General features: G+C 63.1%; 53 protein-coding genes and 2 tRNA genes. 24 read left to right on the top strand and 31 right to left on the bottom strand.

The window, feature by feature from the left end; all coding sequences use genetic code 11:
• Window positions 1–50: 50 nt before the first annotated feature.
• The 6 genes from D5687_RS06695 to D5687_RS06670 form a co-directional block, all read right to left on the bottom strand.
• Complete coding sequence (locus D5687_RS06695) at window positions 51–2,159, bottom strand: TniQ family protein (protein WP_125198996.1); 2,109 nt, start codon at window positions 2,157–2,159, stop codon at window positions 51–53.
• A 19-nt stretch (window positions 2,160–2,178) separates the two neighbouring features.
• The gene (locus D5687_RS06690) at window positions 2,179–3,195 is read right to left on the bottom strand and encodes a TniB family NTP-binding protein (RefSeq protein ID WP_204742156.1); all 1,017 of its coding nucleotides are present in this window, start codon (window positions 3,193–3,195) and stop codon (window positions 2,179–2,181) included.
• Window positions 3,188–5,257, bottom strand: coding sequence for a Mu transposase C-terminal domain-containing protein (locus tag D5687_RS06685; protein ID WP_125198995.1), 2,070 nt, complete (start codon window positions 5,255–5,257; stop codon window positions 3,188–3,190). The genes D5687_RS06690 and D5687_RS06685 overlap by 8 nt, the downstream gene beginning before the upstream one ends.
• Window positions 5,254–5,835: a TnsA endonuclease N-terminal domain-containing protein gene (locus tag D5687_RS06680; protein ID WP_204742155.1), complete on the bottom strand. Its 582-nt coding sequence runs from the start codon at window positions 5,833–5,835 to the stop codon at window positions 5,254–5,256. Before D5687_RS06680 ends, D5687_RS06685 begins: the two co-directional genes overlap by 4 nt.
• A gap of 225 nt (window positions 5,836–6,060) precedes the next feature.
• Window positions 6,061–7,257: a ribonucleotide-diphosphate reductase subunit beta gene (locus D5687_RS06675; protein ID WP_204742154.1), complete on the bottom strand. Its 1,197-nt coding sequence runs from the start codon at window positions 7,255–7,257 to the stop codon at window positions 6,061–6,063.
• 86 nt (window positions 7,258–7,343) lie between these two features.
• Window positions 7,344–10,220, bottom strand: a complete 2,877-nt coding sequence (locus D5687_RS06670) for a ribonucleoside-diphosphate reductase subunit alpha (RefSeq protein WP_125198993.1) — start codon at window positions 10,218–10,220, stop codon at window positions 7,344–7,346.
• A 674-nt stretch (window positions 10,221–10,894) separates the two neighbouring features.
• Here D5687_RS06670 and D5687_RS06665 point away from each other — a divergent pair.
• From D5687_RS06665 to D5687_RS06655, 3 genes are all read left to right on the top strand, one after another.
• Window positions 10,895–11,902: an NAD-dependent epimerase gene (locus tag D5687_RS06665; protein WP_125198992.1), complete on the top strand. Its 1,008-nt coding sequence runs from the start codon at window positions 10,895–10,897 to the stop codon at window positions 11,900–11,902.
• 80 nt (window positions 11,903–11,982) lie between these two features.
• A complete protein-coding gene (locus tag D5687_RS06660; RefSeq protein WP_125198991.1) occupies window positions 11,983–13,869 on the top strand; it encodes a putative nucleotidyltransferase substrate binding domain-containing protein in 1,887 nt (628 codons plus the stop codon).
• Window position 13,870: 1 nt separating this feature from the next.
• Window positions 13,871–14,590, top strand: a complete 720-nt coding sequence (locus tag D5687_RS06655; RefSeq protein WP_158611791.1) for a 3'-5' exonuclease — start codon at window positions 13,871–13,873, stop codon at window positions 14,588–14,590.
• A 153-nt stretch (window positions 14,591–14,743) separates the two neighbouring features.
• Here the strand turns inward: D5687_RS06655 and D5687_RS06650 are convergent, their stop codons facing one another.
• The 9 genes from D5687_RS06650 to glgB form a co-directional block, all read right to left on the bottom strand.
• A complete protein-coding gene (locus D5687_RS06650) occupies window positions 14,744–17,881 on the bottom strand; it encodes an efflux RND transporter permease subunit (protein WP_125198989.1) in 3,138 nt (1,045 codons plus the stop codon).
• On the bottom strand, window positions 17,878–19,197 hold the full coding sequence (locus D5687_RS06645) for an efflux RND transporter periplasmic adaptor subunit (protein WP_125198988.1): 1,320 nt from the start codon (window positions 19,195–19,197) through the stop codon (window positions 17,878–17,880). Before D5687_RS06645 ends, D5687_RS06650 begins: the two co-directional genes overlap by 4 nt.
• Window positions 19,198–19,349: 152 nt before the next feature.
• On the bottom strand, window positions 19,350–21,371 hold the full coding sequence (locus D5687_RS06640) for a UvrD-helicase domain-containing protein (protein WP_125198987.1): 2,022 nt from the start codon (window positions 21,369–21,371) through the stop codon (window positions 19,350–19,352).
• Window positions 21,359–22,228 (bottom strand): DMT family transporter, encoded by an 870-nt coding sequence (locus D5687_RS06635; RefSeq protein ID WP_158611790.1) that lies wholly within the window; start codon window positions 22,226–22,228, stop codon window positions 21,359–21,361. The genes D5687_RS06640 and D5687_RS06635 overlap by 13 nt, the downstream gene beginning before the upstream one ends.
• A gap of 90 nt (window positions 22,229–22,318) precedes the next feature.
• On the bottom strand, window positions 22,319–26,248 hold the full coding sequence (gene purL, locus D5687_RS06630) for a phosphoribosylformylglycinamidine synthase (RefSeq protein WP_125198985.1): 3,930 nt from the start codon (window positions 26,246–26,248) through the stop codon (window positions 22,319–22,321).
• A 263-nt stretch (window positions 26,249–26,511) separates the two neighbouring features.
• Complete coding sequence (locus tag D5687_RS06625) at window positions 26,512–26,907, bottom strand: PilZ domain-containing protein (protein ID WP_158611789.1); 396 nt, start codon at window positions 26,905–26,907, stop codon at window positions 26,512–26,514.
• The gene (locus D5687_RS06620; RefSeq protein ID WP_125198983.1) at window positions 26,897–29,041 is read right to left on the bottom strand and encodes a DUF1631 family protein; all 2,145 of its coding nucleotides are present in this window, start codon (window positions 29,039–29,041) and stop codon (window positions 26,897–26,899) included. The genes D5687_RS06625 and D5687_RS06620 overlap by 11 nt, the downstream gene beginning before the upstream one ends.
• Complete coding sequence (gene glgA, locus D5687_RS06615) at window positions 29,038–30,492, bottom strand: glycogen synthase GlgA (RefSeq protein ID WP_370271309.1); 1,455 nt, start codon at window positions 30,490–30,492, stop codon at window positions 29,038–29,040. Before glgA ends, D5687_RS06620 begins: the two co-directional genes overlap by 4 nt.
• A gap of 130 nt (window positions 30,493–30,622) precedes the next feature.
• Window positions 30,623–32,794: a 1,4-alpha-glucan branching protein GlgB gene (gene glgB / locus D5687_RS06610; RefSeq protein WP_125198982.1), complete on the bottom strand. Its 2,172-nt coding sequence runs from the start codon at window positions 32,792–32,794 to the stop codon at window positions 30,623–30,625.
• Window positions 32,795–33,118: 324 nt separating this feature from the next.
• On the opposite strand from glgB, the gene glgC reads away from it, so the two are divergent.
• From glgC to malQ, 3 genes are all read left to right on the top strand, one after another.
• Window positions 33,119–34,390, top strand: coding sequence for a glucose-1-phosphate adenylyltransferase (gene glgC, locus D5687_RS06605; RefSeq protein WP_370271308.1), 1,272 nt, complete (start codon window positions 33,119–33,121; stop codon window positions 34,388–34,390).
• Window positions 34,391–34,500: 110 nt separating this feature from the next.
• The gene (locus D5687_RS06600) at window positions 34,501–36,219 is read left to right on the top strand and encodes a glycoside hydrolase family 57 protein (RefSeq protein WP_125198981.1); all 1,719 of its coding nucleotides are present in this window, start codon (window positions 34,501–34,503) and stop codon (window positions 36,217–36,219) included.
• Complete coding sequence (gene malQ / locus D5687_RS06595) at window positions 36,216–37,667, top strand: 4-alpha-glucanotransferase (RefSeq protein WP_125198980.1); 1,452 nt, start codon at window positions 36,216–36,218, stop codon at window positions 37,665–37,667. Before D5687_RS06600 ends, malQ begins: the two co-directional genes overlap by 4 nt.
• Window positions 37,668–37,753: 86 nt before the next feature.
• On the opposite strand, the gene ppc is transcribed toward malQ, so the two are convergent.
• Window positions 37,754–40,576, bottom strand: a complete 2,823-nt coding sequence (gene ppc / locus D5687_RS06590) for a phosphoenolpyruvate carboxylase (protein ID WP_240031443.1) — start codon at window positions 40,574–40,576, stop codon at window positions 37,754–37,756.
• 432 nt (window positions 40,577–41,008) lie between these two features.
• Between ppc and gnd the strand changes: the two genes are divergently transcribed.
• The 4 genes from gnd (at window position 41,009) to tsaB (ending at window position 46,127) form a co-directional block, all read left to right on the top strand.
• Window positions 41,009–42,064: a phosphogluconate dehydrogenase (NAD(+)-dependent, decarboxylating) gene (gene gnd / locus D5687_RS06585; RefSeq protein ID WP_125198978.1), complete on the top strand. Its 1,056-nt coding sequence runs from the start codon at window positions 41,009–41,011 to the stop codon at window positions 42,062–42,064.
• A gap of 42 nt (window positions 42,065–42,106) precedes the next feature.
• The gene (zwf, locus tag D5687_RS06580) at window positions 42,107–43,624 is read left to right on the top strand and encodes a glucose-6-phosphate dehydrogenase (RefSeq protein WP_125198977.1); all 1,518 of its coding nucleotides are present in this window, start codon (window positions 42,107–42,109) and stop codon (window positions 43,622–43,624) included.
• On the top strand, window positions 43,624–45,306 hold the full coding sequence (gene pgi / locus D5687_RS06575; RefSeq protein WP_240031441.1) for a glucose-6-phosphate isomerase: 1,683 nt from the start codon (window positions 43,624–43,626) through the stop codon (window positions 45,304–45,306). The genes zwf and pgi overlap by 1 nt, the downstream gene beginning before the upstream one ends.
• A gap of 89 nt (window positions 45,307–45,395) precedes the next feature.
• Window positions 45,396–46,127: a tRNA (adenosine(37)-N6)-threonylcarbamoyltransferase complex dimerization subunit type 1 TsaB gene (gene tsaB / locus D5687_RS06570; RefSeq protein WP_370271307.1), complete on the top strand. Its 732-nt coding sequence runs from the start codon at window positions 45,396–45,398 to the stop codon at window positions 46,125–46,127.
• A gap of 111 nt (window positions 46,128–46,238) precedes the next feature.
• Here the strand turns inward: tsaB and D5687_RS06565 are convergent, their stop codons facing one another.
• Window positions 46,239–46,664, bottom strand: coding sequence for a hypothetical protein (locus D5687_RS06565; protein WP_125198975.1), 426 nt, complete (start codon window positions 46,662–46,664; stop codon window positions 46,239–46,241).
• A 319-nt stretch (window positions 46,665–46,983) separates the two neighbouring features.
• Here D5687_RS06565 and crcB point away from each other — a divergent pair, with 319 nt between their 5' ends.
• Together crcB and queG are read left to right on the top strand one after the other, a co-directional pair.
• On the top strand, window positions 46,984–47,364 hold the full coding sequence (gene crcB, locus D5687_RS06560; RefSeq protein ID WP_125198974.1) for a fluoride efflux transporter CrcB: 381 nt from the start codon (window positions 46,984–46,986) through the stop codon (window positions 47,362–47,364).
• 17 nt (window positions 47,365–47,381) lie between these two features.
• The gene (gene queG / locus D5687_RS06555; RefSeq protein ID WP_125198999.1) at window positions 47,382–48,452 is read left to right on the top strand and encodes a tRNA epoxyqueuosine(34) reductase QueG; all 1,071 of its coding nucleotides are present in this window, start codon (window positions 47,382–47,384) and stop codon (window positions 48,450–48,452) included.
• A gap of 31 nt (window positions 48,453–48,483) precedes the next feature.
• On the opposite strand, the gene D5687_RS06550 is transcribed toward queG, so the two are convergent.
• From D5687_RS06550 to rdgC, 3 genes are all read right to left on the bottom strand, one after another.
• A complete protein-coding gene (locus D5687_RS06550; protein ID WP_125198973.1) occupies window positions 48,484–49,902 on the bottom strand; it encodes an HDOD domain-containing protein in 1,419 nt (472 codons plus the stop codon).
• Between the two features lie 187 nt (window positions 49,903–50,089).
• Window positions 50,090–51,475, bottom strand: a complete 1,386-nt coding sequence (purB, locus tag D5687_RS06545) for an adenylosuccinate lyase (protein ID WP_125198972.1) — start codon at window positions 51,473–51,475, stop codon at window positions 50,090–50,092.
• 172 nt (window positions 51,476–51,647) lie between these two features.
• Complete coding sequence (rdgC, locus tag D5687_RS06540; protein ID WP_125198971.1) at window positions 51,648–52,538, bottom strand: recombination-associated protein RdgC; 891 nt, start codon at window positions 52,536–52,538, stop codon at window positions 51,648–51,650.
• Between the two features lie 203 nt (window positions 52,539–52,741).
• Between rdgC and pepN the strand changes: the two genes are divergently transcribed.
• The 4 genes from pepN to D5687_RS06520 are packed head-to-tail and all read left to right on the top strand — an operon-like array spanning window position 52,742 to window position 58,121.
• Entirely contained in the window at window positions 52,742–55,399 is a 2,658-nt protein-coding gene (gene pepN, locus D5687_RS06535; protein WP_125198970.1) for an aminopeptidase N, read from the top strand.
• 36 nt (window positions 55,400–55,435) lie between these two features.
• Window positions 55,436–56,290: a flagellar motor stator protein MotA gene (gene motA / locus D5687_RS06530; protein ID WP_125198969.1), complete on the top strand. Its 855-nt coding sequence runs from the start codon at window positions 55,436–55,438 to the stop codon at window positions 56,288–56,290.
• 27 nt (window positions 56,291–56,317) lie between these two features.
• Window positions 56,318–57,343 carry a flagellar motor protein MotB gene (gene motB, locus D5687_RS06525; RefSeq protein ID WP_125198968.1) on the top strand — a complete coding sequence of 342 codons (1,026 nt, stop codon included), beginning with the start codon at window positions 56,318–56,320 and terminating at the stop codon, window positions 57,341–57,343.
• Between the two features lie 7 nt (window positions 57,344–57,350).
• Entirely contained in the window at window positions 57,351–58,121 is a 771-nt protein-coding gene (locus D5687_RS06520) for a trans-aconitate 2-methyltransferase (RefSeq protein WP_125198967.1), read from the top strand.
• 99 nt (window positions 58,122–58,220) lie between these two features.
• Here D5687_RS06520 and D5687_RS06515 read toward each other — a convergent pair whose 3' ends face one another.
• A complete protein-coding gene (locus D5687_RS06515) occupies window positions 58,221–58,505 on the bottom strand; it encodes an RNA-binding protein (RefSeq protein WP_125198966.1) in 285 nt (94 codons plus the stop codon).
• A 322-nt stretch (window positions 58,506–58,827) separates the two neighbouring features.
• On the opposite strand from D5687_RS06515, the gene D5687_RS06510 reads away from it, so the two are divergent.
• The 4 genes from D5687_RS06510 (at window position 58,828) to D5687_RS06495 (ending at window position 64,128) form a co-directional block, all read left to right on the top strand.
• Entirely contained in the window at window positions 58,828–59,958 is a 1,131-nt protein-coding gene (locus D5687_RS06510) for a ChaN family lipoprotein (protein ID WP_158611787.1), read from the top strand.
• A 124-nt stretch (window positions 59,959–60,082) separates the two neighbouring features.
• Window positions 60,083–61,384, top strand: coding sequence for a carbohydrate porin (locus D5687_RS06505; protein ID WP_204742153.1), 1,302 nt, complete (start codon window positions 60,083–60,085; stop codon window positions 61,382–61,384).
• Window positions 61,385–61,540: 156 nt separating this feature from the next.
• Complete coding sequence (locus D5687_RS06500) at window positions 61,541–63,406, top strand: DUF294 nucleotidyltransferase-like domain-containing protein (RefSeq protein ID WP_125198964.1); 1,866 nt, start codon at window positions 61,541–61,543, stop codon at window positions 63,404–63,406.
• An 8-nt stretch (window positions 63,407–63,414) separates the two neighbouring features.
• Window positions 63,415–64,128 (top strand): 3'-5' exonuclease, encoded by a 714-nt coding sequence (locus tag D5687_RS06495; RefSeq protein WP_125198963.1) that lies wholly within the window; start codon window positions 63,415–63,417, stop codon window positions 64,126–64,128.
• 86 nt (window positions 64,129–64,214) lie between these two features.
• Here the strand turns inward: D5687_RS06495 and D5687_RS06490 are convergent.
• The 6 genes from D5687_RS06490 to prlC form a co-directional block, all read right to left on the bottom strand.
• Window positions 64,215–65,587, bottom strand: a protein-coding gene (locus D5687_RS06490; RefSeq protein WP_125198962.1) for an IS3 family transposase whose coding sequence is annotated in 2 segments (ribosomal slippage) — window positions 64,215–65,095 and window positions 65,095–65,587 — 1,374 coding nt in all. Because the reading frame shifts where the segments join, the coding sequence is not laid out codon by codon here.
• 131 nt (window positions 65,588–65,718) lie between these two features.
• Complete coding sequence (locus tag D5687_RS06485; protein ID WP_125198961.1) at window positions 65,719–67,383, bottom strand: BCCT family transporter; 1,665 nt, start codon at window positions 67,381–67,383, stop codon at window positions 65,719–65,721.
• Window positions 67,384–67,440: 57 nt separating this feature from the next.
• The gene (locus D5687_RS06480; RefSeq protein ID WP_125198960.1) at window positions 67,441–67,857 is read right to left on the bottom strand and encodes a universal stress protein; all 417 of its coding nucleotides are present in this window, start codon (window positions 67,855–67,857) and stop codon (window positions 67,441–67,443) included.
• A gap of 316 nt (window positions 67,858–68,173) precedes the next feature.
• Complete coding sequence (locus tag D5687_RS06475; protein ID WP_204742152.1) at window positions 68,174–68,884, bottom strand: tRNA (guanosine(46)-N(7))-methyltransferase TrmB; 711 nt, start codon at window positions 68,882–68,884, stop codon at window positions 68,174–68,176.
• Complete coding sequence (locus tag D5687_RS06470; RefSeq protein ID WP_125198959.1) at window positions 68,877–69,953, bottom strand: AI-2E family transporter; 1,077 nt, start codon at window positions 69,951–69,953, stop codon at window positions 68,877–68,879. The genes D5687_RS06475 and D5687_RS06470 overlap by 8 nt, the downstream gene beginning before the upstream one ends.
• A complete protein-coding gene (gene prlC, locus D5687_RS06465; protein ID WP_125198958.1) occupies window positions 69,950–72,010 on the bottom strand; it encodes an oligopeptidase A in 2,061 nt (686 codons plus the stop codon). The genes D5687_RS06470 and prlC overlap by 4 nt, the downstream gene beginning before the upstream one ends.
• A gap of 293 nt (window positions 72,011–72,303) precedes the next feature.
• On the opposite strand from prlC, the gene D5687_RS06460 reads away from it, so the two are divergent.
• Both D5687_RS06460 and D5687_RS06455 read left to right on the top strand, forming a co-directional pair.
• Window positions 72,304–73,305 carry an efflux RND transporter periplasmic adaptor subunit gene (locus tag D5687_RS06460; protein ID WP_158611786.1) on the top strand — a complete coding sequence of 334 codons (1,002 nt, stop codon included), beginning with the start codon at window positions 72,304–72,306 and terminating at the stop codon, window positions 73,303–73,305.
• Window positions 73,305–76,448, top strand: coding sequence for an efflux RND transporter permease subunit (locus D5687_RS06455; protein WP_125198956.1), 3,144 nt, complete (start codon window positions 73,305–73,307; stop codon window positions 76,446–76,448). The genes D5687_RS06460 and D5687_RS06455 overlap by 1 nt, the downstream gene beginning before the upstream one ends.
• A gap of 51 nt (window positions 76,449–76,499) precedes the next feature.
• On the opposite strand, the gene D5687_RS06450 is transcribed toward D5687_RS06455, so the two are convergent.
• The 3 genes from D5687_RS06450 to metG form a co-directional block, all read right to left on the bottom strand.
• Window positions 76,500–76,576: transfer RNA gene (locus tag D5687_RS06450), tRNA-Met, on the bottom strand.
• A 465-nt stretch (window positions 76,577–77,041) separates the two neighbouring features.
• A tRNA-Met gene (locus D5687_RS06445) sits at window positions 77,042–77,118 on the bottom strand.
• 58 nt (window positions 77,119–77,176) lie between these two features.
• Window positions 77,177–79,231 (bottom strand): methionine--tRNA ligase, encoded by a 2,055-nt coding sequence (gene metG / locus D5687_RS06440; protein WP_125198955.1) that lies wholly within the window; start codon window positions 79,229–79,231, stop codon window positions 77,177–77,179.
• 186 nt (window positions 79,232–79,417) lie between these two features.
• Between metG and D5687_RS06435 the strand changes: the two genes are divergently transcribed.
• Both D5687_RS06435 and D5687_RS06430 read left to right on the top strand, forming a co-directional pair.
• The gene (locus D5687_RS06435; RefSeq protein WP_125198954.1) at window positions 79,418–80,386 is read left to right on the top strand and encodes a glycosyltransferase family 9 protein; all 969 of its coding nucleotides are present in this window, start codon (window positions 79,418–79,420) and stop codon (window positions 80,384–80,386) included.
• Entirely contained in the window at window positions 80,383–81,492 is a 1,110-nt protein-coding gene (locus tag D5687_RS06430) for an FAD-binding protein (protein WP_125198953.1), read from the top strand. Before D5687_RS06435 ends, D5687_RS06430 begins: the two co-directional genes overlap by 4 nt.
• A gap of 205 nt (window positions 81,493–81,697) precedes the next feature.
• On the opposite strand, the gene D5687_RS06425 is transcribed toward D5687_RS06430, so the two are convergent.
• Window positions 81,698–83,224, bottom strand: coding sequence for a hypothetical protein (locus D5687_RS06425; protein WP_125198952.1), 1,527 nt, complete (start codon window positions 83,222–83,224; stop codon window positions 81,698–81,700).
• Between the last annotated feature and the right edge of the window lie 151 nt (window positions 83,225–83,375).

Below are 83,375 nucleotides of genomic sequence, written 5' to 3'. Positions count from 1 at the left end.
GCGACGAGGGCTTTGGTGGCTATCTCGCTTTTACACCACTTGACTGGACACTACCGAGAGAAGAAACGCTTATTGCCGAGCGCGCCGCCATGCTCCAACGGTTTTAGGAATCCGCCCTTCACAAGGCGGGCGACTTTCTGGACGCTTATATTGCCCAACAACTTAGCCACATCTTCGGAATCCATATAACGGGTCTCAGCTTCAGCACGAAGACTTCGCTCACCTTTTTTTGGCCGGCCTGCGCGAGTTCTATATATCGTATTGCGCTTGATTTCGGACATGTCTAGTTGGTCAACCTGGCGCCGGGGGAATACATAGATTAGGCCACTGTCTATTCCAGGGCCAGATACTGGCGTCGCACCCGCATTCATGAGGCGTTCAGCTAAGTTTGTGACATTAAATCCATGTTTTGTGGCAATCTCCCGGGCCAAAACATACTGCTTTCGGAAGTGAATTAATTCCAATTTTGTGATGTAGCGCTGGGGGGTTCGATGATTGATCTTACGCCTCTGGAATTGGATCAATCCGTTCGCCATGAGTTGGTAAACAGCACTCTTGTAGAGGTTGAGTTTTCTGGTTAAGTCATCCACCGTGAGCAAATTATCCCGATCAGGATCATTTATCCCGATAAAACGTAGTAGGGAGGCCTTGTCGAGATATATCCCTAAGAGACCTAGCTCCTTGTCGAATCCGACAACATTTATAATTCCGTCTAATGTTGCTTGAATTATTTGTGAAAATTTCTTGGTGGACGAGTTCTTGTGCGTTTTAAGGTACTCAGAAACTGCTACACTGCCTCGACGATCCTCGTTGCTTAATAGGACGTTTCGTTCGTCAATCTTGGCCAACATCTGGTTGAGGGTCATAGCATCGATTAGAATGTCTCGGTAGCCGTCGATCTGAGGTCCGCGAAAAGCTTTGATGACTTCGGCACTAAGCAGGAGTTTGGCATTATGAGGCGAAATGCCAAGGATGTGCGCGGCTTCCTTTAGGGTAACGAGTTGATCTAAAGTGTTCTTTAAACCTATGACGTCTTTGAAAAAGTAACAACCATCCTCTTGGGGGTCTGGCAAATGGTGCTTAGCAAGTGATGCAAAACTCGGAGCTGTTACATCGAGTAGCCCGATTGTTGATTTCGACCCTATCAGACCGAGAGTTTCAGGTTTTCTAGGTGGGTCGAGGGGGGAGATTGCTCGGGCCTCATCCGAGGCAATAAAATCGTGGAACTTGTCCATTATTGTGTTATAGACCGCCGGTTGCTCATCTTTATAGGGGAAGCGGTCTAGGGTCATGCTCACACGGTGCATGAGTGCAGAAGTGCTAAAAAAAGGGAATTTGGCGCGCTCAACTTTAATGACGTCTCTCAAGAATATTTCGAAGCTTAGAGGCCATTGAGAGAAGGGCGCGAAGGCTGTAGCCACATCGTTACGGCGCTCCTCGACCGGACAGTCCCTAATGCCAAGCGTGGCGCCTGACCAAGGCCGTTTCTTGGTGAGCATGTAACCTATATGGAGTAGCGCTCCAAGTGAGGCCATGTCTCTGACAAGGGGGTGATCAGTTATCGTCCCCGTTTCAATGCACTCGGCCACCATGCGCGATACGAGGAGCTTCTCCTCATCTGCACTGACGGGCTTGACAGCCGTGAGATCCGCGTTGCACCGGCACTTGGACACACTTGGTCTCGCCCAGTTGATATACTCTCCGCATGCCGTGCATAAACTGGTCAGCTCAATCCCATGCGCGTGACAGGCGGTATAGGGTGCGAGGTCCCATAGTTGCCGGTGATATTCACTCTCTGTAAGGCACTTAACGCAAACAGCGGGTTTTCGGAATGAGAGCAGGTTGCTTGGGACCTGGGCTAGGCCGACTCTCAGCCGAAGTTCGGAGTCTGTTGAAACTGGTTGATAGCTCAGTCCCTCAAGGCTTTCACTCGTCTTGTCGACGATCGCGGCCAAGGGTTTGAGGTTAGCCTGGCCTTTGGCGATGGGTGGGATGCGTGAAAGCCAGCTATTGCTATTAGCCAAACCGGTCAGCCCAAGGATCACACTGGGCGAGTCATACGCATTGGCTTCAGTTAGGCGTACTAGGTAACCCGGCAGACTTTCGTCCGACATCGGGGCTGGTCGGATTAGCAGTTTTCGTCTGGCCGTCTGCGTCATTGTGTATACCCCATGGCAATCAACTGCGATTTAGCACCTCGGAGGCAGTCAGTTTTTTCTGTTTGGGGCGAATCCTGTTGCTGGTACCAAGCGGATTTTCGAACTCTTTCTGTACCATCGGCCACGTTTTGATGGCTTCCAGGTCCACTTGAAACGGGTTCTGAGGGAACTCGTCGCCTTGGATGCTTCTCCGCTCGTACGCCCGGGCAAAATGACCAGCATCCCATTTGTGATCACCATCCTGAATGGCGAATCGGGCCGCCTGCTTGATCAAGGTCATGACATTGGCCGCTGTGCCATGACTGGCGATGTAGAGAGGAAACGCGAGATCTATTTCAGCCAAGTGAGATGCAGCTTGCAAAGGAAGCTTCTTTTCGACCTCGGCTAGGAATTTTCGGAATTCAACCTGTCCCTGATCTGTTTTCCATGAAAACGGGGCGAGGCGTCTTCGCACCATGAAACGGCGTTTAAGTTGAGGACTCGTTTCAAGGATAGCCTCTGACTCTGGCATCCCGATCAATATCATCGGCACCTTCGTGCTATTGATCAATGACTTAATCCAGTCAGAAACGTCCTGAACAACACGTTGGGTCTTGTTGTCGATCAAGTGCTGGAACTCGTCCAGCAGAATGAGTTCAACGCCGCAATGTTCGATCAGATGGGCTAGGCGCTGACCTTGGGTGACAGTGGTTCCGCGATCAGGAGCTGGGTCACCAAGAGAGTCCAGTAGGGCCGTGGCGACACCCTTGATAGTTGCTTTGGCAGGGATCTCTGCGTGAAATACAGGTACATGGGTTCGATCCGTCTCATCGATGGGCGGGTACTGTTCCAGGTATTGCTGTATCAAACTGGTCTTTCCGACACCAGAACTACCGGTTAGGAACATACATTGGGGTTCTGCCGTGATTTTCGAGGCCTCGTGGCACTCCCCAATGAGTTCTACCAGTTCCCTGATGCGCGGGTACATGACATAAATCTGTTCGATCCAGCGAATGCGATCGAGCTCATCGTTCGCAAGCTCTCCAAATTTACTCACCCCTCTCCTCCTCTCCTTTGCGTTTCAGCGTATATCCTGCCTCCCAGCCATCGGTGTCTTCGTACAACGACGCAAGGAGTTCATCCTCGCTGGGCTTGGCGCTTTGTGGTGTCGCATCAGCAACAGTTTCTTCCTGATTAGTTTCATTCTCTTGAATGAGGTCATCTCTTGAGATGCTTTCCTCTGAAATCGGTCCCGTGCGCGAATCTTTGGTCTTCTGGGAAACATTGTTGAATCGTGCCAGCTTCTGGGTTCCCTTGCGTTTTTTAATTAGGCCGCGGTCGTTTTCGATGACCTTCTGGATTCGCTCTTGGGCTTCGAATAAGGCCGCCATATTGACGGTGGACTGGGCGTGTTCGCGTGCGTTGTTTTTAATGACTTGGTGTTGGAACAGCGTCTTGCCTGCGGTGTACTCCTGATTCACGGCCGGAATCCGGATGTATTCCTGTTTGATCGGGTCCAGAACATAGATATGCGAGATATCCGAGGGATCGATTTTGATGTCGACCACAGGTTTGTCCACCAAGCGGCGACGTAGGTGAGCGAGGCTGGGTGAGTTATAGCGCAGTCCTTCGAACTGGACGCCAGTGGGTTGAATCTTTCGCGTCTCTTGCAAGCCGAGCACTACTTCAAGTTCGCTCTTGCTTCTGGGGAGGATCGGGGGGAATTTTTCAACCGCCTTGCGCCATTTGGCAGACGGGGTGTCTTCGATGCGTTCATTGAACGTCTGCTGATAAATATCGACAACCCACATATGCATGATCTCCACCAAAGACGAGAACATGATGACCGCGTCCTTGGCTGGATTGTACTCAGCCAACTGAACCAGCTCCTTCATGCTTTTGCCGGGATTGCTGTCGATCAACTTCCTGTTTACGGTACCGAAGTAGCGTTCGATCGATGATTTGTACCAAGGTTGCCGGGGCGGTGAATACTGGATGTTTATACCTAGTTGAAGGCAAGCCTCCTCAAATGCTGTGCTGTAAAATTCCTTGCCATTGTCGACTACAAGTGTCTCGAATACGCCGTAAACATCCCAAGTATTCCTTATCTTGGGGTAACTCGCGTGTAGCGCCACCTTCGGCAAAATGGCATGTTTCAAGCATTCCATGACGCTAATCGCACTGGGCGGCGTGAAGCTGATGTAAAAGCCTACGACCGATCGCGTGAAGTGATCCAAGGCAACGGTCAGATAAGGCCGCCCTAGGGGCAGGTGGCTCTCATCATCAATTACGAACATGTCTAGTTGGGTGTGGTCTATCTCCACACGCTCCAAGGGGCGCGTTGTGACCACGCCTTGGCCATAGGCACGAAACTCGCGTTCGGCCGCACGCTTGCCCCTACGCTTTTCCGTGATCAGCATAGGGTCAAGCTTGCGCACCTGTCTGAGCACTGTTCGATAGGAAGGAGCTACCAAGGCATCATCTGGGTTGCGCATCCGATTCTCTTTGTGAATACGCAACAGAATGTCCTCGTAGACCGACGCAACACTCGGAGCGCTCAGACGGAAGAAAACCGAGTCAATCGACTGCTTAATGATTGACGTCACTCCTTGACTAAGACGGTTGCGACGATTGCCTTTGCTCGCATTGTCGTCCAAGAGGGCTCGGATATCTGATCCAGCCTGCTTGTGGGCACGGATCCATCGATACAATGAAATCCAAGAGGGCGGTTTGGGATCGCCAATCTCTTTAGCCACATTGGCAATGACGGGCGTCAAGGTTTTTTCCGTGAAGGATTCCAAATTAAGTTCATTGACCGCTTGAACGTATTTAAGGCGTCGCAATCCTTTTTTCTTTTGCTCTGCAGGTTTGGAGGCAAAGTCTGCCAAGACCCAATGGCTCACATTCGGAGTGGTTGTCGTTGCCTCTTCGTAGCTGACAAATTCGATTGCCTCTCGAACCAACAGTTCAACAGCTTCCTTCATGGGCATAGAGATGACTTGGCCATCACTTAGCCTGCGAAGCCTCAATACTTGAGTATTAGGGTCTGAGCTGTCGATGTGCCAGATGCCGCCGCGGTAGGCGATGTGGTGGCCAGGAGTAAACTGGTAACGGCTCATGATGATTCCTCCTGAGCAGACCAGGCCGCTTTGACCGACATGTCAGGCCGAATCGGCTTGTCCAGGTCAAACACTATTTGACCTTGGTACATCAGGGCGTAGCAGACCGACCGGTCGGCACCATAGTCGGCACACTGGGCAATCAACTCTTCCATGGAAAGCTCGGAATGTGTGGGCACGTTGTGGTGCAGTCCAGCCACCACCAAAGGGTCGAGTGGTGTTTGTGCATAACGGTAGAGCAGCTTGATGTTGTTGAGTCGGTGTCCTTCCCGAATCTGGCTACCGGTGCGGAGGAGGTATTCGCACCCCCGCGCGTGGAAGAAGGCGCTGCGAGCCTGATGCAGGCGAATGAACTCGTCCTTCATAGCCTTCTCGTCCGGCTTGATCTCGACGTACTGCGGAAGGTCCAATCCTCGGCGTATGATCTCGAAGTCCGGGGTATGTTTGAGGATCTTGTCCTCGAAGCTGTATGAAATCGTGATTGGCTGGGATCGGTAGGCGATGACATCCTGGTCATGCTCCAAAATGTAACAGTAGTCCCTTTCCAGTTGGGATTCCCACCAGACTGCTTTCTTCATCTTTACGCTCATGAACTGGCCAATGACGCGATCGCGTCGGCCTCGGTTCGTGATCTTGCGTGCTCCATGCTTTGCCACTGAAAACCTCATAAAAAAAGGGCGCCCTACGGACACCCCTTTAGGTCAAGCTCTTTCCGTTTTCAAGTTATTCGTCACTTTATTTCACTTTATGTGTCTCAGTTTTCACCTTATTCGTCACTTCACACGGGCTTGTTCGTTCTGGGCTTACCAGGTGAGGGCGCCCCCAGTCTGGTAATCCGTGACCCGAGTCTCGAAGAAGTTCTTCTCCTTCTTGAGATCGACCACCTCACTCATCCACGGGAACGGATTGGTCGCGCCCGGGTAGAGCTCGGCCAGGCCAATCTGGCTGCAGCGGCGGTTGGTGATGAAGTGCATGTACTCCTCGCACATCTCCGCGTTCAGGCCGAGCAGGCCGTTGGGGATGGTGTCGCGGGCGTAGTCGATTTCGAGTTCGCAGGCCTCGCGCAGCATCTCGTGGACTTCGTGCTGGAAGGCCTCACCCCACAGCTCCGGGTTCTCGATCTTGATCTGGTTGATCAGGTCGATGCCGAAGTTCAGGTGGATAGACTCGTCGCGCATGATGTACTGGTACTGCTCGGCGATGCCGGTCATCTTGTTGCGGCGGCCCAGTGACAGGATCTGCGCGAAACCGGTGTAGAACCACATGCCCTCGAAGACCACGTAGAAGGCGACCAGGTCACGCAGGAAGTTCTGGGCGCCGTCCTGTGTGGAGGTGTTGAAGGTGCCGTCGGAGAGGTTCTGGGTGTACTTCAGGGCCCAGGAGTCCTTGGCGGTGATCGACGGCACTTCGCGGTACATGTTGAACAGCTCGCCCTCGGCCAGGCCCAGGCTGTCGACGATGTACTGGAAGGTGTGGGTGTGGACCGCTTCCTCGAAGGCCTGGCGCAGCAGGTACTGGCGGCACTCGGGGTTGGTGACCTGCTCATAGACGGCCAGCACGATGTTGTTGGCGACCAGGCTTTCCGCGGTGGCGAAGAAGCCCAGGTTGCGCATCACCATGTTGCGCTCGTCGGTGGTCAGGCCGTCCTTGGACTTCCACAGGGCGAGATCCGCCTGCATGGAGACCTCGGTGGGCATCCAGTGGTTGTTGCAGCCGGCGAGGTACTTCTCCCAGGCCCACTGGTATTTCAGCGGCAGGAGTTGGTTGACGTCGGCGGTGGCGTTGATGATGCGCTTTTCCGAGACGTCGACGCGCCCGGCGTTGGCCTCGATGCCACCCAGACCGGTCTGGTCGGCGCTTTCGGCGGCCGACGGGTCGAAGTGGTGCTCCTGGCCGTCATCGAAGGCGGCGGGCATCACGCTGGCCGCGTCGTGGTTCATGCCATGGCTCTGGGCCGAGTCGTCGTTGCCTTTCTTCAGCGGATCATTCCAATCGAGCATGTGTCTCTCCTTCTGTTTCTTCCGGCGGTTTCACCGGGCCGGGCAGGGCGACTGCCCGGCGGTATTCCAATAAATCGGCGGATGCCTTACTGGCAGGCCTCGCACTCGGGATCGTCGATGGAGCAGGCCTTCGGGCCGGCGGCGGCCGCCGGGTCGGCGGAGACGCCGCGCAGCTTGCCGTCGAGCTTGTTCATCGTGGTCTTTTCGATCCGCGTCTTGGAGGCGGCACGCAGGTAGTAGGTGGTCTTGAGGCCACGTACCCACGCGAGCTTGTACATGTTGTCGATCTTCGGGCCGGACGGCTCGGCCATGTACAGGTTCAGCGACTGGGCCTGGTCGATCCACTTCTGGCGGCGCGAACCGGCCTCGATCAGCCAGCGCGGGTCGATCTCGAAGGCGGTGGCGTAGAGCTTCTTGAGCTCGTCCGGCACGCGGTCTATCGCCTGCACGGAGCCGTCGAAGTACTTGAGATCGTTGACCATGACCTCGTCCCACAGGCCGCGGTCCTTGAGATCGCGTACCAAGTACGGGTTGACCACGGTGAACTCGCCCGAGAGGTTGGATTTCACGAACAGGTTCTCGAAGGTCGGCTCGATCGACTGCGAGACGCCGCAGATGTTCGAGATGGTGGCCGTCGGCGCGATCGCCATGGTGTTGGAGTTGCGCATGCCGTGTTTCTTGATCTTCTTGCGCAGGGCGTTCCAGTCCAGGGTCTGGTCGCGGTTCATGTCGAGGTACTCGCCGCGCGATTCGGCCAAGAGCTCGATCGAGTCGATCGGCAGGATGCCGCGGCTCCACAGCGAGCCCTCGTAGCTGGCGTAGCGACCCCGCTCGGCGGCCAGATCACTGGAGGCGGAGATCGTGTAGTAGCTGACCGTCTCCATGGAGCGGTCGGCGAACTCGACTGCCGCATCCGAGCCGTAGGCGATCTTCTGCTTGTAGAGGGCATCCTGGAAACCCATGATCCCCAGGCCCACCGGACGGTGGCGCAGGTTGGAATTGCGCGCCTGAGGGACCGAGTAGTAGTTGTACTCGATCACGTTGTCGAGCATGCGCATCGCGGTCTTGATGGTGCGCTCGACCTTCTCCTCGTCAATGCCGTTCTCGGTGGTGTGCTGGGCCAGGTTGACCGAGCCGAGGTTGCACACGGCGATCTCGGAGTCGTTGGTGTGCAGGGTGATCTCGGTGCAGAGGTTCGAGCTGTGCACCACGCCGGCGTGCTGGTTGGTGTAACGCAGGTTGCACGGGTCCTTGAAGGTGACCCACGGGTGGCCGGTCTCGAACAGCATCGAGAGCATGCGGCGCCACAGATTGACCGCCGGGATCTTGCGGAAGTTCTTGATCTCGCCGCGCTCGGCCTTGGCCTCGTATTCCTCGTAGGCCTTCTCGAAGGCGGTGCCGGACAGGTCGTGCAGGTCCGGGGTCTCGGCCGGCGAGAACAGCGTCCACTCGGCTTCCTGGGCGACGCGCTTCATGAACAGGTCCGGTACCCAGTTGGCGGTGTTCATGTCGTGGGTGCGGCGGCGGTCGTCACCGGTGTTCTTGCGCAGGTCGAGGAATTCCTCGATGTCCAGGTGCCAGGTCTCGAGGTACGCGCAGACCGCGCCCTTGCGCTTGCCGCCCTGGTTGACGGCCACCGCAGTGTCGTTGGCCACCTTGAGGAACGGCACGACGCCCTGGCTCTTGCCGTTGGTGCCCTTGATGTGGCTGCCAAGGGCGCGAACGCGGGTCCAGTCGTTGCCAAGACCGCCGGCAAACTTGGAGAGCAGGGCGTTGTCGCGGATCGAGCCGTAGATGCCGTCGAGGTGGTCCGGCACGGTGGTGAGGTAGCAGGAGGACAGCTGCGGGCGCAGGGTGCCGGAGTTGAACAGCGTCGGCGTCGAGGACATGAAGTCGAAGGACGACAGCAGGCGGTAGAACTCGACGGCGCGCTCTTCGCGGTCGATCTCGTTGATCGCCAGACCCATCGCCACGCGCATGAAGAATGCCTGCGGCAGCTCGAAGCGGGTGTCGTCCTGGTGCAGGAAGTAACGGTCGTAGAGCGTCTGCAGGCCGAGATAGGTGAACTGCAGGTCACGCTCGTGATCCAGTGCCTGGCCAAGGCGATCGAGGTCGTACTGCTGCAGGGTCGGGTCGAGCAGCTCGTGCTCGACGCCTACCTTGATGTACTCCTTGAAGTAGTCCGGGTAGATGTTGGCCATCTCGGACTGGGTGCAGGCGGTCACCGGGTTGTGCACGAAACGCAGCGCCTCGGTGCGCATGGAGTCGAGCAGCAGGCGGGCGGCGACCTGGGAGTAGGCCGGGTCGATCTCGATCAGGGTGCGCGCGCTCATTACCAGCGCGGTGCTGACCTCGTGCTCGGCCACGCCGTCGTAGAGGTTGCGGATGGTCTCGTCGACGATGCGCTGGTTGTCGACGCTTTCCAGACCGGCACAGGCTTCGTCGACCAGGCGCGACAGGCGAACGGTGTCCAGCGGCTCGGTGGTGCCGTCATAGCGGGTGACGTGCAGGGAGGACGTTTCGGTGGTGGCCTCGGCCTGCTCGTCCATCTCCGCGGCGCGCTTCTGGGCCTGCTGCTCACGGTAGAGGACGTAGGCGCGGGCGACTTTGTGGTGGCCTTCGCGCATCAGCGCCAGCTCGACCTGGTCCTGGATGTCCTCGATGTGGACGGTGCCACCGCCCGGCAGGCGACGCTTCAGTGCCTGGTCGATCAGCGAGACCAGCGACTCGACCGATTCGTGGACGCGAGAGGAGGCCGCCGCACCGCCACCCTCGACGGCGAGGAAGGCCTTGGTCATGGCGACCTTGATCTTGGAGGGGTCGTAGGCGGTCAGCTTGCCGTTACGGCGGATGACGCGTACCTGGCCCGGGGTGGCCGCGGCGTTTTCGATGCCGCTGGCCGCGCCGCCGGCGTTCTCGTGGTAGGCCTGGGTCGGGGTTTCTACTGTCTGACTGGTGCTCATGCCGCTGATCCGTCCTCTGTGTTCTGGTTCGAAGGCCCGCTGCGGGCGGGTCGCCGATTCCCTGTGTCGATGGTGGTCCTTTTCGCGCCCCGGCAAACCGGAACGCGACGGGCCGTGCTGTTAGCCCAGCCCTTGTCTGGTCGACCGGCGGGCCGATGGGCCGTTGCCGGTGCGAATCCGGGGGTGGCGACCGGGTCAATCGCTGCCCCCTCGAAGGCCTTGATTGTGGTCTCTGGTCGAGCAAAGTCAACTGGGAAAATCGCAAATACTGTGCTCTGATTGAGTCAATACCACTATATGCTGTGTATTAGTTGGTGGGCAGCCTGGGGGAAGGTTCTGGGCAAGTGGTGAACAGCTTGTGGATAAACCCGGTGGAAAAACCGCTAACCCCGCGTCCCCGCACGGCTGTTCGGCGACCGACCGGGCTCGCCATCAACAAAACCATCGGGGATGAAAAAAATTTTTGTCTTCCAGCCTTGGGGGTAGGGCAGAAGGTCGCGTGAGAACCGGGCGTTTCGCCGGGGTGGCATCGGCCACGTCGATCCGCCACGTCGATCCGTGTTGCGGGCCCGGTTGGAGGGGGTGGGCGTGGCAGGCATAATCTTTTTCAGACGCGCGCCCGCGCCCGCCGTGGGCGCCATACGAACGACGCGGATCACTTCACGGGAGAACGCATGCGGATTCTGGTCACCGGCGCCGCCGGTTTCATTGGCTCGACGTTATCGGCACGGTTGCTCGAGCGTGGCGACGAGGTTGTCGGGCTGGACAATCTCAATGATTACTACGACGTGAGCCTCAAGGAGGCGCGCCTGGCCCGCCTGACTGAACGGCCCGGGTTCAGCTTCGAGAAACTGGACGTGGCCGACCGGGACGGCATGGCCGCGCTGTTCGAGCGGGTCCGCCCCGAGCGGGTGGTCCATCTCGCCGCCCAGGCCGGGGTGCGCTACTCGATCGAGAACCCGCATGCCTACATCGATTCCAACCTGGTGGGCTTTACCAACATCCTCGAGGGCTGCCGCCACAACGACGTGAAGCACCTGGTCTACGCCTCGTCGAGTTCGGTCTACGGCGCGAACAGCGAAATGCCGTTCTCGGTGCATCACAACGTCGATCATCCGCTGTCGCTGTATGCCGCGACCAAGAAGGCCAACGAGCTGATGGCGCATACCTACGCCTCGCTCTATAACCTGCCCACCACCGGCCTGCGGTTCTTCACCGTCTACGGCCCGTGGGGCCGGCCGGACATGGCGCTGTTCAAGTTCACCAAGAACATCCTCGAAGGCAAGCCGATCGACGTGTACAACTACGGTCATCACCGGCGCGACTTCACCTACGTCGACGACATCGTCGAGGGCGTGATCCGCACGCTCGACCACGTCGCCACGGCCAACCCCGACTGGAGTGCCGCGAGTCCCGATTCCGGCACGTCGTTCGCTCCCTGGCGGGTCTACAACATCGGCAGCCATCGTCCGGTGGAGTTGCTGCGTTACATCGAGCTGATCGAGGAGGCCACCGGCAAGAAGGCAGAACTCAACCTGTTGCCGATGCAGCCGGGCGACGTGCCGGATACCTACGCCGACGTCGACGACCTCAAGGCCGATGTCGGCTACGCGCCGAGCACGCCGGTCGAGGAGGGCGTGGCCCGTTTCGTCGAGTGGTATCGCGGCTACTATGGGGTCTGAGGGTCCGATCCGCATCGCACCCCGCTGATCGAATCGCCACACGGGGCCCGGCTGTCGGGCCCGGCCGGCAAGGAGCCAAGATGGCCGCGGAACTCTGGGAAATACGCGATTTCATCGCCGAGGCACCGGCCTTCGCCGAGCTGCCCGCGGCGGTACTCGACTCTTTGCCTCGTCGCCTGACGGTGCGCTACCTGCGCCGTGGTCGTCCTTTCCCGCCGCCGGATGCCGAGACCGGCCTGTGGATCGTGCGCAGTGGCGCGCTGGCCGTGCGAGAACCCGATGGTCGCCTGCGCGAAAAGCTCGGCGAGACCGACCTGTACCTCGATACCCCCGATGCGACCGAACTCGATACCCGCGCGGACGACGATGGCGGTGCGGCTACCGTGGCCGTGGTCGAGGACAGCCTGCTCTACCAGTTGCCGTTGCCGGCATTCGAGGAGCTGATTGCCGCCCATCCCGTGTTCGCCTGGCGTTTCGAGCGCACGCGGCGCGAGCGCCTCGAGCGCGCCCTGAGCGAGCTGGGCCAGGGCGGTCGTCCGGAGGCGCTGATGGCGGCAACGGTCGAGGCATTGCTGCGGCGCAAGCCGATCACCACCTCGCCGGACACCGTAATCCGCGAAGGCGCCGAGCTCATGACCGAGGCGCAGGTATCGGCGTTGTTGCTGCTCGAAGACGGGCAACTGGTGGGGCTGGTCACCGACCGCGACCTGCGCCGCCGCTGCATCGCCGCAGGAGTATCGGTCGACTCGTCACTGCGCGAGATCATGAGCGAGGCCTTGATCACGGTCGCCCCGACGAGTTCGGCCTTCGAAGCCTCGTTGCTGTTCTCGCGTCACAACATTCACCACCTGCCGGTGGTCGCCGAGGACGGTGCGCTGGTGGGCATCCTGTCGACCTCCGATCTGCTGCGCCACCAGGGCACCCATTCGATTCACCTGGTGCGTGATGCGATGGCGGCCCCGGATGTCGGGGCGATCGCCCGGGTCGGGTCGCGCCTGCCGGATCTGGAGGCCCAGCTGGTCGCGATCGGTGCGGAGGCCGAGCCGTTGGGCGAGGCGATGGTCACGGTCACCGATGCCATGACCCGTCGCCTGACCGAACTGGCCGAGCAGGAACTCGGCCCGGTTCCCATCGCCTGGGCCTGGGCGGCATTGGGCAGCCAGGGCCGGCGCGAGCAGACGGCGTTCACCGACCAGGACAACGCCCTGATCCTCGATGACGCCTTCGAGCCGGAGCGCCACGGCGAGTGGTTCGAGCGCTTCGCGCGGTTCGTGACCGATGGCCTGGCGGCGGCCGGCCTGGCGCCGTGCCCGGGCGGTACCATGGCCACCACCGCGGACTGGCGCCAGCCGGTGGCCGGCTGGCAGGCGCAGTTCGTCGACTGGATCGAGCAGCCCGAGCCGCACTCGGTCATGCTGGCGACCAACTTCTTCGACATGCGGGTGGTTGCCGGGCGCGAGTGGCTGCTCGAGGCGCTCTGGACCACGGTACGCCCGGCGGCCCAGGAGAACACCATCTTCCAGCGGCATCTGGCCAACAACGCACTGGCCATCCGCATGCCGCTGGGCTTTTTCCGCCGGTTGGTGGTGGTGGACGACGAGCAACACGACGACCGGCTCGATCTCAAGCGGTACGGGCTGATGCCGATTGCCGATCTCGCCCGCCTGCACGCGGTCAGCCTGGGGTTGCCGGAGTTGCACACGGTACGTCGCTTGCAAGCTGCGGCGCAGGCCGGTGGCTTGTCGGAGCAGGCTGCCGCCGGGCTAGCCGATGCCTGGCGCCTGTTCTACGTGCTACGTGCCCGCCACCAGGCCCGGCAGGCCCGCCGGGGCGAGCCACTGGACAACCGGCTCGACCCGGACCGGCTCTCGGGTCTTGAGCGCGATCACCTGCGCGATGCCTTCCGGGTGGTCGATGACTACCAGCGCTGGGTGCGCGCCCACTTCGATGTCAGCGGCACCCGCTGAGATGGCTCGACTGCGCCTGTCCTGGTTTCCGCACGGTACCTGGCTTTCCCTGCGCCGGCGCTATCACCGCCGTCGGGCGGTGGAAGACTCGCCGTTGGCCCGCTTTCTCGACACGCCCGTGGCGGATATCGATGCCGACTGGCGCGAGGGCGAGTACCTGGTGCTCGATTTCGAGACCACCGGGCTCGATTCGCGCAATGATCGGTTGCTGAGCGTGGGTTGGGTGGTGATGCGCGGACCGACGATCGATCTGGCCACCGCCCATCACGAGGTGATCAACCCGATGATCGGCATCCCCGAGCAGAGTGCGGTGATCCATTGCATCACCGACGATGCCGCCGCCGAGGGGCTGCCGGAACGCGAGGCGCTCGAACAGGTGCTCGAGGCACTGACCGGGCGCGTGCTGGTGGCGCATAACGCGCGTTTCGAGGTTGCCTTTCTCAATGCCGCCTGTCAGCGGCAATTCGGCGCCGGGTTGGCCATTCCGGTGATCGACACCCTGCAACTGGCCCGGCAGGGCTTCGAACGGCGTCACCTGCATCACGGCCCGGGCGAACTGCGCCTGGATGCCCTGCGCGGGCGTTACCACCTGCCGCGCTACCACGCCCACCACGCCCTGATCGACGCGCTGGCGACCGCCGAACTGCACTCGGCCCTGTGCCAGGACCGGGTATCGCCCAAGGGACGGCTGCCGGTGCGGCGGCTGTTGTCGGTGCTTTGAGGGTCGGGTTGGGGTATCAGGGTTAAAGCCGCTCCTATGCCGGGATCAACGTCGCAGGCGTGAGTGTCGGCCGACACCTTCGCGGCTAAAGCCGCTCCTACGCTGGAATCGATGCCGTAGGAGCGCCTTTAGGCGCGAATACCTGCGGAACCTCTATGCCGGCGCGCTTTGTCCCGGCATTACCCGCTGGCTGATGCTCTCGCGCAGGGAGAGCAGGGCGGGGATGACGAACAGCACCAGCAGGGTGGAATAGCCCAGGCCGAACGCGATCGAGGTGGCCATCGGGATCAGGAACTGAGCCTGCAGCGAGGTCTCGAACAAGAGCGGGGTCAGCCCGCCGATGGTGGTCAGCGAGGTCAGCATCACGGCGCGCAGGCGCTGCACGGCGGCCTGCTCGAGCGCCTCGTCGACCGATAGCCCCGCGGCGAGCTGATCGCGGTAGAAGGCGACCAGGATGATGGCGTTGTTGACCACGATCCCGGACAGCCCGAACAGCCCGAACAGCGACAGGATGGTCAGCTCGATGCCCATCGCCCAGTGGCCGAAGATTGCCCCGACCAAGCCGAAGGGAATCACCGTCATCACGATGAACGGCATGGTCCAGGCGGAGAACACCCAGACCAGCACGATGTACATCAGCGCCAGCCCCAGATAGAGCCCGAACTTCATGTCCGCCATGGTCTCGCGTTGGTCGGCCTGGCGTCCCTCGAAGCTGTAACCGATGCCGTATCGGCTGGCCAGTTCCGGCAGGGTTTCGCGTTCGAGCGAGGCGCGTAGGTTCTCGGCGTTGGCCAGTTCGCGGTTGATCTCGGCGGACACCTCCACGGCGCGCACGCCCTCGGCGTGGCGGATGGCCTCGAAGCCGCGTTGCGAGCCGAGATCGACCACCTGCCGAACCGGCACGAAGCTGCCGTCGTCGGTGCGAATGCTCAGGTCGTCGAGCGAGGCGATCTGGCGGCGTTCGGCGCGCGGCAAAAGCACCCGCACCTCCACCTCGTCCGGACCGGACTGGTAGATCTGGCTCAGCGCGCCGTCGTAGGCCGCACGCAGTTGGTTGCCGACATCGCTGGTGGTCAGGCCGAGCGCCCGGCCCTGGGCGTTGACCGAGAAGGTGATCTGTTGTCGGCCGTAGGGCAGGTCGTCGGTGACGTCGACCACCCCCGGGACCCCCTTGAGGGTCTCGGCCAGGGAGACGGCGGCCTCCTTGAGATCGTCGGTGGTGGCCCCCTTGAGACGCACGGTCAGGTCGGCGCCCGGCGGGCCGCCCTGGCGCGAGCTGATCGAGAAGTTTTCCATGCCCGGCGGCAGGCGGGTGTTCTCGCGCCAGGTGCGGATGAACTCGGCATTACGGGTGGTGCGGGCATCCGGTTCGACCAGCTCGATCAGCATCGAGCCGAGCTGGTCGCCCTGGGTGCCGCTCTCGGCACCGATGGTTCCGCCCTGGCGGATGATGGCCGTTTGCACGAGTGTCTCGCCTAGTTCCTGCTCGGTCTCGGCAAGGCTGCGTTCCACCTCGTCCATGAAGGCGGTCATGCGCTCGCGATCGGTGCCGGCAACGAAGGTGGCGTTGGCATAAACGATCTGCGACTCGGGGGTCGGGAAGAAGGTGAAGCCCAGTCGTCCGCCGGCGAGTAGGCCCACAGCGACGATCACGGTGGCGACCGCCGTGGCCAGGGTCACGGCCCGGTGGCCGATCGCGAAGCGCACGGCGGGGCGGAAGTGGCGCTGGCGGAAATGATCGAAGCGACGATCGAATCCGGCGCGGAAGCGGGCCATGCGGCCGGGTTGGCGTTGTTCGAGCTGGCCGTCGCGATGCCGACCGCTGAACGCCCCGCGCAGGTGACCCGGCAGCACCAGGAAGGCCTCGACCAGCGAGGCGCCGATCACGCAGATCATCACGATGGGGATGTCACGCAGGATCTGGCCAATGGTGCCGCCGACCACCAGCAGCGGCATGAAGGCGGCGATGGTGGTCAGCGAGGAGGCCATTACCGGCCAGAACATGCGGCGGGCGGCGCCCTGCGAGGCGAGCAGGGGCGCCTCGCCGTGGCGAAAGTGCGCATCGGCGTCCTCGCCGACCACGATCGCATCGTCCACGATCACGCCGAGTGCCATGATCAGGGCGAACAGCGAGATCATGTTGATCGACCCGCCGATCAGCCACAGGATCGCCAGTGCGGCGAGAAAGGCCGCCGGGATGCCCGCGGCCACCCAGAAGGCCACCCGCCCGGGCAGGAACAGGTACAGGAGCACAAGGACCAGGATCAACCCACCCGCGCCGTTGGTGACCAGCAGGTTGATGCGGTCGCGAATCAGCTGCCAGGACTGGTCATAGGCCTTTACATGCATGCCGGGTGGCAGGTTCGGGGCGGTCTCGTCGACCCACTGCTGCAACGCCCGCGCCGAGTCGAGGCTGTCGCCGTGCTCGGCCCGCTGCAGTACCAGTTCTGCCGCCGGCATGCCCTCATGGCGCAGCAGCAGCGAGTCGCGACGCGGCTCCTGCAGGATGTGGGCGACCTGGTCGAGGTCGAGGCGCGCCTGCGGGCTGCTGATCACCGACAGGTTGGCGAACTCCAGCGGCCGACGCCGTTGCTCTACGGCACGCAGTTCGCGCCCGCCGTCGGCGCTGCCGAACTCGCCCGCCGGCACGTCGCGCGACAGGGCATTTATCGTCTCGGAGAGCTGCGGCAGGGATTGTCCCAGCGCCATCAGCGACGATGAGGGCACCTCGATTGCGATTTGCTGTTCGGGCACCCCGTTGACGGTGACCCGGTCGATGCCCCGGTCGATCAGTTCGCGCTCGAAGCGATCGACCCACTGACGCAGCGCCCCGCGTTCGACGTCGCCGTAGACCAGCAGCCGGGCGACGGGGTCGAACTTCGGCGCGCGGCTGATCTGTGGGTTTTCCGCGTCGGCGGGGAAGTTGCGGAACGTGTCGACCTGCTCGCGCACATCGTTGAGCGCGAGCACCGGATCGGTGCCCTGCAGGAATTCCAGCGTGATGGTGGAGATGCCCTGCGCGGAGGTGGAGGTCATGGTGTCCACGTCGGGCACGGCGCGCAGACGTTCCTCGAGCGGGTTGGTGATGCCGCGCTCGACGTCCTCGGCCGAGGCGCCGGTCCAGACCACCGAAACAGTGACGATGTCGACGGCGAAATTGGGGAAGAACTGAATGTTCATCCGCGAGATGGCGAATAGCCCGCCGAGGATCATCAGCAGCATCACCAGGTGGGCGGCCACCCGGTGCCGGGCAAAACGCTCCAGGATCCCCCGCGGTTGCCCGTCGGTCATTCCGTCGCTCCGGTGGTGGAGCTGCCACTCGTCTCGGATTCAGCGTCCTCCCAGCGCACCCGCAGACCGTCGACGGCATTGGGCAGCTGGGTGGTGGCCAGGCGGTCGCCGGCGGCAAGGGACGGGGCGCGCACCAGCAGCACGCCTTTGTCGCCCGTCGTGTCATCGCCGCGGTACTCGCCCAGTCGTTCGACCTGGGCGCGCTCGAGCCGCCCGTCACGGATACGGTAGACGTGATCGTTGCCGTAGAGCGCACTGTGCGGGATGGCGACGGCATCCTCGACCGCCGGCATCTCGAGTTCGATTGTCAGCACCTGACCCGCCCGCAGGGAGTGATCGGGCTCGACAAAGCGGAACAACCCGGTCGCGCCTTGGCCACTGGCCTCGGCGGCGATGCGTTCGAGCTCGAGTGGCGTGTCGGTCTCTCGTGAGCGGGCACGGGGCGGATTGCCTGCCTGCAACGCCTCAAGCATCGATGCAACGCGTGTCGAGGGAATCAGCGCGCGCGCCTCGAAACCGCTCCACGGGTAGAAGGTCAGCAGGGCGGCATTGGCACCCACCTGGTCACCCGGTGTGACCTCGACGTTGCCGATCAGGCCGTCGGCCGGGGCCTCGGCCCGGGCACGTTCGAGATCGCGTTCGGCCGCCAGAACGTCGGCCTCGGCGGCGTCACGGCGTGCCTCGAGCCCGGCGAGGCGGGCGTCGAATGTCGACAGGCGCTCGCGCCGGGTGTTAAGGGCGAGGCGGGCCTGACTGAGGGTGTCTCGGGCGTTGTCGACGTCGGCCTGCGAGGCAAGGTTGCGTCCCCGCAGGTCACGGCTCCGAGACAGCGCGGTTTCGGCGTTCTGGACGATTTCCTGTTCGAGGGCCAGTGCCTGGCGATCGGATTCGTGTTGCGCCTGCACCTCGCGGATCTGCGCCTCGAGATCGGCGAGATTCGCTTGTGCACGCGACAGGGCCGGCTGGAAGTCGCGGCGGTCGAGCTCGATCAGGCGTTCGCCTTGGGTCACGGACTGACCATCCTCGACCGGCACGGCGGCGACGCGCGCGGAAAGCGGGGCGTTGATCGAGAGCCGGTCAGGATTGGCAACCTCGCCGTACAGGGTCAAGACGGGATGGCGCCTGGCCGGTTCGACGGTCATGGTCTCGACCAGCCAGGCGCGTTCCTCAGGCTTGGCCTGGGGGGCGTCGGGCCGGCTCGCCTTGAGGGCGAGGAAGGCCGCTATCGCAACGCCCAGGATCAGCAGGGGAAGCAGGAACCGAAACAGCCAGCGCCGCGGTAGGGAAGAGCGTCTCGGGGTATCGGATGGCTGCATGGTGTTCCGCTGGTCCTTCGCGCTGGCAACTGGACGGGCGTGACCGCGAATCGGGTCACGGAATCAAGCGCCCGAAGCATAGCAAATCGGCTTGGGGTTTGCGCCGGCCCACTAATGCCTGATCAGTAAAACTAATTGAAGTGGTGTTGGCCTCAAGGCTTTCCCAGCATGGCACGGATCGCGTTCATTGCCTCGGCGGCGGTCGCTTTGCTTTCTTCTTCGCTTTTCTGCACGCCGATGCCTTCCCAGCGGAGCAGGTCGGGTTCGACCTCCTCGAGAAAACGGCTGGGCTGGATGTCGCGCCACTGGCCATAGCGTCGCCGCCGCCGGGTGAGCGTGAAGGTCAGGCTGCGTTGGGCGCGGGTGATGCCGACGAAGCACAGGCGTCGCTCTTCGGCCAGCCGATCGTCTTCCTGGCAGTCCTGGTGGGGCAGCAGATCCTCTTCCATGCCCGTGAGATAGACATGCGGGAACTCCAGGCCCTTGGCGGCATGCAGGGTCAGCAGGCGAACGGCGTTGTCGTCCTGGTCGCGGGTCTTCTGCTCGAGAATGCCCAGCAGGCTCATCTTCTGGACCAGCTCGGTCAGCGAGAGCGATTCGCCGCTGTCGTTGTCCACGGCGATCCGCTCGGTCCATTCGAGCCAGTCCTGCAGGTTGGTCCAGCGACGCTCGGCGGCCTTGGCGCTGTTTTCCTGCTCGCGCAGGTAGCCGAAGTAGTCGATTTCCTCGAGCATCGTGCGCATCGCCTCGGCCGCGGGCTGCTCGTCCATGCGCCCCCGCGTGGCGTCCAGCCAGTCGAGGAACTGGGTCAGCTGGTGATGCACGCGGGTGTCGAGCCGTTGCGCGGCGGTCACCGACCGGGCGGCGGCCCCCAGGTGGACGTGACGTTCGCGGGCGATCTGGCCCAGGCGCTCGAGGGTGGTCGGGCCGATGCCACGCCGCGGGGTATTGATGATCCGCAGCAACGCGGCATCGTCGGACGGGTTGGCCATCAGCCGCAGGTAGGCCATGGCGTCCTTGACCTCGGCGCGCTCGAAGAACGACTGACCGCCGGTAAGGATGTAGGGGATTGAAAGCTTGCGCAGTTGCTGTTCGATCAGGCGCGCCTGGTGGTTGCCGCGGAACAGGATCGCGAAGTTGCGATAGGGCGAGTCGTCCTTGAAGTGCCGGTGCAGGATGTCGGTGGCAATGCGCTCGGCCTCGTCTTCGGCGGTGTCGCAGACCAGCACCCGGTGTGCCTCGCCGGGGCCGACCGCACTCCAGAGGGTCTTGGGCTGGGTGGTCGGGTCGTTGGCGATCAGCTGGTTGGCCGCGGTCAGCACGGTATTCACCGAGCGATAGTTCTGCTCGAGCTTGATGGTGGTGAGATTGGGGAAGTCCCGCTCAAGATGGGAGAGATTCTCCGGGCGCGCCCCGCGCCAGGCGTAGATCGACTGGTGGTCGTCGCCTACTGCCGTTAGGCGGCCCAGCTTGCCCACCAGCAGGCGCACCAGTTCGTACTGGCTGGCGTTGGTGTCCTGGTATTCGTCGACCAGCAGGTAGCGCACGCGGTGCTGCCAGCGCTCGCGCGCCTCGGGGTTGTCGCGCAGCAACTCGACCGGTCGCTTGATCAAATCGTCGAAATCGAGCGCGTTGCAGGCGGTCAGTTGCCGGGCGTAGTCGCTGTAGAGCGAGGCGCATGCCGCCTCGACCTGGTCGGCGCTGATCTCGGCGGCCTGTTTTGGGGTGAGCAGGTCGTTCTTCCACTGCGAGATCTGCCACTGGGCCTCCTTGGGCTCGATCATCCCCGCGGCCGACTCGTTCTGCTGCAGTAGCGACTTGATCAGGTTGAGGCTGTCTTCGGCGTCGAGGACGGTGAAACCCGGGCGCAGGCCGAGCGTGCGGATCTCGCGACGGATCAGGTTCAGTCCGAGGGTATGGAAGGTCGAGATATTGAGCCCGCGACGGCGCTCGGCAGGCAGGCGCTGGCCGATCCGTTCGCCCATCTCGCGCGCGGCCTTGTTGGTGAAGGTCACCGCCCAGATGCCGCGGGCGGGCGTGCCCTTGGACTCGATCAGGTGGACGATCTTCTCGACGATCACGCGCGTCTTGCCCGACCCCGCGCCGGCGAGCACCAGCAGCGGGGTGTCGATGTGCCGCACGGCGGCCTGTTGTTGCGGGTTTAGCCCTTGCATGGCGCGACCGGGGGGCGGTGGTGACGGGCGGTGGCCGCCTCGAGCAGGGCGGCGGTGAGGATCAGCGCGCCCCCTGTCCAGACGTGCGCACCGTGGATGCGATCACCCAGCCAGGTCGCCGAGGCGACGGCCACCAGCAATTCGAGGGTCATCAGGATGGCGGTGCGCGAGGCGGGCAGGCGTTCGACGGCGTACTGCGTCGCCAGCACGGCGGCCAGCAGCATGGTCGCCCCGTAGAGTGCGCTGCTGCCGACCGCCGAGAGCGTCGGTACCACGCCGAACTCGCTGGACAGGGCCCAGGCGATCAGGCCGAGCACCACGGTTGAGCCCTGCATCAGGGTGAGCTTGATCGGGATCGGCTGCTCATGGAGAAACCGGAACAGGGTGTTGGCCGCGGCCAGGGTAAAGCCCGCGACCAGCGCGAACAGGTCCGCGGCACGTAAACCGTCACCAAAATCCGGGCCGAGTATCAGAAACGCCCCGGCCAGGGCACTGATGACCGCCAGTACACGGGCGGGTGTCAGGGGTTCCTTGAGGAAAAAGCGGCCGAAGAGCACGCCCCAGGCGGGGATCAGAAAGAACAGCATCATCGACTGGACGACGTCGCCGTAGACCATCGCGATCGTGAACCCCACGCCCGAGACGCCGGCGGCGAAGGCCAGCAGGGCCAGCCATTCCCAGTTCAGCCGGGTGATCGGCGGTCGCGTCGGGTCGTGCCAGGCACGCCAGGCAAATGGAAGGATGATCAGCCATTGCGCGGCGTAGGCAATGACGGTGAGCAGGATCGGGCCGATGCCCAGCGAGTGGGCGTATTTGAGCCAGATCCAGGTCAGGCCCCACAGAGTGGAGCCTGACATCAGGATAAGGGTGGGCGGGACGCGCTCGCCCGCTGTCATCGCGGGCGACACGTTAGGCGCGCCGGAGACGTTGGCGATTCATGCCGGGCGTCACGAGCCGTCGACCCAGACCCGCGCGTTCTCGAACAGACGCAGCCACGGGCCGCGATCGGTGTCCGGATCACGCTGATCCGCGGACCAGCGGTCCGGACGCCAGGAGAACTGACTCGCCCGCCAGACGCGCTCGGGATGCGGCATCATGATGGTGAAGCGGCCGTCCTCGGTGGTAAAGCCGGTCTCGCCGGCCGCCGAGCCATTGGGGTTCGCCGGGTACGCTTCCGTGGCGATGCCGTGCCCATTGACGTAGCGCAGGGCGGTGAAGGCCTGCTCGGCATCCTCCGGACGGCGGTACGCCACCCGGCCCTCGCCGTGGGCGACGGTGATCGGCAGACGCGAGCCGGCCATGCCGGCGAGCAGGACGGACGGCGACTGCGGGATTTCTACCAGCGACAGCCGTGCCTCGAACTGCTCGGAGCGGTTACGCAGAAAACGGGGCCAGTGGGCCGCGCCCGGGATCAGGTCGGAAAGCTGCGAGAACATCTGGCAGCCGTTGCACACCCCCAGACCGAATGTGTCGTCGCGCTCGAAGAACGCCTGCATGGCGTCACTGGCCCGAGTGTTGTATCGGATCGCGTGCGCCCAGCCCGAACCGGCGCCGAGCACGTCACCGAAGGAGAAACCACCGCAGGCGACCAGCCCCTTCATGTCGGTCAGGTCGTGGTGGCCAGCAATCAGGTCGGCCATGTGCACGTCGACGGCCTCGAAACCGGCGGCAGTGAAGGCCGCGGCCATCTCGACCTCGCCATTGACGCCCTGTTCGCGCAGGATCGCGATCCGCGGGCGTGTGCCGGTGGCGATCATCGGCGCGGCGACGGATTCGCTGACATCGAAGCGCGCCTCGGCGCCGGCGAGTTGCGGGTCGTCGAGGTCGGTTGCCGCGGCATAGGCCTGATCGGCGGTTTCCGGGTTATCGCGCAAGGCGCTCATGTGGAACGAGGTCGCGGACCAGATGGCCTTGAGATCGGTCAGCGAACGGTCGATCACGGTCTTGCCGCGCCAGTCGACGTGGACCTGCGGCTTGGTGACCGCCTGGCCCAGCTCGATCAGGGCCTCGCCCAGGCCGGAGGCCTCGAACTGCTCGCGGATGAAGTCGGCATCACCGGCCTTGACCTGGAAGACGGCACCGACTTCCTCGGCGAACAGCCCGGCCATCGGGTCGCCGCCAAGCCCGTCGATGGAGAGGTCCAGCCCGCAACGGCCGGCAAAGGCCATCTCCAGCAGGGTGGTGATCGCCCCGCCGTCACTGCGGTCGTGGTACGCGGTCAGATAGCCGAGGCGGTTGAGCTCCTGAGTCAGGTCGAAGAAGGCCTTGAGCGGCGCCGGCGCGATGTCCGGCGTGGTCGTGCCGGTCGCATTAAAGACCTGGGCAAGCGCCGAGCCGCCCAGGCGGTTCTGCCCGAGGCCAAGGTCGACCAGGAACAGGCGGTTGTCGGTATCCGAAACCAGTTCCGGCGTCAGGGTCCGGCGCACGTCGCTCACCGGCGCGAAGCCGGTGACAACCAGCGAGACCGGCGAGGTAACCGTCTTTTCGGTCTTGCCGTCCTGCCAGCGGGTCTTCATCGACAGCGAGTCCTTGCCCACCGGGATGCTGATCCCCAGCGCCGGGCAGAACTCCATGCCGACGGTGCGCACGGTGTCGAACAGGCGTGCATCCTCGCCCTCGTGCCCGCAGGCAGCCATCCAGTTGGCCGACAGCTTGATGCGGTCGGTGCCGTCGATCGCCGTGCCGGCCAGGTTGGTGACCACCTCGGCCAGTGCCAGCCGCGCAGATGCCGGCGCATCGAGCAGGGCGACCGGGGCGCGCTCGCCCATGGCCATCGCCTCGCCGTGATGGTGGTAGAAATCGGTCGAGGTGACCGCGCTGTCGGCCACCGGCACCTGCGCCGGCCCGACCATCTGGTCGCGCGCGACCAGGCCGCCGACCGAGCGGTCGCCGATGGTAATCAGAAAGCTCTTGTCACCGACGCCCGGCAGGGCGAGTACGCGATCGAGCGCGGTGTTGACCTCCACGCCGTCGAGATCGAGCTCGACGGCGGCGTGCGGCTGGTGCTTGACGTCACGGTGCATCTTTGGCGGATGGCCGAACAGCGTCTGCATCGGCAGATCGACCGGGTTGTCGCCGAAGTGCGGGTCGGCGACCTGCAGGTGCTGCTCCGCGGTGGCCGTGCCGACGACCGCGAACGGCGCACGTTCACGGTCGCACAGGGCGGCAAAGCGCTCGAGGTCGCCGGGCTGGATCGCCAGCACGTAGCGTTCCTGGGATTCGTTGCACCAGATGGCCAGAGGCGTCATGCCCGGCTCGTCGTTGGGGATCTTGCGCAGGTCGAAGGTGCCACCCATACCAGCATCGTTGATCAGCTCGGGCAGGGCGTTGGACAACCCGCCGGCGCCGACGTCGTGGATCGATACGATCGGGTTGGTATCGCCGAGCGAGATGCAGCGATCGATCACTTCCTGGACGCGCCGTTCCATCTCCGGGTTGGCGCGCTGCACGGACGCGAAATCGAGCTCGGCATGGCCGGCGCCCGAATCCTGCGAGGAGGCCGCGCCCCCGCCAAGACCGATCTGCATGGCCGGGCCGCCTAGCACGATCAACAGGTGGCCCGGAGCGATGGGTTCCTTCTCGATCAGGTTGGGGCGGATCACGCCGACGCCGCCGGCGATCATGATCGGCTTGTGGTACCCCCAGGCGTGGCGTTGGTGCACACCTTCGTCCTCGCCGGTGTTCATCTCGAGCGTGCGGAAATAGCCGCCCAGTGCCGGGCGGCCGAATTCGTTGTTGAACGCGGCGGCGCCGATCGGGCCGTCGAGCATGATCTCCAGCGGGCTGACGATGCGGTCCGGACGGCCGATGTCCGCGGTGGCCGCCTCCCAGGGCTGAGGCAGCTCCGGGATGCGCAGGTTGGAGACCGAAAAGCCAGTCAGGCCGGCCTTGGGCTTGCCGCCGCGGCCGGTCGCGCCCTCGTCGCGAATCTCGCCGCCGGCGCCAGTGGCGGCACCCGGATCGGGCGAGATGGCGGTGGGGTGGTTGTGTGTCTCGACCTTGGCGAGAAAGTCGATACGCTCGTCGACCGTCTCGTAGTTGCCGGTGACGGGATTGACGGCAAAGCGGGTGCCATCCTGGCCCTGGAGGACCGCGGCGTTGTCCTTGTAGGCCGACAGCGTGCCCTCGGGGTGGCGCTTGTGGGTGTTGCGGATCATCGCGAACAGCGACAGCTCGCGCTCCTCGCCGTCAATGGTCCAGTCGGCGTTGAAGATCTTGTGCCGGCAGTGCTCGGAGTTCGCCTGCGCGAACATCATCAGCTCGACGTCGGTGGGATCGCGCTCGAGTCGACGATAGGCGTCGGCGAGGTAATCGACCTCGTCGCCACTCAGGGCCAGGCCCATGCGCTGGTTGGCCGCGGCAATCGCGCCCTGGGCATCGTCGCCCAGAGCGATGCGCGAGAGCGGGGCGGGTTGCGCGTGGGTGAACAGAGCCTCGAGTGACTGCTCGTCGTGGTAGACCGACTCGGTCATGCGGTCGTGCAGCACCTCGAGGAGGGCCGGGCGCCAGTCGAAGTCATCGGTATTGATCGAGTGCCCGGACACCGCGAATTCGATGCCCCGCTCGATGCGATCGATGCCGTCCAGGCCGCAGATGCGGGCAATGTCCGTGGCCTTGCTCGACCATGGCGAGATGGTGCCGGCCCGCGGGGCGACGACGACTCGCGGCCAGACGTCCGACCAGTCTTCCGCCGGCTCGCCGTAGTCGAGGAGTTCCTCCAGGCGGGCCTCGTCGACCTGCGAGCCATCCTTGGTATCGACCAGGTGCACGAACCGGGCATGCACGGCCTCGATCCCGGGATGGATGGCCGCCAGTCGCTGCTGGAGCTTGGCGAGTCGAAACGGGGATCGAGCGGCGTTGCCGGTAATAATTCGCATAGGTCGGTCGGGCTGGTCGCCTGGGTCGGTGTGTGTCGGGTGGCAGGCACGGGTCGCGCATGGCGGACGCGGAAGGCAGTCGTCGGGCGGCGCGTGCTGAGGGCGTGAATTGTACAACAGCCTGGCGCCAACCTCGGTAGGGTCTGCGGGCAGATCGTTGGACGAATGGCCGCAGTTCGGCTGAGCGGTTGCGCAGGGTTCTGGTGAGAGCCAGTCGGCCGTGGGGGCAGGCTCGCCGGCAGTTCAAATCGCCCCTCGCATTCTCAGGCCAGAAAAAGGGCCCGCCAGTCGCGGTTGTCGTTGCGTGGCAGGTCGGGTTTTTCCCCGGGCAGAGGCAGTTCGATGCCGATCTGGCATTCGCCATTTTCCAGGGGACGATGCCAGATCACCTCGCCAAGCAGGTAGAACGGCTCGGCATTCTCCTCCAGGCGCGCAACCACCTCGACCGGTGTGCCGGGGCGTACCCGGTCGGCCCAGTCGGCGTCGCAGCAGAGATTCAGGCCGTTGGCGCTGATATCGATGATGCTTCCGCTGCCCACCGGGTGGGATTCACCGGTGAGGCGCAGCAGGCCGGAGCCGGTCTTGTCGAGCCGCAGGAAGTCGCGGCGGTCGCGGTGGTGCTCGTCACCACTGGGGCGAGTCGCGTGTTCAGTGTTCATCGCGATGCTCCTCCAGTTGGCCGCGCAACTCGGTAAGCGAGCGGGCGAATCGTGGGTTACCGAACACAAGCCGCGTGCGATCGGCGAACAGGTCATCGAGTACCTGAGCGACGGGGAGGTTCAGCTTGGCTTGCCCGGTGCGATTGGCGAAGTTGACCACGCCGTTGTCGATGTCGAGATCCCGGACTTTCAGGCGACGCAGCGCACGCCCGGGCCCGGTGTATACCTCGAACCATTCCTCGCTCGTGCTCTGCTGCTCGAAAAATGCTTGAACGACGTCGAGCGAGGCGAGCAGTAGCCCGTCGGTGGGGATGTGGCTTGCGGTGGTTTCCGGTTCGTTGGCGACCACGTCTGCCTGCGAATCCTCCTCCGCGCACGCCACGTGATCCGGGGTGGTCGGCGGCGAGTCCGCCTCGACGACCGGCGAGGGAATCGTCAGCGCTTCGACAGACACCGCTTCGGCCTTCGGGCCGTCGACGGTGGCATGGGTTGGCGTTTGCTCGGCACCTGCCGGTTTCGACCGGGACACTACGGGCACGTCCAGGCTGTCGCGGCTCTGGGCGTCGAGATACTCGATGAAGGCATCCAGGGTCTGCTGCTCTTCGCCGAGCAGCCCGTCGCTGGTCCTGTCGTTGAACACCCGCGAGGCCTCGCGGCTGAATGCCTTGACGTCATCCGGACCCAGGGTGGGGTCGGGTTGCAGGGTCAGTGCATCCTGGAGCAGGCCGATAATTCCGGCCCACGGTGCGCTTTGCCGGCCCTGGTTGATCATGGTGCGGACCATGAAGGGCTGGAATACGTCGTCGAGTAGGGCGCGTGTCGGCGCGCGCACCGGCATCTCGTTGGTATGACCGGCCAGGATCTTGCCGACGCGGATTCGGCATCGTTCCTCGATCTGGGCCAGACGCTCGTGCGCCGGGGTGACCGCCGGCTCGGGCGACTCGGTCGGCTTGCCGCGCGAGATATCTCGCAGGTGATCGGCGAATGTGTCGAGCTCGGCGGGGTTGTCGAGCACGGCCTGCTGGATGGGGCCAAGGATCGACGCGGTCGACTCGATATCCGGCTTGAGATCCGGGTCCGAGCCGATCAGGGCAAGCAGGTTGAGGATGCGACGCATCGGGTGATCGGCATCGGAGAGGAAATGGCGATCTTTCGATGCGAGCAGCAACACCGCGAGTTGCAGCGTGGCGATCTGTCGGCGGTGGCGCGGATCGATCAACTCGTCATTGAGTACGTCGCCCAAGGTCATGCCGACCAGGCGAATCACTTCCCGGCTGCGGGTCGGCCAGTTGGCGGCCGGCAGGGTGGGCTCGAGGCGGTCGCGAATGAACGCGGCGAAATCGTCGGGACGCCAGTCCTGGTCGCGCTCGAAGCGGAACTGATACTGGTCGTCGCCGGCAATGCTGGCGCGAACCAACGGCACCAACCGGTCGGCCAGTGCTTCGGGTGAGGGGCCGGCGTGTTGCGGCACGTCGGGGACGGTCGGTCGGGCAGTTGGCGGCGTGCCGAGCGGGGTTGCGTCGGCCAGCGGGTCGCGCAGCCGCTTGATGCCGGGCAGGACACCCACCTGGATCAGGTAGTCGTTGAGTACCGAGTAGATCGGGGTGAGCCGGAACAGCACCTGTTCGGCCCAGTGGGCGATCAATCGTTGGCGGACGCTGTCCGGCAAGTCGCGGGTTCGGGCGAGAAAGGCCCGGCTGATCGATTCGAGTGTGAACAGGCCGGCGGGAACGTTCTCCGGGTCATCGTTGTGCAATTGACCGATGCGTGCCTCGAACTGGGTGTGCTCGATGCCGCAGCGCTGGCCGGCCTCGGCAAGCTTGTCTTCGAACGTCAGCGCGCGAGCGCGATCGCCGATCAGTTGATGCCATTCGGCCTGCCGCCAGTCCGCCGCCGGCTCCAGCAGGGTCTGGGCAAAGGCGCGGTAGAAGTCCTCCTGCTCGCTTCGACATAGGGCGATGGCTTCAAATGCCTCGGCCCGTCGATCGTTGTCGGTCTCGGACGAGGCCTGATCGAACAGCTGCCGCTCGACTTGGGCAAACAGCCGTTTGACGCCCTCGTGCAACGCGGCCCCCATTAGGCGGGTCAGTTCGTCGCGGACCTGGGCAGGGCTGGTCTGGAATCGATTCATCATTTTGTGTCAGGGTTCGATATCGCTCGATAGAGCTCGAGATAGGAACGGGCGCTGGCCCCCCAGTCGTACTCCTGGCTCATTGCCTGTTGGCGGACCTGTATCAGGTCGTCCGGTCGCTTGAACAACGCCTTGAATTCGTCGATCGACCAGAGGATCGAGGTGACATCGACCTGGTTCATCACGATGCCGGTGGCGCTGCCGTCGCGGAGGGTCGCCGGCGTGACGGGGGTAACCGTGTCGGCCAGGCCACCGACGCTGTGAACGATCGGTACGGTGCCGTACTTGAGACTGTAAAGCTGGTTGAGCCCGCAGGGCTCGAACCGACTCGGCATGATGAACGCATCGCCACCTCCTTCCAGTCGATGGGCCAGTCCCTCGTCGTAGCCGATGCGTACGGCGATGCGCTCGGGATCGGCCTCGGCACGTGCCCGCAGGGCCTGTTCGAAGCGCCGCTCGCCGCTGCCCAGGCAGGCGAACTGCACGTCGCGCTGCCCGAGCATGGAAAGGGCCTGGATGAGCAGGTCGATCCCTTTCTGTTCCACCAGCCGACCGACATGCACGATCAGGGGCACGTCATCCCGTATCGGCAGGCCGAGCTCTTTCTGAAGGGCTGCCTTGTTTGCCGCCTTGCCGTCGAGTTTGTCGCGCGAATAGGGCGTGACCAGGGCGGGGTCGGTCTCCGGGTTCCAGTCCGAGCCGATGCCGTTGAGGATGCCGACCAGCGAATCACTGCGATGGCGTAGCAGTCCATCGAGGCCGTAACCGAACTCCGCGGTCTGGATTTCCCGGGCGTAGTTGGGGCTCACCGTGGTGATGCGGTCGGCAAATACGATGCCGCCCTTGATGAATGACATGTTGCCCCAGAACTCGAGCCCGTCGGGTCGCCACAGGCTCCATGGCAGCCCCAGGCGCTCAAAGGTCGATCGGTCGAACACGCCCTGATAGGCCAGGTTGTGCAGGGTGAAGACGGTCTGCGGCTTTTCTGCCTCGTGGAGCAGGGCCGGGATCAGGCCGGTTTGCCAGTCATTGGCATGTACCACGTCCGGGTGCCAGTCGGGGTCGACCTCGCCGGTAGCGACGGCGACGGCCGCGCGGGCGAACAGGGCGAATCGGTCGGGGTTGTCGTGCCAGGAGTTGCCGTCCGGACCCATGTAGGGATTGCCCTGGCGGGCGGAGAAGGTGGGGTGGTCCACCAGGTAGACGCGTACACCGCTGTCGGGCATGACGGTCTGCAGGATGTCGACCGGCTGGCCAAGGACGTCGAGGCGCGCGAGATGCTCGGTGGTCTGGTCCTCGCGCAGGGCCAGGTCGCCGTAGCGCGGCAGGACCAGGCGTACGTCGATACCCAGCTCGGTCAGCGCGGCGGGCAACGCGCCGGAGACGTCGGCGAGTCCCCCGGTCTTGATCAGGGGATAGGCTTCACTCGTCGCAAACAGCACAGACAGCGACACGTCGGTATCTCCTTGATATCGGTTAGGGCGGCCGGTTGGCGTCACGCCAAGGGGGCACTTTGGATGTGCGCCCCAAACCGCCAAGTATCGCATGTTATCGGACCGTGGTGGTTCGGCACAGCGGGAGTCATCAGTCGCCGCCGTGCTTGAGCACGACCGCCGACAGGCCGGGCAGATCGAGCGTAAGGCTCGCCGGCTGATCGTGCCACGGGGTGGCCTCGGCCGTGCCGGGCGATGGGTTGTGGCCCGCGCCACCGAAGCCCTCGCCGTCGGTACTCAGGAGCACCTGGTACCGCCCGGCCTCGGGTACGCCGATGCGGTAGCCGGGGCGGTCGACCGGGGTGAAGTTGAAGACCACCACCACGGTCTCGAAATGGCCATGACGAAGGAAGCTGATCACCGACTGGTTGCGGTCGTTGCAGTCGATCCAGGCAAAGCCGCCGGCATCGAAGTCGCGTTCGTGCAAAGCGGGTTCGTGCCGGTAGCGGAAATTGAGCTGGTCGACCAGGGCCTGGATGCCCTGGTGCAACGGGTAGTCGAGCATCCACCAGTCGAGTTCTCGCGCATGTGACCACTCGTTGCCCTGGCCGAACTCGGTGCCCATGAACAGGAGCTTCTTGCCGGGGAAGGTGTACTGCCAGGCGAGCAGCAGGCGCAGATTGGCGAAACGCTGCCATTCGTCACCCGGCATCTTGCCGGGCAAGGAGCGCTTGCCGTGCACGACCTCGTCGTGGGAGAGCGGCAGCACGAAGTTTTCCGAAAAGGCGTACAGCAGCCCGAAGGTCAGTAGGTTGTGGTGATAGGGCCGGTGCAGCGGATCCTCGCTGAAGTAGGCGAGCGAGTCGTTCATCCAGCCCATGTTCCACTTCATGGAAAAACCCAGTCCGCCGTGTTCCGGTGGCCGGGAGACCATCGGCCAGGCGGTGGATTCCTCGGCCATCATCAGGGTGCCGGGGTTGCGCGAGAGAATCGTGTGGTTGAGCCGCTGCAGGAAATCGATCGCCTCGAGGTTCTCCCGCCCGCCGTGCCGATTGGGTAGCCAGTCGTCGGCCTGGCGGGAGTAGTCGAGGTAGAGCATCGAGGCGACCGCGTCGACGCGCAGGCCGTCGAGGTGTAGTTGCTCGACCCAGTACTGTGCCGAGGCGATCAGGAAGTTCTGCACCTCGCGCCGGCCGTAGTTGAAGATCAGGGTGCCCCAGTCCCGGTGTTCGCCGCGACGGGGGTCCTCGTGTTCGTAGAGCGCGCTGCCGTCGAAGCGCGCCAGGGCGAATTCGTCACGCGGGAAATGAGCGGGGACCCAGTCCAGGATCACGCCGATGCCCGCGGCATGGGCCCGGTCGACGAAACGGCAGAAGGCGGTCGGGCTGCCGAAGCGACTGGTCGGAGCGAAATACCCGGTGGTCTGGTAACCCCAGGAGGCATCGAAGGGATGCTCGGTGACCGGCAGCAATTCGATGTGGGTAAAGCCGCGTTCCTGGACGTAGGGGATCAGTTGATCGGCCAGTTCGTCGTAACTGGGAAAGCGCCCGTCGGGCAATCGCCAGGAACCCAGATGCACCTCGTAGGTCGCCATGGGCGCCTGGTCCCATTGCCATTGCTCGCGGCGGGCCATCCAGTCGTCATCGTGCCATTCGAAGGGCTGGAAGGCCGGCACGATGGCGGCCGTGTCGGGGCGCATTTCGAAGGCGCGGCCGACCGGGTCTGTGCGCAGCTGGGTCTCGCCGGTGAGGCGGCTGGTGATCTCGAACTTATAGAGATCGCCGACCGTTACCCCCGGGACGAACAGTTCCCAGACGCCGCTGTCACCCAGCACGCGCATGGGATGACGACGACCGTCCCAGTCGTTGAAGCTGCCGACCAGGCTGACACGCTCGGCATTGGGGGCCCACACCGCAAAACGGGTGCCGACCACCTCGTCGACCGAAAGAACCTGGGCACCGAGCATTTGCCACAACTGCAGATGTCGGCCCTCGGCGAACAGGTGCAGGTCGAGTTCGCCGACCGTCGGCAGGAAACTGTATGGATCGACGATCTCGTACCGATGCCCGTCTGGCATGACGACGGTATAGGCCGGATGCTTGGGAACCCAGGCACGCGGCAGGGAGGCCTCGAACAGGCCGGGGCATTCCGGGTGGGCCGTCAATGCCATGGGCTCGCCGTCCTGATCGACGGTCTCGACCGATGCGGCGTGCGGCTGATAGGTGCGTAGCTGGAGGTTTTCGTTGTCGATGGCATGCACGCCCAGAACCCGGTGCGGGTCGTGGTGGCGCGCATCGACAATGGCTTGCAGGTCGTTTTCCATGCGGTTTCGATCCCGGTAGTTGGCGCTGGTGCGCACTGTCGGCGATGCCAGGCGGATTCGCTGACCCGACTATGGCATAGGCGCGGGGTCGCAGCGAGCCCGGATCGGGTCTCCGGTTCCGGGATGACGCGTGCCGTGGCCTCGTTGCCGGGGCTCTGTGTGCAGGGCCTGGAAAAGAGCAGGGCAGGTTCGCAAGGCCCGGCGTTTCCTGCGATGGTCTCCCTCGACTCGAAATTGTTATACCCCGGAAACACGGATGCGCTAGGCTTTCGACTGGCGGTTAGCCGCTGTTTCGACCACATGGAACGCGAGAGGAAACTCGGGATGATTGTCGACAGCCCCAAGCGACTGGTCAGTCGAATCACCAGGGATACATTGGCCCTGGTCCTTGCCGGTGGACGCGGCTCGCGGCTGCGTCAGTTGACCGACTGGCGTGCCAAGCCGGCCGTGCCGTTCGGGGGCAAGTTCCGCATCATCGACTTCCCGCTGTCCAATTGCGTCAATTCCGGCATTCGCCGCATGGGGGTGCTGACGCAATACAAGGCCCATTCGCTAATCAAGCACGTCCAGCTTGGTTGGGGCGGCAATCACGTCGCCCGTGGTGAGTTCGTCGAGTTGCTTCCCGCCCAGCAGCGCATGAACGACCAGTCGTGGTACAGCGGCACCGCGGACGCCGTTTACCAGAACATCGACATCCTGCGCGCGCACGAGTCGGAATACACCCTGATCCTCGCGGGTGATCACGTCTACAAGATGGATTACGGTCCCATGATCGCCTACCACGTCGAGAAGGGCGCGGACCTGACCATCGGCTGCATCGAGGTGCCGATCGATCAGGCCCGTGCCTTCGGCGTGATGGGCATCGATCGCGAGGGCCGTATCGAGAGCTTCGTCGAGAAACCCGACGACCCGCCGCGCATGCCGAGTTCGCCCGACTCGTCGCTCGCCTCGATGGGTATCTACGTCTTTCGCACCGATTTCCTGTTCGAGCAGTTGATCCTCGATGCCGACGATCCCGACTCCGAGCACGATTTCGGCAAGAACGTCATCCCGCGCCTGATCGAGGAGAATCAGGTCTACGCCTACCCATTCCGCGAACCGGGGCTGACCGATCAACCCTACTGGCGCGACGTGGGCACCATCGATGCCTATTGGTCGGCCAACCTCGAGCTGATCGGCGTGCAGCCCGATCTCAATCTCTACGACACCGACTGGCCGATCTGGACCTACCAGGAGCAGTTGCCGCCGGCGAAGTTCGTCTTCGATGAGGACGGCCGCCGCGGCATGGCCATCGATTCGATGGTCAGCGGCGGCTGCATCATCTCCGGTGCGGTGGTGCGCCATTCGCTGCTGTTCTCGAACGTGATGGTGCGCGAGCAGGCCTACGTCGAAGATGCCGTGATCCTGCCCAACGTGCAGGTGGGCGAAGGTGCCGAGGTGCGACGGGCGGTAATCGACAAGGGCTGCCTGATCCCGCCGGGCATGCAGATCGGGGTCGATCTCGAGGCGGATCGGGAGCGATTCGAGGTCAGCCCCGGGGGCGTGGTACTCGTCACGCCCCAGATGTTGGGACAAAAACTGCACATGGTGCGCTGATAGCGATCCTGGTTGATCCGGGGTGCCTCGGGGCATTTTCCCTGAATGATTCCGGGACAGCGTCTTTCGTGACAAACCGGGCGCCTGGGCGCCCAGCTGGGTGATTCGGCATGCCAACCACGCTTCCATCAAGACCGCTGCCGGTCGTGTTCCTCTGGCATATGCATCAGCCGGAGTACCGCGATCCGCGTGACGGGGTATACCAGCAACCCTGGACCTACCTGCATGCGATCAAGGACTACGCTGACATGGCCGCGCACCTCGAGCGCTGGCCCGATGCTCGAGTGGTGGTCAATTTCGTCCCCATACTTCTCGAGCAACTTGAGGATTACGCGGCACAGATCGATGCGTTTCAGCGTGGCGGCGAGGTCACCGATCTGCGCGATCCGCTGCTGGTCAGTCTCGCCGAGCCAAGCGAACTGGTCGGTGACCAGCGCCGCGGGGTGATCGAAGCGCTATTGCGGGCCAATCGCGAGCGGATGATCGATCGGTTCGAGCCGCTCGCCCGGCTGGTCGATGCCGCCGAGACCCTGTTGCAAACCCGCGATCCGGGCGGATACGCCACGGATGCGTTCATCGGTGATCTCTCGACCTGGTATCACCTGGCGTGGTTGGGCGAGACCCTGCGCCAATCAAATCCGCTGGCCGGCGAGTTGCTCGAGCGCGACGGCGATTTCGATGCTCAGTCACGCCGATCGTTGCTCGGCGTGATCGGCGAAACGATTGGGGGGTTGTTCGAACGCTTCCAGGCGCTTGCCGATAGGGGCCAGATCGAACTCTCCATGACGCCCTACGCGCATCCGATCATGCCGTTGTTGCAGGACATGCGTGCCGGGCAGGAAGCCGAACCGGCAGCCCCGCAGCCGGACGCCGAGGACTATCCGGATGGCGAGCAGCGTTCGCGCTGGCACATCGAACAGGGGCGTGCCGTCTTCCGGCGGCTGTTGGGGCGTGATCCCGCCGGTTGCTGGCCCGCCGAGGGGGCCATATCGGATGCCACCTGCCGCCTGCTCGATCAGGCAGGCTTCGCGTGGGCGGCCAGCGGTCAGCAGGTGCTGCGCAACAGTCTGAATCACGCCCACCAGACACTGCACTGCGACCACCAGGTGTTCTCGCGACCTGGCCAGGGATTGCGGTTGTTCTTCCGCGACGATGGGCTCTCCGATCGCATCGGCTTCGATTACCAGAACTGGCACGCCGACGATGCGGTCGAGGACCTGGTGCATCACCTGGTGTCGATTGCTGATACCTGTGAGCACCTCGGGGTGGAGGCACCGCTGGTACCGATCATCCTCGACGGCGAGAACGCCTGGGAGCATTACCCGGATAACGGCTTCTGGCTGCTTGATGGTCTTTACAAACGACTATCTGCCCACCCGCGTATCGAGATGAGCACCTTCTCCAGCTTTCTGGACGAGCAGCCGCCAGCCGTGGAGCTCAAGGCGCTGGTTGCCGGCAGCTGGGTTTACGGCAATCTCGCGACTTGGGTGGGCGAGACCGCCAAGAACCGGGCCTGGGATCGGCTGATCGAGGCCCGTCAGGCCTATCTCGATTCCGAAACCCATGGTGAATGGGACGACACGACCCGAGCCCGAAATGCCCAGCAACTCGCTGTCTGCGAGGGATCGGACTGGTTCTGGTGGTTCGGGGATGACAATCCCGCTGAGGCGACACGTGATTTCGACCGGCTGTTTCGTCTGCAACTGGCACGCCTGTATGAACTGATCGACGTGCCGGTACCGGTGATATTGGACGAGCCCATCAGCGTGCCGTCCGAAGCAGGCGATCGGGTCACCGGTGGTGGCACGATGCGTCGAGGACAGGCATGAGCATCGAGGCCCAGAGCGAGCCGCCGGCTACGCGGCGTCGCGCGGGTCTTCTCCTGCCTATCGGCAGCCTGACCTCGCCCGGCTTCGGCAAGGATGCCCGCGAGGTACTGGCTTTCCTGCAAAAGTCGGGGTTGTCCGTCTGGCAGGTGTTGCCACTGGGCCCGACCCACCCCGACAAGAGTCCCTACCAGTGCCTGTCGTCGTTTGCCCTAGAACCGGCGTACCTCGACGAACGCGAATTGGCCGCCGACCCGGGGTTCGAGCGCTCGACCCCGGTGAGCGCCCGCCGGCAGGGGGAAGGTGCCAGCGAGGCCTTGCGCGCGGCATTTGCCGGTTTCCGCGACCGGGAATCGCACTGGATCGAAGACTACGCGCGGTTCATGGCCATTCGCGAGGTGCAGGACGGGCGTTGCTGGCTGGACTGGCCGGTGGGTCTCCGCGATCGTGAGTCCCACGCCATGTTGGCGTTCGAACAGGAGCATGCGTCGCGTATCGAGGCGATCGCCTTCGAGCAGTTTTTGCTGGAACGGCAATGGCAGGCGGTGCGCGACGAGGCCCGCGAGCGGTCGATTTTTCTGTTTGGCGATCTGCCGATCTTCGTGGCCGGCGACTCGGCCGATGTCTGGGCGCACCGATCGTTGTTTCAGCTGGATGCGAGTGGCCGACCGACGGTGGTCGCTGGCGTGCCACCGGATTACTTTTCTGCCAGTGGGCAACGCTGGGGCAACCCCCTGTTCGATTTTCAGCGAATGGCCGAGGACGGGTTCGCCTGGTGGAAACAGCGGCTGGCTCGCCACTTGGCCTTGTATGACTGGGTCCGGATCGATCACTTCCGCGGGCTTGCCGCTTACTGGGCGATCCCCGTTGACGACCCGGATGCCACCGGCGGGCAATGGGTGCCGGGTCCCGGCGCGGCCCTACTCGAGGCCCTGGAGACCGTCGGCGGTGACGATTTGCCCCTGGTGGCAGAAGACTTGGGCGTGATTACGCCCGATGTGACCGAATTGCGCGACCGCTTCGGGTTGCCCGGGATGGTGGTGCTGCATTTCGCCTTTGACGGTGACGAGGACAATCCTCACCTGCCCAGACACCATCGGCCCGATTGCGTCGTCTACACCGGCACGCACGACAACGACACCACCCTGGGATGGTGGCGTTCGCTCGACGAGGCGGGGCGGGCGCGCGTGCGTCGGTGGCTCGAGGCGATGCAGGACATCGACCCGGCCACGCCCATGCCCGAGGCCATGATCGACTCGGCATTGGCCTCGCCGTCCAATCTGGCCATGCTGCCGGTCGGTGATTTGCTCGGCCTGGGCTCGGAGGCGCGCATCAATGTCCCCGGAACCCGCGAGGGCAACTGGTGTTGGCGGTTGTCCGACGGTGCGCTGGCTGACGCGCTTGCCCAAGGTATGCGTGTCCGCCTGGCCCGTCACGATCGACTTGCCTGACGGACGCCGCCCTCTAACCCCGCCAAAGAAAAAGGCCACCGCCCGCGTGCGGGTGGTGGCCTCGGTAGATCGCGAGGGCCGGTCGATCAGCCCGTGTTACGCATCCCGGCGGCTATCGCGTTGATACTGCGCAGCAGCGGCGGCAGCCACTGCTCGCGATCGCCTTCCGGCACGCTTTCGTCACGATGGCGCGACAGCAGCGTGATCTGGATGTGGTTGAGCACGTCCAGATAGGGGTTGCGTCGCATCATCGACGTGCCGATGTACTCGTCGATTTCCACCAACGAGTCGGCGTGGGCCACCTCCAGCAGCTGCTCGACGGCACACTCGTATTCCTTCCGGATCTTTTCGTAGACCGCTCGGGCCTGCTCCTGGTCGGATACCAGACCGGCGTATTCCCGCGCGATGTTCATCTCGCCCTTGGTCAGCGACAGCTGCGTGTTGCGCAGCATGCTATGGAAGAACGGCCACTGCGCGAACAGGTCGTGAAGCAGCTCCTCGCGGCCCGGGTTTTCCTCCCGCCATCGCTTGAGCGCCGAGCCCATGCCGTACCACGCCGGCAGGGTGTGCCGTGACTGCGACCAGCCAAACACCCAGGGAATCGCGCGTACCGATGCCTTGGAAAGATCGCCCTTCTTGCGCGAGGTCGGGCGCGAACCGATGTTCAGCAGGCCGAGTTCGCGAACCGGGGTGGCCTCGTGGAAGTAGTGGAAGAAGAACGGCGTGTGGTCGGTCAGGTCACGATAGGCCTCTTCACCGAAGCGCGCGAGATCGCCGACCACGTGCTCGTATTCCTCCGGCACCGGATGCTCATCGACCACCTGGTGCTGCGAGGCCTTCATCAGGCCGGTTGCGCCCATGGTCAGCTCGTAGATGGCCGTCTCGTTGTTGCTGTACTTCGAGGACAGCACCTCACCCTGTTCGGTGAACTTGATCTGGCCTTCGACGGTGCCCTGCGGCAGCGAGAGGATCGACTCGTGGGTGGGACCGCCGCCGCGCGCGACCGTGCCACCACGACCATGGAACAGGCGGCACCGAATGCCGTGGCTGCGGGTCAGGCGGATGACGCGCTTCTGGGAGTTGTACAGACTCCAGACCGAGGCGAGCGAGCCCCCGTCCTTGCACGAGTCCGAGTAGCCCAGCATCACCTCTTGCAGCTCGCCGGAGGCGCGTACCAGACCTCGGTAGGTGGGGTTGTCGAACAGCGTGCCCAGCACGTGCTCGATGTGCTTGAGATCCTCGATGGTCTCGAACAGCGGCGAGACCTGGATGTCGCTGAACCATTCGCCGTCATTGGTCTTGCCCACCAAGCCGGTCAGCGAGGCGAGGTACATCACCTCCATCACGTGGCTGGCCGAGTGGGTCATCGAGATGACGTAGGTACCGAAACATTCGCGGCTGATGTGATCGATCAGCTGGCGTTTGACCTCGAGGACCTTGATCACCTCGCGGGCCTTTTCGCTCAACCCGTTGCCGCCGAGCGCCTCGGCGCGGTGCTTGCCGGCCTCAATCAGCTCGCCCAGCACGCGGGTGCGGTCGTCCTCGGCCAGATTCGCGTAATCGATTTCCGGGGCCAGTTGCTTCAAGACCTCGGCGACGGTCTCGGTGTGCTCGGTGGATTCCTGGCGGATGTCCAGGCGCACCAGATGCCAGCCGAAGGTCTCGGCCAGGCGGGTCAGGTCCTTGAGATCACCCTCGGCCAGTAGCCGATCACCAATACCGATCAGCGAGTCGCGCAGGCGGTAGAGGTCGTCGAGGAAGGCGTCCTTGCTCTGGTAGGCGCGCGAGTCGAGGGCGGTCGGTTTGCCATCCAGTTCGCTGTGGATGTAGGCAAGGTTGTAGCGCAGTCGCTGGCGGATGGCGCGCAGCTTCAGGCGATAGGGTTCCTCGGGGAAGAACTCCCCATTGTGCTGGTTGGCCTCCAGCATGCCGAGCGCCTCGGCATCGGCCTTGAGCTGCAACTGCTCGCAGTCGATCTCCGGCACCAGCTGCAGGGAGTGGGTCAGGATGCGCTTGAGCGTCTCGAGCCGATCCAGGTATTCCTTGAGGATGGTCTCGGAGGCTAGACAGACGGCCTGGATCGTGACGTCGTGGGTGACGTAGGGATTGCCGTCGCGATCACCGCCAATCCAGGAGCCGAACTTGAACAGGCTGGGCACCGTGACCGGGTTGTCGGGATTGGTGGCGTTGTAATTGAGGTTGACCGCGCGCTCGAGGTAGCGGTAGGCCTTGGGCACCGCCGCGAAGATTGAGGTGCGGAAGTAGTACATGCCCAGGCGTATCTCGTCGGACACCTCGGGGCGCGTCGTGCGCACCTCGTTGGTGCGAAGCAGGGCGAGAATGATCGATTTCACTTCATCCAGCAGCCGCTCGCGCTCGACACCGGTGGATTCCGGACGGTCGAGTTCCCCGCACAGGAGGAAGATGCGTCGCTGCAGATCCATGACCGTGCGGCGCTTGGCCTCGGTCGGGTGAGCGGTGAAGACCGGCATGTACACCAACTGGTCGAGCAGCCCCTGAAGCTGTTCCGAGGTCATGCCCTCGCGGGCAAAGCCGCGGATGGTGTCGTAGAACGACCCGCGCCACAGTCGCAGGCCGCGACGGATCTGGCGGCGGCGATGCTGGTGGGAATAGTCTTCCTCGGCGATGTTGACGAGGTTGAAGTACAGGCCATAGGCACGCACGACCAGGTTGAGGCTGTCGGCGTCCAGCGCTTCGATCTCGTCCATCAGTTCGCGGTAGAGCTCGGGGTCGTAGCTCTTGCGCAGGCGGATGAAGCCACGACGCAGGCTTTCGACGGTGTCGAAGACCGTCTCGCCAGCTTGTTCGCGGAGCACTTCACCGAGCAGGTTGCCGAAAAGGCGCACTCGGGCGCGCAGGGCCTTGTCCTTGTCTTTGCTTGTCGTCATCGCGTATGAGTTCTCGCGCATTGATGGTTGCGGCTCCGAGACCGGGGGTTGCCCCGGCCCGGAGTGGCCCGCCCGACCGCGGGGACCCTGGGGTTGGCCCGTGGGAAGGGGGTCGGGATCGTCGGGCAAAATCGCGGGCATTATAGCGATTTCTGGCCGCTCTTGCCGGTTTGCACCGCAAGCCCCGCCATGGCGGGCTCCATGTGTCGTGCTTGCTTGCCCCGTGGGTTCCCACTTTCCACGTGGGCTTCATGGAAATCGAAACCGCGTTGGCTACGCTTGAATTAGTCGATCACGACCGGAGCACGCCGAACTGGCGCGAAGCTTGCTCCCATGTGTGAGAGATGTTTTCTCAACCAACGCGTTGAGGCGGTTGTCGGGGACGTGCCTTCAGGGCCGATCAATCGTTGACCGTCGATCGATCCGGGCGCAATGTCAGGGGCTTGGCATAACCTGGCAGGGCGTGCGCTCGGTCGTTTTGGCCGGGGGTTGAGTTGTTTTGTATCCCGCCGTTTTTCAACCGTTGGACGGTTAACCGTTGCACGATTACAGGAGTGTGAGCCGATGAAACTCGCGATTTTCGGTCTGGGGCGCATGGGCGCAAACATGGCGCGGCGCCTTTCGCGTGGTGGCATCACGGTGGTAGCGCACAACCGCAGTCGAGAGCCCATCGACGAGCTGCTGCGCGAGGAGGAGCACATCGTGCCGGCCTATGAGGAGGCCGAGGTGTTCCGCAAGCTCGATGGCCCGCGCGTGATCTGGTTGATGTTGCCGGCCGGCGAGATCACCAGTCAGGCGATCGAGCGCTTGCTGCCGCAGATGAGTCCCGGTGATGTCCTGGTCGACGGGGGCAACTCGCGTTACAGCGAGACCATGGCGCATGCCGAGCGTGTCGAGGCGGCCGGGGTGCATTTCCTGGATTGTGGAACTTCAGGAGGCGTCTGGGGACTGAAGAACGGTTACAGCCTGATGGTGGGCGGCACAGAGGCCGGATTCGCACACATCGAACCAGCGATTCGGGTACTGGCGCCAACTCCCGATTCGGGCTGGGGGCATGTCGGTCCGGCCGGTTCGGGCCACTTCACCAAGATGATCCACAACGGCATCGAGTACGGGATGATGCAGGCGATGGCCGAAGGGCTGGCCGTGCTGCGCAAGAAATCGGAATTCGACCTCGACCTGGCCCAGGTCACCGAACTGTGGCGCGAGGGGTCGGTGGTGCAAAGCTGGTTGCTCGACCTGACGGCCGACGCGCTGAAACAGGAGGGGCAGGGGCTCGAATCCATCCAGCCACACGTCGCCGATTCCGGCGAGGGTCGATGGACGGCGATCGAGGCGATCGATCTGGGCGTGGCCGCTCCGGTGATGACGCTGGCTCTGCAGATGCGCTTTGCCAGCCAGGACGACGAAGGGTATGGCAACCGGGTGTTGGCGATGATGCGCAACGCCTTCGGTGGACACGTGGTCCAGCGTCGGGACGAATCATGAGCAACCATGCCGTAAGGGCTCGGCAGGAAAGGAGCCGGCACCATGCGTAAGCCGATTCGCAGCGAACCGCCACGACCGGTGACCATCGTCATCTTCGGGGCAACAGGCAGCCTGTCCCGTAAGAAGCTTCTGCCGGCGCTCTACCAGTTGGAAGTGGCCGGCCGCCTCGCGGAGGGCAGCCGCATCATCGGCTTCGGTCGTCGGGATTGGGACGATGACACCTGGCGAAAGGAGGTACGTCGGCTGTGTCTCGCCGGTAGCGGTGACGGGGACAGTTGTTCGTCGGATGCCGCGATCGAGCGCCTGCTTGCCAAGCTGCATTTCCACAACGGCGATCTCGACGAGACCAGCAGCTTCGAGGACCTGGCCGACCGGTTGACGCACGCGGAGTATCCCGATTGCGTGGTGTTTTACTTCGCGGTTTCCCCGTCGGCCTTTGGCGCGATCTGTCGGAACCTCGGCGCCTGTGGGTTGACCGACGAGACCCTTGGCTGCCGGCACGTGGTCATCGAAAAGCCATTCGGGCACGATATCGACAGTGCGCATGCCCTCGATGGCCTGCTGCACCAGTACTTCGACGAACACCAGATCTTCCGAATCGATCATTATCTGGGCAAAGGCACGGTGCAGAACATCATGGTGATGCGTTTTGCCAACCTGCTGCTCGAGCCGTTGTGGAATCGCAATTACATCGATCACGTCCAGATTTCACACGCTGAGCAACAGGGCATCGAGGGGCGAGGGCAGTACTACGACTCGGCCGGTGCGCTGCGCGACATGGTGCAGAGTCACCTGATGCAGATGTTGGCGCTGACGGCCATGGAGCCGCCGGCCTCGATGGACGCAGAGGCGGTCCGTGACGAGAAGGTCAAGGTGCTGCGCTGCATTCGTCCGATTTCGCATCGGAGCGTTCATGCGCAGGCATTCCGTGCCCAGTACGCCCGCGGCGTGGTCGACGGAACGAACGAGCCCGGCTACCTGGATGAACCAGGCGTGCCGGATGACTCCGTCACCGAAACGTATGCCGCTCTCAAGCTCTACATCGACAACTGGCGGTGGCGCGACGTGCCGTTTTACCTGCGTACCGGCAAGCGCATGAAAAAGAGCCACTCGCAGATCTCGATTCGTTTTCGCGAGCCCCCGCAGCAACTTTTCCGTGAGACCCAGGTCGCCAACACCGCCCCCAACTGGTTGCTGATCGGCATCCAGCCGGAGGAAAACTTCCGCTTCGAGATGCAGATCAAGACCGAGGGCCTGGAAATGCGCACCCGCACGGTGCAGATGGATGCGACCTATACCGGGGAGGAACCGCCCAACCTGGATGCCTACGCGACACTGCTGCTCGACGTGATGAACGGCGATCAGACGCTCTTCCTTCGGTATGATGAGGTGTCTTGGGCCTGGCGGGTGGTCGATCCGATCCTGCGTAACTGGGCGGTCGAGCGAGACTACATTCCGACGTACCCCGCGGGCAGCTGGGGGCCGCCGGAAGCCGACCGGCTGTTCGATGCCGATTCGCACCGCTGGCGAAACAATCTCAAGATCCCCGGGGAGGATTGATGCGACAGGAACGGTATGTCGGCCGGATGAGCCCCATCTGGCAGTTGCTCGAGGTCAAGGCGACCGAACACATCCGCCGCCACCCGAATGAGTGGTTCCAGACCGATGGCAACAGGACGTCGCGCCTCTCGGGGCACGCCGCGGGACTGTCGATCGACTACTCAAAACAACGTGTCACCGATGACGTGATCGACGGTCTGCTGGCGCTGGCGGAGGAGCGTGGCGTGTTGGAGCTGCGCGACGACATGTTCAACGGCGTGCACATCAACGGCAGCGAGGATCGGGCGGTGCTGCACGTGGCACTGCGCAATCGGTCGAACCGGCCGATCTTCTTCGATGGCAAGGACGTGATGCCCGAGGTCAACGCCGTCCTCGACCACATGGAAACCTTCGTTGACTCGGTCCAGTCGGGCGAATGGAAGGGGTATGCCGGTGACCCGATCACCGACGTGGTGAATATCGGCGTCGGCGGTTCGGATCTCGGCACGCGCATGGTGTGCCGGGCACTGGGTTCCTATGCCGATCGTGGCATCCGCGTGCATTTCGTCTCCAATATCGCGCCCAGCGATCTGGCCTCGAAGCTTGCCGTGCTCGACCCGAAGACCACCTTGTTCGTGGTGTCCTCCAAGAGCTTCGGCACGCAGGAAACGCTTGCCAATGCGCGCTCGGCCCGGCGCTGGTTCCTCGAAACTGCGCCGGACGAGGAGGCGATCAAGAAGCATTTCGTCGCCGTTTCCACCCACACCGAGCGCGTGCGCGACTTCGGCATCGACCCGGAAAACATGTTTCCCATCTGGGACTGGGTGGGCGGCCGTTATTCCTTGTGGTCCGCGATCGGCCTGCCGATCGCGCTTTATCTCGGCATGGATCGCTTCAAGCGACTGCTTGACGGGGCACATGCCCTCGACGAGAACTTCCGGCTGAACACGGGACGGGACAACTTGCCGCTGATCCTCGGGCTGATCGATGTCTGGAATGCCGATTTCCTCGGATCGGACTCGCTGGCCATCTTTCCCTATGGAACGCGGCTCGGCTTCCTGCCCGCCCACCTCCAGCAGGTGATGATGGAATCCAACGGCAAGCGCGTGCGCATCGATGGCCAGCCGGTCGACTCGCATACCAGCGCGGTGCTTTGGGGGGGGCTGGGTACCAACGGGCAGCACGCTTTCTACCAGTTGCTGCACCAGGGCACCCGACTGATCCCCTCCGATTTCATCAGCGCGATACGCACCCATTCCCCGATCGGTAGCCAGCAACAGCAACTGCTGGCCAACCTGGTCGCTCAGAGCCGGGCATTGATGTTGGGGCGCACACGCGAGGACATCGAAGCGCAGATGCGTGCCGAAGGTGCCGATGAGGCAACCATCGAGCGGATCGCCCCGCACCGGGTCTGCCCCGGTGGCCAGCCGTCCAATACCATCTTGTTCCCGCAGATGACTCCGGAGGCAGTCGGCGCACTGCTGGCGCTCTACGAGCATCGGGTGTTCGTGGCCGGAGCGGTATGGCAGATCGATTCCTTCGACCAGTGGGGCGTGGAATTGGGCAAGCAGATGGCCAATGAGCTCGAGCCGTTCGTCGGCACTGATCTCGAGGACGGTGACTTTGACGGCTCCACCCGCTGGCTACTCGACGAGATTCGCCAGCACTGGACCGCCGAGCAGAAGGGCGCGGAGGGCGACTGATTTCACCTCGCGTCCCGGTGATGACTGCCTCGCGGTGTCGCTGCTGTTTCCGATAGAATCCCCGCCACAAAAAAGGCCGACTCATCGTCGTGCTGCCAGACCGACCGTCGGCTGATCGACTTCAACACCCAGGGGTGAGTGTGAACATTCTCTATCTCGATTCCTCGACGGAAGCTTGTACCGCCGGTGTCCTCGCTGGCGACCGAGTGGTTACCGACTTCGAGATCGCCCCCCGTGGCCATGCCGAAAAATTGTTGCCAATGGCCGAAGGGCTCCTGGAGCAAGCGCAGATCGATTTTGCCGACCTGGACCTGATCGGCTTCGGCCGCGGGCCGGGGTCGTTCACCGGTGTGCGTATCGCCACGGCAATGGCTCAGGGTATTGCCATCGCGCGTGACCTGCCGATGGTCGGGATTTCGTCGCTGGCCTGTCTGGCAGCCGGGGCTTTCCGGCGGCTGGAGGAATCCGGCGAGAACACCCGGGACGTCGAGGTGCGGGTCGCGATCGATGCCCGCATGGGCGAGATTTACCGTGCGGCCTATCGTCTGGGCGAGTTGGATGGCTTGATCACGGTCGTTGAGGAGGCGGTGACCGAACCGACGTTCCCGGTGGCGCAGGGCAGTAGAGTGGTGGCTTGCGGTACCGGCTTCGGGCGGTATCCGGCACTCGGCGGGGGCTCGGAGGTAATACGGGTTGAACCGGAAGCCCTGCCGCATGCCCGGGATGCGCTGGCACTGATTCGCAAACTGCCGGAAAGCGAGCGCATTGCGGCCGACGAGGCCGTGCCGAGCTATCTGCGTGACAAGGTCGCCGGTCGTTGAGACCGGGGCAGTCCAACAGAGCGCCGATGGGGGGCTCAACAATAAAAAACGCCCCGAATCGCTTTCGGGGCGTTCTCGTTTTCGGCCGGTTGACCGACCGGATGCCGCGGGTTACTGGATGTTGCCGCAGGCGACGATGGAACTGCCGTCATGGATGGCAACGGACTGAGGATCACCCATCAGGCCTTCCGCGGACAACTCGATCGTGGTGGAGGATTCGTTACCGTCAACGGCGCTGAGTTCGAACAACGGATCGTCGTCGAAGGCCAGCAGGTCCGGTGCACCGTCACTGTCCTCGGCGTAGCGGCAGATGCCTTTGTGGAGGCCCGCTGACATGCCGTCGGCATTCTCCACATTCAGCTTCACCGTCATCTCTCCGTTCTGGGGAATGAAGATGGCCGTGCCGGAGACGCCTGAGTCACCGCGCTGATCGATGGCGGCCTGGTACTGCTCGTAGTTGTCTTCTGCCGCCATGGTCGGCGTGGTCAGACCCACGGAGAGCCCAGCGATTGCACTGGCGAGTAGCAATTTCTTCATGCGATCTCCTTGACTGTGCTTTGGTTGAAAACGTTCGGCGGCCAAGCGGCTGGGAGTTTGAAAAACAAATGCCCCGTACTCGCCTTGCCGGTCTGGATTGGAGCTTAGGACACTTGCCCGCGGTTGCAAGCAGTGTCCTCCCGACGCGGCGCACGGGTTGCGACTGGGGTGGAATGGAGCTGCCGGGCGTGACGATCGAGCGTGATAACCTGCCGTCGGACTCACGCCCATGGCGTTAGGATGGGCTGCATTGGGCGCGGCTTTGCCGTTGGTCGTCGATCGATCGTGTGGTCGTTCGCCCTGGAGAATGCTGGTTGGAATGAAACTGTATCTGTTGATTGGATTGGCCGGCGGCCTTGGCGCCATGGCCCGCTACGGTCTGACTGCCGCGATCACGCAATTCGGCGGGCGTGCCTTCCCCTGGGGCACGCTGAGCGTCAACGTGATCGGCTCGGGATTGATGGGATTCCTCGGGGTCTGGCTGCTGACACGCTGGCACATGCCGCTCGAGTATCGGCTCGCGATCCTGACCGGCTTTCTCGGCGCGTTCACCACCATGTCCGCCTTCTCCATCGACACGTTGGCCCTGATGCAGCGCCAGGCGTGGCTCTGGGCCGGCCTGTACGTGGTGGCGACGGTGACCCTGTGTCTGGTGGCGGCGCGCGGCGGGATGTTGCTGGGCAAGCGCCTCGCCGGATGACCGATTCCCGGGATGACATGACGACTCGGCTCTCGCCGCAGCGACTCAAGGAATCGATCCGGGACTGGGCCGCCGAACTGGGTTTTACCGAGGCGCGGGTAACCGATACCGACCTGTCTGCCTACGAGGCGGGTTTTGAACGTTGGCTCGCGGAGGGACACGCCGGCACGATGGGGTTCTTCCAGCGTCATGGCCTGATGCGTTTTCACCCCGAGGAACTCGTGCCTGGGACTCGTCGGGTGCTGATGGTCACGCGCGACTACCTGCCGCCTGAATCCCTCGGCCCGTCGAAAGTCCTGGGCGAGCCGGAGCTGGGCTATGTAAGCCGATACGCATTGGGTCGGGATTATCACAAGCTGGTACGCAAGCGCCTGGCCCAACTGGCCCAGCGGATCAGCGAGTCGGTCGGGCCATTCACTTACCGGGCGTTCTGCGACTCCGCGCCGGTCTACGAGACCGGCCTTGCCGAACGGGCGGGGGTAGGCTGGAAAGGCAAGCACTCGCTGGTGCTTAACCGTTCCGGCGGGTCTTGGTTCTTCCTCGGTGCACTCTTTCTCGATATCGACCTTCCGGTCGACGAGCCCGTGCAGCCGCATTGCGGCAGTTGCACGGCCTGCCTGGACGTCTGCCCGACCGGGGCGATCGTAGCCGACGGCGTGGTCGACGCGCGCCGCTGCATTTCCTATCTCACCATCGAGTCGCACGACGACATACCCGAATCGCTCCGTCCATTGATGGGCAATCGGATCTACGGCTGCGACGATTGCCAGTTGGTCTGCCCGTGGAATCGATTCGCCCGGACGACCGACGACGCGGACTTTCACGCCAGGCAGGGGTTGGATGCGCCGGACCTGGTCGAGCTGTTCGGCTGGGACGAACAGACGTTCCTGACGCGCACGGAAGGCTCGGCGATTCGGCGTATCGCTTGGTGGCGGTGGCGGCGCAACCTGGCCGTCGCTCTGGGTAACCTGCCGGCAGGGCATCCGCGCGTCCCGGCCGCCTTGGCGGTCTTGCGTGGTGGATTGGGGGAGGCGGGCGATCAGGTCGATCGACACATTAACTGGGCGTTGGCGCGGCTGGCGGACTAACTGGCCGCGGCAAAACGCATGCCGTGGATCGTCAGCCGCGGTCCAGTACTGCCAGGATTTCGCGCTGTTGCTCGCCCCGAGGGCCCCGGACGAACAGGGTCGAGATCAACGCACCGTCGACGGCCAGCGGGGCAATCACCAGGCCCGATTGCGCGGCCTGGCCCAGACTTGGCTCCAGGTGAGGGGCCAGGCGCTCGAGATTCTGCGCATCGATACCCAGGCTTTCCAGGCGCGACTGGAGGCGGGAGAGTAGCGGAGATTGGGCCAATGCCAGTCGATCCGGGAGCGCCACCTCCCCGTTACGACTCCAGTGGAAGCGTCGCTTTGACTGGCTGTCCTCGCCATTTTCGTAGAGCGCGATCTCCTCGACGCCCTCAAGCCGACTCAGTTGCCGGATGGTGTCGCCCAACTGACGTCCCGGCGTGGCCGAGGGCGCAGTTCGATTAGCCGTGCCACTGGCGTGGCAGCCGTTATCGTCATCGTCGAGCCCGTAGTCGGCAGTCAGCGGCCAGAGCAGGTCGCGACCGTCTTCCTGCTGAACGAGCAGGTGACCGGGGTGATAGAGCGGGATCTCGATGAATTCACGGGCATCGGCAAGGGTCTTTTTGACCGACACGCGCCATGCTGCCTGCGGGGACAGGTGGAGCTGCTCGGCAATGCTGATCGTCAGGCGTCGGATCACGGGGTGATACCAGCCGAACTCGCTGGCAAAGGCGAGGCGGCGAGCCAGCACGAGAATGGCTTCGTGGTGGGCCCCGAGGGTGGGAATGCTTGCCTCCTCGGCCAGAAGCATGACCGGCAGGTAGTAACGCTCGGTCAAGGCCGTCTCCAGTTCGTGGAGATCGATGCCAGCCTCCCCCAGGACCATTTCGAAGGCGCGGCCAACCGAGAAACAGCTATCGAGGCTGCCGTTTTCGGCGTGTTCCTGCGTGAAATCGATCAAGCTTTTTCGCGCGATCGCCAATGCCTGTCGGGCCAGTTCCGGGGCGTCACGCCACAGGGCGAGTTCGACCAGGTTGTGGAGCAGGGCGGCGACCGAGACCATGTCATGGCCGGTTTCGTGGCGCTCGATCAGCCAGGTTTCGGTCAGGCGCGCGGCACGCATGGCTCGAGAGGAGGCGGCCAGGTAGCCGGCCCGCTGCGCCTCGTCGGTCAGGGTGTTCTCGAGGATAGGGAGTTGCGGCAACTGGTTTCGTGCCCAGTTGCTGCCCAGAAGCGACAGGGCGTGCTCGAGGTTGTGTGGTGCGCTGCGTTCGCGCTTGCGCTGACCACTGGCCGCCGCGCCGAGAACGAAGCTGGCAGCCGCCGGGTCACGCCGCAGCCAGCCGACCAGTCGCGGGAAATCAGGAGATTCGCTCAGCAGTTCCCGGCACATGCCCTGATGAATCGCCCGCCTGACAGGCAACGGGTGATCGAGCAGGTACTCGCTCCAGTTATCGGGCAGCGTCATGCCGGCTTCCCCCACGTAGTCCCTCAACCCAGTCGCTGGACGTCACTCCATGGCCATCAGCGCCACATTGCGGGCTTTTCGCGCCGGGCGCAATAGCCGGTGTGGCTTACCCAAGCCTTGATCGGGTCGAGAGCGGGCTCCTCGCCCAGACTGGCATCCCCGCGTATCCAATGCCCAACCGCCGGCGTCAGATCCGTTCGGCCATTACCTTGGCATTGCCGACGTAGTCCGCCGGCGCCATCGCGGCAAGCCGCTCACGTGCCTCGGGCGGCAGCTCGTTGATGCCCTCGATGAATGCGCGCATGGCCGGGCCGTCGACCCGTTGGCCGCGGGTGAGTGCCTTGAGCTTTTCGTACGGTTTTTCCACGCCGTAGCGCCGCATGACCGTCTGAATGGCTTCACCGAGCACTTCCCAGTTGCCGTCGAGTTCGGCGGCCAGTTGGTCGGCGTTGATCTCGAGCTTGGACAGGCCCTTGGCCATCGAGCGATAGGCGATCAGCGAGTGACCAATGCCTACGCCCAGGGTGCGGAGGACGGTGGAGTCGGTCAGGTCACGCTGCCAGCGACTGATCGGCAGCTTGCGGGCAAGATGACCCATGACCGCGTTGCCCACGCCCAGGTTGCCCTCGGCGTTCTCGAAATCGATCGGGTTGACCTTGTGCGGCATGGTCGATGAGCCGACCTCGCCCTCGACCAGGCGCTGCTTGAAGTGGCCCAGGGCGATCTGGCCCCAGATGTCGCGGGCGAAATCGATCAGGATGGTGTTGGCCCGTTCGATCGCGTCGAACAGCTCGGCGATGTAGTCGTGCGGCTCGATCTGGATGGTGTAGGCGTTGTGAGTAAGACCCAGCCCCTCGACAAACCGCTTGGAGAAGCCCGGCCAGTCGATTTCGGGGTAGGCGGCGAGGTGGGCGTTGAAGTTGCCCACCGCGCCGTTGATCTTGCCCATCAGCTTGACGTCGGCAATCTGCCCGCGCTGGCGCTCGAGGCGCGCGACTACGTTGGCAATCTCCTTGCCGATGGTCGACGGCGAGGCCGGTTGCCCGTGAGTCCGCGACAGCAAGGATACGGCCGCCCATTCGTGGGCCATCCTGCGCAGTGTGTCGATCAGCCCGTCGATCTCCGGCAGGACGACTTCCTCGCGCGCCTTGGCGAGCATCAGGCCGTAGGCGAGGTTGTTGATGTCCTCGGAGGTGCAGGCGAAATGGAAGAACTCGCTGATCGAGGCCAGGCGCGGATGATCGGCGACCTGCTCCTTGAGAAAGTACTCGACCGCCTTGACGTCGTGATTCGTGGTGGCCTCGAATTCCTTGACCCGCATGGCTGACTCGACCTTGAACTCCGATACGATGGCGTCGAGCGAGGCCCGGTCCTCGTCGTTCAGCGCCGGTACCTCGGCGATCTTGGGCTCGTCGGCCAGTGCCTTGAACCACTCGACTTCCACCAGCACGCGGTACTTGATCAGCGCGTACTCGCTGAAGCACTCGGTCAGCGCACGGGTGTGGCGGGCATAGCGGCCGTCGAGCGGGGAGACGGCGGTCAGGGCGAAGGCGGCTTGGGCGGAGTCGGTCATGCGCGTTCCTGTAAAAATCGGTTGGTCGAGCCGAGAAGAGGCAAGAGGCTCGAATTCAACGGGTTGGTTCGTGATTATGCGATCGGCAGCCGGGCTAGCCAAATGCAGCCTGGTGCCGCCCGGGCGAGCGCGCCAACCTTTTGTGGCAAGGCGCCCGGGTTACTCGTATCGGTCAGCTTGTGGCATCGGGCCGGGCCAGGGCCTCGTGCAGCACACGGGTCAGTTCACGCAACACGTCGAGCGTCAGGCGTTGCTCAGCCTCGAGGCGGGTCGCCGGATCGTCCAGACCATCGTCGTCGAACTCGTCATCGAGTGTATCGAGCGCCTTCACCTTGGTCAGCGCGCCGTCGGCCCGGATGGTAAACCGCAGCCGATCTCGCCAGACGAGTTCAAGCTGCTCGACTGTCATGCCGTCGCGCAAGTGGGCCAGCACGTTCTCGTCCGGTAGGCCCAGACGAGTGACCGTGATGCTGCCACCGTCGCGCGGTTCAAGCAGTTTGGCCGAGTCGCCCAGCTCGAAGCCGGCCGGCGGGCCCTCGAGCAGCCAGCGCGACAATCGGCTACCGTGCTCCTCGGAGCCGAACGCCGGGGTGACGCGCCACTGGCCGAGCGTCTCGCGGAGCAGGGAATTGATCTGGCTGTTGCGCTTCTCGCCGGCGTTGGCCAGCCACGCCTGCTTGTTGCGCGCGTCGATGATCAGCCGGGTCTCCGCCTGTCGCGGGAAGGCCTGTGGCAACAGTTCCAGCAGGGCGTTCTCACGGGCCTGGCGAAGTTCGTCGCGGGAGGGTTCGCGCTCGCCGGACTCCTCGGCCAGTTTCTTGGCCGCGTGGTCCTGAATCACCCGCGGCGGCACGGCGCGTTCCTCGCGGCGGAACAACAAGCCGAAGGCCCCGTCGGTTTCGATGGCCAGTGCCTCGGCGACTACCGGGGCCCAGCCCATGGATTCGACCTGCTGCGACAGGGTAGGGGCAAAGCGCTTCTCGGCCAGCTGTTCGGATAGCGTATCCAGCGACGGTTCCGGCCAGTCGGCCAGGTCGAAGGCGGCAATCTGGGAAAAAAGCATGGCGTCGGCGACTCCGATAAACGGTTGGCAAATGAAAAACCCGCGGCGGGTCTACTGGGGTCAGGTCGGGGCGCATTATGCCTGATGCCCAGAGTCATTGCTTTGGCGGCATTGCTCGCAGGCCGCGGGCACGGAATTGATTCGGTTCCTGATATGCTCACGAGACTTGAAACTCTATTTTTGCTGTTATCTACAAGGCCACCATGACCGAACGTCAATCGCATATCGTCCGCCTCGCCGACTACCGCCCGCCGAACTACCTGATTGACCATGTCGACCTGACCTTCGAGCTGGCCGCTCGCGGGACCCGAGTGGAGTCAACCCTGACCATCCGGCGCAACGGGGCCCACGACGAGCCACTGTGGCTGGACGGCGACGAGCTGTCGCTCGAATCGATCGAGCTCGACGGTGAGCCGTTGGCCAAGGACCAGATCGACGAGCGGGATAACGGCTTGTCGATCACCGGTTTGCCGGATCAGTGCCGATTGACCGTGGTCTGCCGTGTCGACCCGGTCGACAACACCACGCTCGATGGGCTCTACCAGTCATCCGGGAATTTCTGCACCCAGTGCGAGGCTGAAGGCTTTCGGCGGATCACGTTTTTCCCCGATCGGCCCGACGTGCTGAGTCGTTACCGGGTGACGTTGATAGCCGACAAGTCGAGCTCTCCGGTGCTGCTCAGCAACGGCAACCCGGTCGAGTCTCGCGATCTCGAGGGCGGCCGCCACCTGGCCGTCTGGGAAGACCCGCACCCCAAGCCCTCCTACCTGTTCGCACTGGTCGCGGGTGACCTCAAGTCGATCCACGATCAGTTCACGACCTGCTCGGGCCGGACGATCGACCTGGGGATCTACGTGGAGCCCCACAACATCGATCGTTGCGATCACGCCATGCGCTCGCTGATCAAGTCGATGGTCTGGGATGAGGAGACCTACGGGCGTGAATACGACCTGGACGTGTTCAATATCGTCGCGGTCGACGACTTCAACATGGGCGCGATGGAGAACAAGGGGCTGAACGTCTTCAACTCCAAGTTCATCCTCGCTCGCTCGGAGACGGCCACCGACCACGACTACGAGGGCATCGAGTCGGTCGTGGCCCACGAATACTTCCACAACTGGTCCGGCAACCGGGTGACCTGCCGCGACTGGTTCCAGCTGTCGCTCAAGGAGGGCTTCACGGTCTTCCGCGACCAGGAGTTCTCGGCGGACATGGGGTCACGGGCCGTCAAGCGCATCGAGGAGGTCAATCTGCTCCGTCAGGTTCAGTTCCCCGAGGATGCCGGTCCGCAGGCCCATCCCGTGCAGCCCAAGGAATACGAACAGATCAACAATTTCTACACCGCAACCGTCTACAACAAGGGCGCTGAAGTGGTGCGGATGTGGCACAACCTGCTCGGCTGGGACGCGTTTCGCCGTGGCACCGACCGCTACTTCGAGCGTTTCGACGGTCAGGCAGTCACCATCGAGGACTTCATCGACGCGATGGCCGAGCAGGCGGATTTCGATACCGCCCAGTTCCGACGTTGGTACGACCGGGCGGGTACGCCGGTCGTGCACGTGAGCAAACACCTGGAAGGTGACGAGCTGGTAGTCGACTTCCGACAAGAGGTACCAAAGGTCGCCGGGCAGGACGATGACGAGCCGTTCGTGATTCCACTCGGGCTGGCGGCCTTTGATCGTGACGGCCAACCCGTTGCACTCGGCGGACCGGACGGCAACGGCGAACAAGCATTGACCCTGGTGCTGGCCAAAAAGCAGGAAACTCGACGTTACTCCCTGCCGGGCGGGTCCGAATTGCCGGTGCTCTCGCTCAATCGCGGTTTTACCGCACCGGTCAAGATCGAACACGATTACGATGCCGCGGATCTGGCGTTGCTTGCCGGTGCCGATACCGATGAATTCAATCGCTGGGATGCCTACCAGCGCCTGGTGATGAAGACACTGGTCGAACGAGTGCGTGACGCCGAGGAACATGGAGAGTGGCCGGAAACCCGGTTACCCGACGGTTTGAGCGAGGCCTTCGGGCGATTACTGCACTCGGCGGTGGGCACGCAGGGAAGTGCCGATCCGCGCTTTGTCGCCGAGTGCCTGACGCTGCCGAGCGAGAATTACATCGCCGAGCAATTCACGCAGGACATCCCGGTGGATGCCATCCACCAGGCGCGTGTCGAATTGCGGGAGCAATTGGCCAACGAGTGGTCCCAGACCTTGGTTCTGGTGTTCGAGAAGCTCGCCGTCGAGGGCATTTACCGTTTCGATGGGGTGGATGTCGGCCGCCGGTCATTGCGCGCGCAGGCATTGTCGTACCTGAATGCGCTCGATCACCCGGCTTGGCGTCGCCTTGCGGCCGAGCAATTCCGCGAAGCCGACAACATGACGGAGCGCTTCAACGCGCTAACGGCGCTGTCGCTGCGGGCGACCGCTGAACGTGACGAGGCGCTCGAGGCCTTCGCCAACGAGTGGAAAGACGACCCGCTGGTCATGGACAAGTGGCTTGCCTTGCGGGCGCGGATCGTCGACCCGGATGACATGGAGACATTGGCGGCACTCGAGGCGCATCCGGCGTTTTCGATCCGCAATCCGAACCGGGTGCGTGCCCTTGTCGGCACGTTCTCGCGGGGCAATCCGGTCGCGTTTCATGCCGCGACGGGTTCAGGATATCGCTGGGTTGCCGACAAGATCATTGAGATCGACGGCTTCAACCCGCAAATCTCCGCCCGAATGGCGACGGTTTTCAGTCGTTGGCGCCGATATGATGGCGGGCGTGCCGATCGGATGCGAGGGGAACTCGAGCGCATGCTGGATCGCCCCGATTGTTCACCCGATCTGGCAGAAATTGTTGGTAAGGCGCTGAAATAAAATAATAATGATCCGTGAATTGGAGACGATTAGACCATGATGGTTGCAATTGGCTGGCTCGTGGTGCTGGCAAGTGTGATCGGCGGGTTCATGCTCGCCGGTGGGCACCTGATCATTCTCTTCCAGCCGATCGAATACCTGATCATTTTCGGGGCCGCCGCAGCGGCGCTGGTGGCAGGCAACTCGCCGAAAACCCTCAAGGCCACCATGGGCGGTTTCGGCACGGCCTTTAGGGGCTCGCGTCATGGCAAGAAGCTCAACATGGAAACGCTTGCGCTGCTTTACACGATATTTACTCGTGCGCGCAAAGAGGGGTTGATGGCGATCGAGGAGGACATTGACGACCCTGAAAACAGCGAGTTGTTCAAGAGTGCTCCCACCGTGATGAAGGACCATCACACCGTCGAGTTTATTACCGATTACCTGCGGTTGATGGTCTCAAGTACGCTCGACGTGCACCAGATCGACAACTTGATGGACCTGGACATTGATACCCACCACGAAGAGGCTGACTTGCCTCGTTCGGCGATAGCCAAGTTGGGCGAGGCCCTGCCGGCTTTCGGTATCGTTGCCGCGGTTCTCGGCGTGGTACATACCCTCGAGTCGGTCCACCTGCCGCCGTCGGAGCTTGGCAAACTGATCGCCGCAGCACTGGTGGGGACGTTCCTCGGTATTCTCGCGGCCTACGCCTTCGTCAACCCGGTGGCGAACAACCTTGAGCACAAGATCAACGACTCGACCAAGTACCAGCAAAGCATCAAGGCGGCGTTGATTGCGTTCATGAACGGTTACCCGCCGCAGGTGGCGGTCGAGTTCGGTCGCAAGGTGTTGTTTTCCTCTGATCGGCCGAGCTTCACGGAACTCGAGACGTTTCTAAAGGAAAACAAGTGAACCGGTTGAGGACGGGGTAGAAACACGGTGGCCGAACAACCGGATCAAAACCAACAGATCGTCATCAAGAAGGTCAAGAAGCGCCACGGTGGTCATCACGGTGGTGCCTGGAAGATTGCCTATGCCGATTTTGTGACCGCGATGATGGCGTTCTTCCTGCTCATGTGGCTGCTGGGCTCCATGGGAGAGGAAGAACTCAAGGGTATCTCGGAGTATTTCTCCAACCCGACCAAGGTGACACTTGAGGGTGGTAACAGCGCGGGCATGAGCGAAAGCCTGATCGACGGCGGCGGGGACGACCTCACCCGCCAGGAAGGGCAGGTACAGGCCGGCGATAAGCCCACGCCCGAAAAGCGGGATACCCGATCCGAGGACAAGACGGCCGACCCGTCGGAAATGACCCAGGAAGAGATCCAGGAGCAGATCGAGGCGCTGGAACGTGAACAGATCGAAGAGCTCAAGGAACGCCTGGAGTCATTGATCGAGGTCGATCCCGCGCTCAAGGCCTACAAGGACCAGATAAAACTCGACATTACCCGCGATGGTCTGCGTATCCAGATCATCGACAAGGAAAACCGCCCGATGTTCGAGTTGGGATCCGATGACCTGCAAGGTTATGCCGACGAGATACTGCATTCGCTGGCACCGGTGTTAAACGATATGCCCAACCGCCTGTCGATCGAGGGTCATACCGACGCTCGTCCCTTCGGTCGGGAAGAGCGAAGCAACTGGGAGTTGTCCGCCGAGCGTGCCAATTCGGCTCGTCGCTCACTGGCGGAGTATGGGTACCAGCAAGACAAGTTCCTGCAGGTCATTGGTATGGCGGACGCTTTGCCGTTCGTTGCTGAGGACCCGCTCGACCCGCAGAACCGTCGGATCTCGATGACGGTGATGAGGGAGTCTGCAACCCGCCGAATACTGGAACCCTCTCGAGAGGGCGGGGTGAATGTCGAGGATCTCCTTGATCGCCCGATGGGCGCAGCGGGCCAGGGTACCGGGGTGAGCGACACCCCCGATGCCGCCAGCCCGACCGACGCCGAAACCAGTCCGTAATCTCACCGTGCGTCGTCATCTGGCCCTGTTGATCGGGTTTGCCATTCTGGCACTCGCAATATTGGCGAGTCTCTTGATTTCGCGGGCCTGGATGCAGTGGCAGGGTGAAATGCCGGACGCGTGGCTAATCGCGTTGCTAGCCGGCGTGTTGGCCATGTTGATGGGGTGGCGCCTGTTGCCGCCGTGGTGGCGTGGCGTGCTGCTGGTGGCCCCGCTGGTCATGTGGGGTGGGTTACAGATCCATCCGGGCTGGTTCCTTGCCGCGGCTGTGATCCTGTTGCTGATTCAGTTCAACGCCATTCGCCACCGGGTGCCGCTATATCGCTCTGGGACGGCGGTGATCGAGGCATTGTCCGAGGAAATTCAACAACGCGGTCTTCGTCAACTGGCCGACGTGGGCTGTGGCGACGGCCACGTGATAGCGGCCTTGGCCAGACGTTTTCCCGAGACGCAATTTACCGGCTTTGAGACCGCGCCGTTGCTCTATTTGCTGGCTCGATGGCGCTGCCGTCACCTGTCGAATTGCCAGGTGATGTTCCGTGATTTTTGGCGCGTGTCATGGCGTGAACAGGATGCGGTATTCACCTTTCTTTCACCCGAACCGATGTTGCGGATCTGGCGCAAGTGTCAACGCGAGTTGCCCGAAGAGGGCGCCCTGTACTCGCTGGCCTTCGAGGTGCCTGGGGTCGAGGCCGAGTCCTTGATCGGTGCGGGGCGGTTCGACTTGTATCGTTATCCCCGACTGCCGCGGCAATCGACGATATCTGAACCCGAGTGAACGGCAACTCGCGATCGCCGGCTAGGGCGGCACTCGATCATCCAGAAACAGAAAAGCCGGCCATAATGGCCGGCTTTTCGTCATCTCCCGGAGGGCGTCTTAGTAACGCGAACCGAAACCACCGCGGTCGTTGGTACGCTCGCGCGGACGCGCTTCGTTGACACGAACGGTGCGGCCGTCCATGTCGGTATCGTTCAGCGCTTCGATGGCCTTCATGCCGGCGTCCTTGTCGGTCATCTCGACAAAGCCGAAGCCCTTGGAACGACCAGTGGCCATGTCCTTGATCACCTTGGCGGATTTGACTTCGCCGAAGGCTTCGAAGGCGGCCTGAAGGCCCTGATCATCCTGGGAGTAGGGCAGGTTGCCCACGTAAATATTGATCATCTCGAAAACAAACTCTCAAAACCGTGCTGATCTGGCGACCGGCCGGGGTGTTCAGCACGCATCCACCCCGGTCGGATGAAGGTAACGAACTCACCACACCAGGCTTGCGCCAGGCTAGGGATCGGATCCTTCATCCGATTGACAGTAAACCATTCGGGCGCGAACGCAAGCAGTGTTTTCAGTGGATCTAATGGTGTGTGGTTTTCCTGCGTCAGCCGCCTTTGGAGCGCCCCTTTGGAATGTTTTGGGGTGCATCAGGTCCGCCGCTGGGCGGTTTCCGATGGTTAGACAGAAACGCGCAATCGTTCCACTATCGGTACCTTTGAATCAGGTATTTCCCCCTTTAAAGCAGGGTGAGGGCGTTGCACGTGAGGCAAATCGCCCTCGATTTACTAAGCTCCGGTTCAAATTGCTTTTGCCCGCCCACTCTATGCCCCAGCTGAAAGGAGTCGATCTGTCACGCATGGACCCGATGGCATCCCCGGACAAATTGACTCCAGTGGTGGTCCGGTTTCGCCGGATGGTTTCCCGAATTGTGCCTCTGCTTTGTGGGCTTGCCGTTTTGCTGGCGTTTTCCTGCGCTCGGGCTGAGGCATCAACGCTTGTTGGTAGCTGGTGGGATCTCCAGGGTCAGAGTGTCACGGACGACCAGGCACTGGATCGCTTGCGTGATGCCCCCGTGATTCTCCTCGGCGAAGTTCATGATTCCCAGCCTATCCATCGGCGACAGATCGAGCTTCTTAATGCTTTAAACGCTCCACTCGTGCTGGCCCTCGAACAACTCGATCTGGGCGGGGACGGCGAGATCGATCGTCTCAATGCCGAGAGCTTTGAAAACGGTCGAGCGCGAGCCCAAGCGGGTGGGTTCGATTTCGACGGCTGGGGGTGGGAACACTACGGCCCGTTGTTCGACTGGGCAACCGAAGGTCGAGTGCCGCTTTGGCCACTGAACCTGTCGCGGGAGAAGGCCATGGCGGTGGCCATGGCAGACGGTGTCGGCTGGCGTGCCGAGCTGGATGCCGACGCGCTCGCATGGGTCGATGAAATTGCCCCGGAGCTGTCCCTGCCGACCGAGCAGCAGCGCGGTTTGGTCGAGGTCCTCGAGCAATCGCATTGCCAGGAGATACCGGCCGACATGTCCAGCCGCATGGTTCGGGCGCAGGTCGCGCGCGACGTGTTGATGGCCAAGGCGATCATGGCCGCACGGGAAGCCTACCCCGACCGCCAGATCATTGCCGTGATGGGCAACCAGCACGCCCGGCTGGATCGAGGCGTTGGGTATTGGTTGGCCCAGGTGGCGGGAAAGACGCGTTTGGACGTCATGTCCGTCGGCATGGTGCCGATAAATCATTTGAGTGACACCCCCGGACCGGACGACGCGTTCGACTTGCGATTGATCATGCCGGAAGTGTCTCGGGAGGATCCTTGCGCGCCGGCGGGCGAAACAGAGTAAGGGTGCTGATATTGGCAGAGCCCGAGGGGCCGCGCTAAGGGGGCTTGCACGCCGTGTTAACGTGGCGTCGGCCACAAAATAAAACGATCAGAGCCGTTGATAAACAACGAAGAAAGAGGGATCGATGATGAAGAAGCAGTTGTTAGCAATCTCCATCGGTGTGGCGCTCGGAACCTCGCCGCTGTCCGCGACGGCGGCGACCAGTGATGCCAGTGCCGAACGCATCATGCAGGAGCTCGAGGCACTAAAGCAGCGCGTCGAAACCCTGCAGGGTGAATTGGAGAAAGAGCGCGCACGCAACGACCAGATCGAACAGAAACAGGCAGATCAGGCCGAGCAAGTCGCCAAGGCTGAAGAGAAGGCAGAAGCCTCCGAGCCGGATATCAATGTTGGCGGCGCGGTGCGGTTTAATTACACCTATAACGACGCCAACGAAGGGAACGACCGAGGCGGTGACTTGGCCTTTGACACGTTCCGCCTGAACTTCGATGGTGAAATCAATGACGTGATCTTGTCCGCCGAATGGCGTTGGTACGAGTACATGTCCGTGATCCATCATGCTTGGGTTGGTTACGAGTTCACGGATGACCTGATGGCGCGTGCCGGTATCTTCCAAGTGCCTTTTGGCGTACTGCCGTATAACTCCCACAACTTCTACTTCTCCTCGCTTTATTACGTGGGTCTTGAGGACAACTATGATTTTGGGGTGGGCACCACATACACGCCGGGTGATTGGCGTTTCGACCTCGCGCTGTTGAAGAACGACGAGCGCGGTGGCTCTAGCCTTGAGTCTTATTCCTCGAATGTCGTTGGTTACGATTACGAAGATACGGCCGCTATTGATGACGTTGACGGAGCCAGAGATTCTCAAACCGTAAATACGTTGGCGGCTCGGGCCGAATACGATTACAAGGTGAGCGATCAACTCACACTTAAACCAGGCGCGTCAGTGAAATATGGCCAGTTGGATGGTGCGAGCCCCGGTGGTGACGGTGACTATTACGCGGCAGCAGCACACCTTGTGGCTGACTATGACCGCTGGAACCTGCAACTGCAGTACACCGACTGGGAATACGATCTGGATGACTCCGATGCTCAGTTCATGAACTATGGCTATTACGCTGGCTTGTATACCGGCCCGCTATCCGCCAAGGCGATTACGGCAAACCTGGCCTACACGTTGCCGGTTGAATGGGGCCCGGTGTCTTCGTTGACGTTCTACAATGATTACAGCCTCATTTACGACAAGAACAACGACTACGAAGACACCTACATGAACGTCACGGGCATGGCCGTGGCTGCAGGTGGTCTGTACACCTACTTCGACATCATCAACGGTCAGAACCAGCCGTTTGTTGCCGACGGCATGACCTCTGATGGCGGCAGCAACACGATCTTCAATATCAACGTCGGTTACTACTTCTAAGGCTCTGAAAGTTCGGACCGAAGCGAGAGGCGGGCGAAAGCCCGCCTTTTTTGTGCCAACCTCTCGGGGCAGGCGTGCGTCCGACAGCGACCGCAGAGCAGGTACCCACCATCGGCAGAGGCAGTAGATGGGGAAGTCCAGGAAATCAGCGAACACTTGCGTCACTACCCGCCGTTCGATCGACTCGACCGGAAATGGCTGGACCAGATTGCAGCCCGCACGGACGTGGCCTATTACCGTGAAGGCTCGATGATTCAGGAGTACGGCGAGCCGATAGACACGCTGCGTTACATCCGTAGCGGGGCGGTCGAGGTCTATCGCCACAACGGCGAGTTGTACAACCGGATCGGGGAGGGCGATATCTTTGGTCACACCGGCCTCCTGCACAATCGCCGAGTGCGGTTCCCGGTTCGCGCAATCGAGGACACGCTGATCTACCTGATCCCGGTGGAGGTCTTTGACCGTCTCTGCGAGGAAGACGACCAGTTCGCCGATTTCGTCGAGCTGTCCGGTCCTCGTCTCCAGTCCACGGTGGAACAGAACGAGCGCGAAAACGACCTGATGGTCAGCCGTGTTCGGCGCTTGCTGACCCGGGCTCCAGTAAACATCGAGGAAAACGCCTCAGTGCATGAGGCGGCACGGTTGATGACCGAACAGCAAGTCTCCTCCATCCTGTTGCTGGCTCGGGCCGAGGAGGGGGATGAGCGTGCCTTCGTTGGCGAGGATCACGGCCATTGGCACCTGACCGGTATCCTGACGGATCAGGACCTGCGTGGCCGGATACTGGCCGCCGGGCTGTCGGGGGAAACCCCGCTGTCCGAGATCATGCACGACCGGCTGATCACCATCCAGTCGGACGAGTCGGTCTACGAGGCCATGCTCGCGATGTTGCGCAACAACGTCCACCACCTGCCAGTGCTGCATCGGCGGCGCCCGGTGGGTGTGGTGCATCTGTCGGATATCGTGCGTTACGAAACGCACAGCAGCATGTATCTCGTCAGCAATATATTCAGCCAGGGGTCGGTTAAGGGGCTTGCTCGTTTGATGCCGGACGTCCGGGCGGCCTTCGTGCGGCTGGTGGATGACGGAGCGACCTCGCAGATGATCGGTCAGGCGATGTCCAGTATCGGTCGAAGCCTGATCAGACGGTTGATCGAACTGGCCGAGGCGGAGTTGGGCCCGCCGCCGGTGCCCTATTGCTTCATGGTCAATGGCTCGATGGCGCGAAACGATCAGACCATCGCCACGGACCAGGACAACGCCCTGATCCTGGATGATTCCTTCGATCCCGAGCAGCACGATGCGTGGTTCGCTGCATTGGCCAAACGCGTGAGCGACGGCCTGCATGCCTGCGGTTATCCCTATTGCAGCGGCGGGATCATGGGCACCAACCAGAAGTGGCGCCAACCGCTGTCGGTGTGGCGGCGTTACTTCGAGGAGTGGATCGATAAGCCGGATCCGGAAAAACTGTTGCACAGCTCGATCTTCTTCGACCTCGAGGCCGTGCACGGGGAGGAGTGTTTCGTCGAACAGCTACAGGATCTGATCGCGCAACGCGCCAGTCAAAGCCCGTTGTTTCTTGCCGCCCTGGCGCGCAATGCACTCAATCGCACGCCGCCGCTGGGCTTTTTCCGGACCTTCGTCATGGAAAAGGACGGGCAGCACAACAATTCCATCAATCTCAAACGGCGTGGCACGGCGCCGCTGGTGGACGTCATCCGTGTGCATGCCCTGGCGGTCGGTTCGCGTTCGCAGACTTCGTTCGATCGCCTCGACGATATCGTCCAGGCAAACTCGTTGCCGGCAGGCCAGGCCGACAAGCTGCGTTACGCGCTGGAGTTCATCTCGATGGTCCGCATCCGGCACCAGGCGCATGATCTCAAGCATCACCACGCGCCCGACAACAACATCGAACCGGAGAACGTGTCGGATGGCGAACGCCACAACCTCAAGGATGCCTTTCACGTGTTGAGCAACGCACAGAAATTCCTGAGGTTTCGTTACCCGATGCCCAGTCGCTGATCGTCCCCATGTCGAACCCACAACAAGAAGAATCCACCTGGCCCGCTTTCTTTGCCGACCAGTCCAAGCGTTGTCAGGATCCGGCGCTGCGGATGTTTTACGCGGCGGGGGTGCCGGCACCACAGTCTCCCATACGTGACGTGCCGCTGGTGGCATTGGATTTCGAGACCACCGGGATGGACGTCCATCGCCATGCCATCGTGTCGATCGGCCTGGTGCCATTCGACCTGACACGAATCCGCCCGTCGGCGGGGCGTTACTGGGTCGTCCGTCCGCAACGGCCGCTGGACGAGGCCTCGATCCGGTTCCATCGGATTACGCATGCCGAAGTCGCCCACGCACCGGATCTCGACGAGATCCTCGACGAGTTGCTGGCCGAACTGGCGGGCTGCCTCGTGGTCGTCCACTTTCGCGGGATCGAACGGCCGTTCCTGGATGCCGCCGTCCAGGCGCGTCGCGGTGAACGCTGCCTGTTTCCGTTGATCGACACCATGAGCATCGAGGCCCGTGAGGTGCGCCAAGGGGGATGGAACCGTCTCAAGGGGATGCTGCTGGGAGCGCGTACGTCGATCCGGCTGTCTGACACCCGGACACGCTACGGCTTGCCAACCTACTCGGCACACCACGCCAAGATTGACGCGCTGGCAACCGCCGAGTTGCTGCAGGCGCAGATCGCGAGGCACTATTCACCCGATACGCCCGTGAGTGAGCTTTGGGAATAACCTAGCGCGAGACTGAAATGATTTGTGCCTGAGCAAGAAAAAAAAGGCGGCCGATTTGAACTGACCCCCAAAAGTTGGACGGTTGGTTAGCCGGTCACCAAGGCCTGAGTCCTGTATTCCACGGGGCTCAGGCCTTTTAGTTTCTCTTTGATTCGGTCGTGGTTGTAGTAGCGGATGTATCGCTTGAGCTCGGCGATGAGCGACTCGACGCTCCGGAACGTCCGTCCATGAAAGCACTCGGTCTTCAGGATCCCAAAGAAGTTCTCCATGACGGCGTTATCAAGGCAGTTTCCCTTGCGTGACATGCTCGGCTCGATCCCGTGCTGGCTCAAAGTTCGGCGGTATAGCGCCATCCGATACTGCCACCCCTGATCCGAGTGCAGCATCGGCGTCTCACCGTGCGCCAGCCGCTTGGCAGCTCGTTTCAGCATCGTCATCACCAAGGGCAACCTCGGACTGCGGGCAATCTCGTAGGACACGACTTCCTGGTTGTATAGGTCCAGGATTGGCGACAGGTAGAGGCGCTCGCCTCGCACTTTGAACTCGGTCACGTCCGTGACCCACTTGTGGTTGGGCCGATCCGTCTCGAACTGTCGTTGCAATCGATTCGGAGCCGTCAGTCCCTCTTTACCCCGATAGGAGCGGTAGCGCTTCGGCCGGAGGCGGCAGGCAAGCCCCAGCCGTCCCATCAAGCGCTGCACCGTCTTGTGGTTCAGCGGATGGCCCTGACGGCGCAATGTCCAGGTGATGCGCCGGTAGCCGTAGCGCCCCCGGTGCTGATGGAAGATGGCAGTGATGCGCCGCTTCTCATCGGCATACCGATCTGGCCGGGCAGCAGCCCGGCACCAGTAGTAATACACGCTGCGGGGCATTCCGGCCGCCTTGAGCAGCCACTTGAGGGCGTGCCTTGGTCTCAGTTCGGTGATCAGCCGCGCTTTTTCTTCTCGGCGGATCGCTTTTCCTGGGCCAAGGCCTTCAACTTTTTTAAGTACGCATTCTCCGCTTCCAAATACGCCAAACGTTCATGCAGCTCGTCCGTCGTCATGTTCTCTGGCGCCTTGGGGCGCTGGGTAAGCGGCGGCGAGTGGGGCTTGTGCTTGGCCATCTTGGGTGGTCTCCCGCGGCGTTTGGGCTCCAGTGCTGCCATGCCACCTTGGGCAAAAGCACGTTGCCATTGCTGAAGCGTTCTTTGCGCTGGAATATCGAATATGGCGCAAGTCTGGCGCGTGGACCAGCCTTCACTGGTCATGCGGTGTAAGACGGCGGCCTTGAAAGCCGACGAGTAGCGTCGATAGCGCTTTCTCAGTCCATCTTCCCCATGTGCCCGATACGCTGCGCACCACTTATCGACCGTGCCATGATCAATACCAAAGTGCGTGGCTGTCGTTCGGCTACCGAAACCGTCGTGCTCTCGATGCCGGACCACGCATAGCTTGAATGCCAAGGAATATTTGGCCATAGAAAAACCCCTGTCAGTTGGATGGGTGTCCAACTTTCAGGGGTCACTTCAGATTGGCCGCCTTTCTGGTTTTTGGGCTATGGATGACGGCCAGTTCCAGTTCGCCGTCAATAAGATCGGACCTCAGTCCATCATTTACCGCGGGGCTCGCTCATCAGTCCCTTGACGATGGCATAACAGCCCACCAGCAGGACCACCGTGAACGGCAGGCCCGCGGCGACGGCCGCGGACTGCAGTGCCGCGAGGCCGCCACCCACCAGCAGGGCGATCGCGATCGCGCCCTCGATCACGCCCCAGAACACACGCTGGGGTTTGGGGGCGTCGATCTTGCCGCCGGCGGTGATGGTGTCGATGACCAGCGAACCGGAATCCGACGAGGTCACGAAGAACACGATCACGAGCACGATGCCAATGAACGAGGTGATCTCGGCCAAGGGCAGCTGGCTCAGCACTTCGAAGAGCTGGACCGGCAGGTCGGAGTTCTTGGCGCCTTCAAAACCGTTCTTCAGCTGCTCGATGGCGGTGGTGCCGAAGGCGGTCATCCACAGCACCGACACGGTCGACGGCACGAGCAGCACGGCAGCCAGGAATTCACGCACCGTGCGACCGCGGGAGACCCGGGCAATGAACATGCCGACGAACGGCGACCAGCTGATCCACCAGGCCCAGTAGAACGTGGTCCAGCCCTGACTGAAGTTGGCGTCGTCGCGGGCGAACGGATTGGAAAGGAACGGCAGTTCGGTGACGTACGCGCCGAGGTTCTTGAAGAATCCGGTCGCGATCAGGAGCGTCGGGCCGACGAAGATCACGAACATCAGCAGCAGGAACGCCAGCACCATGTTGATCTCGGACAGCCGCTTCACGCCCTTGTCGACACCGGCCACGATGGACACGATGGCCACCGCCGTGATGCCGGTGATCAGCAGTACCAGCGTGGTCGTGCCGCCCGGTATGTCGAACAGGTGGCTCAGCCCGGCGGATGCCTGCTGGGCACCGATGCCAAGCGAGGTCGCCAGGCCGAAGAGGGTCGCGAATACCGCCAGGATATCGATCAGATGGCCCGGCCAGCCCCAGATGCGCTCGCCCAGCAGCGGGTAGAAAATCGAGCGGACCGTCAGCGGCAGCCCCTTGTTGTAGGCGAAGATCGCCAGCGACAGCGCCACGATGGCGTAGATCGCCCACGGGTGCAGGCCCCAATGAAAGATCGTGGCGGCCATACTGAGGGTGTAGGCTGCGGCGGGATTGTCGGCGGCCGCACCCAGCGGTGCCCAATCGGTCCGCAGGCCGTCTTCGCCCACGCTTGTGCCACCCAGCGCGGTGCCGTAGTGGGTAAGCGGTTCGGAGACGCCGTAGAACATCAGGCCGATGCCCATGCCCGCGGCGAACAACATCGAGAACCAGCCGAGGTAGCTGAAGTCGGGCGTGGCGTTGGCCCCACCGATGCGGATCTTGCCCAATGGCGTGACGATCAGGACGAGGCTCAGGACGACGAAGATGTTGGCCGCCAGCAGGAAGAACCAGGTCATGTTGTTGTTGATCCAGTTCTTGGCACCATCGAACCAAGCGGTCGACTGGTCGGGCAGGGCGAGTGTCAGCACGACGAACGCCAGGATGATCAGGGAGGAAAAGGCGAACACCGCGCCATGGATGTCGATGTTCACGCCCATCGGTGTGGCCTGGTAGTTGTCTTGCCCGATCTTGTAATCGGTGTCGATCAGGTTGGCTGCCCCTTCGGGTGCCGGGACGCCGACCGATTCGCTATGCGTGTCCGGTGCGTTATCGGGTTTGTTGTCCACGTGTGTCTCTCCGTCGGTTTCTGGTTGACCAGGTCAGTTCGTTTGATCGTCGGGCGTTCAGGGCCGAACGAGGAAGACCGAGACGTTCGAGTGCGCGGCGACCTTGCTGCCGTTGGCCGGCATGATCGCGTCGATGTGGTGCGGCAGGTGCGTGCCCATCACCACGAGATCGGCGCCGACGTCGTCGATGGCCTTGAGCAGGATGTCGTCCAGGTCGGTCACCGGGTCGTGACTGTTGTAGACGCGAGCCGTCGGGGCCTGGCCGTTGTCCGGCGCGTGCTCCCGGGCGAAGGCCATGAGCTTCTGCTCGTATTCCTCGGGGGTTCTGGCCACCGAGCTGGGCTGGGAGGTGGTGACACCCACGTAGCAGAGTTGGGCGTTGTAGTGGCGAGCCATGTCGGCTGCCACTGTCAGCGGCTTTTCCAGCGCGTCGAGGTGCGCGAGATCCACCGGGACCATTATCGATTGGTACATGCGATCGGCTCCTCCTGGAATTCCCATGAGTGCAGGCCCAATGGCCTGTTTCATGAACGAGACGTTAAATGGCCGCCACTACCCTTAATTGATTCTCTTTCGGCAGGGCGGCCTTCAAGACACGCCCGAGTATAGGCACAGGCCAAAAGCTCTGCGAACTCGGGGGGATTTCGTAACTGCCAGTGGACAGGGTAGCGGCCTTGTCAAATCTGTCCGCCATCAGGGGATACTGCATGCCAAAAAAATAGTATGGCTATTTGAAATGCCGTCCCGGCGGAGCCGCATGAAGCGTACGGTTTTTTGATAATCAAACGTTTTATTTATCGACGCTGATCAAACGCCATAACGGTTGACCACTTGCCCGGTATTTTCGCTCAAATAGCGTCATGGGCGGCTCGTCGGTCGGGATGGTCTCGATATGACTGGCTCGCCCATGGAACGCCAATGCCTGCGCCAGCTCCTCCAGGTAGATCCGCCAGTTGCTGCGTGACTCGATTCGCCCGCCCAGGGCGACGAAGGTTGGGAAAACCGGGTGGGCGTGAAATCGTCGCTTTAGATGTCGGGGTTTGGGTTCCGGGTTGGGATAGAGCAGGTAATGCTGAACTGGCTCCCAGCCATGTTCATGGGCCAGGCGCCAGAAATCGACCAGATCGGCCCGAATCAGCAGGCAGTTTGACGGGGTGTCCGCGCGTTGGCGCGATAACCGGTCGGCGGATCGGTCCACGCCCACGACCCAGTGATCCGGGTAGCGGTGAGCAAGCAGCCGGCTGCTGTCCCCCGTGCCGCAGCCCGAATCCAGTATCAATGGTCGTTCGATTGACGCCAGTCGGCCTGCAACGAAGTCGAATGCCTCGCGGTTGTACGCGGCGATCGGCTTTGCGAACGGTCGTTGCGCATGCCGGAGCAGTTGGCGTTCGAGGTCGTCGTGCGGTGCCGTCTGGCTCGAGGTGACCCGCCGCGATGGAGTGTCCACCACTGCGGATACACTGCCGGTCAGATTGGGCGTCGGCTCACCCGGTTCAGTCATCGGGGTTGGTCGCGGCAATCGGTTGGCGACGAACGCGATCACTCAACAGGATGCCCGCCCAGCGTGTCTGGGGGCTGGAGTCCAGCGCCAGCTTGGCGATCATGGTCAGCGGAACGGCAAGGAGCATTCCGATCGGCCCGAAGACCCAACCCCAGACCAGGAGCGAGATCAGCACGATTACCGGCGAAAGCCCGAGCGTGCGTCCGAGCAGACGGGGCTCGAGGATGCTGCCGATGGTGATGTTGACCACCAGGTACAACGTGCCGACCAGCAGGAGATCCAGCGGCGAGCCGCTGACTACCGTGACCAGCAGGGCGGGCACTGCGGCGATGAACGAGCCGATCGTGGGGATGAAGTTGAGCAGGCCGGCGAGAATGCCCCAGAGAATGGCGAAATCGATGCCTAGCCAACTCAAGCCAACGCCCACCAGCAGGCCGGTGAGCACACTGGCCCCGGTCTTGATCAACAGGTAGCGGTAGACCGAGCGCAGGAACCGACGCGTGCGTACGCGTGCCCGGCGGCGCCCCGGAAACGCCGCGGCCAGCTTGTGGGCCAGCGTACGCTCCTCGAGCAGCAGGAACATGAAGGCCAGCAGCACGAGCAAGGTGCTGGCCGTGAACTGGCCCAGACCCGTGGCGATGCCGGTGGCCGTGCCGGTGATGGTACTGGTCGCCGGCAACGGGATCTGGGCTGGCAGCAGTTCGGGCGGCGCGCCACGCTCGGCGAGCATCGTACGTATCTGTTCGAGCCAGCCGGCAAGCTTTGCCTGGTAGGCGGGTGCCTGATTGGCCAGACTCTCGGCCGCGCCCTGCAGGGCGAGGAAAAGCAGGAAGAAGGCGATGCCCACCAACGAGAACAGGAACAGGATCGAGACCAGGCCCGGCACGCCACGGCGCTGCATCCAGGCCATCGGCGGGGCGCTGATAATCGCGAGAAAGGCCGCCAGCAGGAACGGGGTCACGATGTGGCTGACGGTCTTCAGCCCGGCCAGCAGGATGAACACGGACGCCGCCCCAAGAAGCCACGCCAGGGCGCTCGGCTTGTGCGAGTGGGGGGCATCGAGTGTCATCGTGTCGCCCCCTCGGAGGTGGCAATGCCGTGCTGTTTCAGCAGCGGCTCGATGCTCGGTTCCCGACCGCGGAAGGCCTTGAACAAGGCCATCGGGTCTTCGCTGCCGCCGCGTTCGAGGACATGGACGAGGAAATCCGAGCCGGCGCGCTCGTTGAACACCCCGTCTTCCTCGAAGCGTGACCAGGCGTCCGCCGAGAGGACCTCGGCCCACTTGTAGCTGTAGTAACCCGCCGCGTAACCACCGGCGAAGATATGCGCGAAGCCGTGTTGGAAGCGGTTGTAGGCGGGCGGCTGGATCACGGCTACCGACTGGCGCACCTGATCGAGCGTGTCCTGGATGCGGGCACCGGTGGCCGGGTCGAAGTCCTGGTGCAGGAGCAGGTCGAACAGTGAGAATTCCAGTTGGCGAACGATCTGCATGCCGGCCTGGAACTGACGAGCGGTGCGCAGGCGATCGAACAGCTCGGCCGGCAGTGGCTCACCGGTATCAACGTGATGGGCGAACAGGTCGAGCGCCTCGCGCTCCCAGCACCAGTTCTCAAGAAACTGGCTGGGCAGCTCCACCGCATCCCAGGCGACCCCGCTGATCCCCGACACGCTGGCGGCGTCCACCTGGGTCAGCAGGTGGTGCAGGCCATGGCCGAACTCGTGGAACAGGGTGGTGACCTCGTCGTGGGTCAACAGGGCGGGATCGCCGCCCACCGGCGGGGTGAAATTGCAGGTCAGGAAGGCAGCTGGCTGCTGGATGCTCCCGTCCGGCAGTCGGCGCCGCTGGATCGCCCCCGCCATCCACGCGCCGCCGCGCTTGTGCGCCCGCGCGTACAGGTCCAGGTAGAAACGGCCGCGTGGCTTGCCCTCGCGGTCCTCGATTTCAAAGAAACGCACGTCCGGGTGCCAGGTCGGCACGTCGTCGCGTTCGCGTACCTGGATGCCGAACAGGCGCCCGACCACGGTAAACAGACCCTCGACGACCCGATCGGCGGGGAAGTAGGGCTTCAATTGCTCCTGGGAGATTGCGAAACGGGCCTCGCGCAGCTTCTCGCCGTAGAAGGCCAGGTCCCAAGGCTGCAATTCTGCTGGGCCGCCGATCTCCCGGGCGAAGGCCTGCAGGTCGGCGAGTTCCTGGCGCGCCTTGGGGACGGCCTGTTGGGCCAACTCCTGCAGGAATGCGAGCACCTCGGCCGGGTTGCCGGCCATCTTGGTTTCCAGAGAACGCTGCGCGTAATTGTCGAAACCGAGCAACTGCGCCAGTTCGTGGCGGATGGCGAGGATGCGATCCATGACCGGGCCGTTGTCCCACCGTCCGGCATGTGGTCCGACATCGGAGGCGCGCGTGACGAACGCCTCGTAGAGCGTCTCGCGCAGATCGCGGTCCTCGGCATGGGTCATGACCGCGATGAAGCTCGGCATGTCGAGCGTGATTCGCCAACCGGGTCGTTCGGCGCGTTCGGCTGCCGCACGGAACAGGGCACGAGACGATTCCGGCAATCCGGTCAGGCGCGACTCGTCCTCGATGTCCAGCGACCAGGCATTCGTGGCATCCAGCAGGTTGTTGGCAAAGCGCGTGCTCAACTGGGACAGCTCACTCTTGAGCGCCTTGAATCTTTCCTTCTCTGCTGGCTCCAGGTCGACCCCGGCGAGCTGGAAGTCGCGGATCGCGTTTTCCACCACTCGGCGCTCGGCAACGGATAGCGTCTGGAAATCGTCTCGCTCGCTGACCTCCCGGTAGGCCGCAAACAGGCGCTCGTTCTGCCCGAGGTCGGTCGAGTAGTCGGACAGCTTGGGCAGGCAGGCCTCGTAGGCCGCGCGCAGCTCCGGGGTGTTGACCACGGCATTGAGGTGGCTGACGGGGGACCAGGCACGGTCGATCCGGTCTTCCAGTGTCTCCATCGGGGCGACGAAGTTCTCCCAGGTGAACGGGGCGTCCTGTTCCAGGCGCTCGGCAATGGCGGCCCGATTCTCGCTGAGGATGCGGTCGATGGCCGGTTCGACGTGGTCCGGCAGGATGCGATCGAAGGCCGGAAGATCCGGGGTATCCAGCAAGGGATTGGACATGCGTGACTCTCGACGAATGATTTTGCGATTGGCCGCTCAGATTAGCATTTTTGCCCGATCGCCCGGCCGGTGCATGGCATGTGACCGGGGATGCGACTACGCTGAATGCGTTTTCGTGAATTCATTCAAGCCGTCTCCGTTGAAGGCCGAAACAATTCCGTTCCACCGTTGGACCCACTACCGAAATGAATCCTTGTTCTCGTTTCCCACGCGCCGTTGTTCACTCCCTTGGTCTTGTCATGGCGAGTGTGGTGTTTGCGTCCGGCTTCGCCGTGGCGGCCGAGGGTCCCCGCGTGGTGACCGAAACAGCCGAGCCGACCGAGATCATCGAGTTGGTGTCACTTGATGGCACGGTCAGCAGCCTTCACACGGCGGCGCTGTCGGTGGAAATCGCCGGATTGGTCGATGCCGTCCTGGTCGAAACCGGTGACCGGGTCACGGCCGGTACGCCACTGTTCGAACTGGATGACGAATTGGAGCGTTTGTCCGTGACGAGCCTCGAGGCCGAGCGGCGTGAGGCGGTCGCGGCTCGTCAGGAAGCGGCTCGGCGTCTTGAGGAGGCGAGATCGGTCGGGGCCGGTCGCAATATCCCCGAGACCGAGGTTCAGGCCCGGGCCAGTGCGGTTCGGCAGACGGAGGCCCGGGTGGCACGGCTGACCGCAAATCTCGAAAGCGGTCGGGCGCGGCTGGATCGGCATCGCCTGGTTGCCCCGTTCGAAGGCGTGGTGACCGAACGGCACGCCGAACGGGGTGAATGGGTCGACCCGGGAGAGGCATTGGTCAATCTGGTCGATCGAGAAGAGCTGCGCCTCGATTACCCCGTTCCTCAGCGGTATTACCCGCTGCTCGGTGAGAATGCGATGCTCGAATATCGCGTCGATGGCTCGTCCATGGACTGGCGGTCTGCCGAGATCGCCACCGTGGTGCCGGTCACCGACCCGACCTCGCGGACTTTCCTGCTGCGGGGACAAGTGACCGAGACCATGGCATTGCTGCCCGGCATGGCAGTGGAAGGACGCCTGCGGTTGCCGACCGGCCGTGAGGGCCTGACCGTCGCACGGGATGCCGTGCAGCGCTATCCGGACGGGCGTACCACCGTGTGGGTGCTCGACGCCGACGCCGAGCGGACGGTGGCCGAGCGGCAGGTCGAACTGGCCGAGGGCTTCGATGACCGCGTGGTCGTGACCAAGGGGCTTGATGCGGGCGCCCAAGTGATCGTGCGGGGTAACGAGGTGCTGGAAGCGGGCATGGAAGTGCGCATCGATGACCGCGATGCCGAGGGGGAGGCCGACTGATGTTCGCTGCGGTTGTCCGTCACGGCACCCTGGTCACCGTCGTCACCTTGATCATGGCCATTCTCGGGGCGGTCGCCGCTTTGCGGATTCCCGTGCAGATGATCCCGGATCTCGATGTCCGCACCATCACCGTCGAAACCCGCTGGCCGGGCGCGACGCCACAGGACATCGAGAAGGACATCCTGATCGAGCAGGAACGGTACCTGCGCAACATCCCGGGCTTGGCGGAACTCAATGCCACCGCCACCAGTGATGCGGCGGAGATCGAGCTGGAGTTTCCCTTCGGCACCGACATCACCGAGGCGCTGATCGAGGTCAACAATGCCCTGAGCCAGGTGCCCGATTACCCGCGTAATGTCGACGAGCCGCGCATCGCGGCCACCTCGTTTTCCTCCAATGCCTTCATGTACTTCCGGGTCGCGACGTTGCCGGATAACCCGCGCGGTCTGGACATCGATCTGATGCGTGACTTCGTCTATGACGAGGTCCGGCCGCGCATGGAAAGCGTGCCTGGGGTCTCGGAGATCACCATGCGTGGCGGCGCCGAGCGGCAGATGCAGATTCACGTCGACGAACGGCAGCTTGCGCGACGGGGACTGACCCTGATCGATCTGCGTGATGCCATCCGCGCGCGCAACCAGGACATTTCCGGCGGGGAGGTGGATGCGGGCAAACGACGGTATCTGTTGCGCACGGTGGGCCGTTTTGCCAGTGCCGAGGAGCTGGAGCAACTGGTGATCACCCGGCGTGGCGATGCGGTGATCCGCCTGGGCGACGTGGCCGAGGTCGAGCAGGGCGGCTCGCGTCAGCGTTCGCTGGCCTTCACCAATGGTCAGAAGGTCATCGGGTTGCAGGTACGGCGCGAGAGTGGCTCGAACGTCATCGATATCAAGTACGCGATGATCGAGGAGGTCGAGCGCATCAACGAGGAGGTGCTCGAGCCGGCCGGGATGGTCCTGGAACTCAACACCGACGACGCACGCTACGTGCAGGCCTCGGTCAAGAACGTCTGGACCAACCTGGGACTGGGTGCGGCGTTCGCCACCCTGGTGATGTTCCTGTTCCTGAGGTCGACCCGCGCGACCCTGGTCGGTGTGATCGGGATTCCATTGTGTGCCATCGCCGCGTTCCTCGGGCTGCTGATAACCGGGCGGACAATCAACGTGATTTCGCTCGCCGGTGTCGCCTTCGCCATCGGCATGACCGTCGACAACAGTATCGTGGTGCTCGAGAACATCGAGCGCTTGCGTCGGCGCGGCATGGCCCGACTGGAATCCGCGGTCGAGGGAGTGCGGGAAGTCTGGCCGGCGGTGCTGGCCTCGACGGCGACCACGGTATTGGTCTTCCTGCCGATCCTGTTTATCCAGGAAGAAGCGGGTCAGTTGTACTCGGACGTGGCCATTGCGATCGCCGCGGCGATCGTTGCCTCGATGCTGGTGGCGGTCATGCTGATCCCCACCCTAAGTGCGCATCTTGATTTCGGGCGCTCGGGGCGGGAGGGCGACCGGACGCCCGGTTGGGCGCGTGCGGTCGAGACCGGGGTGAAGGGGATGATCGGGTCACGGCCACGCCGCTGGTTGACCATGGCCGTGATGCTGGCAGGCAGTGTCTCGATCGTGGTGTTTCTCACCCCGCCGGCGGCATATCTTCCCGAGGGGGAGGAACCCAAGACTTTCGCGGTCATGAACGCCCCGCCGGGCTACAACCTCGACGAGATGGCCCGTATTGCGGAGGAGGTCGAGGCGCACCTGCTGCCGGCGGTGGACGCCGACCCCGGTGCTTTCGAGCGCGGCGACACACCGGTACCGCCGATCCGGAACCTGGTGATGCAGGTCCAGCCCACTCAGATCCGGGTGATCTCGGAGACGATTGATCCCGATCACATCGGACCGTTGATGGACGAGATCACCCGGTTCTACGAGCAGTACCCGGGGATGCGGGCATTTGCGGCCAAGGGATCGATCATCTCGAGCAACGATGGCGGCACCCGCAGCATCTCGCTGGATATCGCCGGATCCGATCTGGCCGATATCTACGAGGTCGCGAATCGTGCGTATGAACGGGCCGAAGTCATCTTCGACAACCCCCGCATTCAGACGCGACCGTCGACACTGGAACTCGCCCAGCCGCTGGTCGAGATCCGCCCCGACTGGGACCGGGCAGCAGAACTGGGGTTGAGCATGGACGCGATCGGTTTTTCGGTCTCCGCGCTCACCGAGGGCGCCTACGTCGACGACTTCTTCCTCGACGACGACAAGATCGACATCTATCTCTACGGGGCGGGCGGGCGTGATCCGCGCCTGGCTCGACTCGACGAGATCCTGCTGAAAAGTCCGCAGGGAGCGAGCCTGCCGCTGTCATCGGTGGCTCGCATCGACACCCGGGTGGATACGAGCATCGTTCGACGGGTGGATGGCAAGCGGATGGTGACCCTGGACATCATCCCGCCGGAGTCCGTGGCCCTGGAAGCCGGGGTTGAGCAAGTGCGCGAGGAACTGGTTGGCGAGATGCGTGACGCGGGCGAGATCCCAGCGGGTGTCAGCCTGTCAATCTCCGGGGCCTCCGACCAGCTCAATGCCACCCGCGAGGCCCTTTCCGGCAACTTTGTCATCGCTCTGGCGATCATCTACCTGTTACTGGTGGCGATCTTCACGCACTGGCGCTACCCGTTGCTGATCATGACCGCCATTCCGCTAGGTATCGCCGGCGGGATTGCCGGGCTGGCGTTGATGAACCTGGTGGGCGGCCTGCTTCCGTTGATCGGTGTGAAGGCCATCAGTCAGCCGTTCGACATGATCACCATGCTCGGCTTTCTCATCCTGATGGGCACGGTGGTCAACAACCCCATCCTGCTGGTCGAGCAGGCGCGGCGGAGCTTCGCCGAGGGGCGTGATGCGGTTCAGGTGGTGATGGACGCCGTCGCGGTGCGATTGCGCCCGATCGTGATGACCACCCTGACCACCATCAGCGGGCTCTCGCCGCTGGTGCTGATCCCGGGGGAGGGGACCGAGCTCTATCGCGGGGTCGGGGCGATTGTGATGTTTGGTCTGCTGGGCGCGACCATCGTGACCCTGACGTTCCTGCCCGCCCTGACGGCGAGCGTGCTCGGGGTGGCCCAGCGGCGGCGGGCACGGGTGGCCTGACACGGCACAAACAAAAAGCCCCGAGGGCGATGCCCCGGGGCTTTTTCGATCTGGTTGCGGGAGCAGGATTCGAACCTGCGACCTTCGGGTTATGAGCCCGACGAGCTACCGGACTGCTCCATCCCGCGTCTGGTATGGCGCGCATTGTACGCAGCCCCGCAATGCTGTCAAGGGAAGGTCTGCACGAATGTGATATCACTCTGGCTCGGCGAGTCGTTCGTGATCCAGGCGCGGCGTCACCGGCGTGCCGGTGGCCACGTCAAGACAGCGCAACGCGGAGCACGGGCGACTCGCTAAGCCCCGCTGGGCGCGCCTTGAGCCGGACATCTGCTGCGTCGCGAGGTCCGTCCTTGGACCTCGCCCTTCGGGCCGGCTCGCGCCGGCCGGATCGGCGTTCTGCCGATCCGGTTTCGTCCTTGGAAAGAGAATGACTCTTCCGCGGCGGACGAGCGCCGTGCATCTGCCCGGCTCAAGGCGCGCAGAGCGGTATGCCATTCGTGCAGACCTTCCCAAGGGAAACCCCGCACGAATCTGGCGTAATGCACTGGGCATGAAAAAAGCCCCGAGGCCAGGCCCCGGGGCTTTTTAGAATCTGGTTGCGGGAGCAGGATTCGAACCTGCGACCTTCGGGTTATGAGCCCGACGAGCTACCGGACTGCTCCATCCCGCGAGACGCATTATACACAATTCGGGGTCGGCGTCACGAACTCGTTACCTTGTCATCCGCGTTACTTCACGCGGGTGCCCGGCGTGGCACCTTCGTCGGGCGCCAAGATGTGCAGGTCTGAGCCGCCGGAACCTGCGGCCAGCACCATGCCTTCTGAGACACCGAACTTCATCTTGCGCGGGGCCAGGTTGGCCACCATCACGGTATGCCGCCCGACCAGCGAGGCGGGATCGTAGGCGGCCTTGATGCCGGCGAACACCTGACGGGGCTTGTCCTCGCCAATATCCAGCGACAGGCGCAGCAGCTTGTCGGCCCCCTCGACGTGGTCGGCCTCGAGAATCTTCGCAATACGCAGATCGACGCTCATGAATTGATTGATGTCGACGGTCTCGGCGATCGGCTCGATCTCGCGCTTCTCGACCTTCTCCTTCGTGGCGTTTTCACCGGCCTTGGTCTTGGCCTCGTCGGCCGCGTCCTGCTTGGCCGCCTCGAGCAGTGCCTCGAGCGAGGATTCCTCGATCCGCTGCATCATGGGCTTGAACTTGTTGACCGGGTGATCGAGCAGCGGCTCGTTCAGTCCCTGCCAGGTCAATGCCTCCACATTGAGGAAGTCGGCCGCCTTGGCGGAAAGCTTGGGCAGCACCGGCGAGAGGTAGGTCATCAGCACGGCGAAGGCATTGATCCCATCGGTGCAGATCGACTGGACTTCGGCACGGGTGGCTTCGTCCTTGGCAAGCACCCAGGGCTTGCGCTCGTCGATGTACTGGTTGGCCCGGTCGGCCAGCGCCATGATCTCGCGCATCGCCGCCGAGTATTCGCGGCGCTCGTAGCGCTGGGCGATGCCGGCGGCGGCCTGCGTCATCTCGCGGTGGAGTTCCGGGCGCTCCAGTTCCGCAGCCAGCCGGCCGTCAAAATGCTTCTTGATAAAGCCCGCGCAGCGGCTGGCGATATTGACCACCTTGCCGACCAGATCCGCATTGACGCGGTAGCGGAAGTCCTCGAGGTTGAGGTCAATGTCGTCGATGCCCGAACCGAGCTTGGCGGCGAAATAGTAGCGCAGGGCCTCTGGGTCGAGGTGTTCGAGGTAGGTCTTGGCCTTGATGAAGGTGCCACGTGACTTGCTCATCTTCTCGCCGTTCAGGGTGAGAAAGCCGTGGGCGTGGATCGCATCTGGGGTGCGCATGCCTGCGCCCATCAGGGTCGCCGGCCAGAACAGGGTGTGGAAGTAGGCGATGTCCTTGCCGATGAAGTGCACCAGCTCGGTGTCGGCATCTTTGCCCCAGAATTGGTCGAAGTCCAAGCCCTCGCGGCGCGCCAGTTCGATGAACGAGCCGATGTAGCCGATCGGTGCGTCCAGCCAGACGTAGAAGAACTTGCCCGGGGCGCCCGGGATCTCGAAGCCGAAGTAGGGGGCGTCGCGCGAGATATCCCAGGATTGCAGGCCGGATTCGAACCACTCGTTGAGCTTGGCCTTGATGGAGGGCTGGACTTGCGCGTCGTCGAGCCAGGCCTTGAGCCGGTCGCCGATCTTGGGCAGGTCGAAGAAGTAGTGCTCGGAGTCGCGCTCGACCGGGGTGGTCCCAGAGAGTACCGACTTCGGGTGCTTCAGCTCGGTAGGCGAGTAGGTCGCGCCGCAGGCCTCGCAGTTGTCGCCATACTGATCATCCGCCCCGCACTTCGGGCAGGTGCCCTTGATGAACCGGTCCGGGAGGAACATCTGTTCGGTCTCGTCAAAGGCCTGCTTGATGGTCTTGCGACTGATCAGGCCGGCGGCATCCAGCTTGCCGAAGATTTCCTCGGCCATCTTGCGGTTGTCGTCGGTATGCGTGCTGCCGAAATTGTCGAAACCGATGCCGAATCCCTGGAAATCCGCCTCGTGCAGCTGGTGGATCTTGGCGATCAGTTCCTCGGGCGTCATGCCTTCCTGCTTGGCGCGCAGCATGATCGGCGTGCCGTGGGTGTCATCGGCACAGACGTAGCGGCACTCGTTGCCGAACAGCTTCTGTGCACGCACCCAGATGTCGGTCTGGATCGTCTCGATGATATGCCCGAGGTGTAACGGACCGTTGGCGTAGGGCAGGGCAGAGGTGACGAGAATCCGGCGTTGTTTGTCCATGCGAGAGCGCTGTCTTGAAATGAGGGTTGTCGGACCGGTAGTCGGTGCCCCGGAGGGCCCGCCCCGGAGGCGGCATTGCTGACGATTGGTTATTCAGGGCGCGGCAGTTTAGCATGCAGCGACGTTGCCAGATTCCGGTGCCGTACCACCGAAAACCCGCCCATTCTCGTCAGGACGCCCGAGTGCATGCGTATTGCGATTGTCGCCCCTGACCTCCCGGACGAGGTCATCCCTACCTTTCCCGCCCTGACCGATGCGGTCCGCGCCCGGCCGGGACTCAAGTTCAGCGTGATTACCGGCCCAGAGGCGGCCGGCTGGTTCCGCCGTCACCCGGATGTCGACGAGGTCGTGGTGTTCGACGGTACGGTGTTGCTCGCATCGGGCTGGACGCCGGCGGGCTGGCGGGCTAGTCGTGCCTGGAAAGACACCTTGCGCGCGCACCCGCAACTGGAGCAGGTCGAGTACGTGATCGACCCGTTCGGTCGCCCCGAAACCCTGGCGATGGCAAAGCGCGTCCCCGCCACCTCAGTGGGTATCGCCCGACCGACCAAAGGGCGACTGCCGAGACGGCAACCCTACGATTCACAATACCCGGTGCCGGATGACCTGCATCGGGTGCAGGCTGTGCGCGTGCTGTTCGCCGCGGTACTGGAGTATTCGCTGCACGATCTCAACCCGGATTACGGGCTGTCGATCGAGGCCGAGCCGGTGGTCACCGACCTGTTGGTCGACACCCGCGGGCTGCCTTTTGACGACGCGGGCATCGAGTTGATCCGACGCCGTCTCGGCGAAACCGGGGTGAGCCTGGATGATGTCTCGGCCCATCCCCCCGCCGACATGGAGGAATGGCAACGCCGGCTGACGCAGAGCCGTTACGTGCTGGTCGGGAACAATCGTTGCGGCTGGCTCGCGGCCGCACTCGGCATCCCCGGGGTCTGCGTCTGTCGTGATGGCGAGGCCAAGCATGAGGGCGTGATCACCACACGGCGCTCGCGGCAGAAGTTGATCAACGTCGATCATCCGCCGATGAACCAGCCGGAGATCGTGGTGGAATCGATCATCCAGGTCATCACGCAAGGCAAGGCGCCGATCGAGCTGCCGGAAGAGCCGTCGTCCAGCCCGGAAGGCGTCGAGGTCACACCCGAACGCCCATGAAATCGACCAGCATGGGGACCGAGACACAGACGGGTGCTGCCGAACGGCCGGCCTTTGAATGGGTCGACGATGCCTCCCTGCCGAACACCCTTCGGTTGCCGGCCAAGGCCGAGCGCATGCTCGTGCTCAATGACGTCTCCGAGGCCACACTGGCCACTCCCCAGGTGGCCGGCTGGCTGGCCGATCCCGACACCCGGGTCGCCGCCGGCGGCTCGAACGTTGTCTTCGCCACGCCACGAATCGCTAAAGCCGCGATCATCACCGCGACCGATTGGTCGGCCGTGCCCACGGATGCCGGCGCGATCGAGTTGTCCGTAGAGGCGGGCATGGGATTGGACGCGCTTGTGCGGGCCACTGCCGGGCGTGGCTGGTTCGGACTGGAGGCGCTTGCCGAAATACCCGGCACGGTCGGTGCGGCCCCGATGCAGAACGTCGGGGCGTACGGAACGGAAATCGCCGACCGGACGCGTTGGGTCGAGGTGTGGGATCGTCGGGAACGACGTATCGAACGATTCGCTCGTAACGCCTGTGACTTTTCCTATCGCAGCAGTCGCTTCAAGCGCGAACCGGACCGCTGGCTGATCCTGAGGGTCGGGCTGCGCCTGTCGGCAACGCCACCGGCTGACTGGCCGCCCGTGGCCTATCCGGGGGTGGACAAGGCCGTGGCCGACTGGAGTGCACGGACCGGCCGGGCGCGCTCGGCGATGTCACCGGCGGAGTACGCGGATGTGATCACCACGGTTCGCCTGGCCAAGCTGCCCGACTGGCGCGGTGGGTGGCCCGGCAGTGCCGGCAGTTTCTTTCACAACCCGGTCGTGGCGCCGGAAGTGGCCGCGCGCTTGTCGCGGCGCTGGCCGGACATGCCGCGTTTCGATGCCCCGGGTGGGGTGAAGATCCCCGCTGGGTGGTTGATCGAAACGGCGGGCCTGAAGGGTCGTCGCGAGGGAGCGGTAGCCGTGTCATCACGGCATGCCTTGGTGCTCGAGCACCACGGTGGGGCGAGCGGCGCGGAATTTCTCCGTTTTGCCGAGTCGGTGCGTGACCGGGTAGAAGACGAGACGGGTATTCGTCTGGTGGTGGAGCCGGAGTGTGTCACCGATCGATAGGAGTTCTCCATGGTGTTGACAAGGCCGAGGCGTGTAAGCCATGTGACATGGAGATCATGCCGCCGCATACCACCGGGGAGGCGCAAAAGCGCCTGAGCGAGGGCTACGAGTGCAACGACTGGTACTTCTCGAGAAGTCGCTCTAAGGCGGCGACGCCAAAACCTGAACATCACGACCCCGGACAATCTCCGGGGTTTTGGGATGATTAATCGTTGCCCTTGCCGTGTTTGCGGGCAATCTCGGCGTCGAGGAGGGCGTCGATGTCGTCGAGATCAAATTCTTGATCCTTGCCGTCGTCCTTGTCGTTTTCGTCTTCCTTGGGGATCTCGACATCATCGAGATCGATCACGCCGTTCTCACCTTCTTCTTGCCCATCATCGCACCTTTCGTCTTGCCGCGATTCGGTCTCTTCGGGTGACGCCGAGGTTTCGCCCGGGACTTGCGGCTCATCCGGCCGGGCGCTGGCAATCTCCTGGTCCTCACCGTCGATGGAGGAAGGGGACGTTTCCTTCTCGCCTGGTTGGCCTTCACCCGAGGGTTGGGCGACTTCCTCGTCTGGACCGGTCGTTTCCGCCTCGTCGGCCCGAGTGGGCCCGTCGATGCGTTGCGACTCGGGGGGCTCGGGTTGAGCTCCGGGTTGTGTTTTGGCGGCCGACTCGATCAGTTCATCCAGGTCGTCGCTATTCGCGACCGTGTTGTCCGGCTCTGCCGTGGAGTCGATACCTTGCTCCTCGGCTTGGACGTCAGTTAGCTCGTCGGTGGTTTGTTCCGCGGTCCGCTCATCCGTTTCGGCGTCGTCTGCCGTGTCCGTCCCGGTGGTGGCCTGTGCCTCGGCGGTGGCTTGCTCTTCACGTTCCCTCGACGCGGCCTCCATCGCCTCGGTCTTCTCGTTCGAAACGCCCTCGGCTGCCATGGCGGCGGCCATCTCGTCTTCAGCAGAGAGATCAGGGGTGTCGGCGTCCGTATCGGTTTCCTCGACCGGTTGGGCCCCCGTGGCAGCCGGACTGTCCTCGCCCGCAGCGGGAGATGGTTCGCTCTCCTCTGCAGGCGTCGACGGGGTGGCAACCAGATCCTCGGTGAACACCTCGTCGGCACGGCTCTTGGCGGTTTCGCAATCCGCCCCGGCATCCATCTCCTGGACCATGACGATGGCCTTGAGCACCGTGGCGACACGCGGCTCGTTGTTGTAGTCAAACTTGCGGCCGTACTCCCGCACCATGACATTGACCGTTTCCAGGCTCTCCGCGAGATGCTTGGCCTGTCGGTCACGTTGGTCGCGCAGTTCCTCGATGTCTTTTTCGAGCTCGGCGAGCCGTGGATCGTCACCCTCGCTTTGTTCGGCCTGGGCACGGGCCAGGGTCAACAACTGGTCCAGGTCGGCCTGCCGCACCTGCAGGAAACGCCGGGCGACTGCCGCCAGCTCGTATCGTTTGGGTTCAAGCCAGGGCTCGACCATCGCCTCGACGGCATCGAGGCTGCGTTCGGCATAGCTCTCGCGCTGCTCGTCATCGATCGTCAGTTCGGGCCACGTGCGCTGGATCTGGCGGTCGAGCATCTCCTCGGAGGCGCGCATGATCGGGGCGCGATCGTCCAGCAGACGTTCGGCGGCCCCGGTATGCCGTCGCTGCCCCCGCCAGACCAGGATGGCGAGGATCAGTGAGATCACGATGAATCCCGCCAGCAATTCGGTGGCGATGATGGCCCAGTCTGAACTCAGGAAGTAATCGAGCATGTGTCCGTGTTCCGTGATGTATCGATTGTGCGTGATGGTCGACGGGTTCAGTTCCGCGCGGCCTCAATCAGTTGACGACGCTGTCGTCGGGAAAGGTGAATCGCCCCGACTTTCCTAGACACCTCAAGAGCCTCACAATGAGGGTTCCGAG

This window comes from Guyparkeria sp. SCN-R1, from assembly GCF_003932495.1.
GTDB lineage: Bacteria > Pseudomonadota > Gammaproteobacteria > Halothiobacillales > Halothiobacillaceae > Guyparkeria.
Note: the sequence above shows the minus strand (reverse complement) of the source record. Positions and strands in the feature narration are given on the sequence as shown.

Bases quoted from the DNA above. Each gene is read 5' to 3' on its own strand.
- D5687_RS06695 (WP_125198996.1), bottom strand. From the start codon at position 2,159: ATGACGCAGACGGCCAGACGAAAACTGCTAATCCGACCAGCCCCGATG.
- D5687_RS06685 (WP_125198995.1), bottom strand. From the start codon at position 5,257: ATGAGCCGTTACCAGTTTACTCCTGGCCACCACATCGCCTACCGCGGC.
- D5687_RS06680 (WP_204742155.1), bottom strand. From the start codon at position 5,835: ATGAAGAAAGCAGTCTGGTGGGAATCCCAACTGGAAAGGGACTACTGT.
- D5687_RS06675 (WP_204742154.1), bottom strand. From the start codon at position 7,257: ATGCTCGATTGGAATGATCCGCTGAAGAAAGGCAACGACGACTCGGCC.
- D5687_RS06670 (WP_125198993.1), bottom strand. From the start codon at position 10,220: ATGAGCACCAGTCAGACAGTAGAAACCCCGACCCAGGCCTACCACGAG.
- D5687_RS06665 (WP_125198992.1), top strand. From the start codon at position 10,895: ATGCGGATTCTGGTCACCGGCGCCGCCGGTTTCATTGGCTCGACGTTA.
- D5687_RS06660 (WP_125198991.1), top strand. From the start codon at position 11,983: ATGGCCGCGGAACTCTGGGAAATACGCGATTTCATCGCCGAGGCACCG.
- D5687_RS06655 (WP_158611791.1), top strand. From the start codon at position 13,871: ATGGCTCGACTGCGCCTGTCCTGGTTTCCGCACGGTACCTGGCTTTCC.
- D5687_RS06650 (WP_125198989.1), bottom strand. From the start codon at position 17,881: ATGACCGACGGGCAACCGCGGGGGATCCTGGAGCGTTTTGCCCGGCAC.
- D5687_RS06645 (WP_125198988.1), bottom strand. From the start codon at position 19,197: ATGCAGCCATCCGATACCCCGAGACGCTCTTCCCTACCGCGGCGCTGG.
- D5687_RS06640 (WP_125198987.1), bottom strand. From the start codon at position 21,371: ATGCAAGGGCTAAACCCGCAACAACAGGCCGCCGTGCGGCACATCGAC.
- D5687_RS06635 (WP_158611790.1), bottom strand. From the start codon at position 22,228: ATGTCAGGCTCCACTCTGTGGGGCCTGACCTGGATCTGGCTCAAATAC.
- purL (WP_125198985.1), bottom strand. From the start codon at position 26,248: ATGCGAATTATTACCGGCAACGCCGCTCGATCCCCGTTTCGACTCGCC.
- D5687_RS06625 (WP_158611789.1), bottom strand. From the start codon at position 26,907: ATGAACACTGAACACGCGACTCGCCCCAGTGGTGACGAGCACCACCGC.
- D5687_RS06620 (WP_125198983.1), bottom strand. From the start codon at position 29,041: ATGATGAATCGATTCCAGACCAGCCCTGCCCAGGTCCGCGACGAACTG.
- glgB (WP_125198982.1), bottom strand. From the start codon at position 32,794: ATGGAAAACGACCTGCAAGCCATTGTCGATGCGCGCCACCACGACCCG.
- glgC (WP_370271308.1), top strand. From the start codon at position 33,119: ATGATTGTCGACAGCCCCAAGCGACTGGTCAGTCGAATCACCAGGGAT.
- D5687_RS06600 (WP_125198981.1), top strand. From the start codon at position 34,501: ATGCCAACCACGCTTCCATCAAGACCGCTGCCGGTCGTGTTCCTCTGG.
- malQ (WP_125198980.1), top strand. From the start codon at position 36,216: ATGAGCATCGAGGCCCAGAGCGAGCCGCCGGCTACGCGGCGTCGCGCG.
- ppc (WP_240031443.1), bottom strand. From the start codon at position 40,576: ATGACGACAAGCAAAGACAAGGACAAGGCCCTGCGCGCCCGAGTGCGC.
- gnd (WP_125198978.1), top strand. From the start codon at position 41,009: ATGTCAGGGGCTTGGCATAACCTGGCAGGGCGTGCGCTCGGTCGTTTT.
- zwf (WP_125198977.1), top strand. From the start codon at position 42,107: ATGCGTAAGCCGATTCGCAGCGAACCGCCACGACCGGTGACCATCGTC.
- pgi (WP_240031441.1), top strand. From the start codon at position 43,624: ATGCGACAGGAACGGTATGTCGGCCGGATGAGCCCCATCTGGCAGTTG.
- D5687_RS06565 (WP_125198975.1), bottom strand. From the start codon at position 46,664: ATGAAGAAATTGCTACTCGCCAGTGCAATCGCTGGGCTCTCCGTGGGT.
- crcB (WP_125198974.1), top strand. From the start codon at position 46,984: ATGAAACTGTATCTGTTGATTGGATTGGCCGGCGGCCTTGGCGCCATG.
- queG (WP_125198999.1), top strand. From the start codon at position 47,382: ATGACGACTCGGCTCTCGCCGCAGCGACTCAAGGAATCGATCCGGGAC.
- D5687_RS06550 (WP_125198973.1), bottom strand. From the start codon at position 49,902: ATGACGCTGCCCGATAACTGGAGCGAGTACCTGCTCGATCACCCGTTG.
- purB (WP_125198972.1), bottom strand. From the start codon at position 51,475: ATGACCGACTCCGCCCAAGCCGCCTTCGCCCTGACCGCCGTCTCCCCG.
- rdgC (WP_125198971.1), bottom strand. From the start codon at position 52,538: ATGCTTTTTTCCCAGATTGCCGCCTTCGACCTGGCCGACTGGCCGGAA.
- pepN (WP_125198970.1), top strand. From the start codon at position 52,742: ATGACCGAACGTCAATCGCATATCGTCCGCCTCGCCGACTACCGCCCG.
- motA (WP_125198969.1), top strand. From the start codon at position 55,436: ATGATGGTTGCAATTGGCTGGCTCGTGGTGCTGGCAAGTGTGATCGGC.
- D5687_RS06515 (WP_125198966.1), bottom strand. From the start codon at position 58,505: ATGATCAATATTTACGTGGGCAACCTGCCCTACTCCCAGGATGATCAG.
- D5687_RS06505 (WP_204742153.1), top strand. From the start codon at position 60,083: ATGATGAAGAAGCAGTTGTTAGCAATCTCCATCGGTGTGGCGCTCGGA.
- D5687_RS06495 (WP_125198963.1), top strand. From the start codon at position 63,415: ATGTCGAACCCACAACAAGAAGAATCCACCTGGCCCGCTTTCTTTGCC.
- D5687_RS06480 (WP_125198960.1), bottom strand. From the start codon at position 67,857: ATGTACCAATCGATAATGGTCCCGGTGGATCTCGCGCACCTCGACGCG.
- D5687_RS06475 (WP_204742152.1), bottom strand. From the start codon at position 68,884: ATGACTGAACCGGGTGAGCCGACGCCCAATCTGACCGGCAGTGTATCC.
- D5687_RS06470 (WP_125198959.1), bottom strand. From the start codon at position 69,953: ATGACACTCGATGCCCCCCACTCGCACAAGCCGAGCGCCCTGGCGTGG.
- prlC (WP_125198958.1), bottom strand. From the start codon at position 72,010: ATGTCCAATCCCTTGCTGGATACCCCGGATCTTCCGGCCTTCGATCGC.
- D5687_RS06455 (WP_125198956.1), top strand. From the start codon at position 73,305: ATGTTCGCTGCGGTTGTCCGTCACGGCACCCTGGTCACCGTCGTCACC.
- metG (WP_125198955.1), bottom strand. From the start codon at position 79,231: ATGGACAAACAACGCCGGATTCTCGTCACCTCTGCCCTGCCCTACGCC.
- D5687_RS06435 (WP_125198954.1), top strand. From the start codon at position 79,418: ATGCGTATTGCGATTGTCGCCCCTGACCTCCCGGACGAGGTCATCCCT.
- D5687_RS06430 (WP_125198953.1), top strand. From the start codon at position 80,383: ATGAAATCGACCAGCATGGGGACCGAGACACAGACGGGTGCTGCCGAA.
- D5687_RS06425 (WP_125198952.1), bottom strand. From the start codon at position 83,224: ATGCTCGATTACTTCCTGAGTTCAGACTGGGCCATCATCGCCACCGAA.